Below are 115343 nucleotides of genomic sequence, written 5' to 3'. Positions count from 1 at the left end.
TGAAATAACTTTATTTTTAACAATCACTTACGATCGAATTTATGTTGTGAGTAAGGCTCGATGATCAGTGCGAATAACCAGTGGGATAAGTCATCACTTATGCACAGCCAAAGTTATCCCCAGATCTGTACCCTGATCAGATCACAAGTAAGATCATAGGTTTTCCACAGGATCTTATTTATGTTGGTAAACAGGATCATTTCCTGTGTATAACCTGCATATTATTTATGGCCAGCGAATGTGCTTTAGCCATTCTAACGCAATGGCTTCAGGTTCTAAAGCGGTCATCATGTCTATTTTTAACATCGGGCTAAGGCTTACGGCACCTAGGCTTTGGAGAAGTTTATTCGCAGCGATACCTGCGCTACAATAGGTGTCGTAACTCGAGTCGCCGATCGCCACTAAAGCATAATGCATGTGGGTAAGATCTGGCTGAAGTTGTTCAATATGCTCCATTAGCTCGGCAATGCTTTCTGCATACTCTCCAGCTCCATGGGTTGCAATACAAAATAAAAAGCTGGCCTTTAGATTAAGATCATCCCATTTCGGGTAGTCGTGAAACTCAGTTTTTAAGCCTTGACCTTGTAAATATAGCTCGAGTTCGCTGGCTAAAAACTCGGTGTTACCGGCGGTGGTTCCGACAAGAATTTCGATAGGTTTGCTCATAATTTAAGACGTTTCGTTGGCGTGTTTGTGGTTAAATTTGAAGTTGTTTAGCAAAAATAGCAACAAGTAAAGTGCACTTTATTTATAAGTTGCTTGTAAGGCTGTGTGTACGCCTTTAGTATTCGCTTTTATTTTGAAGCTAACTACCACATATCAGCTAATTTAAGGCAGGTTAACTTGGTCTTTAGCCGGTTTAAATTCAAAAATCGGCACCAAGCCCAGTTTTAAGCTGCTTAACTTTATCTATAACAAAACTTTTTTATTTTAGTTATTGATAAATAACAATAAATTTATATTTCATTATTGGTTATTTGGTAACCATATTGTGATGAGACTAGCAAATAGTCTAGGCATATAACTGTTAACTTTAGTAGGAAGATACATGAAAAGTGATTGGAAAAAAGAATGGTTTGGCAATATTAGGCCCGACATACTCGCAGGTCTTGTGGTTGCGCTAGCACTTATACCAGAATCCATTGCCTTTTCTATTATTGCCGGTGTCGACCCGAAAGTTGGTTTGTATGCGTCTTTTTGTATATGTGTGATCATGGCCTTTATAGGTGGTCGCCCAGGGCAAATATCGGCTGCTACAGGGGCTATGGCCTTACTTATGGTCACGCTCGTGAAAGACTACGGCCTAGAGTACTTGCTTGCAGCAACCATTCTAACCGGTGTTATTCAGTTAGTTTTTGGGCTTTTAAAGCTAGGTAGTCTTATGCGGTTTGTGTCCCGCTCCGTCGTAACAGGCTTTGTAAATGCTTTGGCTATTCTTATTTTTATGGCGCAATTACCTGAACTTATCGACGTTACTTGGCATGTGTATGCCTTAACTGCAGCGGGTTTAGGTATTATTTATGGACTGCCCTACATAACCAAAGCCGTACCTTCCCCCCTTATTTCTATCATTATCATTACTGCCATTGTGATGTTCTTTGGCATTGATGTCCGCACAGTAGGAGATATGGGAGAACTACCAGACACCTTACCCGTGTTCTTCTTACCAAATATCCCGCTGAATTTAGAAACTTTAAGCATTATTCTGCCTTACGCTTTCCCATTGGCTATGGTGGGTTTGCTTGAGTCGATGATGACGCAGACCATAGTAGATGACCTAACAGATACTAAGTCAGACCGAAATAAAGAGTGCCGCGGCCAAGGAATTGCCAATATTGGTGCAGGCTTAATGGGTGGTATGGCCGGGTGTGCCATGATAGGTCAGTCGGTGATTAACGTAAAGTCGGGTGGTCGGGGTCGTTTGTCCATGTTAGTGGCGGGAACGGGCCTTATTATTCTGGTTGTGTTTTTAAGTGACTGGGTGTCCCAAGTACCCATGGCAGCGCTTGTTGCGGTCATGATTATGGTGTCCATAGGTACCTTTAGTTGGCAGTCTGTAGCGGACTTACGTAAACACCCATTAAGTACCAACATTGTGATGGTGGCGACGGTTGTGGTGGTAGTATGGACGCATAACCTGGCCTTGGGTGTGTTTGTTGGTGTGCTATTAGCAGCGCTCTTCTTTGCGGCCAAAGTTAGCAACTATATGCATGTTTCTTCTACGCTGTCAGACGACGGGAAACAACGTCAGTACGATGTTGTGGGCCAGGTGTTCTTTACTTCAGCCGAGAAGTTTGGCGAGTCATTCGACTTCCATGAAGCACTTGATAAAGTGGTTATTAACCTTGATCGGGCACACTTCTGGGATATTACTTCAGTGGGCGCATTGGACAAAGTGGTCTTGAAGTTCCGCCGAGAAGGCGCTGAAGTGGTAGTAGAAGGCATGAATAAAGCGACAGCCACCGTGGTTGACAAGTTTGGTGTTTCCGACAAACCAGACGCTATTGACCATTTATCTAACTCGTAACCTACTGGTATAAAGGGAATCAGAATGACAGTAAATACAGTTGCATGTATCGATGGTTCAGCCTTGAGTGACACGGTTGCAAGTTACGCAGCCTGGTCCGCTAAGCGCATGGGCAGCCCTTTGGTTCTACTGAATGTATTAGATGATAATCGCAGTGGGGACAGTTCCGACTTTAGTGGCCGAATTGATATTGACCAGCGCCAGCGTATTTTAGAAGAAATCGCAGAGCTAGAAGAAAAGCGCGCCAAGCTTGCTCGAGAACAGGGCCAGGTGTTTTTACAAGCGGCGCAAGAGCATATTAGTACTGAGTTTGAAGAACCTTTGCTACGCCAGCGCCATGGCAACTTGGTCGATGCCCTGCTAGATATAGAAGATGAAGTACGCTTATTGGTAATTGGCCGTCAAGGCAAACGGGGCACAGAAAGCCGTCGTAAACGCCGCATTGGGCATCAAGTGGAAGAGTTGGTGCGGACTGTGTCGCGTCCGGTTTGGGTGGTACATGGTGAGTTTAAAGCCCCTGAACGTATTCTTATAGCCTATGACCATAGCAAAACAGCGCAGAAAGCCGTGTCTATGGTTGCCAGTAGCCCTTTATTTAAAGGGCTACCAGTGCATGTAGTGATGGTGGGAGCCGACAGCAAAGATCACCAAGCCCAGTTGCACTGGGCAGAACAGCAACTTCAGGAACAAGGGTTTGCGGTTACTACGGCCATTATTGCGGGTGATGTGGAAGAAGCGTTGAACGCCTATATTGCAGAACACAATATACATGCCATGGTGATGGGTGCGTATGGACACTCTCGCATTCGTGACTTCTTTGTGGGCGGCCACACCAATGCATTGGTGCAAAGTGCTCAGGTGCCCGTGTTATTACTGCGCTAAGCTTTAAGCGGACAGCCCCGACACTTTTACAGCGAAACTGTACATGCTAAACATTGAATATTTACCTGCGTGGGTAGCTTGGATAGAGCCCTATATACCGGTACTTATTAGTACGAGTATTGTTTCGCTGTTGGTGTCGTTTGCACTATTACCCGTGCTGGTGGTGCGTATGCCGTCCCATTACTTTGTAGGCAAACAGCGCAGGCGTCTTTGGACGCTACCGCGTATTTTTTTGTACGTTGTGCGTAATGCCTTTGCTCTGCTTTTATTCTTTGCGGGCGTGGCTATGTTGGTATTACCAGGGCAGGGGCTGCTAAGTATACTCATGGCTATTATGGTGTCGGACATACCGTATAAATATAAGTTAGAACGTTGGTTGGTGCGTAAGCCAGGCGTGCTTCGTTCACTTAATTGGATACGCAAGAAATACCAGCGCCCACCATTAAAAAAGCCCCACACCCATTAGGTGTGAGGCTCTCTTTCTTTTTACCTTAAATTACTTCTTCGCTGCAGTATTCACAAACAGGGCGATAGCGCCGTCACCTGTTACGTTACAAGCGGTTCCAAAGCTGTCTTGTGCCATATAGAGAGCAATCATCAGGGCAATAGCCGTTTCGCCAAAGCCAAGCATGCTACCCAGCAAGCCAACGGCTGACATAACAGCACCACCAGGCACGCCAGGAGCGGCTAACATAACCACGCCTAGGGTTAATATAAATGGCAGCATTGTGGTTAAGCTTGGAATGGCCAGGGAACTATGTAGCACCATAACCGCCATGGTGCAGCTAACAATGGTAATAGTAGAGCCAGCCAAATGAGTAGTGGCACATAAAGGAACGGTAAAGTTAGCAATATCCTCGTTAACACCGTTCTTCTTTACACTTTGTAGCGTGACGGGAATAGTGGCTGCACTCGACATTGTACCTAATGCGGTGAAGTAAGCTGGCAGCATGTTTTTAATCAGCTTCAATGGCGACTTACCAGCTTTTATACCTGCAGCAAAGAACATGCTGGTTAGGTACACCCAGTGCAGCACAATGGCCAGAATAAGAATAACCCCAAACGTTCTTAGGGTTTCAAATACGGTACCAGCTGCTGCCATTTCCGCAAAAACCCCGGCAATATACACAGGCAATAACGGGATAATTAATTTTACCAATAGGTTTTCAATAATATCTCGGCCTTCGTCGCTGGCAGACTTCAGTGTTGTAGAGCCAGTTGCTGAAATACCTAACCCCAGAACAAAGGCTAGCACTAAGGCTGTCATCACACCAAACACAGGAGGAATGTCCATGGTAATGAAGGGCAGTAAACCATTACCATTCAGTTCTTCCGTTACGGCTTGGCTGTTCGCCGTTAAGAGGGGCACCACCATACGCGCTACTAAAAAAGCGCCGATGCCAGCAATAACGGTAGACAGGTAGGCGACCCCCAAGGTGCGGCCAAGCAGCTTGCCACTTTTCTTTGGTAAAGCGGCTATACCACTAGTAATAAAGAACAGAATAAGAAGTGGGATTACAAAGAATAGAAGCTCACCAAATAAAGACTTAAAGGTAAGCAGTAAACGGGTAACAAAGTCTGGCGCAAACAGCCCCACTAAGGAGCCGATCAGAATACCCGCAATGAGTTTAAGTATGAGTTTCATAGGTGTGTCTCATGTTATTTTTGAACTGCCGCATGATAACATGCCCCCGTTTTAAAAGGGGTAGTACCTTAGCAAACTTTATTACGACCGCTTTCTTTCGCTTTGTAAAGCGCCATATCTGCTGACTTTAGTATTTTATCTATAGTGTCTAATTCAGCTGAGTATGCTGCCACACCAATTGAAATAGTGAACTGTACAATGCCACCATTCGATAATGGTGTTTTCAATGCGGCGAGAGTTTCCCGTATCTCATTGGCTTTTATCACTGCATCGTCATAGTCAATATCTGGCATGAGAATAACAAATTCTTCTCCACCAAAGCGGGCCATAATATCGGTCGAGCGTATTACGCCCTCACAAGTATTTGCAAGAGACTTCAAAATATCATCGCCCACGTCATGGCCGTAGGTATCGTTGATTTTCTTGAAGTGGTCTATGTCCATAGCAAGTATGCTAATCGGGCTTTTGTGGCGCTGGGCTTTCACAAATTCATGGGTCGCGAACTCGTCGAAGTAGCGGCGGTTAGCTAGGCCAGTTAATGGGTCATTATGGGCCAAATGTTGCAGACGATTTTCAAGTTTAACTTGTTCGCTTACATCCAACACACTGCAACGACCTACCTCAAGGGTTGGAATACCGTCGGTGCGTGAGGTTAAGTTACAAGACACAACAATGGTGTCGCCATTCTTGCATTTCATGAGCAATCGGTGCTGTTTAGTGCGGGCTTCGCTTAAAGCGTTTAATAAGTCGTGAGCTTGGCTTTCCGAGTCTTTTACCACCAAGTCTTTTAAGTTCACCTTGGCCACTAAGTCTTCTCGCTTGTAACCTAAATAACTCAGTAGCATTTTGTTGACGTTGGTAATCATGCCGTCAGCGGCCAACGTAATGTATCCAATAGGGGCGTTTTCGTATAAGTCACGGAAGTTTGCCAACTGCAGGCGTTCAAGTCTTAAATTTTCTTTGTGCTGATATCTATGGATGGAAAGCGAATAGACCAAAGCAATAACAATGACATATAAAGCCACAAGCAATACCTTGAACCAATAACTTTTATACACAGCACCTGCTTGCCACTGTTCTTTTGAAGACTGCACTAAAATAGTCCACACCCTGTCTACTATGTCGCTATTAAAACTTAGGCTGTCTTTGTACCGGCCATGGGACGTCCCTTCATACATGTTTGCTAGGTGAATATTTTGATAAGAAAACAACTCATCGTTAATAACAGCACTGCCCACTTCGTTGTTTTGCATTTGCTCCCATAAATTTGGGTGCCAGTTTCGTAATGTTAAGTGGGTATTGTTAAGCTCCCAGCCCCATTCATTTTCTTTGAAGTGATTTGAAAGCCAAAAACCGTCACGATTCACCAGCATGGCTCGGTCTAGCTTAGAAAAAGCATTGCGGAATTGGTTGAGAAGCCCAGCGGCTTTATAGTTTAAAACAAGTAACGCTGTTGGCATGCCTTCATTATTTAATATGGGGCTAACAATGCGCACCATAGGTTTATATGGTGTTTGAATAAGGCCATGTTCTTTATTTAAATCTAGCGGAGAAATATAAATTTCGTTTGGATTTAATTGCAATCCTTCTTGAACATAGTAACGGGTTAGCTTGTTTTGCAACTTCTCGGTGGCAACTAGTTCCGGTTCTGCTCCCTGATTGTCGATACGAATGAGCTCTTGGCCATCAAAAGCAATAATACGTAGTTGGTCGTACTGACTAAATACACGAGCTGTTTCTAACAGGATATGTTGAGCTTGCTCTTTCGTTTCACTGGAAGGAGATATAACAAAGTTGCGGATAGCGTTAAATCGAGACAGCTGCTGTATGTCTTGCGTGGTTCGAAGCATGTGCTCATGAAGAAGCGTGCGAGCACTTTGAATGGTTTGTTTGTGCCGCGCAAAGGCTTCTTCTTTTAGGTCACTATCGTAATAGCTTTTAGCAAGCCACAAAATAGCTGTAAGTAATGCGCAAAATAGTAGGCTCCGGTACACAATTTGCTTCAGCATGACACGCCTTTTTGTTTTTATACGCTAACAATTTAGCGCTGGTTGTAAAACCCGTAAAACATACAAGTGGGCTCTAAAATAATAAATATGTATAAGTGGTATAATTAACTTTAATAGTAGAAGCAAAGGAGCTTTATATGCAAGGTTATTCCACAAAGAAGTTAAAAGTAAAAGTAGGTGCTTTTAAAGCACGATTAAAAGCATTAAGTGACCATAACCAGTATTCCGACCCAGAAGGTAAAGCAAAACAAGCTGGAATTTGTTCCGCTAGTTGGAGTTTGTTTGGGCAACTTTGGCAAGCAAGCCGAGTGCTTGCCAAAGCTGTTAAACATGTGGACATTGAAAACCGACGTATTTTGGAATTAGGTTGCGGACTTGCTTTGCCCAGCCTTGTATTGCAACACCGCGGAGCCAATATTACAGCCAGCGACTACCACCCCTTAAGTAAACGCTTTCTTATACACAATGCCACTATTAACAAGTTAGAGCCCATCCCCTACATTAACTTGCCCTGGGCCGACGAAAAGCTTGATATTGGCCGCTTTGACTTGATCGTCGGCAGCGATATTTTATATGAACCAGATCACGCCGACATGCTAGCCGGACTGATCGAGCGTATAGCCAGCGACAAAGCAAAAGTGATCATTAGCTGCCCAGGCCGTGGTTACCGGAACCGCTTTACCCGATCTCTCGCGGATTTAGGTTTTACCCTAAATGAACAACGTGTACCTTTTGATAAAGACGAGAAACCACCCTACAAAGGGCGGTTGTTAACGTATCGTCGTGGGTATACAGAGCTACACGCATAGTATTTAGTCAACTAGCCACTGAGTGAGTGGTTACTTACCGATACAGAATCTAACATGCCATTTAAAAACAATAACTTATAAATATGTTGGAGCACCTGCGGAGTGCAAAAAATTGCGAAAGAAGTGCAAATATTTGTAATTTTCTTCAGAACCGGCTCCTGATCACCCAATTCCAAACTGGGATAAGTGGGAAACTGGGAACTCTGCATATGCTTCAATTGTAATATCCGGACATTGATGCTGCCTCATAGACCCTTCATGTTAGCCTTAGCTATAGTAACATCACACCCTAAACAGATTCATTCTCATTTAAACGGCATTGACGCACAACATTGTTGTGCATATAATGAGCAAAAAGTGATCAGGTAACTATGGCGGTTGAATTCAGGGATGCGTGGCTGGAAGCTTTCTACGAGCAAGACCGGAGCCATAAGAAAATACCCAGCACCATTGAAGGTGCTCTGTTCAGGAAGATTCAGATTCTGGATGCCGCGACGCAGGAGTCAGACTTGAGGGTTCCACCGGGTAACCGGTTTGAGCATTTGCAGGGAAACCTGTCGGGCTGGTGTTCCATCCGGGTAAACAAACAGTATCGCCTGATCTTTCGCTGGGAAGACAGCACCGCCCTGGATACGTACCTAGACCCGCACGCGTACAAGGGTTAGAGGAGGTTATAGTTATGAGAACTACAAAACGTCGTCCCGTGACCGTGGGCCAAATGCTGGTCACCGAGTTCCTGGAGCCGGTGAACATTGAAATCAGTGAGCTTGCCGAAGCCATGGGTGTGCACAGAAACACCCTCAGCCGAATCGTACACGACAAAGGCACCCTGACAGCATCCATGGCAATCAAACTCGCAGCGGCTTTGGGGAATACGCCGGAGTTCTGGCTAAATATTCAGCACGCGGTTGAGTTATGGGATGTTCGTCATCAAGCCTACGAGCAGGAAGCGAAAAATGTGAAACGTGTAAAGCCTCACGTTCTGCCGATGAAGCAGGCCTGAAGAACAGCTCGGCTCGTAGGCTGATTAATCCTCAGCTCTTGCCTTTAAAACCTGAGTTTTTATGTAGAAATTTTTCTACAACAAGCGCTCAATATTTTAATCAGTTCGGTCATGTTATCAGCATTTTAATCCTACCAGGAGCATATCGTTTATGAGCTGATATTCTCAGCTTGTACGTCTTTTCCTAGCTTTCCTTCGTTCCAAATAAGTGCAGTATTACGCTTTAATCCTCCCTTGGACAAAGGAGTTCTTAATTCCATATGCCCCAATAGGTCTGAGCGTATCCTGATATATACTTGTATCAAAAAGTCTAAGTCATAAAAGCCATCGTATTCGTTAACCTTGACAGCTTGGTTTGGCTCCACATTGTTATATATATAGCGCGACTTGCTTTCCAACCATACTGCCACATCATCAACTGTCTGCATCCCTCCATTACTCGCAGACACTTCATCAATCATTTCACTGGACGAATTCACTAGATAAAGCTCTTCCCCATGACGGCAGAGCCATAGCCAAGGTATCGGCCCGTCCTGTCGCAGGTTTGACCCGGGAAACTTACTTGCAAACCAGTTAAAGTTGTTGTCGACTATTCTATTTTCCATCGCCAATACCTGCCTCTTTTAGTGCGCTACATACACTCAATAACTTGTCTTTAGATTGCTCGCCAAACCAAAACACAAATTCACTTTGCACAGCTTTCTCGACTTGGATACCCTCGTGTAGGCTTTGCGCAATGCCTTCCGCCAAGCGGCAGTATTCGTCATCAAGCTCATTATCCACACTTCCTGTATTCATTGGATCGAGGTAGTACAGCTTTTCGTTAATCACTTAGGTCAAGTTCTCAATGCACTTACTTGTCATTGGTATATTTCCCATTATTTTAACTGTTTAAGGTCAAACCCGAGCATAAAGAATGCTTTATCAACTTGTCTAAAGTCACTTTGCCCAAAGTTAGGTCCAAACTGATAGTTAGCTATAACTCGTAATAACCAAGAGGCCAACTTGTTTGCCTCCATCTGCTCTAGCGGAGCCCCTTTTCTCAATGGGTCAATTTTAAGCTGCTCTCGACTCTCTTTAGAAAGTCCCCGCTCACGGATATTATTTCCGTCTACAGTAAATAGGTGAGAGGAGATACTCTGCAATAATGCTCTGTTTTCATCGTCCTGTAATGTCTCCATAAATCGAGCTACAACCCAGTTCAAAAATGCAGCAACTCGTGAATCATATATGGTAGTTAAGTCAAACATGAGTGAGTAAACCTTAGTCCAGCCACTGGACTATTAAGCGACAATTAACCTGACCGGTCCACGACAATTATCTTGACCGGTTGATCTGATAGGGTTCGATACAGCAAAACGGAGGTCATGCTGTGTCGGGAAAGCAAGTTACAGATCAACAGGTTAATCTATATATGAAACTTAGGAAGGACTACAGTCAAAAGGTATCAGCGGCTAAGGCTGGTATCTCCGAGAGCTCTGGCTATCGCATCGAAAAGCAAGCACTGCAACCTAAACGCGGCCAACGAAACTGGCGAACGCGCACTGACCCTCTGGAATCAATTTGGGACAGCGTCGTACTCCCGTTGCTTGAGCAAGATAGTGACATCTCGCCGGTCGGTATTTACGACCACTTATGCGAACACCATCAAGATAAATTTAACCCCTCGTCTAGACGTACACTGGAGCGTAGAATCAAGCAGTGGCGGCATCTTAACGCTGATTCAAGCGATGTCGTCTTTGTTCAACATCATGAGCCAGGCAGATTGGGGATCGCCGACTTCACGAGAGTCCAATATCCGGTCAGCATCCTCGGTGAAGTGCTTCAGCATCAGTTGTTCCACTTTAGGTTGCCAGCGTGTGGCTGGGCGTTTGCTCAGGTAATTTATGGTGGTGAAAGCTTTGCTGCCTTCTCTGATGGCCTGCAGAATGCGTTGATTGCAGCAGGTGGCGTACCGACTGAAATCCGCACCGACAGCTTAAGTGCAGCTTATAAAAACCGTACCGAGCAGGACGACTTCACTGAGCGATTTACCGAACTGATGAAGCATTACGGCTTTAAAGCCACCCGAAACAATCGTGGAGTTGCCCAAGAAAATGGGGCTATCGAGTCACCGAATCGTCACATTAAAGCCCAGCTGGAGCAAGCGTTAAGAATACGTGGTAGCTATGACTTTACCTCAAGAAGTGATTATGAGGCGTTCGTGCAAAGCATTGTTGAACGGCGTAATCGCCGGGTTGCTGATAAGTTAGCCCAAGAACAGCGACAATTACAGCCGCTTCCTGTGCACACCAGCGTCAATTACACGGAACATTACCTACGAGTCAGCCGCACCAGTACCATCGCCTTGAAACGAGTCACTTATACAGTACCATCCCGACTGGTTGGAAGCCGCTTGCTGGTTAGGCTGTATGATAGCCGCCTGGAGCTTTATCTGGGTACCGTCCTTACTGAGACATTGCCACGAGTCTATGCGCAGGGCTCCAAGCGCGTGCGCAGCGTCAATTACCAGCACGTCATCGAGGCCCTGGTGAAAAAACCAAGAGCGTTCCGCCACTCACAGTGGCGTGATGAGTTGTTACCCAGCGACAATTACAAGCACATCTGGTCACACGTCAACGATACGATGATGGCAGATAAGGCCTGCTATTACATCGTTCGCTTGCTTCACTTAGCCAGCAAGACCGGCCATGAGCAACGACTGGGCGAGTTCGTTGTGAACGAAATAGAACACGGTCGCGTACCGAGCATCTATGACTGCGAAGAGCGATTTGCCTACCCGCCAGCAGCCATACCCAAGATGACCGTTCATCAGCATGCACTGAGTCAGTATCAGTCATTACTGCACGGGGGCAATCATGGATAAAGCCACCGCCTCCTTGCCATTAATGCTTAAGCAGCTACGCCTCGGTTCAATACGTGAGCTCTGGCAAACCATGGCCGAAAAAGCCATCCATGAACAATGGTCACCACAACAATACCTCGCTGAGTTATGCAGTGCCGAACTCGCCAGCCGCGAAGACAAGAGGCTGCAACGGCATCTGCGTGAGTCAAAACTGCCGGCAGGCAAGCACCTTAGTGGCTTTAACTTCAACGCCATAGAAGGCGTTAACAAAGCGCAGGTTCATGACTTGATAGACCGGCCCAGCTGGGTGAAACAAGGCGCTAATATCCTTTTGTTCGGTGCCAGTGGCGTAGGTAAAACCCACATCGCCAGCAGCATAGGTTACGGCCTAATCGAAGCTGGCATCCGTGTGAAGTTCAGCTCCGCAACCGCATTGGTGCAGCATCTGCAGCAAGCAAAACAAGAGCTTAAGCTTGAGTATGCACTGCTTAAACTGGATAAGTACGCGGTGCTCATCGTCGATGACATTGGCTACATCCGCAAGACCGAGCAGGAAACCAGTGTCTTGTTCGAACTCATCGCTCACCGGTATGAACGCTGCAGCATGATCATTACGTCAAATCAGTCGTTCGAGGACTGGGACACGCTGTTCGATGACTCCAGCATGACCATCGCAGCCATCGACAGGCTGGTGCATCATGCCACCATCATCCAGTGCTTGGGTGAAAGCTACAGGAGGAAAGCATCACTGAAAACTAAAGAAGAAGGATGACGACAACCCGTCAAGTTAATTGACGCTGATCAGTCAAGATAGTTGACGCTCTATACACTGGACCAAATGGCTAACTGATGGTCAACGTGCAAAAACTGTAGCGCTGAATCGTTTTCAAAGTCAGTTTTTGCTGAAAAAATTAACTCTTCTAGCCGGTCAGTACGGTAGAGATTAATCGCATTAATAATGTTCCCTTTTTGTACACCGCCCCAGTCAAAAACCTCAACACACTGAAGTAACAATTCGATACCCTTAGCTGGCTTTACTTTCGAGTTGATACTTACGGTATACCGTTCGTCCTGCTTATAGTTGTACTGCTCTCCTGCATCGGCCAGGCCACCAAAGTTAACTTCCCCTTTTCGGACGCCATAATTTATAGACTGAGCCATACTCCTTAAGTGGTCCCTATAAAAGCTTTCGAACCCTATGCTGTCGAGCATCGATTTGAGTTGCGAAAAGCCAACAGTCTTATCGAATAGACTCATTAGTTAATACTCCAGCTCTAAGACGAAATGATTTCTACAGCTGAATCGCCCAGCTCAACCCACTCATTACCAACTTCCATGAATACTTCGTTTTCAAACATGCTCATTTCAATTTTTATTAATGGAAATGTCGGCTCCACAAACTCATTCATCTCTGCCTCCATCTGCTCACCACAAAGCTTTAAATATTTTTGAGTAGCTTCAGGAGTGAGTTTTATTTGTAACTGCTTAGCCATCGTTTGCTCCTTGCTTCTGTATAAGATATTTTACTTTTTACGATATTAAGTCGAGTGTACGACAATTTGTGTCGCGTTCATTCGGTTTTTGATAACTAACCTAAGAAGATTAAGGGCATGGATTCGCTCGCAATAAAAGAGTCAAAACTAAGAGAGCTCGCGCATAGGAGACAGCGAACCACGCGGGCAGGCTTTAAAAATATTGGCGACTTCCACAACGGCATTTATGACTGCGATTTTGTTTCCCCTTACACCAAGAGCGCAAACAATATTGAAGCTGATATTATGGTAGTTCTCCAAGACTGGGCTGGGAGTAACGCTCTATCAGGACCTATAATGGAAGACGTTTTAGCACTTGGTCACTCATTAAGCTTGTGTAGTGGCAGACTAAACCCGAACAATAGGCCTCGGCTTTATTAGTACCGACATATCAGTGTTTCCTTCCTACCCAACCTACCTGTCACTCTAAATACCTATCAGCCTGAGCCTTCACTATACTAGCCATCCAATCACGCAAGCCCTTAGGGGCGATTACTTCCACATCAGAACCTAGACTCAATAACCAGCGGCGCAGCTGTCGACCATCCAACATCTCAGCCTTAACTAAGTAAGACTCTTGCTGCTCGTCATCGATTACTAATAGCTGCTGTTCCGATAATGGAGACTCTTCAAGATGGTTTTTAAGCCATTGATTCACACGAAGCTCTAATGAAATAAGCTTAGGGTCTGGCAACGCCCACTGCATTGCACCAGTATTAAGGTAGTCATCAATATTGAATGCTGGAAAAGGACGAATTGGTTCATCGAGTAGTTCGACCTTTTCAAAGCGATGCAACGCTGTAATACGCACGTCTTCAAAGTCATAAAAACGACATAATAAATACAAGGTGCGCCCTTGTTGAACAAGCCCGTATGGGTGGATTACCCTTTCTGACTTACCTTTATAGGTGGCACAAAACTGACGATTTTCTAGCAGAGCCTCATAAATCAACCCTACTGCTTCTGCATCTACTTGTGGTGCTTGCAAGACATGCTGCGGAGAGACCCGTACTTTATCCATCCAGCTTTGATACTTGCTTGAGTTTAGCTTCTGTAGCCGTTCTTCGGCTTCCAGCTGCCAAGGTTCCAGGTGCTGTAATACTTGCGGCGGTAACAGTGACTGTAAATGCTCTAGCGCCATAGATACCGTTAATGCAGTTACTGCATCCATACCCGGGAAAGCCATGTGTTGTCCATGCTGACTAAACGCCCAAGACACGCCCGTATTTCCTTGCCCGCTTGGTTCGCTCTGTATCAATGGAAAGTGACTAGATAATTTCACTAAGTCTCGCTGCACAGTGCGCAAGCTAACGCTGTAGCCTGCATCGGCTAGACGAGCGTGCAGTTGTTGGCTACTAACATAGCGCGGCTCTCTAGGAATCTGCTGTAACATTAGCAATAGGCGCAATGAAGAATCAGCCATAATCACTCTCTCTTTAAAAATTATCATTCATGCAGTGAATTTAACAATCCTATACGACACAGATTGTCGCTGCTATTTTATATCCTAGCTTTAATTAGTACTTTTCATGAAGAGTTTGTAGTGCTTTAGCATTATGATACAAGCTCACTCGCCTTACTTTAGGATAATGTTGGGAAGCACTTACAACGTTTTAGCTTTATATAATTGGAATGATATGAATATACTTGATGCGCTCGCACTTAAAGAACTCAAAGGCGTTGGTGATGAAACGATAAGCTCGCTGTTGATTTTTGCAGCGGCAAATGGTTTCAAAACTCTCGAAGATATTGCAGGAGTACGCACTCAAAATTTGCCATTAAAAAGAACACCTTCTTCATTGGTTGAATTTTTAAAGGTAGGTCATTTTGAGTCTGCAAGAAAGCAAATATCTGAAAAAATTGAAGAGTGGAGACTGCAAGGTATCAAGGTAATAATGCGTGGTGATGCTAAGTATCCTTCTCACTTACTGGAAGTCGTTAAGCCACCGCCATTTCTTTTTTGCAAAGGAAACGTGGAGCTACTGCAAAGTAACAAAGCAATCGCCGTCGTGGGAACTCGTAATAACACCGCATTAGGTAAAGAGCTTACTAAAAGCACTGTTGAAGCGTTTGCGAGTAAAGGCTTTGCAATAATTAGTGGTTTAGCACTAGGGATAGACGCTATTGCACATCGTGCTGCGTTAGACTTTCGCGTACCCACAATCGCTGTGCTGGTTGATTTGGCAACGATCTCCCCTGCCGTTAACCGAAAGCTAGCAAATGAAATACTCGATAATGGTGGGCTTTGGGTTTCAGAAAATCCGCCGGGCACTCGTTCAATTCCGGCTTTATTTGCTAAACGGGATAGAATTCAAGCAGGGTTAGCGTCAGCAGTTTTTGCCATAGAAACAACCATTGATGGCGGCACTATGCATGCCGTTAATGCAAGCTATGCAATGGGCCGTCCGGTTTTTGTTCCTGATAGCCAAGCTGCGGGGTATCCTGACCTAAGTATTCCAGCAATATCAGGTACACAAAATCTTGTTAAGGAGCAGCGTGCAAGTTACTACTCTGAAGATTCCTATGAAGAAATTCATAGTGATTTATTAAGTTAAACAGCCTGCTGGTATGACTTTTAGCTATGCTAATTAAAGGCGGTAACTGGCTCTACTAACTGCTTTATACCTAGCTTAGTTAGCGAGCTTTTTAACTTTTTAACTTTTTAACTTTTTACTGGTGTACTGGGAGCCACGGTCACTATGGAAAACAACACCTTTTGGATGCTTTCTAAGCCAATAGGCTTGCTTAACCGACTGCAACACAAGATCAGTTGTCATACGTTTGTTAATAGACCAGCCAATGATTCGGCGAGAATACAAATCCATAACCCCCTCTTTTTGTTTCAAAGCACGAAGAGCCGCTGCAATTAGGTAATTCAAAATTACTGGCTTACAATTCGAAGAACAAATTACAAGCAACGCCTATTAACGCAGAAAATTTTAGTGAATTATTGATGAGTAAGATCTCGAACTCACTCAGCTAGACAAGGAAACGTCCGTGAATTTTAAATTAGCAGACATCATTACCGATGCTAACAAAGACATAGCTTCGTCACTTTATATAGACCCACTTGGAATGCTAGTTATTTGGTCGAGCTATGGCGAGGCTATATTCGAAAAGCGAGTGAACTCTATTTCGAACGACGTTCGCAACTTCACGGTTAATTTGATGCATCATGGGGTGGTTCAGTCACTAATTTCGGATAGTTCATTTGTTATACCAGAACATCTCAAAAATTTTGTCGGTGATAAAACGAGTTCCCGCTTTGCCCAAACCTGCTTGCTTCATTTAGAAAATATCTATGTATTTTCGATGCTTACCGCAAAGGAAAAGAATGTCGATACATCGGGAATACTCGGTAGTAATAATGGTCGTAAAATCTTAGATGCGGAAGACGAAAACCCCAAACTTGTTTTTACCACCAACAGAGAAGGCCAAATTCTGGTGCGTCAGTTGGGCTTAGGTGTCAGCGGGCGTTACCGCACACCGTTTTTAGAACTTGGCTATTTTGATAAGTATTACCATTATAACCATGACGATGTTTCAAAACAGCGTTGGGATGAATATAGACTACTGCTCGCCCAAAAGCCGATTTTGCAATCATACTTTGATGCTGCCGTATCTTACATTAAGAGTTTAATAAAAAGCGCTGAGAGTTCAAAGTCTCCACTGGAAATTCAGTTCAGCGATATACCGGATAACTTTAAAAATGCGTGCAGAGTCGCGTTTTCGACATCAGGAAAAGTCGGTGAAATCACGCGAGATTATTGGCTTAAAGTAACCGGTTTAGACCAAGGCGCTGCTGGTATTTTATTAAAGGCTTTAAGAAATCAGTCTGGTGGCGGCATCGAACCCGAAGACGTTTTTAACGCGGCCTTCAATGATGAAAATGCCGAAGAAAGAGAAAAACTTGAACATGTCATGCAAGTTGAGCCCTTTCTGACCCGTATTAATTTGTTGTTTACGCTCATTTGCCGCCAAAATTCTCAAACGATGCGAGATATCGAGAGTGAGTGGCTGAAGTATGGCGGGACCAACGCAACATTGGCAGACCTGTATAAGAATATTTCTGATTCAGCCAAACATGTTTTAACCGGTTCTGCACGACAACGATTCGAAAAATTATCAGGTGTCGCTCAATGTGACACCTTGCAGCAGCAAATAGCAGAGCTAATAAGCTACCACAAATCCGTAATGCACACGCGAGGGCAGCAACCTTGGGTAGAATTGCGAAATGGCATAACCAAATTACATGCACGACCACTAAGCCCTCCTGATTCTGCCAAAGAACTCAAATGGGTAAATTCCTATTACTTGCACCAATTTAATAACTTAATACGCGGCTATTTTGGAGGAAACGACCATGCAAATGATTGATTCATTCAAACAAGCGATTAAGCAAGTTGGGAAGGTTGAAAAGGTATGGCTTACAAGCTTTACAATTGATATTGAGTTTATCGAAACCTATTTGCTGCCCATTATTGTCGATGACGCGAATAATAAACCGCGAACGCATATGGATTACGAGCGGTTACAACAGCTTTATGTTGAGTCAACGGTTGATGTTCGTGTTTTCTGCGATAAGCGATTTTTGGAAGGAGAAGCCGGTAGCCGATTGAAGCGCACGTCAATTCCGGTGCATGGCGTATTGCCGAGTCTCGGAGAGCCCAAAAACAAACAGTTTACAGAAGATAGCTTATTTCACCCCAAAGTTATTTATATTCAAGGCAAAGACGGGGCGGTGCTTGGTGCTGGCAGCGCTAATTTAACTATTTCAGGTTGGGGTCGGAATCGGGAAGTTTTTAAGTTTATTGCGGTTAATTCAAAGAAATTATCCACATCGATATCCAAGTTTTTTGAAGGCACTTTTGAAAGCGCAAACGTTAAAGATTTTGACTGGAAACTGTTACCGAATTTAGGCAACTCCGAAACTGAAGAAGTTGAGTTTCATCATAGTTTTTCAGATACGAATTTTATCAATCGCATGATCACGGCCGATTCCCATGAACTTACTGTGTGGTCCCCTTATTTTTCTAAAAGCATTTCAAGCTTTATCGAGAAAATAGAAAACGCAACAAATAACCGTCAGATCACGTATAGAATCGTGCCAGACCTTGTTAACGGTAAAACAATTCGGTCAGTATCGGATGAAGCTCTCAATCAACACCTGCAGTCTCAAAAATTAGCTTTTCACAAACGCCCAGAGGCAATTGAAGCTGACGAATTTGCCATGGTGCATGCGAAAATCTGGGCCACAGAAAAGGATATTGCAATAGGTTCATGGAATTTCACGCAGCCGGGCAGTAATTTGCTATCCGGAAATTCTAGCCATTCTTCCAACGATGGTGGCAATTCAATCAACATAGAAGCGGGGTTAATTTTCTCCGCTGCTGAGGCACCATGTTTGTATGGTGAAGCTATTGATGAACCGCAATTTAGCGACCATTCTGAGCTTGAGCGTGAAAAGCTCGAAGTACCAGCTCTACCGCCTTTTAACGTACAAGTAACGCTCGATTGGCGGCAGTTAACATATCAGCTTAACGTGAGCAGTTTGCTTTGCGTAAAGCAATACACACTAACATTACCCGGCGTAAAATCGCCTGTGGCAATTGAACCTGCCGAAAGTGGACAAACCTTAAAGGTCAATGACGAACAGGCACTTATCAATAATCGCCGCTTTTACATTAAGAAAGGTGATGAAATTGAAAGTTCAGGATTTATTATTGAAACGAATAAAGATTATCGACGCAACCAGAAGTTTGAGGATTTAACTAGCCTTATTGATGCTGCAGCCTTAAGCATGGACCATGAAAACAGTCAGAGACTGGTCTATCGATTCAGCGCTAGCCCAGATGACAATTCAGAATCATGGGAAGATAAGCAAATTGGAGTTAATCGAGAATCACCGACAGCAAGTTATTTTAAACTCTTTTTAGCGTGTCAAAACTTCAGCAAGCGGCTAGAGGAAGTCGCTCAAACTCCCAAGTCGGCTCGTAAGAAAGAGCGGCAACTCAAAAAATTCGATCAAATTTTATTATCCATGCCTGGCTGCCTCCTTGAATGGGTTGAGAAAGCTAACGAGCAACAAGACGACTCCGTTTATTCTTGGTTTATAGCCGAAGAAGTGAAGCAACTTGTGCAGCTAGCCCAGCAATATAGAGCTCAGTTAGCAAACGATAATTTTGATTGGTCTCGCTTCAATATAAATCAACAAAAACCGTCACAACTTTCGCCGGAACTTATTTCATGGATACGCACAGAGGGGAATTACGCCCGTGCAATCGAGAAGGAAACTCGCTAATGGTATGGGAAATGATAGCGCCAGAAATTGTCAGCGAAGCCATTAACTTCAACGCGACAAAAGACGAGAAGTGGCAATACGACAGCGCTAAGCGTGACTCGATGGCGGCGAAACAAACCGAGGGCGTGGCGTATTTATGGAACCTGCTCAGTAAGCATAATATTGCCTTATTGGCCGACGAAGTTGGCACCGGGAAAACCTTTCAAGCGCTTGCTGTAGCTGCATTATTATGGAAACAAAAGCCACATGCTCGTGTATTGGTGGTCGCGCCAAATACAACGTTATGTACCCAGTGGCGCAATGAATACGAAACCTTTGTACGCAAGCTCTATAAACAAATTGATCATAAAGTAAAAAGCTGCGTAAACGACAAACCTGTACAGGGAATGGAAATAGCTAAAAGTTTAGATGAGCTAGCTGCGGTGGTGCAGCGAGCCACAGCGCACATGTATTTTGTGACCATTCACGCGTTTAGTCATTTATCGCAAAAAGACGCGAGTGACAAAGCAGTAAGCGCAGCCTCAGAGGCGAAAAAACTTCATGACAAGATAAAACAAGCACCATTTTGTTGCGAAGGTTTTGATCTCGTCATTATTGATGAAGCCCATTATTTACGGAACAAAAATGGCGGATCACAGCGTACTGCAGCTGCACAGACATTTTTCCAAAATGATGATTCGCAGCTGGCACAAAAAGTCTTGTTGCTAACGGCCACCCCAAACCACACCAACAAAACCGATATCGCCAATATTCTGAGTTACTTTGTGACTTCTGATTATCCACCGTATAAGAACGCGGCAAACGATGCGCAGACATTAATGCAAATTTTTGGCTTGCGGCGGTTACGCGTTCTGTCAGTTGGAGAGGGTGATGAAACCCAAAACTTTGGTAAGTACGAGTACCGAGATGAACAAGCGCTGCCTGCGACATTTGCGGCGCACCCAGAAGCAGAAGCTTTTTTTGCAATTTATCAAAAACGACTGGTTAGCGAGCTTGAGCACAGCAAAGAAAAACGGCATTTAACCTATGGATATCTTGAAGGCTTTGAATCAATTGGCCGTGATATTGAAAAACTTGATGCCGACAACCAACAAGCTAAATCTTCCAGCGTTGATTCTCCAGCAACTGGCGAAATCAATGAAGAGGCAGAAGAGGCTAACGCTGAAGAAAACGGCGAACAAAGCAAAGAAGCTTTCTCACGCGCTCTAGACACGAAGCTATTGCAAAGCTTAACGGCAAGTTATCGAGAGAAGTTTAAGGCGTTTCCAAAACACCCGAAATACCGAGCGTTGGTTGATAAGTGTGTGCCGAGTGCCGAGGCATTAATAAATACGCCAAGTATTGAAGACCTAAAACATCTAATTTTTGTGCGTCGAATTCCGTCGCTGCGAGAACTAACGCAACGTATGAACGAGCGCTATGATGCTGAATTAGCGACGTTGATGTTACATGGTTGGGCCGACGGCTCGGTCGATAACTTAGTGAAGGCGAATTATAAGCGAGATGTATTTTCCGAGATTATCAAACAAGTAGGCAAAGCTGACATTGCTGAAAACCTTGACGTTGACCCCGAAAACGACGACGACCAAGAAGCCACCAAAGGCAACGAATCATTAGCATCCGCCGTCGCACAATTGTTTGTTGTAAAACGTGATTTACATTCGCAATCAGACGCTGCCAATGTGAAACTTCGATTTATCAAAAATGAAAGTATCTATTCGTTGTTTTTTGAACCCGCTGCGGATTACAAACAAGCGGGCTACTCTTACCATTACCGCAGCGATGACACAAACAAGCGCGCGCTTTATAAAAGTGCAGCACAAGACGCGCGCTACAAACAAACCAAAGACTCTGATTTGCTCTCTGAAGTTGAGATGAGCAAGCAGCAAAATCATTCAGAAGACCGTTTTAATACAGAGCTGACAACATGTTGGGGGTTAGTTTACGCAGAGCTGACCGACGCTGAGAGAAAACAATTAGCAACATGGCAAGATAAGACGCCAAAAATAGTAGAGAACTTTAGCAACTACATTCGCGCTGGGTTTTTATATGCAAGCCCCGTATTTCTTGAAGTTTACGCATGGTTCAAGACCTATGAAAAGCAAGAATCAGGCTCACATCTAAGCGCGGAAACCAGCTATCGAGGTTTTTGCGAGTTCGTAAAACTCAAGTTGCCTAACTCGCTGTTGCTTAAATACTTTAAAGCTGCGTTAAATACCTTTGAAATGCTTTGCGAAAAAATTGTCGGGCATAAATTAGACGACTGGAAGCGCGAATGGACCCAGCTAAAAAGCCAAACGAACCCCGTTTGGTTTGCTAGCGGTGATACGGCCGCTAGCACCCGAGAAAGCTTAAAGCTTGGCTTTAATAGCCCATTTTACCCACATGTTTTAATTGCAACGTCGGTATTCAAAGAGGGCGTGAATTTACATTTAAACTGCCATCAGGTACACCATTACGGCTTAGCTGGTTCAGCGGGTGACAACGAGCAGCGCGTAGGGCGAGTTGACCGCATGTATGGCTCGTTAAATCGGCGTTTGGGAACAGGCGAAGGCACGTTAAAAATACTTTACCCATTTTTAGCCGCCTCAATTGACGAAGACCAAGTTGCATCATTTATTCGACGCAAGCGCGACGTTGAAAATCAGCTGGACAAATGTTTGCAGGACAACGCCGATGACGTGATTCATCAAGAAGAAACGGCAAGTTGGCAGCACTTACTGCATAAGCCTGTTAGAAAGGATGCAAATGCGTCGGAACCTCATGATGCTGTTGACCCATATCCGGCGACGTTTGATGGCCTATTGCGCGATAGCGCCGTGAGTGAACAAAAAGCAGAAGACACCTACCCGCGCCCCGATATTACAAGCCAATTAAAGGAGTTATTAACAAAAGCAAGCGCTGCAAATTTACATGCAACCGACGAAAAATCTGAGTGGCTATATAAACTAGAGCGACAATTATCGGCCACCAATGATACGACAGAGCGCTACCAACCCATATTCGTGAAGCTTGATTTTTCGGCAGCATTTTCGGCCGTGGTGCCAGATACAGCCTATATTGTTCGGCTGGCATCACCTATTGCTAGCAAAGACACACTGCAGCAGGTTGCTGAACCAAACTGGCCGAGGTTGGTTACTGAGCTGACCCAGCATTACCCGTTGGTGCGGGCCGTGTTAAACAACGAAGCGCAGAATAGCCATTTTTATTTGAGCGCAGTATGTGAGCTACCGTTGTTTGCGAATGACGGCAAGCTTGGCTTGTTGTCACAGGCGGAAATAACGCTTTGCCTACAGCAGCTTGAAGCCTTTGCCGATGCGCTTGAATATGCGCTATTTAATGGACAGCAGGATTTGCGCATGAAGCATGTTCTGACAGGAACGAGTGTGCGTGGAAGTGGTCAGGCTAGCATTCACAACAGAACTGTTGATTTTAGCCAGGCCGAGTGGCGAAAGTATTCTTTGGCAAGCGGCGACGTTGAAATTATTCAAGCTGTGGTTGATCTTGAGACTTTGAAAGGAATGCTAGGTAAGCATAAACCCGCAATGGCTCACATCGCGATGCATTGCAATTCGCTGTTTCCGTTTATCAATTTTGTGGCTGATGATACGGCCGGCGATACAGGAAAAGTGATGGCGCAGATTGCGTTTCCTAGTGTTGATTTTAATGAGGAAGAGCGTGGGGTTTTGAAAGCTTGGTTTAATATTATTTGTTAGTGTTTAGTTTTCAACGATAGGCCTAAGTATAGGGAAAGATTTGGTCTGTATCCCGTAAGGCGCTTATCTCAATGCGTCCTGGTAAAAATTCGAGTTGGTCATCAACAATCCGTCTGGATGAAGAGTTCTATCAAAGCATTCTTAGTAATGCTGTGCCAGTTTCGGCCCACGCGATCAAAGCTTTGACTAAAAACCCACTCGCCATCGATTTCTACTGTTGGTGGAATTGGCGAGTCCATTCAATGTCGCGTAGAAAGCAAATTGAAATCCCCCTCGATGCCCTGAAGCTTCAGTTCAGCAGTGAAACGAAAGAGCGGAGAGACTTCCGTCGTAAGCTGGAAAATGCCGCTATATTAGCGTCGATTTTCCATTATGAGATATTCAACAGCACGCTTTTTCACAGCGATAAACTGATAATTACCAAGACGAATCCTCATATCGCCCCTAAGTGAACAAAAGCCTCGGGGCGAATCCTTCTTTGTTCGCATCTCCTCATTCAAAGCCCTAGCAAGTCCACTTCGATTACGATAATTATGATAATTACAGCACCTATGGGCGGCATTCTCGTTAAGTCGAATTCGCTCCCATGGTGGATAACCCTGTTCATAACTGATGTTATCCACGTCACTAGTGCCACACCTATAAGTAAATCAATTGAATTTAAAGGATAAATTATCGTGTTGGACAGTCAGTCGGTCGGACTGACGTAGGCACTTTCCAGAAAATTTTCTCAATTCGGCTCAAACCGCCCAAATTGGGTAAAAGCAGACCCGTCGTTTCGCATCTCTCTCCTTCATCATAAACCCATCAAAGCGAATCAAAGACAATGTGGGTGAATGATGTCTGGAGCAGAACAGTTATCGTGCGTGATGAATGAATTGGCAGAAATCAAAAAAATCTTGGCTGATTTCGTTTCGGGAACAGCTTCGAATGACACCAGTAACGTGAACCTCCCTCCTTCTGGATTGGATTGAGGCCAACCGCATCAAATCTCAGAAGGATGTGCAGAACGACGTTGAGCAGTTTATGAAAAACTCTCGCCGTCCTGGACGTAAAGCGCCTAAGCGATAGTCATGGGGACTGTCTGCCCGCAGCGGGAGCATCTATTGTCCTCACTTTCACGCTCTTTGAAGATGTCTGGAAAGCTTCTCATGGCCGTTACGCGGCGACTCTCAAGAATGTCAGCGTATATTTCGGTAGTGCGTAATTCACTGTGTCCAAGAAGCCTAGAGAGTGAGTATATGTCTACTCCCCGGTTGAGCTGCGCAACGGCGAAAGTGTGTCGTCCAGCGTGGAAAGTAACGTGTTTTGTTATCCCAGCTCTCATTGCCCATTGCAGCAGCGCCACGTTGAAGTAGCTATTGTATTTGAGGCCGACGAAAACTCGGTCGTCTGGTTCGCCCTTTTGATCTATATCCAACAGCTTTACAGCCGAGTCTGGAAGGTCCAGATACACAAGGGAGTTTCCACCGTTTTTGAGCTTTTGCTGGTCAAAAATGATTCGATAGTGGCCGGGCTCAAACTCCTCAATTTCACGCCATGTGAGTTTATTGATGTCACTCCAGCGGAGACCGGTAGTGCAACTGAACAAAAAAGTGCGTTTCAGGACATCGTAGCGACACTCTGCTTTTGCCAGCGCACGAACCTCATCCAGAGAGAGGTAGGTTCGCTTAGTGTTTTCTGCCTTGACACTTTTCACCCGTTGAACCGGGTTGTCCCTGATCATGCCCTCTCGATATGCTTCATTCAGAGCAGCCCGAAGTTTATTGAAGTAGCTCGATGCAGTATTTTTGGCGAGCCGGGTTTTCGATTTGGTGAGCTTTTCCTCCAGTAGGTACTTGCGGAACCCTTCCAGGAACGTCTTATCAATCTCCTCAAAGGTGAGCTCAGCTCTGCCGTGGTAGTTTCTGAGGTGCTTACCTGCCGAGATCCAGATTGAATAATTAGAAGCGCTTCCAGACTCTTTGGTCGAGGTTAATTGGTCATAGTAGTCAAAGAAGCTTGAGGCCAGTTTCACTCGATCTTCAAGCTTGAATTTATTGGCATGTGATTCAACAAGGCGTGCAGATCTTGCAGCTTCGGCCTGGCGCATCATTTCCTTGTTGTGTTGCCGTTCAGCCTAAGTCTTGGGGTTGTGATACACGTACAGCTCAAGAGGCTCGTAATCCCGCTTAGGCCGCTTCTTTCCGTCTTCCCCTTCGACTACACCGTAGTAGTACACCAGGCGAAGCTGCTGTAGCCCCTTCGAGTTGGGGTTCCGCTTGTTAACAGATACCTTCATGTTTGCTCCAATTTTGATCCCATTGCTCCCGAATTCTAACCTTGGAGCAAATCGGGATAAATTTATAGTGAAACGGAGCAAACTAGAAGAAAACGCGGGAAAAAGGTTTCTGAGGAAAAAGTAATTTATGTCCTTACAAAACAACAATTTATTTTGATATGTTTTGATAGGTTTCACGGGACTTTACCACTTAAGAATGAGGTTCACTTCCCGATACAAAAACTGCCAAATATTTTACTCAGCAAGTCGTCGCTGGTGAATTCGCCGGTAATTTCATTCAGGTGTGACTGGGCTAAGCGCAGCTCTTCAGCCAGAATTTCGCCAGCGGCAAAGGTTTCAAGTTGCTCTTGGCCTATAAATAAATGCTGCTTGGCCTGCTCTATGGCTTCTAAGTGGCGACGCCGTGCCATAAAGCCACCTTCAAGGTTGGTGTTAAAGCCCATGCATTCTTTTAAATGTTCGCGTAAGTGTTGCAAACCCACTTCTGCAGAAGCCGATAGTGCAAGTACGTGAATACCCTCTACTTCTTGTATTCCAGGCGCATCGCCGGTTAGATCAACTTTATTTCTGATCACACTAAAGGGAATATGCTGGGGGAGGCGTTTATAAAACTCCGGCATAATGTCTTTAGGGTGGGTAGCATGGGTTTCTGTGCTGTCCACCATAAATAACACCCGATCGGCTTGTTCGATTTCTGCCCAAGCCCGCTCGATACCAATTTGCTCTACCTTGTCGGGGCTTTCACGTAAGCCGGCTGTGTCAATAATATGCAAGGGCATACCATCAATCTGAATATGCTCGCGCAGTACGTCGCGGGTTGTGCCTGCTATGTCGGTAACAATGGCAGAATCATGGCCTGCTAATGCGTTCAATAAGCTCGACTTACCGGCATTGGGTTTACCTGCAATCACCACCCGCATGCCTTCACGCAGAAGGCTGCCTTGTTTTGCTTCCGCTTCAACGGCTAATAAATTATCAATAATGCTTTGTAAGTCGGCGGCCACTTTGCCGTCGCTCAGAAAGTCTATTTCTTCATCGGGAAAGTCAATGGCTGCTTCGACGAACATGCGTAAATGAATAACCGCATCGACTAATTGGTCGATGCGGTGCGAGAAGTTGCCTTGTAAACTTTGCAGCGCCATACGTGCGGCCTGTTCTGAGTTTGTTTCAATTAAGTCGGCAATGGCTTCTGCTTGGGTTAAGTCAATTTTATCGTTCATAAAAGCGCGTTCGCTGAACTCGCCGGGGCGGGCTAAACGCACTTTAGGCTGGGTCAAAATGGCTCGGATAAGCATGTCGAGTACCACAGGGCCACCGTGACCTTGCAGTTCAAGTATGTCTTCACCGGTAAATGAGTTAGGCCCTTCAAAATACAAAGCGATGCCTTGGTCAATAACCAAGCCGGAAGCGTCTTTGAAGTCGGTATACAGTGCATAACGGGGCTTTGGACATTGCCCAAGAATTTGCTTGGCAACATTTTTCGCCTGGCTGCCGCTTACACGCACAATACCGACACCGCCTTTGCCCGGTGGTGTCGCTTGCGCAACAATAGTGTCTGTATTGAAAGCTTGTTCGCCCATGAAGTTCCTATGCCGTAAGTAAGAATAATGGGTTTCATTATACTCGGCTTAACTTGGCTTAGGAAATTTACATAGGGAAGGGCCCTTGTTACTGAATGGCGACAAAGGTTTCGTGTTGCATAACCTGCTGCAGAGCTTGGGTTAAGGGCTCCACCAAATTTTCATGCCGCTTGTGGATGTAGTGGTACACAAGCCAGGTTTCTAAGTCTGGTGTTACGCGGTAAATACCGCTTACTTGCATATTATTAAGCACCTCTTGGGCTATCGAACCGGGTGCAATTAAAGCGTCGCTGCGGCCACTGTTTAAACGTAAAAAAGCTTGTTCTAAGGTGGTCACTGTATTGTATGGAAGGTCCCCTAAGCGCCCGATAATAATACTGGTGCCTTTTAGCACGTCAATTCGCTTGCCGTGTAAGTCAGCCCAGTCATTTGGGTAGAAATGTGGGTCGTTGGTAAATACAGCCGCGGCAGACTCGTCGATTGGGACTGGTATGCGGATCATGTCTGGGGCTTGGTGTGCAGCCACCTCGGTGCGTGCAAGTTCGCCATCAAGAATAATTCCGCGGTTACTCTCGTAGAAACTTCGAGCGTAGGGCATGGGCAATAAACGAATGTCGTAACCAATGTGTTGGTAAGCCGCTTGAACATGCTGAAACGATTCGTGGGACGTGTCAACTTCTTGCATGGTGCCTATCACAAGCTCTTTTTCCTTCGCAGTAACGAACACTGGACTACTCACGAAAAGAGCCACAACGAAAAAGACGACCAGGTTTTGAAACTTCATATCAATTGAACGCTCACATAAATACATCAAGTGTTGCGTAATTGTATTCTAGTTGGGGTTGGATGTCACACACAAAAAACCCGACCTAAGGTCGGGTTTTGTAGGCTTTCAAGAAGAAAGTTGAGTATTATTTCAAGCCTTTCTTATCAAACTGACGATAAATCCATAACATTTGCGCTATAGTGATGAGGTTACTAACCAACCAGTATAGAACCAAGCCAGCAGGGAAAAATAGGAAGAAGACGGTAAATACCACCGGCATCATTTGCATAATTTTCTGCTGCATAGGGTCTGTCATAGGGGTCGGCTGTAAACGCTGCATAAAGTACATGCTGGCACCCATTAACAGAGGCAGAATGAAGTACGGGTCACGGCTGGACAAGTCGTTTATCCACAGCGCAAAGTCTGCGTGGCGTATTTCTGGGCTTTCTAGTAATACCCAATACAAAGCTAAGAAAATTGGCAACTGTAAGAACATAGGCAAACACCCACCGAGCGGGTTTACCTTTTCTTCTTTGTACATGCTCATCATGGCTTGCGACATTTTTTGCTTGTCGTCACCAAAGCGTTCTTTTAATTCGGCCATGCGGGGGGCAATTTTACGCATTTTGGCCATGGACGTATGCTGTGCCTTGGTTAACGGGTAGAGCAAACCTTTGATAATAATGGTGATAAGAATAATAGCTACACCATAGTTTTTAACAAAGCCAAACAAGAAGGCAATTAACCAGTGAATAGGCTGGGCAAGCCACCACAGGAAGCCATAGTCAACGGTTAAGTCAAGGTGGTTTGCTAGTTCAGCTAGGCGCTCTTGGTCTTTCGGCCCCATGTAAATTTGGCTTTCAAAGTCGTATTGGCTGCCTGCTGGAATATTAATAACCGGGCCAACAAAACTAATACGCGCAGCATTTGTCGCTGCCGACGTGCTGGTACGTAAGTAGTTCAGTGCGTTTTGGTCGGGCACCCAAGCGGTGACAAAGTAATGCTCTAGCATAGCCACCCAACCGGCTGAGGTGTTCTGTTCTAAGTTGCGCTTTTTAATGTCTTTAAAGCTGTACTTCTTATAGCGGTCATTTTCTGACGAATAGGCCGCACCTCGGTAGGTGGGCATAAACATAGAGCGGTCATTCGACACCATGGTTTGCGTTAAGCGACCAAAAAGCGCCATATTCAAGCTGGTATTGGTGTTGTTATTGACCTTATGGTGTACATCCACAGCGTAGTCGCCGCGTGTAAATACATATTCTTTGGTAACCGTGCTGCCATTTTCAGCAGTATAGGTTAGAGGAACACGCAGGGTGTCGCCGGTTAAGCGGAAGTGGTCCGTTGAAACTGTATACTGAGGACGGGTGCTGGCGTTATCAAACCCATCCGGCCCGGTCAAACCGCTTTCTGCAATGTGCATAGCACCTTGCTCTTGGAATAAAATGCTGTAGCGAGCGTCTTCACCAAGTTCTTTGGCATGCTCTAATAGTTCGGCCCGAACAATGTCACCGCCGCTTAGGCTAATACGAATGTCGAATAAGTCTGTGGTCACACGTACCGTGTCGGCGCTGTCGGTCACTTCGGACGCTTGGACAGAAGGGGTGTCCACTGTATTTACGCTGCTTTGACCTGCCTGAGGAATACCGTTGCTTGTCGCAGTATTCGGTACGGTTTGAGCCTGTGCAGATGAGCTCTGCGAATCAATTCCAGGCGTTTTAGCAACATCTTTTAATGTCCATTGCTGGTACATAAAAAATGACATCACCAAAAAGAGTATGATTAATAATGTGCGTCGCGAATCCATAGTTACTTCGTCTCTCGTTTTTTGCTCTGCGATTGTTCGCCAGACTTATGGGTCATGTGGCTGTGCTGCTCATTTCCCGGTATAGGATCAAATCCACCCGGATGACCCGGGTGGCATTTACTTATTCGCCGTATGGCAAGCCAGCTTCCTTTTATCACGCCAAACCGTTTTACCGCTTGTATTGCATATTCTGAACACGTTGGTACAAATCGGCAACGTGGCCCAAGCAAAGGGCTTATTATCAGTTGGTAGAGTCGGATGAGGCCGATGAGTATTGCTTGCAGCGCTTGCTTAACTTTCGCCATAAATAGTTGCATAACTCTCTAAGCGCCACCTTATCTAACTCGGTTACCCCAGGTTTGGCGATAACAATAATATCAAAGCCAGCCAGTTTATGCTGCTGTAACCGAAAGGATTCCCGAATTATTCGTTTAATTTGATTTCGTTGTACGGCTAAACGTGCGTTCCGTTTGCTAACGGTAACACCTAAACGTGGATTGTCTAATGAATTCGGTTGGGCAAGAAGGGTTAGCTGCTTACTGACAGCTTTAACAGGAGGCTTGTTAAATACGCTTTGAAAATGCGCGGGAGTTAACAGACGTAACTCCCGAGGATATGCATAGTGCTTCACTTAGAGGAAAGTGAACTGTCTGCAATTAAGCAGACAGTACTTTACGCCCTTTAGCACGACGGCGGGCCAATACTTTACGGCCGTTTTTTGTTGCCATGCGTGCACGGAAGCCATGGTCGCGCTTGCGCTTAATTACGCTTGGTTGAAATGTTCTTTTCATCGCTTTATTTCCGTTACTGATCAGTGTGTCAAAATGAGCGCGGATCTTATCGAGAAATTCGATCAGTGTCAAACAAATTCGGCATTATTTGCCTGTGGATAAGTTTGCGCAGTTTCTGCAAAAAGGTGGCGTAAAGCCCCTTAATTTCGTATGATGGGTGTGCAAATAGCAGCTTGCGTGGTTATTCTTTTAAGAAGTTTTAGCGCTGCCATTACACGCTTATTCTAATAAGAAATTTTGTTTTTGAAGGGGAGTTGTTAGTGGGGAATTCTTTGTGGCAGCAATGTGCTACACGCTTGCAAAGCGAACTGTCGTTGCAAAACTTCAATACCTGGATAAAGCCGCTGCAGTCAGAGCTAGAGGAAAATACCCTGTTTTTGTATGCACCCAATCCTTATGTTATGGACTGGGTGAAAGATAAGTACTTAAAGCAAATTATTTCTTTTTTACGGGACCTAGCAGGCGACAAAGCACCTAATGTGGAGCTTCGGGTTGGCTCGCGTAAGCAAAAACCAGCACCTGAAGCACCGACTGCGTCTGCTTCTGATAATCAGCGTGCTGCATCGCCACGGCCACAGCCCACGGTGAATGTGGGTGACCGGCCTATTTCCTTGCAGCATTCAAACCTGGCGCCAACACATCGTTTCGAAAACTTTGTTGAAGGTCAGTCGAACCAACTTGCCCGAGCTGCGGCTATTCAAGTGGCAGAAAACCCAGGCGGCGCTTATAACCCCTTGTTTATTTATGGGGGCACCGGTTTAGGTAAAACTCACTTATTGCACTCGGTTGGCAATGCCATACTTGAGCGCAACCCCGAAGCGAAAGTGTATTACTTAAGGGCCGAACGCTTTGTGCAAGACATGGTGTATGCCATGAAACACAATAAAATTGACATCTTCAAAGAAAGCTACCGTTCGGTCGAAGCTTTACTTATTGATGACGTTCAATTCTTTGCAAAAAAAGAACACTTCCAAGACGAATTCTTCCACACCTTTAATTGGCTGTTAGAAGGCAATCAGCAGGTCATCTTAACCAGTGACGTATACCCAAAAGAAATTGAAGGGGTAGACGACCGCCTGAAAAGCCGCTTTGGCTGGGGGTTAACGGTTGCTATTGAGCCGCCAGACTTACCTACACGTGTGGCTATTCTCGAGCGTAAAGCTGAAGAGCGCGGCATGAAACTTCCCCATGAAGTGGCGTTTTTCATTGCGAAGCGTTTACGTTCCCATGTGCGTGAGCTGGAAGGCGCCTTAAACCGTGTGATAGCGAACGTGAATTTAACCGGTAAAGCTGTCACTATCGACTTTGTAAAAGAAGCCCTTCGGGACTTGTTGATAGCACAAGAAAAGATGGTCACTATCGACAATATTCAGCGTACAGTAGCTGAGTATTATAACATTAAGGTGTCGGACCTTATTTCGAAACGGCGCAGCCGTTCTATTGCCCGTCCGCGCCAGGTGGCCATGGCCCTTGCGAAAGAGCTAACGAACCATAGTTTACCTGAAATAGGTGACGCATTTGGTGGTCGAGACCACACGACGGTTCTTCACGCTTGTTGGAAAATCAAGGAGTTACGTGAAGAGGATCACGAAATACAACAAGATTATCGTAATTTAAACCGCACATTGTCTGTTTAATACGTTGTTGAACAATGGCTGCAAAATAATAAAATGGGAGAGCCAGTGAAATGAAATTCACCATTAACCGTGACGCTTTATTAAAACCTTTACAAGTTGTCAGTGGTGCGGTCGAGCGCCGTTCAACACTACCTATTCTAAGCAATGTTCTTATTCAAGTAGGTACTGACTCGTTACGGATGACAGGGACCGACCTAGAGGTTGAGTTAGTTTCTTCGGTGATGCTTGAAGGAGCCGAGCCAGGCGACATTACCGTACCCGCCAAAAAGCTCTTGGACATTGTGCGCAGCTTAGCCGACGGTGCCGACGTGCGTGTTGAAAGCACAGACGACAAGGTTATTGTGCGTTCCGGTAAAAGTCGTTTCACATTAAGCAGTTTGCCTGCCTCTGAATATCCAAATATTGAAGACTTCGAAAGCGAAATTACCTTGCAAATGCAGCAGGGAAAGTTGAAGCATCTTATTGAACGCACTCATTTTTCTATGGCAAACCAAGATGTTCGCTATTACTTGAACGGTATGTTGTTTGAAGTGAACGACAATGTGCTACGCACTGTTGCCACTGACGGTCACCGCTTAGCCATGGCAACCTGCCAGCTAGAACAAAGTGCGTTACCCCACAAACAAGTCATTGTGCCGCGCAAAGGTATTAGTGAACTTATGCGCTTGTTGGACGCGGACGACACCCCTATACAAGTGTACTTAGGGCAAAATCACATTCGTGTTGAAACAGGCGGTATGACCTTCACCAGCAAGTTGTTAGACGGTCGCTTCCCAGATTATCGCCGCGTTATACCAACAACGGGCGAACGCATTGTCATTGCCGATCGGGACTTACTGAAGCAGTCTTGCGTGCGGGTTGCTATTTTGTCGAACGAAAAGTTCCGTGGTGTTCGCATTGTCTTGGAAGGCTCTGAAATGTGCCTGACTGCGAATAACCAAGAACAAGAAAAGGCCGACGAACGCTTAGAAGTAGAATACAGTGGCGACAATATGGAAGTTGGCTTTAACGTGAACTACTTGCTTGACGTGGTGAATGCCATTGAAGGGAGCCAAGTGAAGTTTACATTGACCGACGAAAACAGCAGTGCTTTAGTTGAAGACGCTGCCGATGACAGTGCAGTCTACGTCATTATGCCAATGCGGCTGTAATGCATGAATATAAGCTCGTTAACTATTTCTCATTTGCGGAATCTTTCGAATGTTGAAATAGAAACAACGCGCCGAGTAAATATAGTTTACGGACAAAATGGCAGCGGTAAAACCAGTGTACTGGAAGCCATTTATTGCTTAGGGTATGGTCGCTCGTTTCGCACCCATCAAGCGCGCCAAGTAATACAGGCAAACGCCGATGCTTTTACCATTTTTGCTCGGCTAAATAATGAAGAAAGCCAAGAAACTCGCGTTGGCTTCCAGCGCACGCGGCAAGGCGAAAGTGACACGCGCATAAATGGACTACGTGGTTTAAAGTTTTCTGAGCTAGCTCGCTATGTTCCTGTACAGCTTATTACCCCGGAAGGGGTGGAGCTTATTACAGATGGTCCGAAAGCTCGTCGTCAATTTATGGACTGGGGGTTGTTCCACGTGGAACAATCTGAATACCAACATTGGTTGGCTTACTCTCGTCTGCTGAAACAACGTAACGCCTTACTTCGTAGTGGGCGTTTTATGCAAGACGGAGGAGCATTTTGGGATAAGCAGCTCGTTGCTGCAGGTGAGGCTTTGACACGTGCACGGGAAGCTTATTTAGCTGCCTTAAACGAGCACATAACAGAGTATTGCCAACGTTTTTTGCCAGATATGTCATTCGCCTTTAAGTTAATGCCAGGCTGGAGTGAGCGCTTTGAAAGTTTTGAAGAAGCTCTGGCCGAACGTTTAGAGTTAGACTTGCGGCAAGGGTTCACAAGTGTTGGGCCGAGTAAAGCTGAGTGGCAAATACGCGTTGACGGTGCAGACGCACGGGAACGCTTAAGCCGTGGCCAGTTGAAATTGCTTATGGCAGCGCTTCGGTTTGTACAAGGCGAGCACTACCGGCAAGTTACAGGCACTTCATGTATTTATTTAATCGATGATTTACCGGCAGAGTTGGATGTCGATAACCAGCAAAAACTTTGCCAAGCAATAGTGGACACGCAAAGTCAGGTGTTTGTTACTGCAATAGATAAAAAAACTATTCTTGGTCACTTTGCTGAGACCGAGACCCGATTGTTCCACGTGGAACAAGGGACAATCTTAGATACAACGACAGGATAAATCTATGTCAAATAACGATACGTATGATGAATCGAATATAAAGGTTCTTAAAGGTTTAGACGCGGTTCGTAAGCGTCCGGGGATGTATATTGGTGACACCGACGACGGTACCGGCCTGCACCATATGGTGTTTGAGGTGGTTGATAACTCTATTGACGAAGCATTAGCGGGCCATTGTTCAGAAATATACGTCACCATGCACAGCGATGGTTCTGTATCGGTACGAGACGACGGTCGTGGTATACCTGTAGAAATTCACCCGGAAGAAGGTGTGTCTGCTGCACAAGTTATAATGACAGTTCTGCATGCGGGCGGTAAGTTTGATGATAACTCGTACAAGGTTTCAGGAGGCCTACACGGAGTAGGTGTTTCCGTTGTAAACGCGCTGTCGAAGCAATTAGACTTAACCATTCAACGTGGTGGTAAAAAGTATAAGCAGACATACCGTCATGGGGAACCACAAGGCGACATTAAACCGATTGCAGACACCACCGAGTCGGGTACAGAAGTGCGCTTTTGGCCAAGTGAAGAGACCTTCACAGATGTAACTTTCCATTACGACATTCTGGCAAAACGCTTACGCGAGTTGTCCTTCTTAAACTCGGGTGTGTCTATTCGTTTAATCGACGAGAACTCCGAGCGTAAAGACCACTTCCATTACGACGGTGGTATTGGTGCCTTTGTTAGTTACTTGAACGACAAAAAAACACCTATACACCCAACCGTTTTTCAATTCCAGCATGAGCGTGAAGACGGCATTACGGTTGAAGTTGGTTTGCAATGGAACGACTCGTACCAAGAGCATATTTACTGTTACACCAACACCATTCCACAGCGCGACGGTGGAACCCATATGGCTGGTTTCCGTTCCGCTTTAACCCGTACCTTGAACAACTATATGGACAAGGAAGGGTACAGTAAGAAAGCAAAAACAAACGCCTCGGGTGACGACGCCCGTGAAGGTTTAACGGCCGTTATTTCTGTTAAAGTGCCAGATCCTAAATTCTCGTCACAGACCAAAGAGAAGCTTGTTTCTTCGGAAGTAAAATCAGCTGTTGAACAGGCCATGAATGAAAAGCTTTGGGATTTCCTTATGGAAAACCCAAAAGACGCACAAGTTATTGTGACAAAAATTATAGATGCAGCACGGGCCCGTGAAGCAGCTCGAAAAGCACGTGAAATGACACGACGTAAAGGTGCTTTGGATTTAGCCGGTCTGCCAGGGAAACTAGCGGACTGCCAAGAGAAAGACCCAGCGCTTTCAGAACTATACATAGTGGAGGGTGACTCTGCGGGTGGTTCTGCCAAGCAGGGACGTAACCGTAAGAACCAAGCTATTTTACCGTTGAAAGGTAAAATTCTAAACGTAGAAAAAGCACGGTTCGACAAAATGCTGGCTTCACAAGAGGTAGCAACCCTTATTACTGCTCTTGGCTGCGGTATTGGCCGTGAAGAGTATGATCCGGACAAAACACGTTACCACCGCATTATTATTATGACGGATGCGGACGTGGACGGTTCACACATTCGTACATTGTTACTTACTTTCTTCTACCGTCAAATGCCAGAACTGCTTGAGCGTGGCTATGTGTATATAGCTCAGCCGCCTTTGTACAAAGCCAAGAAAGGTCGCCAAGAACAGTACATTAAAGATGATGCGGCGCTAATTGAATACCTAACCAGCCAAGCTCTAGACCGTGCTTCGTTGCACGTCAATGCGGATGCGCCAGGTATTACAGGGGTGCAACTAGAGAAGATGGTGCGTGACTACCAGTACGCAATGGACTCCATTGAACGCTTAAGCCGTCGTTTACCAGAGCACATTTTGTCTCGTTTAGTGTATGCGCCTCGTTTAACTGCAGACAACTTAAAAGACAAAGCTGCGGTTGAAGCTTGGTGCGCGGCATACCAACAAGACTTAATGGACACTGAAACACAGTCTTCAACCTATACTGTGTTGGTGGAAGAAGACGCTGTGCGTCAAGTATTCCTACCGGTTGTGCGCTTGTTGCGCCATGGTGTTGAGCGCGACTTCCTACTTAACTATGAGTTTTTAATTTCGAAAGACTACGACCATTTAGTAACGGTTGGTGACGATATTGAAGACTTAATGGAAGAAGGTGGTTATGTACAACGCGGCGAGAAGAAGCAACCTGTAAGTGACTTCGTTGAGGCCATTGAATGGTTAATTTCCGAGTCGAAGCGTGGTCTGTACATTCAGCGCTATAAAGGGCTTGGGGAAATGAACCCAGACCAACTGTGGGAAACCACCATGGACCCAGAAAGTCGCCGTATGCTGCAAGTTACCATTGAAGACGCCATAGGCGCTGACCAGTTATTTACCACCCTCATGGGTGACTTGGTTGAACCACGTCGTGCCTTCATAGAAGACAACGCATTGCGCGTAGCCAACTTAGACGTATAAGTTTCCATACGTTTCGCAGTAAGCATAAAAAAAAGCCGCACTGATTGAAAGTGCGGCTTTTTTATTTGCGTAACGCTTATTGTTCAGCGGAAGCTTAGCTTTGCAGAAGGGAAATGTCGGCAACCGCTAAGAATTGATTACGCAGCTTGGTCAGTAGCGCTAATCGGTTGGTACGTATCGCCGGCTCGTCTGCATTGACCATAACTTCGTTAAAGAAGTTGTCGATAGGGCTACGTAAGTGCGCCAGCTGGCTCAGTACGGCGTTATAGTTACCTGAGGCAACACCAGTCTCAACCGTGCTTTGCAAGCCGTTAAGAGCGTCATACAGAGCTTTTTCAGCCTCTTCTTGCAGCAGTGCAGTGTTGATCTCGGTGAGGTTAGCCGTGTCGGACTTGGCAAGTATGTTGCTAACACGTTTATTGGCAGCAGCAAGTGCTTCGGCTTCAGGTAAGCGCACGAATTCTGTGACCGCCTTCACGCGGCGGTCGAAGTCCAGGGCTTTCTGCGGACGACGAGCCAACACAGACTGAATCACATCCACGGCAATGCCTTGCTCTTGATACCAAGCACGGAAGCGACCTAGTAGGAAGTTAAATATCTCATCCTGAGTTTCTTCAGACACCTGAATAGTGCTAGCGTAGGCACCAGCAGCGTGGGCAATTATGGCTTTAAAGTCCAGATCAAGCTCTAGCTCAACCAGCATGCGCAACAAGCCTATAGCAGCACGACGCAAGCCGAAGGGGTCGCGGTCACCTCGTGGCGTTTGCCCAATGGCAAAAATACCTACGAGCGTGTCTAACTTGTCGGCAATGGCAACAGCGGCACCTTCGGTGGTTGAGGGGAGGGTGTCACCCGCAAATCGTGGGCGGTAATGGGCTTCAATAGCCAAAGCCACACCTTCTGGTTCGCCGTCGTGACGGGCATAGTGCATACCCATAACACCTTGAACTTCAGGGAATTCCATCACCATATGGCTGACTAAGTCGGCTTTTGCCAGCAAGCCTGCACGTGTTGCAATGGCGGCGTCGGCACCTAACTGGTTCGCAATATTGCCAGCCACTTGCGAAATACGGCGAGCCTTGTCGCCAATACTGCCTAGCTCTTTTTGGAATAGCACACTGTCGAGCTTTTCAATGCGCGACGCTAAGCTAACTTTCTTGTCATTGGTATAAAAGAATTCAGCGTCGGCAAGGCGAGGGCGAATAACCTTTTCGTTCCCGGCAACCACTAAGTCAGGGTTTTTGCTTTCAATGTTGGTAATGAAAATAAACTTGGCCAACAAATTACCTTCGCTGTCCACCAGCGGGAAGTAACGCTGATCGTCTTTCATGGTGTAAATAAGGGCTTCTTTTGGCACATCGAGGAAGGCCTCGTCGAAGGCTGCCAGTAAAGCCACAGGCCACTCAACAAGTGACGCTACCTCGTCTAATAGGTCTTCGTCCCAGACGGGTGTTGCATTAATGTCTGCAGCTAGGGCTTGTGCATGCTCTTTCACTAATTGACGACGTTCAGCAAAAGAAGCAATAACATAGGCTTGTTTTAATGCTTCAGGGTAGTCGCTGGCTTTGGTTAACTCCACATCGCCTTGACTATGGAAGCGGTGCCCTAGCAGGCGGTTACTGCTTTGAACCCCAAAAAGCGACATAGGCACCAGGGTGTCGTCCAGCATCACTGTTAGGCGTTTTAACGGGCGAATAAAGGCAAACTCGCCTTCACCCCAACGCATGGTTTTAGGTACGGGAAGCTGCTTCGCTGCTTGCTGCACTACTTGGGGCAATAAGTCTTGCAGGTCTTTGCCTGGAACTATAGCTTTATGCAGTAACCATTCGCCTTTGTCCGTCACGAGGCGCTCGGCGTCTGCCACATCAATACCAACCCCGCGGGCCCAGCCAAGAGCCGCCTTGGTTGGGTTTCCTTCAGCGTCGAACGCAGCAGCAATAGCAGGGCCACGTTTGTCCACTTGCTCGTCGTCTTGCTGGCGTTGCACGTGGGAGACCAACACCGCTATACGGCGGGGCGTAGCAAAAGACTCGACCTTGCCAAAAGCAATGGACAAGCCTGTTAATTGGTCTGTAATACTTTGAGTAAAGCTGTCGCTTAATGCTTTTAACGACTTAGGAGGTAACTCTTCTGTACCAAGTTCAATTAGTAAATTTGCAGTGGTGCTCATGGTTATTTCTTCTCCTCGGTACTCTTGGCTTGTTTCTTTGCTTTTGCTACGCGTGCTTCTGCTTTTTTATGGGCCTGTTGCATAGCTAATGAGTCAGGGTCAGCCAGCGGAAAACCGAGCTTTTCTCGGGCGGAGTAATAGGCTTCAGCACAGCCTTTAGCCAGGTCACGAACACGCAAAATATAGCGTTGGCGCTCGGTAACAGAAATAGCTTGGCGGGCATCGAGTAAGTTAAACGCATGAGAAGCACGCATGACTTGCTCGTACGCTGGCAAAGGTAATTTGTTTGCTAGCAAATGCTGGCATTCGCGCTCAGCTGCGTCGAACCGCTCGAATAAAACAGGAACGTCGGCATGTTCGAAGTTATAAATGGACTGTTCCACTTCGTTTTGATGAAATACATCGCCATACTTGATGACACCCCGTGGGCCGTCGGTCCATACCAGGTCGTAAATGCTGTCAACACCTTGAATATAAAGGGCTAAACGCTCTAAACCATAGGTTATTTCGCCCGCGATAGGAGCACATTCAATACCACCCACTTGCTGGAAGTACGTAAACTGAGTGACTTCCATGCCATTCAGCCAAACTTCCCAACCTAAACCCCAAGCGCCTAGAGTTGGCGACTCCCAGTTGTCTTCAACAAAACGAATGTCGTGAACCAGTGGGTCAAACCCAAGCTCTTTTAAGGACTCTAAAAACAACTCCTGAATATTGTCAGGGGAGGGTTTCATGAGAACTTGGAACTGGTAGTATTGCTGCAAACGGTTCGGGTTTTCACCATAACGGCCGTCTGTGGGGCGTCGGCATGGTTGCACATAAGCAAAGCTGGCAGGCTCTGGGCCAATTGAGCGCAAGAAGGTCATTGGGTGAAAGGTCCCAGCCCCAACTTCCATATCAAGGGGTTGCACAACAGCACAGCCTTGGCGTGCCCAAAAGTCTTGCAGTGCCAGAATTAGGCCCTGGAAAGTTTTCACGTCAAATTTATCCATAAGGTGTCTCAATTCGCCTATGTAGTACAAAATGAAGAAATATGCGTACATTATACCCTGAGAATGGTTAAATTTTATAGGCGCAACAACGGGAATTGCGTTGGGAACGAGGTGTCGATGGTAGAGAGAACAAAAAACCGCTGTCTTTGGTGCGGTAGCGACAAAGAGTATGTGGCATACCACGACACAGTATGGGGCGTGCCTGAGTACTGCCCTAAACAATTGTTTTCTAAGTTAATCCTCGACGGGCAGCAAGCTGGCTTAAGCTGGATTACCATTTTAAAAAAGCAAAATAACTATTTAAGCAGTTTTCATTATTTAGACCCAGAACGGATACATGCCATTCAAGGCGAAGCACGACAAACATATATTGAAGCGCAAATGAATAACCCTGGAATAATACGTAACAGGTTGAAAATAAACTCTATTTTCAAAAATGCAGATGCCTATATGGCATTAGAAAAAGAAGGGGTTTGTTTTAGCGAGTGGTTATGGTCGACCGTGCAGGGTGAGCCCGTGCAAAATAACTGGGAGCAGCAAACAGACGTACCTGCCTACACAGAAGCTTCTGAAGCCCTTTCTAAGCGCCTAAAAAAGCAAGGCTTTACCTTCGTGGGCCCCACCATCGTTTATGCCTTTATGCAGGCGGTGGGCATGGTGAACGACCATGTCACCACCTGTTTTCGACATCAAGCAGTTCAGCAATCAAAATAGAGGACCTTATGGCAGTAAAAGTAGAAGCTGTTGACTATCACAACCCAGTACATGCCCACGCGCTAATTGAGATGCTCGATCACTATGCGCAAGACCCAATGGGCGGTGGCGAAGCCTTACCAGAAAGTACCAAGGCTGTTTTAATTAAAGAAATGGCTGCACGGGACACTGTTTTTAGTTTTCTGGCATGGAATGAAGAAGGTCAGGCGGTTGGCTTAGTGAATTGTGTTATCGGCTTTTCCACTTTTGCCGCAAAACCTGTGTGCAATATTCACGATATAGCCATTCGCAGTGGTTTGCGTGGCCAAGGCCTGGCACAAAAACTCATGCAAGCGGTGGTGACGGAAGCGAAAGCGAGAGGCTGCTGCAAACTGACACTGGAAGTGCTGACGGGCAACGAGCCAGCGAAACTTGCTTATAAAAAGTTTGGCTTCGCAGCCTACCAGTTAGACCCAGCTACCGGCTCTGCGGAGTTTTGGGAATACAAACTTTAAGCGTTTTCGCCTTTTTGGATGAGGTAGCGGTAGGGGGCTTGTTCCGTTTCAGCCGCTACTAAACCATGCTCCATAAAGCGACAATACGCAGGAATGTCGCGCAGTGTGGCAGGGTCGTCGGCTATCACCAATAGGGTGTCGCCTGGCGCCATTTTACGAATACGCCCACGAATAAGCATCACTGGCTCTGGGCAACGTAAACCAAGGGTGTCGAGCTGTAAGGTGGGATTAGAAAAGTCACTCATATGAATACCTAGCTAAAAGTAAAAGGCGGTGAGCATCATAACATGCGCACCGCCTTTTTTATGCTAACAAATTGCTGTGATTACAGCGCTACAGACGCTCGTAGACGGTGGCAATACCTTGACCCAAACCAATACACATAGTGGCTAAGCCGAGGGTTGCGTCCTTCTGCTCCATCAGGTTAATTAAAGTAGTACTAATACGTGCACCTGAACAACCCAAGGGGTGACCCAGAGCGATTGCGCCGCCATGAAGGTTCACTTTGGTGTCGAGTTGGTCTTCAATTTTCAAACCACGTAACACGGAAATGGCTTGAGCGGCAAAGGCTTCGTTTAGCTCGAATAGGTCGATGTCTGAAAGCTCTACGCCAGCACGTTGCAACGCCTTTTGCGTCGCTGGAACAGGCCCATAACCCATAATCGACGGATCGCAGCCCGCAACCGCCATACCACGAATACGTACACGCGGCGTTAAACCAAGCTCTTTGGCTTTGTCTGCAGACATAATAAGCGTCGCAGCAGCCCCGTCAGAAATGGCTGAAGAGGTTCCCGCTGTTACGGTACCATTGGCTGGGTCGAACACAGGCCGTAACCCGGCAAGGGTTGCTGCTGTGGTTTCCGGACGAATCACTTCGTCGTGACGGAACTTCTTCATGACGCCTTTTTCGTCGTGCCCAAAGATAGGCAAAATTTCAGCGTCAAACTCGCCGCGTAGGGTAGCCTGGTGGGCAAGCTGGTGTGAACGAGCTCCAAAAGCGTCTTGCTCTTCACGCGTTATACCGAACTTCTTACCAAGCAGTTCCGCGGTTAACCCCATAGAGCCCGCAGCTTTCGCTACAGACAGGTTTAAGCCAGGGTGGAAGTCGACCCCATGCATCATGGGGACATGGCCCATATGCTCAACACCACCAGCAATGAAAATGTCGCCATTCCCAGTTTGAATAGCGCGGGTGGCGTCGTGAATGGCCTGCATAGACGAGCCACACAGGCGGTTCACCGTGACACCGGCCACATGGTGAGGAATACCTGCAAGAAGGGAAGCGTTTCGAGCAATGTTAAAACCTTGCTCTAAGGTTTGCTGCACACAACCCCAGTACACGTCTTCCAGCTCGTCTGTATTCACTTCAGGGTTACGCTCAAGCAAGCCTTTCATTAACGCAGCCGATAGGTCTTCAGCGCGAACGTTGCGAAATGCTCCGCCTTTAGAGCGCCCCATAGGGGTACGAATTGCATCTACAATAACGACGTCTTTCATAATACTCTCCGTTCGCAGTTAGCTTTTAAAGTAAGATTCGCCAGCTTCGGCTTTCGCCCGCAAGCCGTCGGTTACTTGGTACAGTTCGCCCAAGTGTGCATACTTGTCGGCTAACTCAATGAATTGTTTTAAACCAAGGGTTTCTAAGTAACGGAATGCACCGCCTCGGAAAGGAGGGAACCCAAGGCCATAAATTAATGCAATATCAGCTTCCTCGGCTGAAGCAACAATGCCTTCTTCTAAGCAGCGAACCATTTCGTTCACCATTGGAATCATGCAGCGTGCAATAATTTCTTCTTTGTCAGCGGCTTCTTGTTTTTCACCGATCACTTCGTACACGTCTTCATGCACTGTCTTGGTTGGCTTGCCGCGCTTGTCCACACCGTACTGGTAGAAGCCTTTGCCATTCTTTTGGCCAAAGCGGTCTGCTGCTGCAAGCTTAGCAATGGCACCTTCTGCGTGGTGTGGCATGCGCTCTGGGAAGCCAGCTGCCATGACTTCACTAGCATGGGTGGCTGTGTCTAAGCCCACCACGTCGCATAGGTAGGCGGGCCCCATAGGCCAGCCAAAGTCTTTTTCCATCACCTTGTCGATAGCAGGGAAGTCAACACCGTCGTCTAACAACAAGCTGAAACCTGCAAAGTAAGGGAACAACACTCGGTTCACTAAAAAGCCAGGGCAGTCATTGACCACAATGGGTGTTTTACCCATTTGTAGCGCATAGGCAGTAACAGTTGCAATGGTTTCGTCAGATGTGCGCTTTCCGCGAATAATTTCAACCAAAGGCATTTTGTGCACAGGGTTAAAGAAGTGCATGCCGCAGAAGTATTCCGGGTGCTCCAGGCTTTCTGCTAAGCGGTCAATGGAAATAGTTGAGGTGTTCGACGTAATAATAGTGTCTTCAGGAACAACTTTTTCAATTTGAGAAAGCACGGCTGTTTTCACTTTCGGGCTTTCAACAACGGCTTCTACCACAATATCAACGTTTTCTAGCTCGTTGTTGTGCATGGTTGTGGTAATTTTATTCAACGTACCTGTCACTTTTTTGGCACTAATGCGACCGCGCTTCAGGCTTTTCGTTAAAATGTTTGTGGCTTCAGTTAAGCCAAGGTCTAGCGCCTCTTGCTTGATGTCTTTCATCACAACAGGCACACCTTTAACCGCCGACTGGTAGGCAATACCGCCGCCCATAATACCGGCGCCAATGACACCGGCACGGCTAATTTTTTTCGTGGCTTGCTTAGCAAGTTTCTTGCTCTTACTTTTCACTACCTGGTCCGCCAGGAAAATACCTACTTGTGCACGGCACGCATCAGTTTGGGCTAGCTTCACGAATAATTCATTTTCAACAAGCAGGGCACCGTTGCGCTCTTCCCCGGCACCGCGTTCAACCACCTCAACAGCCGCATGAGGAGCCGGGTAGTGTTTACCAGCTTTTGCCCATACCATGCCTTTGGCCGTGCTAAAGGTCATCAGACGCTCAACATCGTTGGCTTTAAGCGGCTGTAGTTTTGGTGTACGTGCTGCTCGCCAGTCTAACTCGCCATGAATGGCGTCGCGTAACATAGACAAGGCGCCATCTCGCAGATTTTCGCTGCTCACAACGGCGTCGACTAAACCAATAGCAAGGGCGTTGTCAGGCTTATGGTTTTTACCAGTTGTCATGGCTTCTAATGCGTTGTCGGGACCAATCAGACGAGGTAAACGAACCGTGCCGCCAAATCCTGGAATAAGACCAAGCTTCACTTCCGGGAGGCCAATAACGGCGGTTTCGTCTGCAATACGGAAGTCACAGGCTAAAATAGCCTCACAACCACCACCAAGAGCAAAACCATTGACGGCTGCAATGGTAGGAACAGGTAGGTCTTCTAACTTGTCAAACACACGCGACGCTTTGTGCACCCATGTTTTGGTACTTTCAATATCAGCGAACAGGGTTAAAAACTCTGTAATGTCCGCCCCCACAATGAACGTCGATTTAGCACTGGTAACGAGTACCCCTTTTACGTCGCTGTCGGCCGCTATCGCGTCGAGAGCACTGCTAAATTCATTCAGGGTTTTCTGGTCGAATTTGTTGACAGAACCTTGGCCGTCAAACTTGAGTTCGGCTATACCTGGTTCTACGATTTCAACACTTAGGTTGTCACCTTGGTAGATCATCTTCGGTCTCCTGAATTGTTGGCAGGGTATCTGCCTACAAATACCTAATGTACTTGAGTTGTCACCACACTATGATACAAAAGCATGGTATTCACTTAATAGTCATCTTCCCATAATGCGAAAAAAAATTAAACAGGCGTTTAAAAACCAATGCAAAATTCTGCTCGCTCTCGGTGTTGTTGGCGTTCTGCAGTTGCTTGCGTCACTGCCTGTGGCTGCCTCACTTTCCTTGGCTGAACAGCGGGAACTCTTTGTCCAAACGGAGGAGCACATTTCAGCTCGCCGCTTTACTGAGGCTCGGGAAAATATGGCTCAGTTACGCGGGTACGCATTATACCCTTATTTAGAAGCTGAGTTTTTACAGCAGAACTTGAGTTTAGCGAATGAACCACTGATCAGCGAATTTCTTAACGATTATTCTGGGACACCCGTCGCAGACAGCTTGCGCACTGATTGGCTGCGGTTTTTAGCGCAAAAAAATCAGGCCGAGCGCTTCTTACTTTACTACCAAGGCAGCAGGAACGGAAAGCTTCAATGTCAGTATTTGCACTTTTTGTGGCAAAGCACAGAAAATTTAAACGTCGTGTGGCCCCAAGTAAGTAACCAATGGGTAAATGGGAATAGCCAGCCAAAAGAATGCGACCCTGTATTCGCCGCATGGGCAAATGCCGGTATGCGCACGGAACAACACGTGTGGGATAGGATAAAACTCGCGCTGGCAAACAAAGAACTTGGCTTGGTGAATTACTTAACACGGCTGTTACCAGAGCAAAATAGGTACCTCGCTCGGTTAGCCCGCCGGGCTGCGAACAACTCAGCAGCCATTATGCGCTTTCGGGATTATCAAAATAACGATCCCCGAGAGCAGGAACTCATACTGTCCGCTTTGCCGCGGCTTATTTGGCAAGACATAGAAAAGGCCGAACAAGCCTGGGTGCATTACCAACAAGTGTACGACTTTCCTGATGACGTTGTACACAATATGCATGAGCGGTTTGGGGTGACCCTGTCCGTACGAGGCGATCCAGAAGCACTGTATTGGTTGGAACAAGTGCCAATGACACAACTGTCAAAACAAGGGCGGCAATGGATGCTTGCCGCGTTACTGCGCACCAATAGGTACGACCGTGTGTCCATGTTTATTAACGCCTTACCTGCGGAAGAACAAGAAAAAGACCAATGGCGTTATTGGCGGGCGCGGGCTTTATTAGCACTAAACTTTACGGAAGAAGGGCAGGAAGAGTTAGCTGAAGTGGCCCAAAACCGCAGTTATTATGGTTTTTTGGCCAGTGCCCATTTAAATAGAGAAGCGTCGCTTGCTCACCAGCCCGTGCAGTATGACACCCGCGAGCTGGAAGCCTTGAAAAGCCGAGCTTCTATGCAGCGGGCCATTGAATTATTTGCCTTAGAGCGCAACTTACAAGGACGACGCGAGTGGAACCGTATTGCATACCGCGGGCAATACCAGGAACAAGTATTAAGTGCTGTGCTTGCTCATGAGCTAGGTTTATATGAACAAGCTATTTTTACCTTTGCTCATACGGGTATGTTCAATGACGTGGAGCGACGTTTTCCCTTAGCCTTTTACGATGTGCTTAAAACCCATGCAACAAGTCAAAACCTTGATTTGGCTTGGGTATATGCCATAGTGAGACGAGAAAGTTCGTTTCGCGCCGACGCAGTTTCACCTGTGGGAGCTCGCGGGCTTATGCAGGTTATGCCAGGCACCGCCGAGTACCTATTAAGCCGCATGCCAGGCCCTGCGGCCCGCTTTTCTCGGCAGCAGCTATATAACCCCGAGTTTAATGTGCGCTTAGGCACCCGCTATTTAAAAGAACTACTGCAGCGAAGCGGGAACAACTGGATAGTGGCCACCGCCGCCTATAATGCGGGCATTCATCGCGTGCAAGAGTGGCTTCCGGAAACGCCGGTGGAATTAGACGTGTGGGTAGAAACCGTGCCCTATGAAGAAACCCGTAACTATATAAAAGGTGTGCTCGCGTACCAGCAAATTTATAGTATGTTGCTAGGCGAGAGGAACAATGTGTTTAGGCCTTTAATAAGCATGACAGTCGGTGCATCTCACAGCGGATAGGAAGAAACCCTATGGAGCTTCAGACCTTGTTTCCTGCGCATATTGCGGAAATGACGTTACGCAGTAAAACCTTATGCGAGCGTGAAGGCTACGAGCTGCTAGCTATTCATGCGGGGCAGTTAAAACGAGCCTTTCTCGACGACATGGAGTACCCCTTTAAAGCGAACCCACACTTTAAGTCTTGGTGTCCATTAGACAACTTACCCCATAGCTGGGTGGTGTTTAATCCAAATCTTAACAAGCCAACGCTGGTTATTTTGCATTCTGAAGCATTTTGGTATGAACAGCCCAATTTAAGCACTGCGCCTTGGGTGCGCATGTTCCATGTGGAACTTATTGCGCGGCCAGATCAAGTGGACAGAATTTTACCTTACGACAGGAAAAGGGCAGTTTATATAGGGGAGCACATCGAAGTTGCGCAGGCATTAGGTTTCGAGTTGGTGAATCCAGAAGCCGCATTAAGTTTCTTGAGCTACTACCGGGCGATAAAAACAGACTATGAATTGCAGTGTATTCGCCGGGCAAATGAAACCGCTATTCGAGGCCATAGGGCGGTAGCAGAAATATGGGCTCAAGGCGCTTCAGAGTTCGACTGCCTGATGGTGTACATGCAAGCCACGCAACAGCGGGAAAATGAAATGCATTACCCGCCCATTATTGGTGAAAACGAGCATGCGGCTATTTTGCATTACCGTGGCAAAAGCACCTTGCCCCAACGACGCGGTGAGCACCGCTCCTTAATGATTGACGCCGGTGCAAATTATGCAGGCTATGCAGCGGACATTAGCCGCAGTTACTCTGGTAAAGATGCATCCGACGAGTATAAAGCACTAATCGAGGGGGTTGCGCACATAGCCCAAGCACTGGTACTTAAATTAAAGCCAGGTATGGCGTTTGCGGACTTACATCACCAAGCGCATGTGCATATTGCCCAGCTTTTAATTCAATTTGGCATTTGCAGTATAAACGCCGAAGACATCGTTGAAAACCAGATAAGTCATGTATTTATGCCCCATGGCATAGGCCATTTTATAGGCTTGCAAGTGCACGACGTAGGCGGAAATCTTGCCAATGAATATGGTCAGCTTGCACCTTCACCTCAGAACTACCCGCAATTGAAATCGACGCGGACCATAGCGCCCGCCATGGCACTGACCATAGAGCCTGGAATTTATTTTATAGATTCTTTACTTCATCAGCTGCAAGAAAGCGCAGTAGGGCGTACCATTAACTGGCAAAAGGTCGAGGCGTTATCGCCCTATGGCGGCATTCGAATAGAAGACAATATTATTATTCATAGCAACAGAAACGAAAACGTAACACGCGAACTAGGGCTGGGTTAAATGCAATTTAGAACCATACTGAGAATATTAGGGCTATTAATTGCTATTTTTAGCGTGGCGCTTTTACCCCCAGCGGCCCTTGCTTACTTCTATAAAGACGGTGGTGGTTGGTCGTTTTTGCTTGGGTTTTTTATAAGTTTAGTCATGGGGCTGCTGATATGGTGGCCTAACCGAAATGCGCAAGAAGAATTGAAAACCCGAGAAGGCTTTTTAATTGTTGTGTTGTTTTGGTTGGTACTAGGCTCTGTGGGTGCCATTCCCTTTATGTTGCCTGACGAACACTCCCTGAGTATTACCAACTCTATGTTTGAGTCTTTTTCGGCATTAACCACCACAGGTGCCACCGTGCTGACAGGCATAGAGGAGCTGCCCCACTCGTACCGCTTTTACCGCCAACAATTGCAGTGGATGGGCGGCATGGGAATTATTGTGCTTGCTGTTGCCATTTTGCCCTTATTGGGGATAGGGGGCATGCAGCTGTATCAGGCAGAAATTCCAGGCCCAATGAAAGACAAAAAGTTAACGCCACGCATAGCCGATACCGCCAAGCATTTATGGTTTATTTATTTAGGCATGACCATTGCTTGTGCTTTTGCATATTGGCTTGCGGGTATGACCCCCTTTGACGCGATTGGTCATTCGTTTTCGACAGTGGCAATAGGAGGCTTTTCCACCTACGACGCCAGCATGGGGCATTACGACAGCTGGGTGATCCACTTAATATGCGTGGTGTTTTTACTATTGGCTGCCGTTAATTTTTCGCTGCACTTTGCCGCCTACCGAGGCAAAACTGTTAAAGCCTATTGGCGTGATCCAGAATTTAGAGCCTTGCTGACCATTCAAGGCGGCTTGGCTTTGGTGACCATTATTGTCTTGTGGTGGAAGTCAGACGCAGGGTTAGACACAGCGTGGATAGACGGTTTATTCCAAGTGGCTTCCATTGGTTTAACGGCTGGCTTTACCACAGACTCCTTCAGTACCTGGCCTCTGTTTTTGCCTGTATTGCTTATTTTTGCAAGCTTTATTGGCGGCAGCGCAGGGTCGACAGCCGGGGGCATTAAAGTAATTCGGGTGGCCTTGATGTACCGCCAAGGGAAACGTGAAATTAACCGCCTGATCCACCCTCATGGTGTGTTTTCAGTGCGCTGGGGTAAGCGCGCTTTGCCTGACCGAGTGGTACAGGCAGTGTGGGGCTTTTTCTCGGCCTACGCCTTATTGTTTGTGTTGTTAATGCTGGGTTTTATTGCCACAGGGTTGGACGACTATTCTGCCTTTGGAGCAACAGCTGCCACCATGAACAACCTTGGCCCAGGCTTAGGTGAGGTAGCGTCTAACTTTCAGTCGGTGAGCGACGGCGGCAAGTGGATTGCAATACTCGCCATGCTTTTTGGTCGCTTAGAAATATTCACCTTGTTGGTCTTGTTTAGCCCAACGTTCTGGCGCCACTAAAAATACAGGGCGCCAGGGGTAAATAGCTTTTCAATGTCTTCCACGTACTTTTTATTCACTAAGAATAGAATAATGTGGTCGTCGTGCTCAATGACAGCCTTGTTATGGGCCAGCAGTACTTCGTCGCCTCGAACAATGGCACCCACTGTCGTGCCTGGTGGTAAGTCGAGTTCTCGTAGCTCGCGGCCCACAACTTTGGAGGTGGTCTCATCGCCTTTCGCCACCAGCTCAACGGCTTCAGCAACCCCTTTACGTAGTGAGTAGTCGTTAATAAAGAAGTCACGTCGAATATGGCGTAAGAGGGCAGAAACAGTTGCTTGTTGAGGCGCTATAGCGATATCTATTTCCGCACCTTGTACTAAGTCAACATAGGCAGCGCGCTGAATGAGTACCAAAGTGCGCTTAGCCCCCATACGCTTCGCCAACATGGCCGACATAATATTGGCTTCGTCGTCGTTGGTAACAGCAATAAAAACGTCTTGGTCTTCTATATTGGCTTCGCTAAGCAATTGTTGGTCTGCGGCGTCACCGCACAGTACAAGCGTGCGCGAGGAAAGCTCGGAAGAAAGCTCTTGGGTGCGGCTTTCGTTCTGCTCAATAATTTTAACCTTATGAGTTTGTTCGAGGGCTTTGGCAAGGCCAGCACCCACCAAACCACCACCGACTATCATCACTTTGCGCACAGGCCGTTCGAGCGGCTGTAATTCTTCCATAACAGCGCGAATATGGCGTGTCGATGCAACAAAGAACACTTCGTCGCCGGCTTCAATAATTGTGGTACCCAGCGGGCGTATGGGCTTACCTTGGCGGAAAATAGCCGCCACCCGCACATCCACATTGGGTAAATGCTCGCGCAAGGCTGAAATAGCATGCCCTACAAGTTTCCCGCCATAGTAGGCGCGAACACTGACTAGGCTCACCTTGCCGTCCGAGAACTCAAGCACTTGCAAGGCACCCGGGTAGTCCACTAGGCGCTTAATGTAGGAGGTGACAAGTTGCTCTGGGGCTATGACGTGGTCAACGGGCATTTGGTCTTTATGGAACAATACGTCCGCATAGCGAATATACTGTGGTGCGCGAATACGGGCTATTTTTTTGAATACCTTAAACACACTATGGGCTACCTGGCAGGCTAGCATGTTCACCTCGTCGCTGTTGCTCACGGCCACGAGTAGGTCTGCCTCTTCGGCACCCGCATTGCGTAATACCTCAGGGTAGGCCCCATTCCCGTGTACAATGTTTAAGTCGTACTTGCGCTGAAGCTCCGTCAAAATGTCGGGATTTTGGTCCACCACGGTAATTTCATTTCGGCTCGAAACCAAATGCTCGGCGAGTGTGACGCCTACTTTCCCGGCCCCAACAATAATAATCTTCATTGCCTGTATTCGCTCCCTTTGGTTTGCTGTTCACACCTTAGCAAACTATTTAATATCGCGCTTTGTTAATGCAGCATAGTAAAAGCCGTCGCCATGGCTACTTTGTTCAGTTCCAGGCAAAATTTGTAAGCCTGTCTGAGCAAGCGGCTCGGACCGCTGAGCGTCGGGGGTAGTGGCTAAGAACTGCTGAATTTGGGCTTCGTTTTCTTCCGGTAATATAGAACAGGTGGCGTACACCAAAATCCCGCCTGGTTTTAAAAGCTGCCACTGGGCGCGTAATATGTCTTGTTGCAGTGTCACTAAACTGGCAATGTCGGTTTCTCGCCGGTGCCAGCGAATGTCCGGCTGACGGCGCAATATACCTGTGGCAGAGCAGGGGGCGTCGAGAAGAATGCGGTCGTATAACTGACCTGGCCACCAAGGCTCAGGCTGAGCGGCATCGCCTTGCATTACTTTGACTTGTAAGTTTAAGCGGGCAAAGTTTTCATGCATACGGGGTATGCGCCGTTCTTCCAGCTCAAGCGCATGCAGTTCGATGCCCGGCGTTTGTTCAAGCAACAAAGCGCTTTTACCGCCAGGCGCAGCACAGGCGTCGAGTACCAGCATGCCAGGCTCTGCCTGTAGGTAATAACCTGCCCATTGTGCGCTAATATCTTGCACGGACACGGCACCTGTTTCGAAGTGAGGCAGGGTGCGCACATCTAAGGGTTGTTCCAACATTAACGCGTAGGGCCGCTGGGCGTGAGCATGTGCTTCAATGCCCTGTTCGGCGAGCAGCGCTAAATATTCTTCGGTGGTGAAAGCTTGGGCATTGACCCGCAGCCACAAAGGTGGCCGTTGCTGGCTTGCTGTGAAAATGGCCTGGCTTTGTTCCGGCCACGCGGTTTCAATGCGGTCGCGTAACCAGCGGGGAAAACAGTGAGCTAAAGGGACTTGCTGGGCAAGCTGTGTTTCTAAGGCCTCTCGTTGCCTTAAATAATTGCGCAAAACAGCGTTTACTAAGCCTTTCAGGCCTTTTTGCCTTAAGCGGCTGGTGGCATTGACCGTTTCCGATAAAGCGGCATGCTCAGGGGTGTTTAAGGTGCGTAACTGCGAAAGCCCCACCATAAGTAGGTAGTGAATAATGCGCACTTTGCTTTTTAAGGGCTTGTCGACAAGCTGCTTAATTAACCATTCGTAGCGTGGCAGTTCGCGTAATACATCGAAGCAAACCGCTTGCACCCAAGCCCGATCAGCAGGGCTTAGCTGTTGTTGGTATTCAGGTAACACGGCCGATAACGAGCGGCCATGCTGCAACACTGCTTGCAAAATGGAGGCTGCTGCAGCACGGCTAGACATCGGCGTTTGGCTCATGCCTCAGCTCCTAGAGGTAAGTCTGGGGTAAACCAATGGCGACGAGAGTTGAGTAGGTCTTGGCAGCTCATCGGTTTTTTTCCAGGGGGCTGTAGTTTTAGCAGGCGTAATACGTCGCTGCCACATTGAATGTCGATTCCGTTTTTGTTCGCAGCGAGCACAGTGCCAGCAGGAGCTTGACTGGTGCTGGGCACTACTTGGGCCTGCCACACTTTCACTCGGTGTTCACCGCAATAAAACTCGGTACCAGGCCAGGGGTTAAATGCCCGAATGCAGCGTTCAATAAAGGCTGCGTCCTGTTGCCAGTCAATGGCGGCTTCCGCTTTATCCAGTTTCTTTGCATAGGTGGCGTCGGTGTCCTGTTGTATCTCGGCTTCTAGCTCACCCGCGGCTAATTTGTGTAAGGCGCTGACGAGCGTGCTTGGCCCTATGTCCGCCAACTTTTGGTACAAGCTGGCGCTGGTGTCCTCTGGCGTAATAGGTAAGGCGGCTTTTATGAGCATGGGGCCTGTGTCTAAACCCGCGTCCATTTGCATAATGGTGACCCCAGTTTCTGTGTCGCCAGCCCAAATAGCTCGCTGTATAGGTGCGGCGCCGCGCCAGCGGGGTAATAAGGAGCCATGCACATTAATACAGCCCAGCTTCGGAGTGTCTAAAACGGCCTGCGGTAACAGCAAACCATAGGCAACCACCACCATCACATCGGCGTTATAAGCGGCGAGGGTGGCCAACGCGTCTTCGCTTTTAAAGTTGGCCGGTTGTTCAACCGGAATGTTGTGTTCAAGTGCTAACGACTTTACCGCAGAAGGTTGTAGCTTTTTCCCGCGTCCAGCCGGGCGGTCGGGCTGTGTGTAGGCCGCCACCACCTCTAAGGAATTGTCGGCGACTAAAGCAGCTAAATGCTGCGCGGCAAAATCGGGTGTTCCAGCAAATACTATGCGCACATAAGCTCCTTTATTGACCCATTCGCTCAGCAATACGGGCTTCTTTTTCAAGCTTCTTACGAATACGGTCACGCTTCAGTGGCGACAGGTAGTCAACAAAAAGCTTGCCATTAAGGTGGTCTATTTCATGTTGAATACAAATAGACAGCAGGCCCGTGGCGTCCATTTCGAAGGGTTCGCCGTTACGGTCAAGGGCTTTCACCGTAATGCTGCCGGCCCGTTCTATGCTGGCATAAACACCGGGAAAGCTCAGGCAGCCTTCTTCATTGGCGAAAAGGCCGTCTTTCGCAATAATTTCAGGGTTAATAAACACCAAAGGCTCGCGCTCTTCTTCTCCACAGTCGGCAATAAATAAACGCTTGTGTACGTCTACTTGAGTTGCAGCAAGTCCCACCCCTTGCGAGGCATACATGGTTTCAAACATTTCGTCGATAATCGCACGCAGTGCGTCGTCAACATGCTCAACAGGCGTGGCTTTGGTACGTAAACGCTCATCTGGGTAACGTAAAACAGTCATAATCGCCATAATTAGTGTCCTTATTAGTGAAGGTATGCACCTATTTTAACGGTTCAAGGCTTAAAAAACACCTATTGCCTTGTTTGTTTGTCCCTTGCTGCCTAGCCTAGCTTGAAATAGTGCAATACACGGAGGTGGACGATGGGGTGGACCAAGCACGTATTACAGGAATGGCTGCAGCTTGCTTTAGCCCCAGCCAAATTAAAACGCTTAATCATGCGGCAATTTGAAGCTGGGGCACCACAGCACTGGCAGGCCCCTTTGGCGGAATTGCCTGCGTTTTGGCGTAAGCAACTACCTGAAATAGGGGCCCAGTGGCTGGAAAACACCTGGCAGTGGTACCAACAAGAAAGCGACAGCCAGCGAGGGTTTTGGGTGTGGGGGCATTCCCATTACCCCACACAGTTAGCCGAAATAGCAAACCCACCCTGGTTTTTGTGTTGGGAAGGGCATGAGCCGTTAGGGCATAGTAATCAAATAGCGGTTATTGGCAGTCGCAATGCTTCGCCACAAGCCCTGATGAATACAGAAACTTTGACCCAGGCGTTAGCAGCAAGTGGCTTAACCGTTACCAGCGGCATGGCGATGGGGGTGGACAGTGCGGCGCACTGGGCGGCTTTAAATCAAGGAGGGGCAACCTGTGCTGTGTTGGGTTGTGGTATAGACGCCTGTTATCCCACCCGGGCGAAGGCCTTAAAAAAAGAAATTCAGCAGCATGGTCTGGTGGTTAGTGAATATTTACCCGGAACTCCAGCAAAAACCGAGCATTTCCCCGCGCGAAACCGTATAATAAGTGGTTTAAGCCGAGGCGTATTGGTCATGGCTGCGGCCCAGCGCAGTGGCTCGCTTATTACAGCGCGGCTGGCCGCCGAACAAGGCAAAGACATTTTTGCAGTACCCTACGGAATAAACGACCCAACTGGGCGTGGCTGCCATGTGTTAATACAACAAGGCGCTAAATTAGTGACACGTGCTGAGGACATTCTAGAAGAGTGGCCAGAATTCCAAACAGCAACGACAACGCGAGGGTGCGAAAACTCGCAGGAAAAGTTTCAAATGGGGTTGGAAATAAGCCCAATGTTAGATACCGTAGGCTTTGAAACCACGTCGTTCGAACAGGTGCTACAACAAAGTAATAAACCCGTAGCCGATGTTATGAATGAATTGGTAAGTCTTGAAGTAGATGGATGGATTAAGGCAGTGCCAGGTGGCTATGTCAGGGTGAGGAGGTAGTACGAATGTTTGATATCCTCATGTATTTGTTTGAGAACTACATCCATTCCGATATGGAAGTAGTAGTCGATCATGAAGATCTAACCGATGAGCTTACCCGTGCAGGCTTTCCAAGTCAGGAAATTGGTAAAGCATTAAGCTGGTTGGAGCGGCTTGCAGAGCTGCAAGACAGCCAGGAAAAGCCTTATTTAATGAAGGCGGTGCCGCTCAGTTCATTTCGAGTGTACACACAAGAAGAAGAGGCGCGTCTTGACAGAGAGTGCCGCAGCTTTCTGATGTATCTTGAACACGTGGGTGTGCTCGACTTCACCACCCGTGAAATGGTTATTGACCGTGTTATGGAGCTCGACACAGCTCAGTTTATGCTTGAAGACTTAAAATGGGTTGTCCTTATGGTGCTGTTTAATGTGCCAGGCCATGAAGAAGCTTACACTCGCATGGAAGAGCTGTTGTTTGAAGAGCCGGAAGGCTTACTGCACTAGCGGCGGGCCACAACCATGAGCGATAACAAACTATTCTCGAGTGCCTCGCGTACCCCTGCCGAGCATGCTGAACCTTGTCCAAAATGCGGAGCACAGCTGCGTATGCGGCATATGGGTAAGCATTCTTTTTGGGGCTGCGAAGCTTACCCAAATTGCGACTATACCCGTTCGGTGCATGAACAGTCTGACTTTGAACCTCAAGCCTTACCAGGGCAGTACTGCCCAGAATGCCAAAGCGACTTACTACTAAAAAAAGGCCGCTATGGCTTTTTTGTTGGTTGCAGTGGGTTCCCGACCTGTCATTACATGCTCGACCCGAATGCACCTGCTGAAGCCCAGGCTCCCTTATGCCCCGACTGTAAAAAAGGCACCTTGGTGTTGCGCACAAGTCGCTATGGGAAGTCTTTTTATGGTTGCGACGCATACCCTAGGTGCCGCTACTCAGTGAACGAACCACCGGTGGCAGAAACATGCCCAAAATGCCAATGGGGTATTTTAGTGGAGTACCGGCAGAGTGGCCGGCTTACTTTGCGTTGTCCGCAAAAGGAATGCGGGTACCGTTCTGAACCGCTATAATAGCGGCCCTTGTATGAATTAGGATTGAAAACGTATGCAAGAATCGACTGTTAGCACAGACACATACGCTGGCGCCCGTGAAGCTTTAGACAACCATGGTGTTATTGCGTACCCAACAGAAGCTGTGTTTGGGTTAGGTTGTATGCCTTATGACGAAATTGCGGTGCGCAAGTTATTAGCCATAAAACAACGGCCGGCAGAAAAAGGGCTTATTCTGATTGCTGCTGACTACAGCCAATTACTGACCTATGTAGACGACAGCAAAATACCTCAAGACAAACGTTTTCAAGTGTTTTCCCAGTGGCCAGGTCCGGTCACTTTGGTGCTACCAGCGAAGCCCGATGTGCCTCGCTTTCTGCGCGGTGAGCACGACACCATCGCTGTGCGCGTAACAGCTTTTGAACCGGCCCGGGCTCTTTGTAAAGCCCTGGGAACAGCACTTGTTTCAAGCAGTGCAAATGTGCAGGGTGAGCAAGCACTTACTACACATGGAGAGGTTGAGCGCACCTTCGGTGAGCAAGTCGACTGGATTATGACAGAGCCAGTGGGTGGGAACTCACAGCCTAGCAAAATATTAAACCCTCTGACTGGAGATGTTGTACGGCCATGAAAGAGCACCAGTATTTAGAACGTGTCAAAGAATTCTTCTTAAGCTTGCAAGACGAAATATGTGCCGGCGTAGTGGCCGTAGACGGTGTGGGCGCCTTTTTAGAAGACGACTGGGAACGGCCTGGTGGCGGTGGAGGGCGTACGCGTGTTATGCGCCACGGCGGGGTAATAGAACAGGGTGGTGTAAACTATAGCCATGTGTTTGGTGAAGAAATGCCCGGCTCTGCAACTGCTCATCGGCCCGAGCTTGAAGGGCGCAGCTTTCATGCCTGTGGCGTGTCTTTAGTATTACACCCACATAATCCTTTTATTCCCACGTCCCATGCTAACGTGCGCTTTTTTATTGCGGAAAAACCAGGTGAAGCGCCGGTATGGTGGTTTGGTGGCGGGTTTGACTTAACCCCTTTTTACCCGTTTAAAGAAGACGTGGTGCACTGGCATGAAATGTCCCGTGCTGCAGTAGCGCCATTTGGCGACACTTACTACAACGACTACAAAAAGTGGTGCGACAATTATTTCTATCTCAAGCACCGCGATGAAACACGGGGTGTCGGTGGGCTGTTTTTTGATGATCTGAATACCAACCCAGCAGGAGAGCTTGATTTCGAGCATACCTTTGGCTTAATGCGCTCTGTGGGTGAACATTTTATGAAAGCGTGGGCGCCTATAGCCGAACGCCGTAAAGACCACCCATATGGTGAACGCGAACGAGCGTTTCAATTATATCGTCGTGGCCGCTATGTGGAGTTTAACTTGGTATACGACAGAGGCACCTTGTTTGGCTTGCAAACGGGCGGTCGCACCGAGTCCATTTTGATGTCTATGCCCCCGTTAGCGCGTTGGGAATATGCCTTTGAAGCGGAACCGGGTTCTGCCGAAGCTGAGCTAGAATATTATTTAAAACCAAGGGATTGGTTAGCAACAGAAGGATAAAGTTGCCCGTTTCATCATTCCGTATTAAGCTGCTTTAGATTAAAAATCGAACAGGACGGAATTATGAAATTTATTATCGTTGTTGCCCTTATTCTTGTTGTCGTGCTTGTGTACCGAGCGGTGCAAGCGTCGAAAGCACAAGGCCAGTCACAAGCGCCAAACACGCCAGCGGACCTTGCTGCCACGGAAGACAATACCGTGGCGGTTGAACCCAAAGCTGACCTTGATACGCAAGAAGCGCCAGCGGCCCCTGAGCCTGAAACAGCGCCGTCCTTCGACGTACCTGAAGCCCTAGAAGAGAACGCGGCCGCCTTAGCTGATGAAACAGACGCGCTAAGCCGTCATCGCTTGCTTTCAAACCTAACCGAAACCAGTTATAAGAATCGAAAAGACCAAGCCTTTCGTGCCGCATGCCATTATTTTTCGGCGCAACACGTGGCCGAATTCGAGCAAATAGCTGCCCCCCTGAAACAACATAATCGTGGGAAGTTACCCCAGGTCCTGACTTTTCAGAATTACGCCAACTTATTACTAGAAGACAAACGCTTCGACGAGGCTATTGCCGTGTGCCGTCAGGCGATAAGCTTTGGGCTTGACGACAAAACCCAAACGGGTTTTGAAGGGCGTATAGCCCGCATTGAGGCCCGTCGCGACAAAAGTTAGTTGGCTTGGTTTATCATATGGTGCGCCAGTGCGGTAAAGCGCTGGCGTAGCTCATGGTAAATAGGTTGGCTTAACCATTCATCCTGCAGCATTTCGTCAAGCACCTGGTACATGCACAGTAGCCATTGGTCGCGCATTTTAGTGTCGATGCGGAACGGTAAATGGCGCGCCCGCAATCTTGGGTGCCCATACTTCTCCACAAAAAGCGCTGGCCCACCTAACCACCCAGAAAGAAACTCGTAAAATGTGTTTCGTATGCGTGTAAGAGGTTGTGGGTGCATAGCGAATAGCTCGGCTGCGGCAGGGTTGCTTTCCATTATGTCGTAGAACCGGTTGGCCATTAGCAATACAGCTTTTTCACCACCTATTTGTGAATAAATGCTAGTGTTATTGGGTGCATTTTGCTTAAAAAAACGAGAAAACATAATGAAGTTAGCCGTATTTGGTAGTCCAATTCGCCATAGTTTGTCGCCAGACATTCACACTGCATTCGCAGAGCAGTTTGGCTTGGCCGTGCAGTATACGCGTATTGAAGCAACAGCTGAACAGTTCGAGACACGTTTTGCCGCCTTTGAAAAAGCTGGGGGCATAGGCGCAAATATTACCTTGCCGCTAAAAGAGTATGCTTTTACGTATGCGGACAGCCGTTCGTCGATAGCTAGCCAAACCGGGGCTGTTAATACGCTGGTAAAACAAGGACAGGACTGGTTTGGCACCAATACGGACGGCGTTGGATTGGTTGCGGACTTGCAATCACTGGAGACCGATTTAGCGGGTGCAAGGGTGTTATTACTGGGAGCTGGAGGCGCCGCTCGAGGAGTCATTCCAGCCCTAACAAATGCAGGTGTACAGTATTTGCATGTAGCAAACCGCACAGAACAACGGGCGAACCAATTGGTGCAACACGCTCGTAAGCATGCTACAAGTTCTACTATTGAGTTTGCCTTTAGTCGCATTGAGGACATACCTAACATGGGCTTCCAAGTGATTGTCAACGCTACATCCAGTGGTTTACAAGGGCAACGGTTGCCAATACCTAGCGCGGTTTTCGCCAACACACCCTTTTGTTATGACATGGTGTACGGAGCTCAACCCACGTTGTTTTTGCAAGCGGCCTTGGCGTCGCACTGTCAAGTTGCCGATGGGCTAGGTATGTTGGTAGGGCAAGCGGCTGAAAGTTTTCGTTTATGGACAGGCAAAACCCCCGAGACGGGTTCTGTATTAACCAGGCTGCGCAACCAACATAAGCTTTGGAGCCGAACATGAGTGTCGACCAAATACTTATTCTGACCATTTTAGTTATTACCATTGTGTTGTTTATTATTGATAAATGGCGACACGATGTAGTGGCTTTACTGGCGTTAACCGCCTGTGTCGTGGTGGGTGTGGTGCCCGGTGACTTTGCTTTTTCTGGCTTTAGCCACCCCGCAGTTATCACCGTAGCATGCGTGTTGGTTATGAGTTTTAGCCTGCAACGTACCGGTGCCATTGACGTGGTAGCGAACAAGCTGGCTCCGGGGGCAACCTCACCGACAAAAACCATTGCGGCGCTTACTGCGTTAGCGGCTTTAATGTCGGCCTTTATGAACAACGTGGGTGCTATGGCCTTACTTATGCCCGTGGCAATTCAATTGGCAACCGTTTAAAAATTGCGCCAGGGCAGGTGCTTATGCCGGTGGCTTTCGGCGCTATTCTAGGCGGCATGACGACCCTGATAGGAACACCGCCAAACCTGATTGTGGCCGGTTTCCGAGCAGAATATAGTAGCCAGGGTTTTGGTATGTTTTCTTTCACGCCCGTGGGCTTTTCCGTGGCTTTTGTCGGCGTGGTCTTTTTAGCACTTATTGGTTGGCGTTTGGTGCCGGTTCGACAGCGTATGGACGCAGCAAACTTCGACACAGGACGGTATTTAATTGAAGTAAAAGTTGTCGAGGGCGGTAAAGCCGAAGGCATGACCATTTGGCACTTAGAAAAAGCCATTGACGACTCAGAAGGGCAGTTGCTTGGTATGGTGCGAGACGGGGAAAAGGTTATCACTCCCCATTGGAATAAGTCATTAAAAGCTGGCGACTTGCTGATGCTGGAAGCTGAACCAGACAAGTTAAGTCAGTTGTTATCGTCGTTGGGGCTACGACTATTAGAAAACGTTCGACCCGACAGTAAGAAAGAGCCGCCCAGCTTGGGTAAAATACATTCGGTCACTTTAGAAAGTGAACGAGTGCCCCACAGTAGCTTACCGGTTCAGCCCATGTACACCCCAACGAGTGCGCCAGCGGCGTCACTATCAAGCCGTTGGTTCGACCGCCGTATTACGGTGTCGAGCGAGCGCACCTTGCGAGGATTTCAGGTTGGCATGCGCGACCCAAGTACCCAAGCAAGTACAGACATAGAGAAAAACTCAGCAAATCGGGACATTGTACTGGTTGAAATGGTGGTATTGCCAAACGCCAAAATTATCATGCATACGGCCCAGGAGCTGGAACTTCGCACCCGTTACGGACTCAATTTATTGGCTATTTCCCGGCAGGGAAAACATTCCGTACAGCGATTGCGGCGCACTAAAATAAGTGCTGGCGACGTTATATTGATGCAGGGTGAACCTGAACGCCTGGCAAGTTTTGCTTCACAGTTTGGCTGTGTTCCTTTAGCAGAGCGAACCATTCGCGTACCAAGCAATAAAAAAGCAGTGCAAGCTTCAACTATTATGCTGTTTGCTATTTTAGGTGCAGCTTTAGGTTTAATGCCTGCAGCACTTTCTTTTGCGGGTGGAGTCGTTGCGCTCATGGCATTGAAAATCATGCCGCTACGGCATTTATATGAAAGTATTGACTGGTCCATTGTGGTGTTATTGGCTGCGCTTATTCCGGTCGCAGGAGCCATGTCGACCACAGGCACTGCGGACTTGGTGGCAAACGGCATGCTGCAATATGTGGCTCAGGGCCACACCCTTGTGGCGCTTGGTATTATTTTAATCTTGTCTATGAGCTTGTCGGACTTTATGAATAATGCGGCCACGGCTGCGGTTATGTGTCCTGTGGCGTTAAGTGCGGCAGGGCAGCTTGGCGTAAACCCCGATGCCTTTTTAATGGCAGTAGCAGTAGGAGCCTCCTGCGCCTTTTTAACACCTATTGGGCATCAAAATAACACCTTAATATTAGGGCCAGGTGGCTTTCGGTTTGGTGACTATTGGAAGCTCGGTTTGCCCATGGAAATTTTGGTGTTTGTTATTGCCATGTTTATGTTACCTATTATTTGGCCCCTATAAGGAAGGACACTGCCATGGACGACAAAACGCATGGAAAAACAGGACTTGGCAGTAAACAGCGGGCGCGCACCGCGAAAGAAAAAGACGCTCGCCGCAGCAGTTTGTTAGCAGCGGCTTTGCAGTTGTTACTAGAGCAAAATGGTCAGCTGCCCACAGTCCACGCCATAGCGGCAAAAGCCGGGGTCGCTAAAGGGACCGCCTACATTTATTTTAAAAGCAAAGAAGCCATTTATATGGCCTTGTTCGAACAACAGTTGTTCGCCTGGTTTGCAGCAGTGCGTGACCAGCTGCGCTTTCATTCGGGTGATATGAACCACAGTATTGTCGACGCCTTACTTAGCTTCAAGCAGCATCAACCCTATGTATGGTTACTGGCAAGCCTCAGCCACTTCACCTTAGAGCCCGCACTCGATAAAAACGATCTGTTGCACCATAAAACCAAATTGGCTCAAGAGTACCGATCCACAGCCGCTGCCATTTGTACCGTTGCAGATCGTGACACACATGCCCTTGAAGAAATACAAACACGCCTGTTGCAAAGCTATGCGTATTTACTTGGCTGTTGGCAGGTGGTGTATCCGCCCGTGGCCATTACTTCGTTAATTTCCGGGCCAGGCTTAACCACACTACAGCCTGACTTCTATGGCTTTGCTCAACAAGGGCTGCATAAAATTTGGTCCGGTCCCTTGCAACAGCAAGAGCGATCGGAAGAAAAGGCCGGTATGTTTCAGCGCTTGTTTCAACGAAGTTAATGAATTCACAGGCTTACAGTGAACGGCCAAAAGTCAAGATCGATCCATGCTAAAAATTGATCAAAGATCACTAGATCCGATCTATTATTGTGGTATTCTAATCGACCAGCTGATGCTCAACTCTGAGTATGAAGGATCAAAAGCGGCACCGCTTTCCACAGTTGGTTAGGAAATTTAAAAGAACAATAAAAATGTCCGGGAATATCCTGCTTTATCCCGTTAAAACAACCACTTAGGTTATTAATGCTGCTGTCGATTTTTCATTGACTCACGGCAGGCTTCGGCATTTCTACACAGACTTATCCACAGGTTCGTCCACAATGAATAACAGCTATATACGGAAGCGAGTCGCTTTCAACGGCCGGTTTGTGGCATTCTAATACCCAGAACTTTACTCTTTGTTGGAAGGCTTCATGTCAGATATCCCCAAAAATCCATTTGTGCTTGTTGATGGTTCATCGTATTTATTTCGTGCGTATTATGCTCCACCCCATTTAACCAATTCTGCGGGTGAAGCCACCGGTGCCATTTACGGTGTTGTAAACATGCTGAAAAGCTTGTTAAACCAGTACGAGCCTAGCCATATGGCGGTTGTATTTGACGCCAAAGGCAAAACATTCCGGAACGACATGTATGCGGAATATAAGGCGAATCGTCCACCCATGCCCGACGACTTACGCACACAAATAGCGCCATTACATGAAATAATTAAAGCCATGGGCCTGCCCTTGGTGGTGATTGACAACGTAGAAGCCGACGACGTCATTGGTACCTTGGCTCAGTATGCAACCTCACAAGGGCTTCATACCTTAATTAGCACCAGCGACAAAGACATGGCACAGCTGGTAAACGACTCGGTAACCCTGATCAATACGTTAGACAATCGCGTGTCGACACCGGAAACAGTGGAAGAGCGCTTTGGTGTGCGTCCCGCCCAAATTATTGATTACTTGGCATTAATGGGAGACAGCTCCGACAATATTCCAGGCATGCCAGGTGTGGGCGAAAAAACGGCCCAAAGCATTTTGCAAGGCATGGGCAGCATTGACGCTATGCTAGCGAACCCTGAGAAAATTACCGAACTCAGTTTCCGCGGCGCGAAAAGTATGCCGGCTAAAATTGCTGAACATAAAGACATTTTGCTGCTTTCACGGGAGTTAGCCACCATCAAGCTTGATGTGGACTTGCCGATGAATCTGGAAGCCTTCGAGCGTAAGTCGCCAGACGTGGACACGCTTATAGAACTTTATAAAAAGTGTGAATTTAGACGTTGGTTAGGCGAGCTATTAGAAGAGGGTGGTACTTCGGCTGCGGAAGTAAAAACCACAGACCCAGAACAGGAAGAAGCGCCCACGGCAGAGCTAGCCAGCTTCGACCACGACAACTATGAAGTGGTTACCACGGAAGAGGCCTTACAACGCTGGATAACCCAATTAGAGCAAGCAGAGTGTTATGCCTTAGACACAGAAACCACCAGCTTAAACTACATGGAAGCTGAGCTTGTGGGCATGTCCTTTGCCTCTGTTCCTGGGGAAGCCTGCTACATTCCGCTGGCTCACCAAGACTTAAGCGGCCCTAGCCAACTTCCGCGAGACCAGGTACTGCAAGCACTGAAGCCACTGCTAGAAGACACAGCGAAAAAGAAAGTGGGTCAAAACCTCAAGTACGACCTGCATGTACTGGGTAATTACGGCATTCAATTAAAGGGCATACTAAACGACACCATGCTCGCTTCGTATGTGTTGAACAGTGTCAGTTCTCGCCACGACATGGACACCCTGAGTTTGCAGTACTTAGGCCACAAAACCATTAGTTATGAAAGCTTAGCCGGCAAAGGAGCGAAGCAAAAAACTTTTGATCAAATTCCCATTGCAGAAGCCGCACCCTATGCAGCTGAAGACGCAGACATTACCCTGCGGTTGCATCAGGCGATTTGGCCAAAAGTGTGTGACATTGCAGGCTTAAAGTCGGTGTTAACAGAGTTAGAACTGCCATTACTGCCCATTTTAGGCGGTATGGAGCGTCGGGGTGTGCTGATAAATGCCGACCGTTTAAGTAAACAAAGCCAAGAAATTGCCAAAGAGCTGAGCGAAATAGAAAAAGACGCCTTTGAAATTGCTGGGGCGCCTTTTAACTTAAACTCACCAAAACAGCTGCAAACGATTTTATTCGAACAGCTTGGGTTACCCATTAAAAAGAAAACGCCAAAGGGCGCTCCTTCGACAGCAGAAGATGTGTTGCAAGAGTTGGCACTGGACTACCCACTGCCGGAACTGATTTTACGCCACCGCGGTTTAGCCAAGTTGAAGTCTACCTATACGGACAAATTGCCCCGTATGATCAATGCGGAAACGGGTCGAATTCATACCTCGTACCATCAGGCAGTGACAGCAACAGGCCGGTTGTCTTCAACAGAGCCGAACTTGCAAAATATACCCATTCGAAATGAAGCGGGCCGCCGCGTGCGTCAAGCCTTCGTGGCACCACCAGGATATAAAGTAGTCGCCATTGACTATAGCCAAATTGAACTGCGAATTATGGCGCATTTGTCGCGGTCGGAAGGGTTACTACAAGCCTTTGCCCGAGGGCGAGACATTCACCGCGCCACCGCAAGTGAAGTGTTTGGTGTTAGTTTAGATGCCGTCACTTCAGAACAGCGCCGTAGCGCTAAAGCAGTGAACTTCGGTTTAATTTATGGCATGTCAGCGTTCGGCTTAGCCAAACAACTCAATGTGGGGCAAAAAGAAGCGCAGCGTTATATGGACATTTACTTTGAACGTTTCCCAGGCGTGCAAGACTATATGGACAGAACCCGCGAGCAGGCGGCAAGCCAAGGCTATGTTGAAACCATCTACGGACGTCGCCTATACCTACCCGAAATTAATGCGCGGAATGTTCCACGTAGAAAAGCGGCAGAGCGGGCAGCCATTAACGCACCTATGCAGGGCTCGGCAGCCGACATAATTAAGCGGGCCATGTTAAAGGTGGAAGACTGGTTAGCCACAACACCGAACGAAGGCGAAGTGTATATGACCATGCAGGTGCACGACGAATTAGTGTTTGAGATTCGTGAAGACTGCCTGGACACCCATGTGGCCGAGTTAGTACGTGTTATGGAAAGTGCTGCGGAACTCGACGTTCCCTTAATTGCGGAAGCGGGTGTGGGGGACAACTGGGACGAAGCCCACTAAAGGAACGCCTGGTTACACCTTGTTTGGTGTAGGCTTGCGGTTTGCAAGACCTACACCAAGCAGAATAAGGGCCATGCCAAGCAACTGCCACACACCAATATGCTCCCCATCTAAACTGCCAAGTAACATAGCCACCAAAGGAATTAAATAGGTTACGGAGCTGGCGAACACCGTTGTGCCAATTTGCACGAGGTGATTAAACAAAATCAATGCCAGGGCGGTACCCACGACACCCAGGGCTACCACAGCGGAAAAAGACATCCATGCCGTTGGGCCTTCTAACTTGGCAAACACTTCACTCGGGCCGGCTAAATACAATAAAGCCACGGGCAGTACCATAAGCAAACTAACCCCCGTAATGGTGAGGGGTGTTTGGTCGGGTAAATAAGCTTTAATAAGGTTTAGGTTAAAGCCATAGCAACAGGTAGCCGCGACAACAAACAAGGCGTAGGCGTTGAGGCTAAGCGTACCGCTGGCATTGACCAACACCAGGGTTAGGGTGCCAATAAAGCCCACCAGCAAACCAAATAAGGTCCGACGGGTAACCCATTGGCGGAAAATAAAAGCGCCTATAAGCAAGGTAAATAAAGGGGTTAATGCGTTAAGGGCCCCTGTAATGCCACTGTCTACATGGGTTTGAGCAAGAGCGAACAGGAAAGCGGGCAGCATACTACCCACCAAGCCAACACTGAGAATAATGGGCCACTGGTGGCGTTGAATGCGGCGTACACGAACCAAGGCAAAAGGGGCCAGTACAGCGGCGGCAGAAGCGAGGCGAATGGACGCCACCTCTAAGGCTGTAAACGTTAGCAGGCCTTTTTTGATAAGGAAAAAGCTACTGCCCCAAATTAATGCCAAAAGGCAAAGCTTGGCCCAGGCGGAAACAGGGTAGGTATCGGCCATATTAGCTTTCTTGCTGCGTTGAAATGTCCTCAGCGGCGTCTTGAAACCAGCTCTGTACTACGGCTTCCAAAGCTTCAACACCGGTTTTCTTCAGTGAAGAAAAAGCAATAACGTCCACGTCACCACCAAAAGCAGGCACCGCTTCTTGCGCCTTCATGAGCATAGACTTACGAGCGCCACTTTTGAGTTTGTCCGCTTTTGTCAGCACCGCAAGCACGGGAATATTGCTGGCCACAGCCCAGTGAATGAGCTCTTGGTCGGTTTCACGAAATGCATGGCGAATATCCATCAGAACCACCAAACCGCGTAAACACTTTCGTTCTTGCAGGTACTCGGAAAGCGACTTTTGCCACTTTACTTTCATTTCTAATGGCACTTTGGCAAAACCATAGCCGGGCAAGTCCACTAAGCGGCGGTTTTCGTCGAGTTCGAAAATATTTATTTGCTGTGTACGTCCAGGTGTTTTACTGGTACGTGCTAGGCTATTTTGCCGGGTTAGCACATTGAGTGCGCTCGACTTACCCGCATTTGAGCGACCAGCAAAAGCAACTTCAATGCCCTTATCTTCGGGTAAGTGACGAATGCTTGGTGCACTGGTGAAAAACTTAGCTTGCTGAAAAATTACGGGGTTAGACATACCACTATTTCCTGTGCCTGAGGGCGAATCGAAACATATTATGAAGCATTCTGGGGTGGAGTCCAATGATTGAGCTGCAAACAGGCGTTTCATCGTGCGCAGTTTCGTGTAAAATGGCCCATTATTAGTGTACAGTTATGTATGTGGCTTTTGGGTGCCCGTTCAAATGCAGAGAAGTGAGATTATGAAAAAACTCGTAATTCTATTTGGATTATATATGTTCGCAGGTTCTTCTATGGCTGCGGATGAAGCAAAGCAAACTTTGGTTGGCGATGCAGCCGCAGGTGAAGGCAAGGCGGCCATATGTGCTGCGTGCCATGGCCCGGACGGAAACAGTGCACTGGGGACTTTCCCAAGCATTGCCGGTCAGCACCCGCGTTATTTAGTAAAACAATTACGTGAGTATAAGCTTGGCGCAACCACCAACGGTGCAGAAGGACGCTACGACCCAGTGATGTCAGGTCAAGCAGTGAGCTTAAGCGAACAAGACATGTACGACTTAGCCGCTTACTTCTCTCAGCAAGAGCACAAGTTAGGTGAAACCACAGAAGAAATTGCAGCAGAAGGTATGGCCCTATTTATGGGTGGCGACCTAGAGCGTGGTATTACTGCGTGTGCAGCGTGTCACGGCCCAAGTGGTGCTGGCGCAGGTCAGGCGGCATTTCCTCTGTTAAGTGGACAACACCCGGAGTACACAAAAGCACAGCTTGAAAAATTCCGCGCAGGTGAGCGTGCAAACGACCCGAACGCCATGATGCGTGATGTGGCTGCTAAATTAACAGACCGAGACATTGAAGTTCTGTCTCAATATATTCGCGGCTTACATTAAGCACATACATAAGCCCATATAAAAAAAAGCAGCTTCTTCGAAGCTGCTTTTTTGTTTGCTTTAATTAACATTACAGCGCAGCAGCTGCTTCTTCAATGTAGCCTCGTACCTTACGCTCTAGCGTTGCAAGAGGAATACTGCCATTCTTCAGTACCTGGTAGTGGAACTCGCGAATGTCGAAGTGTTCACCTAAGGCCGCTTCTGCGTCTGCGCGTAATTGCTTAATCAGCATTTCACCAAGCTTGTACGACAAAGCTTGTGCAGGCCAGCTAATGTAGCGGTCAATTTCAGTGTTCACATTATGCAGCGACAAGGCTGTATTGCTTGCCATAAACTCTACAGCACGGTCACGGCTCCAGCCCATGGTGTGCATTCCTGTGTCCACAACAAGGCGTGCTGCGCGCCACATTTCATAGCTTAAGCGGCCAAAGTTGCTGTATGGGTCTTGGTAAAATCCAGCTTCCACACCCCAGTGCTCAGCGTATAAGCCCCAGCCTTCACCGAACGCAGAAATATAAGTTGAGCGACGGTAGTCTGGCACGTTTTCCATTTCTTTTGCTAAAGAAATTTGTAAGTGATGCCCAGGCACAGCTTCGTGTAACGTTAAAGCTTCTAAGGCATACAATGGACGGCGATCAAGCGCATAGGTGTTCACCCAGTAGTAACCAGGCTGGTCAGGGGAAGACGACCCAGCATAGCGACCTGTTGTGTATGTGGGAGCAATCTCTGCGGGTACCGGCGCAACACCGTAGGTATTTCTAGGTAATAATTTAAAGTACTGAGGTAATGCTGCGTCGGCCTTTTTCGAAATATAGGCTGCTTCTTTTAATAGCTGCTCTTCACTCGTTGGGTAGAACTGCGGGTCGGTACGCAAGAAATGCGTAAACTCTTCGAAGGTTCCTTCAAAACCAATTTCAGCAATCACCGCGTCCATTTCAGCGCGAATACGAGCGACTTCCGCTAAGCCCCGGTTATGAATTTCTTCTGGGCTTAAGTCGGTGGTGGTGTAGTGACGCACACGGTTTGCGTAAAAAGCATCGCCATTGGGTAAGTTGGTAGCCGCAATGTCTTCACGGCTGTTTGGAATGTACTCGTTCACCATAAAATCGTGGAACGCAAGGTAAGCTGCGTGAACCCGTTCGCTTATAAGGCTGCGTGCTTTGCTGTCTACTTCTTGGAACACCTCTGCTGGTAGCGTATTTTTTGCTTCAGCAATAGGGCGGTAGAAAACACTTTCGGTTGGGTCTTCTGGCACCAGAGCCAAAATGTTATTTGGCATACCCTGTAGTACTACAGCTGGCTGAGTAATGCCTGCCGCAATGCCTTCACGCATATAGGCTATATACTGCTGCATGGAGCCTGGAATTTCGCTCAGCTCGCTCAGGTACACGTTTGCCTGGTGTGCATTACGTAAGCGCTTGCCATTGGCTACATAAGCAAGGCGGTTATGAGGCCCTGTTTCACTTGTGAGCGGTGTTAAGTACATTTGGTACTCGTAATCAGACAGCTGGTTACGAAGCGCATAAAGAATCATTTCGCGGTTAATTTGGTTTGCTTCGCTAAGCTGCTCCGCTGGAATAGCTTCAATTTGTTCGTAATAGCGCTTCCGCGTGTTGTAACGCATTTCTAATGCTTCCGGCGAAATGTCCGTTAGCTTTCCTTCTACGCTTTTGTCACCAAGGTACACGGCTGTAGGCGGGTATTGTCTACGGTTAAAGTCCCACGCAGCTTCCGCTATGCTTTGGAAGGTAGCGTCTGTGTCTGCCGTGGGAGGTGATGTCGTTGCCACACAGCCAGAGAGTAACACTCCCGCTGCTAGGCCAATGAAATAACGCATGAAAAACTCCTCTTTCGTAAGATACTGCGGGACAAGCAAGACACCCCGCAAAATAGTGCAAATAGCATTGTATGCGGAAGGATGCACCGATGCGAGCTTTTGGCTCTATAACCTTTAGACTAGGCTTGTGTAAGGAAATCTTAACGCGATATCGAAGGGCTTGTTAATTTATGTACAGAAAAAGCTTGCCATATTAAAAGAATGAAGTAATCTATCCCACGTGCTTAAACGCTTAGGGCCATATTTTAAGGCTATGTTGTACTTTTGAAAGCAGCAGTAAGGCGTTCAGCAGCGTTAACGCAAAACTTACAAAAACAATAAAGTGCGTTAATGTGGTGCGGTAGTGTTAACAGAATCTGCGTTTATTAACATGTGCACCCGTGAAGGAATAATAATAAAGCCAGGAGGCTCAGAACAATAACTTCTCCGCCGAGAAAAAATGGCGCAAAGCTGAGAAAAAGTGGCGGAAGTACTCGCGAACCACGTTCGCATATAATAAATAACAATAATAAAAATAAAGCGACAACCTTTATTAGTTACTTGCGTACTAATAAGTATATTGGAGGGGTGATGCCAGCATCACCCCTTTTTTTATGCTTAAACTATGCCGTATTGGGTCGATTTCAGGTATCCTAAGAGCTTCTTGTTTCACTTTAAATTGATTGGAAGCATATGACCCGGAAAAGAAAGACACGCAAAATTGGCCCAGTGGGCGTGCGTTCAACACCTAAAGAAGAACGTAAACAAAGTCTTCCGACGAAAGGCAAGAAAATAAGTGAGCGCAAAGGTTTGCCTTCAGGAAGTCGTTTTAGTCCAAAGAACAAGGGCGAGTCGGACCACGCGCAAAATCGTTCAGGCTCCGACGACCCACGACATGGCAGTAAAAAGCCGGTGCCTTTGGTTATGCCAGAGCAAGTGAAAAAAGCACCTGCGGATCGTCAGTTAGACCCAACTGAAGAGCTAGCCATGCTTGAAAACGACGACCGTTTACAAGACTTCTTAACCGCACTCGAAGAGGGTGAAACCCTGCATGTTGAAGATCAAGCCTGGGTGGATGAACAGTTAGCCCGCTATCAGCAGTTAGTGGAAGAGCTGGGTATTGATCTTGACGACGAAGACGACGAGGAACTGTGATGCTTTGGGTATTTGCAGCTATTGGGGCGCTTATTATTCTTGGTTTAAGTATTTATGCGGGCATACTTTTTTCTCGCTTGCATAAACAAAACAAAGAAATTGCAGCAGGCGAGGCGAAGCGGCTTGAATATATTCACGAGAGCATTGCCACCATTGCGTTGGCTATGCAGCAAGGGCAATGCGAGCTTTCCGAGGGCTGCATTCGGTTAGCCGTGCTGTTAGATAACGTGCCGAATGCGGAACAACAAGGTTTTGCCAAACGTTTTCCTGCAATTCACAGCATGTTTGAGAAAATTAAGCACATGCCGACCCACGACGCGCGCAAAACCTACCCGAAGAAAGAAATTCGGAAAATGGACCGTGAACGTGAAAAGCTAGAAGTCGAAATGGAAGCCGACATTCAAACGGATGTGGTTGCCATTATTGCCTGGGTGAAAAGCGTACGCGCCTAATAGAACAGCACAAAAAAGGCCTAGCAAATAAGAGGGCTAGGCCAGAAGGAATGAGCAGGGCTTATTTACTGCTTATAAATAACGCCGTCTTTCATAACAAAACTGACGTTCCCAAGTACGCTAATATCATGCAGCGGGTTGGCGTCGACGCCAACTAAGTCAGCCAATTTACCAACTTCCACGGTGCCCAAGATTTCGCTTGCGCCTAACAGCTCAGCGGCACTAGACGTTGCAGCGCGAATGGCTTCCAGCTCGGTTAACCCAGCCTCTACCAAGTAAACAAACTCTTTACCATTGTCACCATGGTACGAAACGCCCGAGTCGGTGCCAAAAGCTATTTTAACCCCTGCGTCGTAAGCGCGGCTGAGAGTGCCTTGAATAAGCGGGCCTATGGTGCGTGCTTTCGGACGTACCTGCTCGGGGAAGTAGCCGTCAATGTCAGCCCGTTCGGCCACGGTTTTGCCCGCTAGAATGGTGGGTACATACCAGGTGTTGTGCTCACGCATTAAGGCGAAAACCTCGTCGTCCATATAAGTGCCGTGCTCAATCGAGTCGACCCCGGCTTTAATGGCGCGCATCATGCCTTCTTTCCCATGGGCGTGCACAGCCACGCGCATGCCATAGTCGCGGGCGGTGGCCACAATGGCTTCTAGCTCGTCCATCATAAACTGCGGGTTGTCGCCGCTGGCAGCCATGCTAAGTACGCCACCGGTAGCGGTAATTTTTATTAGGTCGGAACCGTCTTTATAACGCTGACGCACAGCTTGGCGTGCTTCTATAGGCCCGTTGACAACGCCTTCCGTAGGGGTGGGTGTGTCTAATAAACCATGGCGGTGGCCATTGCTGGGGTCGGCATGCCCCCCTGTAGTGGCAAGGGACTTACCCGCAGTGTAAATTCGAGGGCCCGTAATGTTCCCTTTGTTGATGGCGTTACGCAGCGCAATACTGGTATTAAAACTGTCGCCTAAGTCCCGTATGGTGGTAAAGCCAGCGAGTAGGGTGGTTTCGGCAAAACCAACCGAGCGGTAAGCCACATCGGCTGCATTTTGGGTGTAACGGTACATATACGAGCCAGGCTCCATTTGGCTGGTGATATGGGTATGCATATCAATAAAGCCGGGCATCAGTGTCCCTGAGGTTAAGTCTACTAGGATTTCGCCCGCTTGAGGTTGCTGGAAGCCGTTCTCTATGGCTGCTATGGTGTTGCCTTCAATGCGCACGGTCACTCGCTCACGCGGGCTAGCTGTGGTCCCATCAATCAGCATGCCTGCATGAATAAGCACAGTGTCGGTATTTGCATGGGTTGTCGAAGCAAACCAAACCAGGCTAGCGGCTAATGCACTTATTATTGTTTTTCGCATGAAAATCTCCTGTGTTTGAACTTAACTTCACCGGAAGGCCGATGAAAAGGTATAATAAGGTTATTCAGGTTGTTTGCATTTTCACCTTATCAGAATAACAAGGTATTCATACTATATGTTTTTGGGTATTCGAGAAGATATCGCAAGTGTCTATAAGCGCGATCCTGCCGCCCGTCACTTTTTTGAAGTATTAACCAACTACCCTGGTTTGCACGCTATTTGGTGGCATCGGGTAAGTCATCGCCTGTGGAAATGGCGCCTTAAATGGTTAGCGCGTTTTATTTCAACCTTGTCCCGTTGGGTGACAGGGGTCGAAATACACCCAGGGGCGCGTATTGGACGTCGCTTTTTTATCGACCACGGTATGGGTGTTGTAATAGGCGAAACAGCGGAAATAGGCGACGACTGTACCCTCTACCACGGGGTGACGCTTGGTGGAACTAGCTGGAATGCAGGAAAGCGACACCCTACATTGAAAAGTGGTGTGGTTATAGGTGCAGGTGCAAAAGTATTAGGCCCTGTTACCGTTGGGGAGAATGGTCGGATTGGTTCTAACTCGGTTGTGGTTAAAGATGTACCCGCCGGAGCCACTATGGTGGGTATCCCTGGGCGCTTGGTTACACCAAGTCGAGAACAGTCGACCCTTAATGAAGAACAAAAACAAAAGCTCGACGCCATGGCGGAAAAATTTGGGTTTGACGCTTACGCCGTGTCGCCAGACAACCCAGACCCAGTGGCAATGGCCATAGGCCGTTTACTCGACCATGTGAACATTATGGACGAGCGAGTTGCAGAGCTATGTAAAGCAGTCAACCGCCTAGGCGGTGATGTCTGTGCCGAATTATCACGAGTAGAACTAGAAGACGTCATGGATGGCATTTCAGAGCAGGACCTTGAGACTGGCCCGGAGTCAGTGTCACAGGCCAATAACGATCGAGAGTAGTACATTCATGAGCATTTTCGAAAATAATGCAGACAGCATTGGCAACACTCCATTAATTCGACTCAACCGAGTTATGGCAGGGGCGCATGTATTGGCCAAAATGGAAAGCCGAAACCCGTCGGCCAGCGTGAAATGTCGTTTAGGCGCTAACTTAGTGTGGGACGCTGAAAAGAAAGGGCTGCTCAAACCTGGTATGCGCCTGCTTGAAGCCACCTCAGGCAATACGGGCATTGCCTTGGCCTATGTGGCCGCTGCCCGTGGTTACCAACTTACGTTGACCATGCCACGGTCCATGAGCTTAGAGCGCCGTCAGCTATTGAAGGCCTTGGGGGCAGAACTGGAACTCACACCAGCGGAACTGGGCATGAAAGGGGCGATTGATCGTGCCGACCAGCTCGCTGAACAGCACCGCGACACCTACTTGCATTTGCGTCAGTTTGATAATCCGGCGAATGCGGAAATACATATAAAAACCACAGGCCCTGAAATTATGCAGGCCCTTGGTGGCGCCCCGGATGTGTTTATTGCAGGCGTCGGTACGGGCGGAACAATAACCGGTGTGGCGCGGTACTTTAAAGAAGCAGGGCACAAGGTGGAAGTCATAGCCGTAGAGCCCGAAGACTCCGCTGTTATTTCACAACAGCTAGCAGGGCAGTCCCTGCAGCCAGGGCCTCACAAAATACAAGGTATAGGCGCCGGCTTTATACCTAAGAACTTAGACATAAACTTGGTGGACCGTGCCCTCACGGTAAGCAATGAAGCAGCTATGGCCATGGCCCATCGGCTCATGCGAGAAGAGGGCATTCTTGCCGGAATTTCCAGTGGTGCTGCGGTCGCTGCTGTAGCCAAGCTACTCGCAGCGGAGCCAGAATACAAAAACAAACAAATAGTGACTATATTACCCAGTTCGGCAGAACGGTATTTAAGCACTCCTTTGTTTAAAAATACCTTTACAGAACACGAGTTAGCGCCTTAAAAGGCTTATATTTTGGCGCAAACAAGCATAAATTGGTATGCTGAAGACTTTCGTGTTCAGTATACGGGTAGAGGAATCTAAGCTTTATGACCCTATTAGCAATTGTATTCTTACCTATATTAGCGGCTTGGGTTCCGTTAGTAAGCGAACGCTTAGGACGCAATACATGTACGGCTCTCACTCTTATTAGCCCGCTTGTGGTGGTGGGGCTTGTGCTGAGTTACCTACCCACTGTTTTGCAGGGTCAGGTCTCCAGTGTGCATTTTAATTGGATCCCCTCCTTAGGCTTAAACCTTGCGTTTCGCGTCGACGCTTTAAGCCTTATGTTTGCCTTACTTATTTCCGGTATTGGCGTGCTCGTGCTCTGGTATGCACGCTTTTACCTGTCGAAAAAAGACAGCCTAAGTAAGCTGTACTCCATGTTGCTTATGTTTATGACCGCCATGCTAGGCATTGTGCTGTCCGACAACATTTTGCTACTCGTGGTGTTTTGGGAGCTCACCAGCTTAACGTCTTTCTTGCTTATTGGTTATTGGAGCGGCGACACAGAAGCGCGCAAAGGGGCGCGCATGGCCTTGGCTGTCACAGGTGGCGGCGGTTTAGCTCTTATGGCGGGAATGGTGCTTATTGGCCAAGTGGTGGGTAGTTTTAACCTGGGCGAAGTGCTGGCTTCGCATCAACTTATTACAGAGCATGCGTTATACCCCATTATTTTGGTGCTGGTGTTACTTGGTGTATTTACCAAGTCAGCCCAGTTCCCTTTCCATTTTTGGTTGCCCCACGCCATGGCAGCGCCTACCCCAGTGTCGGCCTACCTGCATTCTGCAACCATGGTGAAAGCGGGCATTTTCTTGCTGGCGCGGTTATTCCCAGCCCTTGGCGGCACGGACTTGTGGATTATTCTGGTGACCCTAACAGGCCTGACGACCATGACGTTCGGTGCGGCTATGGCCATGTTTAAGCATGACTTGAAAGGCTTGCTGGCTTATTCAACGGTAAGCCACTTAGGGCTTATTACCATGTTGTTTGGTATTAGCACTGAACTGGCCGTGCTTGCTGGCGTATTCCATATTATGAACCATGCGGCCTTTAAAGCCTCGCTGTTTATGGTGGCAGGGGCCGTAGACCACGGTACGGGCACTCGTAACCTACAAGTATTACGCGGCATGCATAAATACATGCCGTTAACCGCACTATTGTCAGTGCTGGCGGCAGCGTCCATGGCAGGGGTGCCTTTCTTTAATGGTTTCTTAAGTAAAGAAATGATGCTGACAGCCAGCATTGGTATTGACGCATTTGGGCCTTTTGCTGTGGTTGTGCCGGTTATCGCTACTTTGGCAGCAGTGTTTTCGGCATTTTACTCGGTGCGTTTTGCTCATAATACCTTCTTTGGGGGAGAGCCAAAGAAAACCCCAGTGTTCCCACCTCATGCGCCTTCCAAGCTTATGCTCATGCCCGTAATGCTCATGGTCGGCATTTGTGTGGCCGTGGGTTTGTTTGCTCAGCCACTGGTAGGCAACTATGTGAATCTTGCGGCCACTGCTGTACTTGGCTATGCACAAGCGCCTTATGCCATCCATATTTGGCATGGCTTTAATGCGCCTTTGTTTATGAGCGTGGTGGCCCTGTTGGTCGGAGTCAGTGTATACCAGTCGCGTGCGCGCCTATTCGCTTGGTACAACAAGCGCACCCCATTTAATGAATTGCACCTATTTGAAGGCATGACCCAGTGGGTAGTGCTGCAAGCGAAGAACATGACTAACGGCTTAGAGAACGGGTCATTACAACGTTACATCGCGTTTATTGTGTTCCTGTTTATCGCCATGATGGCGGTTGCGCTTTCACCACTCACCGACTTGGCGGGTGAAGTGGCCCTGACGGAGCCCGACTTTATTGCCACTGTGGCCAGTGTCCTTTTGGTTTGCGCTGCTATTACTACCGCGTTTGTCCACCATCACCGCTTTACCGCCCTGATTATTGTTAGCGTGGTGGGCCTTATGGTGGTAATGCTTTTCGCTCGGTTCTCGGCCCCTGACTTGGCCTTAACACAGTTGTCCGTTGAAGCCGTAACCGTTGTTCTGCTAATGCTTGCCCTGTACTTTTTACCAAAAGCACGGGTGAACGAGTCCAGTGCGCCTCGGGTGATCCGAGACATCATCATAGCGTCGGTGGCGGCCGTGGCGGTCGGTATACTGGTCTTTGCTATTCTTACGCGGCCCATGGAAACCATCTCGGGCTACTACCTCGATAACGCCAAGCCATTAGGCGGGGGCTACAACGTGGTCAACGTCATTTTGGTGGACTTCCGTGGCTTTGACACCTTCGGTGAAATTATTGTGCTAGCAATCGCAGGTTTGGGTATCGCCAACATGTTGAAAAACCAGTACTTGCCATTGCCACTTACAGACAACGAAGGCCGTGCTTGGGCAAACGACCCACACCCTGTATTGGTGTCTATGATGGCGCGCATTTTGCTCCCGCTGGCGCTTATGCTTTCGGTGTATGTGTTCTTGCGGGGCCATAATGCGCCAGGCGGTGGTTTTGTTGCCGGCTTAATAACCAGTGTTGCGCTGATTTTGCAGTATGTGGCCAGCGGAGTTGGCTTTGTCCATGAGCGGATGAGCTTCAACTATGCGCGTTGGTTAGCCGCCGGTATTTTAGTGGCGGCAGTGACAGGCCTGGGTAGCTGGTTGGTTGGCTTCCCGTTCCTTACCTCTACGTATCAATACATTACGTTGCCTGTTATTGGTACCTTTGAAGTGTCGTCGGCGCTTCCCTTTGACGTGGGGGTGTATTTAACCGTGGTGGCTACAACGCTGTTAATTCTGGCGTATGTGGGCAAGCTGACAACCACTGAACGGGTCGACGGATAAGGAGTAGGCAGAATGGAGTTAATTTTAGCAATCGTTATCGCTGTGCTTACGGGTACGGGCATTTATTTGTTGTTGCGTGCACGTACTTTCCCCGTGGTCATGGGCCTGACGCTTTTCACCTACGCAGTAAACCTATTTTTGTTTGCTATGGGACGCATTCGGTACAACGCGCCACCGGTAACGAATATGGCTGACATACACACAGACCCGTTGCCACAAGCCCTTGTATTAACAGCTATTGTGATTGGCTTCGCTATGACAGCCTTTGTGGTGGTGCTGTCCCTCCGCGCTCGAGCAGACCTAGGCAACGACCATGTGGACGGTATTGACAAACCAAGGCCAGAAAAAGAGTTAACCGAACAAACAGAGGAAGCAAACGCGTGAGCCATTTACTCCTAACGCCTATTTTATTGCCTGCGCTAACAGCTGTTTTACTTGTCTTTATGGCGCGCAGCAGCTTAAAGGTTACGCGCGTTATTAGCTTAGCCTCTGCCTTGGTTGTTCTTGCTGTTTCACTCTACTTTGTGGCTCAGTCCGCCGCCGGCGGCATTGAAGTTTATGCCCTGGGGAACTGGCTGCCGCCGTTCGGCATTATTATTATTGCCGACCGACTCAGCAGCCTCATGCTATTAGTGAATGCGGTGCTAGTGGTCAGCAGTATTGCGTTTACTTTTAGCTGGAAGGCGGAGCGCAACGACAGCTTACAACCCCTTATTCACTTCCTGGCGATGGGGGTGAATGGTGCTTTCCTCACGGGCGACTTATTCAACCTGTTTGTTTTCTTCGAAGTCATGCTCATTGCCTCTTATGCCTTGGCTATTTTTGGCGGAGGAAAAGAGCGGGCTAAAGCAGGCTTGCATTACGTTATTCTAAATTTAGTGGGGTCTAGCTTCTTCATTATTGGGCTGGGCATAGTGTATGGCTTGCTAGGCACCATGAATATGGCAGACTTAGCCGCAAAAGTAGCGGAACTACCCCCAGAGCATGCGCCGCTATTGGCGGCTGCGGCCTTGGTATTGTTGCTGGTGTTTGGCCTAAAGTCGGCCATACTGCCGCTGTACTTTTGGCTACCCCGTGCCTATGCGGCAGCGATAGCCCCGGTTGCTGCCTTGTTTGCCATTATGACCAAGGTGGGTGTGTATTCGATTGTACGGGTGCATGGCATGATCTTTAACCAAGCACCTATTGCCGACTTGTTAGCACCTTGGTTATGGCCCATTGCTATACTAACCATTGCAGCAGGTAGTATTGGCGTGTTGGGTGTGAAGCGAGTACGCAGTCAAATTGCCTATACCGTGGTTATTTCTGTAGGCACCATGATAGCCGGCATCGCCATGAACACGGCAGAAGCATTACAGGCTACGTTCTATTACTTAATTCATTCAACGTGGATAACCGCTGTTTTGTTTTTATTAACGGAAGTAATAGCACAACAGCGGGGCAGCATGGCCGACAGCATTGTGCGTGGTCCGCAAATACGCCAACATTCCTTACTGGCGAGCTACTTTTTTGTGGCCGCCATAGCCGTTGTGGGCATGCCGCCGCTCAGTGGGTTTTTTGGCAAAATTTTACTGCTAAAAGCAACACCTGCAGGGCCTGCTCAAGTTTGGTTATGGAGTGTTATTCTGGTCGGCAGCCTTGCCACAATTGTGGCTTTAGGCCGCACCGGCAGCACTCTGTTTTGGCGCGTGACGGAATACAAAGACAGCAAGCCTAAGGTAGCCCGCAGCAGTTGGTGGAGCATGAATAGCTTAATGGCCCTAACTATTGCTTTGGTGGTGTTCGCGCAGCCAGTATTAACCTACCTGGGCGACATGAGTGCGCAACTTATCAACCCGACACAGTACTTTCATGCTGTGCTTAGTACGGAGGTTGTATCGAAATGAGTGAACAACGCGAGCATGTAACCCTCGAACAAGACGCTATTCTTACCAAGAAAAAGTGGCTCCCGCACCCATTTTTAAGCGTCAATATGCTGCTAATTTGGCTTGCCTTAAACAACGCCAGTATGGGGCACTTTGTGCTGGGAAGCTTCTTGGCTATTGGCATTCCGTATTTGGTGCAGGCCTTTTGGCCCCAGGCCGTGCGTATTTACAGACCCATGCTGTTGGTGCAGTACTTATTTCTTGTGCTAGTTGATATTTGCAAGGCGAACGTGATTGTAGCCATTCAAATTTTAGGGCCTAGCAAAAAGTTGAAAGCGAAGTTCTTTGAAGTGCCTCTCGACGTGAAAGACGACTTCACCATTACCATGCTGGCGGGCACTATTACTTTAACTCCAGGCACTGTGTCAGCAGAACTGAGCCCCGACAAAAAGCGTTTGTTGGTGCATGGGTTGAACGTAGAAAGCGCAGAAGAAGAAATAGAACTGATTAAACAGCGTTATGAGAAGCCACTAAAGGAGATATTCGAATGCTCGACAAGGTCATCATGATTGCGTCTGTGATGCTGGCGATAGCACTGCTTTTAAGCGTGTATCGCTTGTTTCGTGGGCCAAGCTTACCCGACCGTATTTTGGCCCTCGACACCCTGTACATTAACGCTATCGCGCTAATTGTATTACTCGGTGTACTGCAACGCTCACTCATTTTCTTTGAAGCGGCCATGTTAATGGCAGTGATGGGCTTTGTTGGAACGGTAGCGGTAGCTAAATATATTTTACGCGGCGATATAATCGAATAAGGTGAAACCATATGGCAGTATTTATTGAATACCTGGTCGCAGCACTCATTCTGATTGGCGCAACGTTCGCACTGATAGGTTCGTTAGGGTTAGTGAAGCTACCGGACTTCTTTCAGCGCCTGCATGGCCCAACCAAGGCCACCACCTTAGGAGTAGGCGGTATGATCCTCGGCTCTATTTTGTTTTTTACCGCCGTGGAACGTACCTTTCAATTCCAAGAGTTTTTAGTTTCTTTATTCTTGTTCATTACTGCTCCTGCTAGTGCCTATATTATTGCCAAAGCGGCGCTGCATTTAAAAATACAGCACAATGCAGACGACAGCACCAAGAAAGAAAGCAACGACAGCAATACGTCGGAATAATAGCAAAAAAGAAGCCGGCAGGGCGCCGGCTATAAAGTTACAGCTTCAGGGAGGATACCTATTCTGCAGGCGCTGTTAGCTCAATCGTCTGCACAGTATTTTCTGCAATGTCACTTTCATGCCACCAAATTGGAGCCAAGCGTGGCTCTTGCGAGTAGTACTGAGTTTGGTCTAGGTAGTATGGTGACAATGGGTTATAGGACTGAGAATAAGTCAGTAAACCACGCCCCTCAGGCCCTTCTTCTGTAAAGCGCATCACGAACATCCAGCTAGAGCCACTGGTTATATGGTAGCCTTGGTCGCTCAGTTGCGAGCCCGGCAAGCTTGGGTAAATATGACGCGGCAAAATGGTGCCATCTTCTTTCCCTTGCGAGCGGAATACGTTAAAACCACCTTCAATATTATTCGCCCCAGCCCAAGGTAAACGGACACCGCTTGGCGTGCCGTCGGGGTTGCTGCGCTCAACAAATTGCACATCGCCTAATGGAGCGTCTACAGCAAAACCTGCACTTTCAATAGTTTGAATAGCTTGTGCTAGCTGCTGAAGCACCACGTCGTTGGTTTTTAAAGTGTGCGGTGTTGTGGTTGGGTTATTCCGGTCAAAAGGCACGACCCATTGTGGGTTGGTGGCAAAGCGCTGAGCGAATTCACGGAATACGACAGCACCTACACTGTCCTTATTCATAAAGCCGTCGAATGCAGCAAGCGCCGTACACCCAGCACTTATGTCCACAGGACCAGCCTCGGTTTGGACAGGTTCTGATTGAGCGGAGCAGAAAGCCACTAAGTCATTGAGTACGACGTCAGCTAGGTAGGAGCTGTTGTCCAACAGGGTTTCTTCAAGCATATCGAGGGTGACATTGCTTAAACCAGCCAGTTTTTTCTGCCCCATACGCGAACGCAGGGTTTGCTCGTTATTAAAGCGACCGTAAAGCAAGAAGTCTTTGCCTTCAACGGTGCCACCAAAGCTAGAAGTGGACAGCGGCGCAGCGGGGTTCGTTAGCCAATAGCTGTTATTCGAGTTTTGCACAAAGTCGTCTCGAACCAAGCGAGGCGCTTTGCTACCGGGAACACGGCCGTCGGGCATAAAGACGGAGCTATTACCCGGCACCAAGGTAAATGGTGCCTGCGTACGAACAGCCGTTAGCGTTGCGTTGGTGCGAATTTCATGAAGCGCAGCGGCACTCAGATTCGGCACACTGGAGCCATCCGCAAAAAAGGTTTTTCCGCGGTAATCCGAGGCCATAATATTGTTAAAAATAAGCCCCGTATGGCGATCTAGAATTTCACCAATTTCATCCGTGTCTCGGGCCAAGTTGAGTGCCAACCAAGTATCGAGTAACTCGAAGTTAGGTAGGTTCGAGTCATACAAGGCGAAGGCAGAGGTTGTGCCTTGGAAGTCCATACCCCACTGGAACTGGCCAGGAATGCTGAGCAGCGGGCCAAAGTCACTCATATAAAAAGTACGCTCAAGCTGCATGCTAGACCCCGGACCCGTCGCCACCGTAATGGTCACCGTCTTTTCGTCCATAGTGCGGGGCTCGCCGTCTACGAGGTAGGTTTTGCCAGAGGCATCGCTTTCATCGAGCTCAAGCTGGTACACCACAAAGCGCTCAGCGGTAGAGAAGGTATGGGTCCAAGCAATATGCTCGTTAAAGCCAATGTTCACAGGCCCCGGCATACCCGAAAGTGAACCACCCACAACCTTCATTTCACCCGGTATTTCAACGCCAAAGCGCCAGAAGCGCTGGTTACCCGTATGTGGGAAGTGGGGGTTGGCTAGCAGCATCCCTTGGCCATTTTCTGTCAGGTCACTACCAAGGGCCCAACCATTTGAACCAAGCTCTTCCGGGTTGGTTTCTGGGGTGGTTACGTCGGTTAATTGCAGCCCTATAGGGTAGCGAGCTGATTGTTGTGCAACGGGAACAGGGCTGTAGTCTTCACCTGGCGGAACAGCAATAAATAGCGGGTCGAGGAAGTTAGCAGCACCTGGCAACAAGGCCACACCTAAGGCATAGGTCAGCATGTCCGCAGGTTCAATGGGTCGCAAATGAGGCATACCCCGGCAAGGTGGCGCAACATTGTCTGCTCCCACATCAGCTAGGTAGGCGTTGTAGCCCGCAGCGTAACCGGCCAGCAAGGCCCGTGAGTTCTCGCTCAAGCTTTCAATGTTGTTGTCGGCTAGCTCACGCAAGCCTAAAGCTTGGTAAGTGAAGTCGTTAATGACGTTTTTGCTGTCGCCTGAGCCAGGCACAGCGTCAGGACCAAAGTACATGGAGCGCTGGCCGTTAAAGCGCACTATTTGGTCGGCAAGAATACAAATGTTGTCTTCAGCGAAAGCATAGGCAGTACCATAACCCACCCCTTCAAGGCTGTCTGCTTGTATATATGGAACGCCAAAGGTGGTCCGGCGAATAGTGGCAGAAAGCTCACCCGGGGCGAATGTCGTTACCGTCACAGGGTCTCTAGGAGGCTCTGGCTGGGGAGGCTGAGGAGGGTTAATGGCAATGTCCGTGTTAAGCCCTGAGGAGGGCGCAGAGCTGCTAAAGCAGCCCGTTAAAGCAAGTGCGCATGCACCGGCAATCACACTCAGTTGGATGAGCTGTAACTTTCGCATAAATAAAGCCTTTTGGTTGCTTGTTGTTAATTATTTGTAGCTTTCAGTATTAGCAATAAAAAGCCTCTGGTCAAACCTCAAGTGAAATAAAAAAGGAGCAACCGAAGTTGCTCCTTTTAGTGGTTCACAGTGAACTGTTATTTATTCAGCGTCTGGGTCAAGTAAACCGCGGCTGATTAACAGGTGACGTGTGTCTGGCTCTTGACCTCGGAAGTCAATGTACAAGTCAAGGGCTTCCTTGGTGCCACCTTTTGAAAGAATATGCTCACGATAGTCTTTCAGTGCTTGGCTACCAATACCGCCGTCAGCTTTTACGTATGCGAAGGCGTCAGAAGCTAATACGTCAGACCACATGTACGCGTAGTATGAAGACGCATAACCGCCAGAAAATACGTGCGAGAAATAACCTGAACGGTAACGAGGTGGTACATAGCTTAGGTCCATACCGTACTTCGCAAGAGCTTGCTGTTCGAAGGCTTCAACATCGGCAATGTGCTCGCCTTTTTCTAGGGCATGGTACTCAAGGTCTAGTAAGGCTGCTGCCATGTACTCAAGGGTATTAAAGCCTTGGTTAAAGCTCATCGCATCAAGCACTTTTTCAAGTAGTTCTTCAGGAATTGGCTCACCTGTTTCGTAATGCTTGGCAAAGTTCGGCAAAATTTTCGGATCGAGGGCAAAGCCTTCGTGGAACGTAGAAGGTGACTCTACGAAATCACGTGGCACGGCAGTACCTGAAAGTGTGTTGTAGTAAACGTCAGAGAATAAACCGTGTACGCCATGGCCCATTTCATGGAACATAGTGCTTACGTTGTCCCAAGAAATCAGCGTTGGCTGACCTTCAGGTGCTTTTGGAATGTTCATCACGTTGTACACAACTGGCTTGGTGTTCTCAAGGTGCGACTGCTTCACGAAGGAGCTCATCCAAGCGCCACCACGCTTGCCGTCACGGGCAAAGTAGTCGGCGTAGAAAATACCCATGCTTGAACCGTCTTTGTCGAACACTTCGTATACTTCAACGTCTGGGTGGTAACCAGGTAGGTCGTTACGACGCTCAAAACGAATGCCGTACACTTGGCCCATGCCGTAGAATAGACCGTCCTGTAGAACACGGTTGTACTCGAAGTATTGCGCTACTTCTGCCGGGTCTAGGTTGTAGTCTGCTTCACGAACGCGCTCAGCATAAAATTCCCAGTCCCATGGTTTCAGCTCATGGTCCATGCCCATGGTCTTAATTTGTTCGCGTAGGCGGTTGGCTTCACGCTCCACCTGGTCAAGCACCGCAGGCACCATGTCCACAAGCATTTTACGTGCACGCTCAGGAGTTTGAATCATCGCCGCTTCTAGGCGGTAATGGCCAAAGCTGTCGTAGCCAAGAATGGCTGCTTTTTCAGCACGTAATTCAGCTAAGCGAGCAATAATAGGGCGGTTGTCAATGCCACCGTCACGGCCTAAACCACGGTAAGCCGATGCTTCCCACAGTTTTTTACGCGCGTCACGGTTTGTCATTTGCGCAAGTGCCGCTTGACGGGTGGTATTGCTTAGGCTTAATACGTACTTACCTTCCATGCCCATATCAGCAGCGCGTTTCGCGGCGTTTTGAATAGTGGCGTCAGACAAGCCAGCTAACTCTTCAACTGAGTCGAAAACAGGGGCACGTTCGGAAGCGACAGCCAGTACGTTACGCTGGAATTCAGTGGTAAGAGAAGACTCTTCTTTGTTGAGCGCACGAATTTGTTCCATTTGCTCAGCAGTTAAGTTCGCACCGGCACGCACAAAGCGCTCGTGGTACACCTCAACCAAACGCTTGCTTTCTGCGTCTAGGCCAAGGTTGTCGCGGTTTTGGTAAATGCTATCAACGCGCGCAAATAGGTCTTTGTTTAAGTAAATGTCGTCATTGTGAGAAGACATTTTTGGAGCTAGCTCGCCTTGTAGTTGGCGAATGGTTTCATTGCTAGTAGACGACGCCATAGCGTAGAAAACAGCAGACACACGGCCAAGTAACTTGCCGCTTTGCTCCATGGCTAAAATGGTGTTGTCGAAGGTAGGAGCTTCAGGGTTCGTGGCAATCGCACGAATTTCTGCAGCATGCTGCGACATACCTGCCGCGAAAGCTGGCGCATAGTCTGCATCACTAATTTTGGTGAAGTCAGGAGCACCATATTGCAATGTGCTCACAGCATAAAATGGGTTGCTCATATCGAGTTGAACCACAGCTTCAGCGTCTTGAGTTGCTTCCGAAACTTGGTTGTCATAGCTTGTGCAAGCGCCCAGGGTAACAGCTAACCCGACCGCTGCGGCTATCATTGATAAACGCATGGTGCTCTCTCCTCATTTAATAGAACGGCATGCCAGCGATGCCGACTGCCTATGCAACGCAATAACATAGCAGGGTGTAGGCCTTCGCTCAATCTATTCCGCTACGGCTGAACCCGCGAAAGACGACATTTGGTCGTAAAAAGGGTAGGCTATGGCCAATTCAAATCGATGTGATGTTTCGAATGCTTAGTTATCAACATGGTTACCATGCGGGGAACCCCGCAGACATACATAAGCACCTTACGCTTGTAACTGTTAGCGAGTACTTACTAAAAAAGCCGGCGGGTATTCACTTCTACGACACCCACGCAGGGAAAGGTCTGTACAGTTTGCAAGACAGTCAGGCGCAAAAGCGGCAAGAGTACCTGGCCGGGGTACAACAACTGGTGCAGTTGCGAGAAAACCTACCTGCCGACCCATGGTCGTTCTTTTTTACTCAGCTCGACGCATTGCATGGGGGCAAGGTTACCCCAGAAAACTTGCAGTACTACCCGGGTTCGCCCCATTGGGTGTCGGCCTTACGCCGTACGCAAGACCAACATACAGTATTCGAACTCCATCCAGGCGAACACCAGCAATTAGCCGAGCTACACCCTAACCATACGGGCTACGTGGTGCATGGCGACGGCTTAAGTGGCGTAGTGAATATGCTGCCGCCGCGTCTACCACGCTTGCAAGTGCTTATTGACCCAGCCTACGAAGTGGCGAGTGAATACACAGATGTGGCAAGCACCGTTGAAGCTATTTTGAAAAAGTGCCGCCATGCCGTAGTAATGGTGTGGTACCCCCTACTAGCTGCAGAAAAACACCACGAACTATGCGAGCGCCTGACGCATGCGCTTGACGCACCTCTATTGCAGTCTGAATGGATCTATAAAGAGAAGCCTGAAGGCTGGGGCATGTACGGATCCGGAATGTTGGTGGTGAATCCACCTTGGGTATTGCAGCAGCAACTTACAGCGGCTTTGCAGCCCCTTGCAGAACAACTTGGTCAACCGGTCGAGCATCGCATGCTCCGCTATAACGCAGAATAAACGAGGTTAATTGTGAGTATAGTAACAATGAAAGCATGGATGCGTACAACGATTGTGGCTGCATTTGCTATGGCTGTGGTAGTAGGGTGTGGAAGCTTGTATGTCAATCAAACACCGACTCTACAGGTTCGGTTAATGGAAACGAGCGACTTGCATGCTTATATGCTTGGCTATGACTACACTCGCCAGCAAGCGACGCAAAGCTATGGTCTAGCCCATACGGCAGCTGTGATACATCAAGCCCGCGCTGAACAGCCAAATAACGTGTTGTTCGACAATGGCGACCTTATTCAAGGCAGCGCTTTGGGAGACTGGGTTGCCGAGCAAGGTGTAAGCTACTTACAAGAACATGTGCACCCTGTCATAGCCGCGCTGAACTACTTGCAGTACGACGCAGGCAACCTTGGCAACCACGAATTTAACTTCGGGTTAGACTTTCTGGAACAGACCTTGGCAGGTGCTCACTTCCCGTATGTCAGTGCCAATGTGTTTTATGCCGAAAATGCGCAGCAGGCAGGCATGCGCACGGAAGGCTGGGAGCGCCCGCTGGTGAACCCTTATACCATCCTCGAACGCAGCTTCACGGACACGAATGGCCAAGACCACACGCTGAAAATAGGTGTGCTTGGTTTGTTGCCTCCGCAAATTATGACCTGGGACGCCATGCACCTGAACGGTAAGGTGTATGTGCGCGACATGGTGGCGGCTGCACAGTATTATGTGCCTAAAATGCGCGCCGAAGGGGCAGACATTGTGGTCGCAATACCACACTCAGGGCTGAACGACCACGCGCGCTATCAAGAGTTTTCAGAACAGGCGTCTCGCCATATTGCGACAGTCCCGGGTATCGACGCCATTTTCTTTGGCCATCAGCACCGCCGATTCCCTGGCGACCAGAGTTACGACAACTTACCTGGTGTGGATAATACAAACGGTTTTATTTATGGCGTGCCCGCCGTATCTCCCGGCTATTGGGGAAGCCACTTAGGCATTATCGACTTAACTTTAGAGCAGGGTGAGAGTGGTTGGCAGGTGGTTCATGCAGCTCCAGAGCTACGTGGTATTACAGAAGCTTACGACGAGGAATTAGCAAAGCTGCTAACAGCGCAGCACGAAGCGACCGTGAATATGCTCAACGAGCCACTTACCGTTATTGATAAGCCAATAAATAGCTTTTTCGCCCGCGTGTTTCCGGACACCTCCACTTATATGATCAACCAAGCGCAAACTTGGTATGGCTTGAATTTACAAGAGCAGGGGGTGCTACCTGCGAACTTACCTGTATTGTCTGCTGCAGCCCCTTTTCGAAATGGCTTTCAAAGTGCCGACGACTACACAAATATTCCTGCGGGGCAGGTGACCCTTGGCCACTTGTCTGACTTATATGTGTACCCTAACTTACTGCAAGCAGTACAAGTAAGCGGCGCGCAATTGCGTGAGTGGCTTGAAATGTCGGCCCTTTCCTTTCATACTCTTGACCCACAAGAGGTAGCGCCACAACCGCTGTTTAGCGACTTTCCAAGCTTCAATTTCGACGTGATCTCTGGCATTGAATACAGCATTGATGTAACCCAGCCTGCGCGTTATCAAACCACTGGCGACTTAGCCAACCCGAATGCTCGCCGTATACAGGCACTGCGCTTTCAAGGAAAGCCCGTGCAGGACAGCGACCAGTTTATTGTGATGGTGAATAACTATCGAGCCGGTGGCGGTGGACACTTTCCTAGCTTGAACGGTGAAACCATTATCTATGAAGGGAGCAATGAAGTGAGGCAAGTCATTGCTCAATATGCCCGTGAGCAAGCCAAGCAGCATAACCAGCTGCTAGTGGAACCAACGAACAACTGGCGGCTGACGGCCTCAACGCCTGTTACAGCAGTGTTTCGCACGGCTTCAAGTGCAGCTGCAGAGGCTGAAGCTCAGAGATATACCAAATTAGAGGAGCGCGGTGTGAATGAGGCAGGTTACGCCATTTATCACATTGTGATTGAAAAGTAAGCAATAAAACTTGCGAAAGCCAATGACAGTGCTTATGCTGTGCATTGTATCTATGTGATATATGAAGAAAATAAATTGTTTTTAGGAAAACAACTTTAGGCAAAGCAACGAGCTTAAATAATAAGAAAGAAGGAATGCGACAATGAAGTCCATCGTTGAGCAGCTTGCGATGTATTCGTGCTATCACCGTGATAGTCGAAATATCACGACTCATATGCTTGGTATTCCTCTTATTGTTATTGCGTTGGCGAGCTTGCTAGGTCGGCCAGAGTGGGCTGTAAGTAGCCTGGTTGTCACACCGGCTCTTATTATCGCAGTGATAGGTGGCATCTATTACCTTCTGCTCGATATGATGCTTGGTGTGTTAATGGCGGTATTCCTTGGCCTGTGTGTATGGGCTGGCGCTGAAATTGCAGCATTAGAAACAAGCACCTGGTTAATCACTGGGGTTGGCTTATTTGTTGTTGGTTGGGTGTTGCAGTTTATAGGGCACGCTTATGAAGGGCGAAAACCTGCTTTTGTAGACGATATTATGGGGTTAGCAATAGGCCCACTTTTTATTGTCGCGGAAATAGTCTTTCTGCTAGGGTTAAGGAAGTCGCTGTACCGAGAAGTCGAGCACAAGGTACGTCAACAGTAGTCTAGGTGCCCATGTGCTTAGCAAAAGTTGATAATAAGTTGCTTTTGAAAAGAATTTGCAAGTAGTACTGTCGTTTTTTGCAATGTTTGTATAAAATAAGTGGTAAGCGTTTTATTGTTATTAGGCGACGTTTGAAGGCTGTAGTTAACTCACTTAAAGGATGTAAGTGTTAAGTGGTGTTTTAGTCTTTCTACTCCAGCTTGCTTAAACAATTTTTAAATTTAGCTAAGCGGAAAATGAAATATAAAAGGAATATTCATATGATTAAATCTGCCCGTTTTACGCTGCCTGCGCTGCTGGCAGGTGTCATGGCCGTCAGCCCACAGGCGTTGGCGTCTTTCGACAACGAAGAGCTATCTCTAGGTTTGCGCTTAGGTGTATATAACTTAGATAGCGCCCGTACATTCCCAACTGTTCCGTTGAGCAACATTGAAAGCGGCTTCAAAAACATTGCCCCCGGCATTCAATTAAACACCCCATTAACCAAGCATTGGTCTGTTCGCACCAGCTTAGACTACTTAAAAGCTGATGTTGAAAACGGCACTGGAAGTAAGTCTGGTTATAGTCTTGGTGTGGACGCGCTCTACAACCTAGACAACGGTGTTTACCTTGGCCCTGGTTTTGGTAGTGTGAAAGTTGGCTCTCATGTGACCCGTGCGTTCCGCGCAACAGCTGGTTTCCGCAAAGCCATCAACGACCGTTTGTACTGGTCGGGTGAATACAACTTCCTTTCAGGTGGTGGCTTCCAAGACCACGCGCTGATGTTTGGTCTTAACATGAGCTTTGGCGACAAAGGGCCGGCTATTGCACGCGTTAAAGCAGCGCAAGAAGAGCAAAAAGTGGCACGTGCAGGCACAGCGGCTCCAACAACTGCAACGTCAGGTTCAACGACAATGCCTACAGCTGAAGAACAAGGCATGTCAGCTACAGCGGGGAGTGCAGCCGAGCTAGGAGTATTGCCAGACGAAGAGTTAACTCCAAGAATACGTATGGCGTTAGCGCAAGTTGACCGTACCAGTGACGCTGACGGCGACGGCATTCCAGACTACCGTGATGTGTGCCCGAATACACCACGTGGTCATACGGTTGATGCGCGCGGTTGTAGTGTGTACGAAGAGCAGTCACAGGTTCACCACTTACGTGTAACCTTCGGTTTTGACTCTTCACGTGTTCCAGAGCGCTACTACGATGAAATTCGTGACCTAGCGGTACTTGTTGGTGTAAACCAAAGCCTAGACGTACTTATTGAAGGTCACACAGACTTAATTGGTACAGCTGAATACAACCAGGCATTATCAGAGCGCCGTGCTCAAGCCGTTGCTGATATCCTTATCAACCAATACGGAATTGACGCTTCACGCATTACAACCGTAGGTCATGGTATGGAAAAACCAGTTGTAAACCGCATTACCCTCGATGCCAACGCACGTAACCGTCGTATCGAAACGACAGTCAGTGTGACATCACGAGACTAATGCAACAAAGCATGCTAAAAAGGAGCCTTCGGGCTCCTTTTTTTATGTCTAAAAAATAATAACGATGAAGAGGAAGTAGTAAATGTTAAAGCGAATTCTAGCTGCATTTGTTGTGCTACTTGTAACAACAAGTGCAGTGAAATCAGAAACCATCGATAAGTTCACACAGGGCATGGAACAGCTAACTGGCTACTACACCCTGTATGTAGACAGCGCCAAAGACAAGGTTTACGTGCAAGTGCCACGACACACGGAACCTTTTCTATTTCAAAGCAGCTTACCGCGGGGGGTGGGCTCGAACGACTTAGGTCTTGACCGGGGACAACTAGGACGTACCCGCATTGTGCAGTTCAGCGTACATGGTGAACGTGTTTTGCTCACACAACAAAACACGACATACGTAGCCATTACAGAAAATGAAGCCGAGCGGCTAAGTGTACAAGAGGCCTTTGCTGAGTCTGTTCTATATGGTTTTGAGGTGGCCGCTAGTAATGACCAAGGCGTACTGATTGACTACACCCCCTTTTTAAAGTCAGACATTCACAATTTAGCCAACCGCCTGAAAGCTCAGAACGAAGGGAACTTCAAAGTAGACGCAAGCCGTTCGGTACTTTGGCTAGACAGAACCAAGTCGTTCCCTAAAAACACAGAGTTAGAAGCCAAAGTAACCTTTACCGGCGACAAAGCTGGGCGGTATGTACGTTCAGTCACTCCAGACGCAGCGGCCATCACCGTGCATATGCACCACTCGTTTGTTGAATTGCCACCAGCAGGCTATACACCGCGCGCATTTCACCCGAACAGTGGTTACTACTCACGCGGTTTCCAAAACTATGCAGCACCATTAGGTGAAAGCATGGATGAACGCTTTATTGCACGCCATCGCTTAGAGAAGAAAAACCCAGAAGCTGAGCGTAGTGAAGCAGTGGAACCCATTGTGTACTACCTTGACCCAGGTGCGCCTGAGCCAGTTCGCAGTGCCTTACTTGACGGTGCACGGTGGTGGGCGCAGGCATTTGAACAGCTAGGCTACATAGATGCCTTTCGTGTAGAAATATTACCAGAAGACGCAGATCCTATGGATGTGCGCTACAACGTTATTCAGTGGGTACACCGTGCCACCCGAGGCTGGTCTTACGGGGCTTCAGTAGTGGACCCGCGCACCGGCGAAATTATTAAAGGCCATGTAAGCCTTGGCTCTTTACGCGTGCGTCAAGACATGTTGATCGCCCAAGGGGTGTTGCCTCCTTACGAAGCAGGGGTCGACACGGAAGCGCGCCTACAAGCCATTGAGGACATGGCGATAAGCCGTATTCGCCAACTGTCTGCCCATGAAATTGGCCATACTCTAGGCATTGCTCACAACTTCGCTGCAAGCCCACAAAACCGAGCTTCAGTGATGGATTACCCACACCCCTTGATTGAGCTGGATGAAAACGGTGAACTCAGCATAGCGAATGCCTATGACTCGGGCTTAGGCCCCTGGGATATGTTTGCCGTCGCCTATGGCTACCAAGAGTTTGCGTCAGAAGAAGCAGAACGAGAAGGTTTAGCCACCTTGTTACAAGAGGCGGCAGACAAAGGCTATGCTTATATTTCCGACCGCGATGCGCGCCCAGTGGGTGGCGGCCATGCCACGGCACACTTATGGGACAACGGTGAAAGCCCAAGTGCCGAGCTTATGCGCATTGCCGATATTCGCCAGCGTATACTTGCCAACTTTGGTGCGCATAACCTAGCGCCAGGACGCCCCCTAGATGAGCTAGAACAAGTATTAGTGCCCATGTATTTACTGCACAGATACCAGGTAGACGCCACAGCGAAGCATATTGCTGGTATGCACTACCGTTATTATGTGAACGGTGAAGGGCCGGTGGATTACCGCCCGGTTTCGGGGACAGAACAAGCGCAGGCCTTAGCAGCGTTACTGCACACGCTGACCCCTGAGTTCCTGCAACTACCAGCGCATATTCAAGCCTTATTGGTGCCGAAAGCTATGGGCTCTTGGTCGTCGCGCGAAGACTTTAAAACCCGTATGGGCTTATTTAACGACCCAGTGACCATGGCAGAAGGCAGTGCGAACTTTACCTTAACCATGTTGTTAAACGCAGAGCGTTTAAATCGGCTGCATTGGCAAAGTCAGCAGCACAGCGACATTGCAGGGGTACAAAGCCTATTGCAGCAGTTGACGAATACAACCCTAGCCCCACTGAAAGACACCACAGACGCCATTGGCCAACGTGTCGCGTATGTCACTCTATACCGCATGGCTGAGACGATGAACAGTGAAGAAACAGCGCCAGAAGTACGAGCCCTTGTGCGAGCAGAGCTGACCAAGCTGCATCAGCAGCTTGACCGGGACAGTCGTAAACGCCGTTTTGCCAGCAAACAGGCTGCAGCCCACCTTGCTCACTGCTTAGCGGAATTACTAAGCACAGGCGAGTGGCCAGAAAGCTTCACTGCGGTTGAATTGCCACCAGGATCACCTATTTAAAGGCAAAGCTCCGACCAGTAAAAACTTAGCTGAATACCGCATTTGGCTTATAGCAAGTTGCTCATAAATATGGCTATAGTAGACACACTATAGCCATGTATGGCCTGAATGATTTCTATAAACCAGAGGTTCCTATGAGCAAGCTTCGCCCTTCTTTTAATTGGCAAGACCCTTTCCAATTCGACTCCATGTTAACTGACGAAGAACGCATGATCCGCGACAGCGCGCATGCCTATTGTCAGGAAAAGCTGATGCCGCGTGTATTAACCGCAAACCGTGAAGAGCGTTTCGACCGAGACATCATGACAGAAATGGGTGAGCTAGGCCTGTTAGGAGCTACCTTGCCAGAAGAATATGGTGGGGCAGGCGTCAGTGACGTGTGCTACGGCCTTATAGCCCGTGAAGTGGAACGTGTAGACAGTGGCTACCGTAGCGCTATGAGCGTACAAAGCTCGCTGGTTATGTACCCAATTTATACTTTTGGCAGTGAAGAACAGCGCAAAAAATACCTCCCGAAACTAGCTACCGGCGAGTATGTGGGCTGCTTTGGACTAACCGAGCCTGACTCAGGTTCAGACCCTGCCAGCATGACCACGCGCGCGACAAAAGTGGAAGGCGGTTACCGCCTGACAGGTAATAAAATGTGGATAACCAACAGTCCTATTGCCGATGTGTTTGTGGTGTGGGCCAAATTAGACGGTGTTATTCGTGGGTTTGTTTTGGAAAAAGGCATGGAAGGTCTGTCTGCACCCAAAATTGAAGGCAAGTTTAGTTTGCGCGCTTCTATTACCGGTGAAATTGTCATGGACAACGTGTTTGTGCCGGAAGAAAACATGTTCCCTGACATTACAGGCTTAAAAGGTCCTTTTAGCTGCTTGAATAAAGCGCGTTACGGTATTGCTTGGGGGGCTTTAGGTGCCGCTGAGTTCTGCTGGCATGCCGCACGTCAGTATACCTTAGACAGAAAGCAGTTCGGGCGGCCCTTGGCGGCGAATCAGCTGATTCAGAAAAAGCTGGCGGACATGCAAACAGAAATTCATATTAGCTTGCTCGCTGCTCTACAAGCGGGTCGCATGGCCGAGGCAGGCATACTGGCACCAGAAACCATTAGTTTAATTAAGCGAAACAGTTGCGGAAAGGCCCTCGATATAGCGCGTGTGGCTCGGGACATGCACGGTGGCAATGGTATTGCCGACGAATTCCACGTTATTCGCCATGTCATGAACCTGGAAGCCGTTAACACCTACGAAGGCACTCACGACGTGCATGCGCTGATTTTAGGGCGAGCACAAACGGACATCGCAGCGTTTGGCAATTAATGTATGACTTTATATGAGCGCTTAATGGCGGGGCTGTTTGACCAGCCCTTGGTGGACCTGAAGGCTGCGTTTGCGCCACTGCCTTCATTGCAAAGTTTAGGCTTAAGCAAGCAAGAGGTGTTCGACATAGTCGACAGCCAGTTAACCAGCCGCTTGCTCGATGTGCATAGCCGCGAGCTACAGGCGGCAGGCGAAAGCTTTTACACCATAGGCTCTGCCGGCCATGAGAATAATGCGGCCATAGCCGCAGCATTCCGCCCCAATGACATGGCGTTTCTGCATTACCGCAGCGGCGCCTTTTTTATCCAACGGCAACGACAAAAACCAGGGAGTACCCCGGTTCACGACATGTTGCTTAGCTTTGCCGCAAGTGCCGACGACCCCATTTCGTCGGGCCGACACAAAGTATTAGGCAGTTTTGACCACTATGTACCGCCACAAACCAGCACCATAGGCTCGCACTTGCCGAAAGCTATGGGCATGGCCTATAGCATTGGTTTGGCAAAACGTATAAATCATAGGGGGCAGGTGCCAAACGACAGTGTTGTGTTGTGCAGCTTTGGCGATGCCTCCGCCAACCACAGCACCACCCAAGGGGCTATTAATGCTGCCTGTTGGGCCGCTTATCAAAGCGTGCCAGTGCCCGCTGTTCTTGTGTGTGAGGACAACGGCATTGGGATCAGTACCGCCACCCCCCACCGGTGGATCGAGTCGAGCTTTGGTCATCGGCCTGGCATGGACTATATCAGCTGTGACGGTCGTAATTTACTGGACGTGTACCGAGCTTCGAAAGAAGCTGAACGGGTGGCACGCAGGCTGCGTAAGCCTGTATTTCTTCACATGCGTTGTGTTCGTTTATATGGTCATGCAGGCTCCGACGCGGAAATGACCTACTTGTCAAAAGAACAGATTGCCCACAACGAAGCCCAAGACCCTTTACGGTTCAGTTTAGCGCTGCTTGCGCACCTAGGCATTGCTGACCAAGCAAGCATGCGACAACATACGGAGCAGTTATACCAGCGCATTCTTGCCGTAGGGCGCAAAGCAATAGCACAGCCCAAACTAGCCGACGCCGCAGAGGTTATGGCCCATATTGCACCCGAGCGACCAGAGCAACCGATACCACCGGCGGCGACGGGTGAAACACGCGCCCGTTTGTTTGGGCATGAGAAGCACAATCTCGGCAAGCCACAAACACTGAATAAGCTGTTGAACTGGGCGTTGCTCGACCTGATGCATCAATATCCTCACTTGGTGATGGCGGGCGAGGACATTGGTAAGAAGGGTGGGGTATACGGCGTGACCAACCGGCTGGTGAACAGCTTTGGCCCAAACCGGGTTATTAACACCTTGCTCGATGAACAGAGCATTTTAGGCCTGGGTATTGGCATGGCCCATAATGGCTTTTTACCTATGCCCGAAATTCAGTTTTTGGCCTACGTGCATAACGCCGAAGACCAAATTCGCGGGGAAGCGGCAACACTCCAGTTCTTTAGCTCGGGCCAATACAGCAACCCTATGGTAATTCGTATCGCCGGTTTGGCTTATCAAAAAGGCTTTGGTGGCCACTTCCATAACGACAATAGCTTTACCGTATTCCGAGATTTGCCGGGTGTGGTGCTGGTATGCCCGTCCAATGGTGCCAGTGGCGCTAAACTGTTACGAGAAGCGGTGCGTCTTGCCGAAGAGCAAAAGCGCGTCGTAGTGTTTTTAGAGCCCATCGCACTGTATAACACCAAGGACCTGCATACACCGGGAGACAATGGCTGGATGCGGGACTACCCCGAACCAACCGAGCGAATTGCCTTTGGCGAAGTCAGCACAGAAGGGCAAGGCACCGACTTGGCTATTGTCAGTTATGGCAACGGCTTTTATTTAAGCTGCCAGGCGCAAAAACAGCTCGCCGAACAGGGAATTCAGTCTCGCGTGGTGGACCTAAACTGGTTACATCCGTTGCCTATGGAGTCTCTGTTACAGGCCATAGCGCCCTGTGAAAAGGTGCTGATTGTAGACGAATGCCGAAAAACAGGCTCTCTTTCGGAAGAACTCATCACCCGCTTGCAAGAGGCCGGAGACTCGACGCAAAAAGTGCAAAGGTTAACCGCCGACGACAGCTTTATTCCCTTAGCCAAAGCGGCGTACCACGTGCTACCCAGCGTGGAGAGCATTGTAGAAAAGGCGAAACAGTTATGAGTAAAGCAAAAAAACGCGCTGTTGTTGTTTGTCCAGGTCGTGGTACTTACAACCGGGGCGAGTTAGGTTACTTTCATAAACACCACAGCGACAAGCAGAGTATGTTGGCCCGCTTCGACGCGCAGCGTCAGCAGCAGGGGTTGGCTACCTTGCAAAGCTTGGACAGTGCGAAGACTTTTAAAAGCCGAGAACACTTGCAAGCAGAAAACGCCGCGCCGCTTATTTACAGCTGTGCTTATGGCGACTACCTGAGCGTTAACCAAGAAGAATACGAGGTGGTTGCAGTCACCGGCAATAGCATGGGCTGGTACATCGCCCTCGCGTGTGCGGGGGCGCTTAATGCGGATAAAGGCTTTGAATTAGTGTCTGGCATGTCAGCCCTTACGCAAGGGGCCGACTTGGGTGGCCAGCTTATTTATCCTTTGGTCGATGAGAGCTGGCAACCTAGTGCGGCCAACCGCAGTGCCATAGAAAGCGTGATTGAGACCTCTCAAGGGAGTAGCGAAGACACCCTGTATTGGTCCATTGAGTTTGGCGGGTATGCGGTACTGGCCGGAAGCCATGGGGCCATTCGTCAGGCCATGCAAAGTTTACCTCCGCTTGAGGGGGTTTACCCCTTGGAGTTACCAGGGCACAGTGCGTTCCATACCAAGTTAATGGAGCGAGCCAGCCAGCACGCTTTTGACACCTTCGCCACGGACTTTTTCCAAGCGCCAGACATTCCTTTAATTGATGGCCATGGCAAAGTGTGGCACCCAGCAGGCACCCAAGCTGATGCGCTACGCCAGTACACCTTGGACACACAAGTTACCCAAACCTACAACTTTACCCAAGCCATAAACGTGGCCTTAAAAGAGTTTGCACCCGACGTGCTCATACTCACAGGCCCAGGCAGCACCATGGGTGGTGCGGTTGCGCAAGTCATGATTGCACAAGGCTGGCAAGGTCTAGAAAACAAAGCTGACTTTATTGCCCGGCAAGGTGCAGAACCTGTGCTGCTTGCCATGGGCATGGACGGGCAGCGGCAACAAGCAGTCAAAGAATAGCGTATAATAACGCTCTCATAAGCTGCTCATTGAGTAAGGTGTACTGTTGTGGAAGCATTTTGGATGTCGTTAGCTACGGTTGGTCTGGCAGAAGTAGGGGACCGATCCATGTTTTTAGCGCTATTGCTGGGTTTACGCAAACAGCGCTTAGTGCCTATTTTCCTCGGTATGTCCTTGGGAGTGACTGCGAATTTAGCCGTGGCCGGTATGATTGGCATGGTGCTGTTTAGCTGGTTTGAAGGCAGCTGGCATCAGTGGCTTATGGGCTTGGTCTTTATTGGTATGGGTATTTGGATGCTAATGCCAGAAAAGGAAGACGAGGTACAAGGCATTTCGGCCCAGGGTGCCTTTTGGGCCGCAGCCGTACTTTTCTTTATTTCCGAAATGGCAGACAAAACCCAACTTGCGGTCGTGGCACTTGCGGGTAACTTTCAAGCCTTCTTTCCTGTGGTGCTTGGCGGGGCCTTAGGTTTGTTGTTGGTTACAGGCCCGGCGCTGTGGTTTGGTAACCGCTTTGCCGAACGCTTGCCTATTAAACTTATTCAACGCATGGGTGCTGTGCTATTCTTCGGTTTTGGCTTATTTGTTCTTGCTCAAGCAGCAAGTTAGAAGAAAACATATGCGTCCACAGGTCATTTCCTTAAAACATATTATTTTCGTTTTTGTCGGCTTGCTTTGCTTCACGCCCTTATTAAGCGCGCCCTTGGCGTTGCTAATAGGCTTAGCTATGGCTTTAGCCGGTTTTGTTCCTACCCATATCAATCTGCAAGCTCTACTAAAGAAATCCTTGGCCTGGTCCATTGTCGGTATGGGGTTTGGAGTGAGCCTGACGGCGGCTTTAAATAGCAGCTTAACCTATTTACCGTTGCTGGCCATTTCCATTATTGCAACGCTGGTACTGGCCCGTGTCGGTACCGCTGTGCTGGGCATAGAAAAGCCCACAGGGCAGCTTATTGGAGCCGGTACCGCCATTTGTGGAGGCAGCGCTATTGCCGCTGTAGCTGCTGCTATACAAGCACAGGGCAAGCACATTGCCGTGGCGCTAGGCTGTGTTTCTTTGCTCAACGCCGTGGCGTTGTGGGTGTTCCCGTGGACAGGTCAGTTACTAGGGCTCAGTCAGCATCAATTTGGGGTGTGGGCGGCCTTGGCCATTCACGACACGTCTTCGGTTGTGGGCGCAGCTAGTGCCTATGGCCGTGAAGCCTTAGAGCTAGCCACCACTTTAAAATTAACTCGGGCGCTTGCTATTGTGCCGCTGGCGCTATTTTTTAGTTGGGTGTTTGCTCGTCAGTCAAACCAAGCAGGCGCGGTGAAAACCAAGGCCTCGGTTCCTCTGTTTATTGTGTTCTATGTGGTGGCCATGCTTGTGGCTCACTTTTTCCCCCAAGGCGAAGCCGTGTATGGGGTTGTTTTTGACCTAGCCAAACGCCTCTTGGTGGCTAGTTTGTATCTCGTAGGTGCCACACTGTCGATTGCTACTATTAAAGCCGCCGGAGCACGGCCTATGCTCTTGGCTATTTTCCTGTGGGTGTTTATTTCTTCAGGCACCTTGGCCTGGGTGTACTACCTGGTTTAACGTTTGGAGTAGCGAATGGACACCTTACAGCCCTTTCATGCCTTATGTTGTCCACTCGACCAACAGCCGCTGCTGGCCAATGAGCAGGGTTGGTCTTGTCCTCAAGGGCATCAGTTTGACAGGGCCAAACAAGGCTATGTGCATTTGCTGCCAGTTCAGCGAAAACGCTCCCGCGACCCAGGCGACAGCAAAGACATGGTACAGGCGCGCAAACGCTTTTTAGAAGCCGGTTATTACCAGCCAGTCGCCAGCACCTTGGCCCAATTAGTCCATCAGCATTTAAAGCAAGCGGAGCAAGACCAACCAGCCTACCTAGACGCAGGTTGTGGTGAAGGCTATTACTTGCAGCAGTTTATAGAGCATACGCAAAACCAAGGCACAAGGGAGGCGGGCGAGGCTAGCTGCACCCTGTTGGGGCTCGACATTTCAAAGTGGGCCATGCAAGTGGCTGCACGCCGTAGCCGTCAGGTGCAGTGGGTGGTCGCTTCGAACGCCGCTTTGCCAGCTCCTGCGAACAGCTTCGACGTGATTAGCTCGGTGTTTGGTTTTCCCATGTATGAAGAATTTGCGCGGGTGTTAAAGCCGCATGGGCTGTTGCTGGTGATTGAGCCTGGGCCTGAGCACTTGCACGAACTGCGCCAAATTATTTATCCGGAACTTACTGAGCAGGAAGCACAGAAAGAGCCAAATCGCGGGCCCTTTACGGTAGCCAGCACTACCCCGATACGGTTTCAGTGCCTCGTCCAAAGCACTGAGCATATTCTCGACTTATTAGCGATGACACCCCATGTGCACCGGATAACGCCAGAAGCGCACGCCCGTTTGTCGGGGCTGAGTGAATTACAAATAACCGTCGACATGCGCTGCCAGTTGCTCACTCTGACTGAATAACCCGACCAAGCCTTGTGGCAGATCAACGAATTGCTAAATGCAGAGCGTATAGTACAGGCTCGAACATAAAGTAAGCCGTTGCAAGAGAGGGTGACATGCGGGGACTAACCTGGGACGCAGAGCTAATTCAGAGATACAACATCAATGGACCTCGGTATACCTCATACCCGACGGCCTTGTCGTTGGTGGAACCCTTTGCCCTTGACCAGGTGAAAGCAGCCCTTGCTAGCAGTAACCAACGGTTAAGCCTTTATATTCATTTGCCTTTTTGCCATAAGCTTTGCTATTACTGCGGCTGTAATAAAGTGATTACGCGACATCAGCATAAGGCAGATGACTATTTAACCCTGCTAGAGCAGGAAATGCTCCTTTATAAACCGCTTATTGCTCACCGAGGCGTCGGAGCCTTGCACCTTGGGGGCGGTACGCCTACTTTTTTAACAGAGCAACAGCTAAGTCGGCTTATGGCCATGCTGGAAGCGCATCTAGACCTAGACGTGCATGCAGGGCATGAAATTAGCATTGAAATAGACCCACGTAGCTGTTCTTTGGAAAAGCTGGCACATTTGCGAACGCTGGGTTTTAACCGAGTAAGTTACGGGGTGCAAGACCTCGACGACAAAGTGCAAATAGCTATTAACCGCGTACAAGAAGAGCCCATGCTCAATGCCATTATTCGGCGTTCACAAGAGCTTGGGTTTAACTCCATTAACTTAGACCTTATTTACGGCTTACCGCTGCAAACACCCGCGTCTTTCGAGCGCACCTTAGCAAAAACCATTGAATGGGGCCCCGACCGCATTTCATTGTTTAGCTATGCCCATTTACCAAGCCGCTTTGCTTCCCAGCGTAAAATTAAAGAAGACACCATGCCCACCGCCGACACTAAGCTGGCCCTGTTGCAGCTCGGCATTGAGCGTTTTACCGAAGCGGGTTATCAGTGCATCGGGATGGACCATTTTGCCAAACCAACCGACGAACTGGCCCAAAAGCAACGAGCAGGGGAGCTACAACGTAACTTCCAAGGCTATACCACCCATGGCTCCAATGCTTTGCTGGGCCTGGGCGCTTCGTCTATTAGCCAAGTAGGCGGCGTTATTTGGCAGAACGAAAAAGAACTCAAACAATATTATGCGCCGATTGAGCAAGGGCAGCTGCCGGTGATTAAAGGGGTGAGTTTAAGCCACGACGACACTATACGTGCCGACTTAATTGCCGAACTTATTTGCCACTTTCATTTAGACACAGAAGCCTTTGCTAAAAAGTGGCAGCTTAACTTTGCCGACTATTTTGCAGAAAGCCTACAGCGTTTAACGCCCTTTATAACCGACGGCTTGGTGCGCCTTACCCCCGAGCGCATAGAAGTCACCGAAGCCGGACGCCTATTGGTACGCAGCATTTGTGCCGTGTTCGATGTATACTTACAGCAATCACAGGCGTCTTATTCGAAGGTTATTTAAGGACAATGCTCGACACACAAGCGATGAACCAAGCACAAGGCCAGCTAGTTGATGGGCAGCCCGTGTGGCTGTTTGGCTATGGCTCACTTATTTATAAAGTAGACTTCGACTACATAGAGCGCCGGCCTGCCCGAATCGACCATTGGGTGCGGCGTTTTTGGCAGGGCTCCCACGACCACCGCGGTACGCCAACTGCTCCCGGCCGGGTGGCCACGCTCATAGAACAGCCCGGCGCAAGCTGTGTGGGTATGGCGTATAAGGTTTCGCCGGACGTGTTTGGGCACCTAGACCACAGAGAAAAAAATGGCTACTTGCGCATTCAAACCCCGTTTCACTTTAGCGACGGCACGGAAGTTGAAGGCTTGGTGTATATTGCCGCCGAAGACAACAGCGCGTATTTAGGGCCGGCCCCGGAAGCCGAAATAGCGGCTCATATTGCCCGCTCGAAGGGCCCGAGTGGACCCAACGACGAGTATTTGCTAAAGCTTGCGGAAGCCCTGCGACAGCTCGAGGCGCAAGACGAACATGTGTTTGCTATTGAGCAGCACCTGCTGGCGATGCAAAACAACTAAAGAACGGAACGAACCAGAACAAACACACCCATAATCACCAAGAACACCGCAAAGCCTTTCTGTAGTTTTTGTTTTGGCAGGCGATGACCTATCCACACCCCCAGAAAGCTGCCCAGCACGCCACCGGCAATAATTAAACCTATAATGTTCCAGTCGAACACATAGTCGGTGGCGCTCAGTACTTCGTAATACTTAACAAACCCAACCACCGACTTAATGGCGATAATGAATAAGCTGGTGCCAATTGCAATAGGTAAGGTTAAGCCACCTAGTAGCACAAGGGCTGGCACAATCAGGAAGCCGCCGCCGACCCCCACAAAACCGGTAATAGCACCCACCACCAGGCCGTCGGCTATGACACGCAGCACTTTTATGTTTTGCTCTTCTGGGGCAATGCTCGAGGTCGTGTTGCGCCACATAAACACAGAAGCCACCAGCATGAGCACGACAAAAACCAATAGCTGCCAACGCGGGTCAGTGACACCACCAAGCCAAGCACCGCCGTAGGTTCCAAGCATGCCTGGAATACCAAAAAGCAGAACATGGGGCCAAGAAATCATGCCTTTACGTATTTGCAGCAAGCTACCTGAAAAGCTAATGGCCGCAACAATAAGGAGCGACGAGGCAATAGCAACATCCGCCGGCATGTGTACTAGGTATAGTAATACTGGCACGGTTAAAATAGAGCCGCCCGAGCCAAAAATTCCCAAGCTTAAGCCAATGAGAATGGCCCCTAGAATTGCGTTGATCATGACATACCCTTATACAGGTGAATTACAGCTGGTTAATCGGTAATTTAAAGTAGGTTTTACCATTTTCTTCCGCAGGCGGCATGTGGCCCGCACGAATGTTCACCTGAATCGAGGGTAAAATTAATCGCGGCATTCCTAAAGTGGCATCGCGTGCTTCACGCTTTTCTACAAAAGCGTCTTCACTGGCGCCGTGGCCTACATGAATATTGTGTTCACGTTGTGTTGCAACCGTGGTTTTGTATTGGTGCTCACGCCCTGCGGGTGGGTAGTCATGGCAAATATACATGGCCATGTGGTCAGGAAGCGTTAATAACTTTTGAATAGACTGATACAAGGTGCGGGCATTGCCCCCCGGGAAGTCGCAGCGAGCGGTGCCCACGTCAGGCATAAACAAGGTGTCACCAACAAACACAGCTTCCTCGTTAATAATGTAGGCCAAGTCTGCTGGGGTATGCCCGGGGGTGTGCATCACGCGTATAGTCATATTGCCCACAGTCAGTTCGTCGCCGTCGTCAAACAAGCGGTCGAACACATCGCCATTGGGCAAAAATTCTTTTTCGAGGTTAAATACCTCTTTAAATATTTTTTGTACCTGGGTTATTTCGGTGCCAATACCAACCAGCGCGCCTAGTTTTTCACGGAAAAAAGGGGCAGCTGTTAAATGGTCCGCATGGGCGTGGGTTTCTAGCACCCACTCAATGTCTAATTGCTGCTCGTGAATATAGTCCAGCATGGCTTGCGCGCTTTTAGTGGAAGTGCGGCCCGAGGCGTAATCAAAGTCGAGTACAGGATCGATAACCACCCCTTTTTGGCTCGCTCGGTCAGCCACAACATAGCTAAAGGTTTCACTATCCTGATCTAAAAACGCTTTTACCAAAAGAGAGTTACTCATTGTACTGTCCTCATCACCACATAAAAAAAGAGTTGCCTGTAAATTAGGCAACTCTAATATTACATAAATCAGCACGAGTTAAAACCACAAGAAGGCGATGGGCCTGTTCGACTTCTTCGATGCAGCGTTAATCAGGTGACTGTACGTCACCTTCGGGCACATAAATAAGGCTACCGTCGTCGAGCCGGTAGGTAACACCCGCCTTAATGCCTTGCCCGCTGCCTGCTTCACTGGTGGACTTGTAATGCTCCAGCTTCTCGCCCTCCTTAATTAGAATTTCCATATTCTCCTGTCCAGGGTTTTTAATCACGGTGACATTGTCTGCAGAAAATGGGTTTAACGGATTCTCCATAATAATAATGAAAAGAATCACAATAATGACCAAGAAAATATCGACAATGTTGACCATGCTTAAAATAGGGTCGTCGTCTTCCACTTCTAAAAAGCGACTCATGCAGCCTCCTGTGCCAGTGTAGCACCGGCGGTGGTTGGGCTTTGTCGAGCTTTGTCTTCAATACGTTTTAAGCTTGTTAGGCGCCAGCGACGCTTAACGGTCAGCAAAATAAAGCACACAGAAGCGGCCATAAGGGCAACAATTACCGCAGCAAAGGCAATGCCCACTTGTTCTCCCACCAAGCCCATTTCGCCAGCGGACACGCCGGCTAGGGCAGGCCCCATGGGGATCATAGTGGCAACTAAGCCCAATAAGGGGGCGGTACGAGCGGTTATACGTAAACCTTCCAGTTCTTTCAAAATGGCCAGTTCTAAATGGTCCGAGTCGAGCTGCGGTTGTGCTTGTTTTAATTTCCACACAGGGCAGCTCGGCTCGGTGCGCACTAGCCTTAACCCTGCCTCCACTAAAAAGCGGCCCAGCTCATAGAGGGCATACACAAATGCCAGAATAATAGTCACAAGGACCGGTATTAAAAACCACGATGAAAGTTGATATAAAACTGCTTCAATAGCCATTAGAAACCTCGTTTAGACTGTGTGTATTGGCGCAAGGCACCAAGCAATAGTGGAATGAAAATAAAGGCCAGCCACCACCACTGTGTGGTCACTTCCACACCTTGTTGCTGGGTTTGCTCTAGGCGTTGGCCCGTTACTTCTTGGCTGGCCTCGTTGGTTGCCGCTTCGCTGGCAGGGTTAGCTTGGCTTGGCGCAGGTTGAGCTGCATTCAGTGCGTTCATAGCTAAAGGAGCAAGGCCAAAGCCAGCGGCCATTTGGTCGGCAAACTCTGCGAGTGGCTCGTGGGCGGGTACTAGCTGATTTTCCGCTAAACTGTCCATATAGGCTTGGGTTAGCTCTTGCTTGGTTTGCTCGGAAGCGTCCCAATAGCCTTTGCGTATGGCGTCTAACATACGCTCCATCATACGTAGTTGCGCCTCGGCAGAATGCTCCTGAAACCATTCGTTCATATCTAGGTCGAGGCTGTCCATTACGTACACCTCATGCATTTTTTGCCATTGGTGGTCTTGCACAACATTGGGCGACACGACCTGCCAGCCCCATAAGTTGTTGGTCATATCTTGCAGGCTCAAGGCGCCAGCAAACCCTTCTTCTTTAAGGGCTTCCACCCAACCTGGGTGAAAGGCACGGGTGGCCATTTCCATTGCAAGAAACTCATCGGCCCCTTGAAAACGCACTTCGCCCGCTTTGCGTTGGTTGGAAATATACAGCTCAGGGCTTTTCCCAGTCAGGTGACGTACAGCCAAGTCGATACCCCCTAAGTATTGGAAAGGATCGTCTGTCGTCAGCATGCCGTAGAGGTTAGACGTACGGGCTAGTAGGGCAGCGTCCACGGTTTTTAAATTTTCCGCATACAGCTCGCTAAAGTCCGCCTGAGCTCCCCACTGGCTTGGGTCTGGGCCAAAGGCATGGCTCATACGCTGCAAGTAGAGTTTGGCCAGCTTTTCTTCCTCTTCCCAGCTGTCCGTTGCCAGTGAAGCGTCTTCTAAGCCCGTGGTGTACACACCCGTAGGGCTACCAAACACACGGGTTTGCGCCATGGTTGCGGCCTCTTCGCTGGGTATGCCTTTCCCTATTAAATCGGCGAGCATCTGCTGTGTGTGGTCGTACACAGGGTTGTTGGGTTCGTCGAGTTGCGCCACTTCAGCGGCCGCTTGCGACAAGTGAGCCATAACATTTGGGAACTGGTCTCGGTATAACCCGGTCACAGACAACACCACGTCCACGCGCGGGCGGTTTAATTCCGCTTGCGGTACCACTTCATAGCCGGTGACACGGCCGCCTCGACCCCATACAGGTTTCACCCCCATAGCATAGAAGGCTTGGCTTTCTAAAATGCCACCGTGGCGCATGGCTTCCACCGCCCATAACGAGAAAGCAAGCCGCTCAGGCCATTCGCCATGGGTTTCTTTGTGTTGGGCAATCATTTCGTCGATGGCTTTTTTACCGGCCAACCATGCCTCTCGGGTGGGAATGCGAGAAGGGTCAAACCCAACCAGGTTCTTACCGCTTGGCAAGCTGTCGGGTACCCGCACGGGGTCGGCGCCAATGCCTGGTGCCACATGGCCGCCTTGTAACGCTGTATTGAGGCTGGTCCATTCTGCGTGTGTGTTCAGCCTGTCATAGTAGGCACGGGCTTTGGCTTGCCATTCAGGTAAAGCCGGCGACACCTTGCTGTCTGCAGCAAACAGCACCTGCTCAAGCCAGCGGTACGGTTTCGTGGTTTTTAATTGCTGGTAGTCGTCAACAAATACTTCGTCGGTTTGTTCTAGGTTCAATGCTTGTAAAAAGTCATCACCCAGCATTTGCATGACAGTGGTCAGCTTCTGTTCCTGCGCACCGTCATCTGCATAGGTGTGTAAGCCAATTGGTTGCGACTGGGCCGCAAGTTCATGCAGGTAGTCATGCAAGTGCAGAATAAAGGCGTCAGGGTCGGCTGCTGCGGCTTCACTGTCCCAGTGTAAGTCGACAAACAAGGCGTCTTCTGCAGCTAAGGCAAGCAAGCGTTCCACCGTGTTGTTTTTCACTTCGCCGGGCTCTAAGGTTTCCCATTGGTGAATAAGTTGGTGCATATCCACTAACTGTCCATGCAAGCCAGAAGGCTGGAAAGGAGGCGTTTGGTGGCTTACGGTCACCGCACGGCCGCGGCGCTTTGCCTGCACGGCTTCACCCACATCGTCAATAATGTAAGGGTAAACAATGGGCATGTCGCCTAATACTAAGTAGGAGTCATCGTAAATACTTAGTCCCCGCTCTTTGCCTGCTATCCATTCTTGGGTGCCATGGGTGCCGAAATGCACTAAGGCGTCGGCTTCGAAGGTATTGCGCACCCAAAAATAAGTGGCCAAATAGTAATGGTTCACCGGAATGCGCATGTCGTGGTACATGGCTTTCTCGTCGTCTTGCCCCGGCTCGCCTCGTGGGGGTTGGCTTAAGTAAACAATGTTACCCGCGCGCAAAGTAGGTACAGGAAACACTTTCACACCCTCTAGGTCAGCCACCATAGAGGACTGTTCAGGCGCTCCCCAATACTGATTAATACGGGTTTGGACCGACTGGGGTAGCGTAGCAAACCAAGCTTCATAGTCCCTGAGGGTGACATAGTCGGTAGGCGCACTCAGTTCAGCCTGCGGTTGGTGGGTTTGCTGAATGGCTTCGCCCAGCTTGGTGATAAAGGTTTGCTCGGTTATCGCCTGGGTTTGATACCCCTCCTGCTGCCAGCGCTCCGAAAGCAATGCCAAACTACGAGGCACATTCATAAACGACGCGGACAGGTTTTTTTCACCCGGTGGGTAGTTGTACACCATAACAGCAACTTTATGCTCTGAAACAGGTGCTAGCTGTAGTTTGGCTAAACGCACGGCTTTGTTAATGGCGGCTTTTGCTTGGTAGTCAATAAGTTGTAGTTCACCTTCTTGCTCCGACCACATGACCAAAGGGTCTATCAGGCCATTTTGTTCTGGTAGCGCCAAATATAAGGGGGTGGTGGCTAAGGACAGTCCCGACGGGTGCTGCTCCCAGTTTTCAATGGAGTTGTTCCACCAACCAATACCTTGAAGCACAGGAATGCCTAAGCTGTTCAGCTGTTGCTCTAAACCATTGTGATAAACAGGTTGCAAGTGAATTAACGCATTGGCCTTCCCTTGAAGAAGCTCGACTAAGCGGACATCGTTCCCTAAGGAGTAAAACACCGGCAAGGCAACAGCACCTTGAGCTTCTACCCAACGCACAAGTTGGTCGATATGGTCCATGGCGTTCGACTCGAGGTACCGCACATGAAAGCCAAGTGCCACCACGGGTTGATGAGGCTGGCGGTTCAAGGCCAATAAAATATCGTCGGGGTTGTCCGTAAAGGTGCCCGGGTAGTCCGGGTGGTAGGCTCCTTGGCTAGGTAGCTCACGAGCCGGGGGCAAGTCCGCTATTGCTTGGTTTGCCAGCAAACGGGCCGCGGCCGTAAAAAACAGCTGAATGTTGTCGGCTCCGCCATGGCGGAAGTAAGCATGTAACTGTTCCGCCTGGGCCGTACTGAGCTGTTGAAAATGCATGCTGTTTCGCGCCACCGCCAGCATGGGCAGACGCGAGTCTAAGGGCAGATCTTGCAGGCGTTGTTGGGCTGCTTGCATGTCGTTCGGACGCGGCAAGTCGAGCACTAAAAAGCGGCTGTGTTGCAGGGTGTCTTTTAATTCATTGTCGGGCATATCCGTGTCGACTATGTCGACGCTTAGCCCGGCTTGGTCTGCCGCTGTCATAATAAGCTGCCGTTTGCCTTCCAGCATCATGTGGTTGGTTAATACTGTCACATCGGCCGCGCTAGCAATAAAAGCCGTAAACAAGCTGAGCGAAAGAAGTAGGGCGTTTACAAGAATTCGCATAAGGGCTCCTTAAAACTGCCAATGCCAAGCAAGATCAATGCTTCGGCCTTGCTCTTGGTAACCAAAGGCTTCGCTTTTCTCTAGCAAGTCGGTGTTTAGTAGGTTGCTGGCGCTTAGGGTCACGCGATGGTTGCCGCGGGTGTAGCTAACATTGGCATTCAGCAAACTGTAACTGGGTAAAGCAACCAAGCCTGTGTATGTGGCTGTGTGCTGTTTGCCAATGTATTGCCAGTCAATGGCGGAACTTAAGGTGTTAGCCAGCCAGTCAATGTGCAGGCCTAAGCTGCCTTGGTGACGTGGACGTGCCGGTAGGCCTTCGTTTGTTTGCTTGTTCTTGGCGTCGGTGTAGGTGTAACTATTGGTGAGTTGTACCCGCTCATGCAGGGGCATGGCACTTTCAAACTCAAAGCCAGTGACTTGTGCTTGGTCTAAGTTGACGTATTGGTTCACATGCCCGAAACGGCCACCACAGCGTTCAATACATACGGAAGAAATGAGGTCTTGAATGTCGTTATGAAACACCGTGGCACTGAAATTAAAATTAATGCCTTCGTACCTTAAGCCCACTTCCCAGCTGTCGCTGGTTTCCGGTTGTAGGTTTTCATTCCCTAAAAATGTATGGGGGCCATCGAAGCGGTAGTCCGGAGAAATTTGCTTTAAAGTTGGTGCTTTAAAACCATGGCCGTAGCCAACTTTTAAGGAAAGGTCCGGTTGAATAAGCCACACAGCATAAGCTCGTGGGCTAAATTCACTGCCAAAAAATTCATGGTGGTCAAGACGACCGCCCAAGGTTAAATAAACATCCTCCACAAGGTCCATTTCATATTGGGCCAAAGCGGCTTTATGCACAGCACTATCCCCGCCACCACTAAAAGCATTGTGTTCAAGCTTTTCGTAGCGCCATTCTGCACCTAAGGTAAGCCGAGCCGTATTAATGTCTCGGTAAAACTTACTTTCTACTACATGGTCCAGTAAAAACTGAGGAGAATAGGGGGCTACCGTGGCGTTGTCGGTCGCATGGCGGACATCAATGGCAGAGCGGTAATAACCCACATGACCGCTCCACTGTTCAAAATTTGCATTCCAAAAGGCAGAAAGTTGATCTCGCTCTAGGTTGTACCACGACTTATAAAAGGGGGCCGTGCCACGGAAGTTGGTATGCTGCCAGCGCTTTTCATCTGAAAGCAGGTACTCAATGTCTACCCCATGCTGCGGGTTTACCTGCCAGTCCAAGCCGACTTGCAAGGAACTGACGCGCTGCCCCTCAAGAGCTGAAATGCGCGGGTCTTGGGTATCAAGCATATCGTCTTGATATTTATGGCCTAGGTGCGCTTTTAGCGTGACCTGGTCTGACACGGGCTGCACCCACTGACCGTTTATTCCATATTTTCCACCGCCTTGGTTGGCATGGTGCAAAGTGCCGTTTATGGCAAGGCTTGAATAAGCGTCGCCTTGGCTCTGGCGGGTAATAATATTAATAACTCCACCAAGGGCTTCCGAACCGTATAAGGACGACATAGGGCCACGAATTACTTCAATGCGTTCAATACTGTCTAAGGGTAGCCATTCATACTGAAAGTCCGAGTGGCCCACCACGTCGTCCGTGGCAGACACCCGCTTGCCGTCAATCAGAATCAGTGAGTGCTTCGACTCTAAGCCTCGCAGTTGAATGACTTTACGGCCGCCGACACTGCGACCAGAAAGAGACACTCCCGCCGTTTTACGAAGGGCCGTGACCAGCTGCTGGTCGCTGACATTCATCAGCTGTTCACGGCTAATAACAGTTAAAGAAGCAGGAGCTAGCAAGGTACTGCTGGCGCTGCCAGTGGCGGTCACCACTATGGTTTCCATGGGCTCGTCTGCGGGTTCAGCGGCAAGGGCTGAGGCCAAAGGGTTGGCCAGCAATAACGACAGTAGTGCAATAGTGTGTTGCGAACGCATTCATTCACCTCCTTAGAAAATAAGGAGGCTAAAATAACGCGATTTAAACGCTAATGCAAATCATTCTCATTAAGGTTTAAAAGCCGAAGCACATATACTTAAGCTCCGTGTACTCAGCCAGCCCATGATGACTGCCCTCGCGACCAATGCCAGACTGCTTCACACCGCCAAAGGGCGCAGCCGCATTCGAGATCATGCCCGTATTAATACCTACCATGCCGGTTTCAAGTGCTCCAGCCACACGGTGTACGCGGTTTATATCTGTTGCGTAGAAGTAGGCGGCTAAGCCAAATTCAGTATGATTCGCAAGGGCAATGGCTTCCTCTTCCGTGTCAAACACGAACAGGGGGGCTACCGGCCCGAAGGTTTCTTCACGCGCACACAGTGCCTGCTGCGACACCTTGCCTAGAATGGTGGGCTGGAACCAATGGCCGCCTAATGCGTGGGGCTTACCCCCGAGAATAAGGTCGGCTCCTAGGGACAGGGCGTCTTCAACATGCTGCTGCACTTTTTCTACGGCGGCTTGGTTAATTAAGGGGCCAATGGAAACGCCCTCGTCGAAGCCATTGCCAACCGTGAGTGCGGCAACTGCTTCTTTCAAGGCTGCGACAAATTCGTCATACACAGGGCGCTGAACATAGACACGGTTAGCGCAGACACAGGTTTGCCCTGCATTACGAAACTTACTGGCAATTAAGCCTTGCACAGCCGCCGGAATGTCCGCGTCGTCGAACACAATAAAGGGAGCATTACCACCGAGCTCTAATGACACCCGCTTAATGGTGGGTGCACTTTGCGCCATAAGCTTCGCCCCAATCGGGGTAGAGCCTGTAAAACTTAACTTCCGGACAATCGGGCTTTCAGTTAATACGGCACCAATGGTCTTGGCTTGGCCGGTCAGCACGTTAAACACCCCAGCAGGAAAGCCTGCCTGGTTAGCAAGGACCGCAAGGGCTAATGCGGTTAACGGGGTTTCAGACGCCGGCTTGACTAACATAGTGCAGCCGGCGGCAAGAGCAGGAGCCACCTTGCGTGTAATCATGGCTGCAGGGAAGTTCCACGGGGTTATCGCTGCACATACGCCCACGGGCTCGCGCGTGACCACAATGCGGGTTTCAGGGTTTGGCCCGGGTATGGTTTCCCCATACTGGCGTTTGGCTTCTTCCGCATACCAATCAATGTAACTGGCGGCGTAGGCTATTTCGCCCATGGACTCGGCAAAAGGTTTACCTTGTTCCGAAGTCATAATAGCCGCTAAGCTTTTTTGGTGGTCCATAATCAGTTGGTACCAAGTGCGGAGTAAGCTGCTGCGCTCTTGGCTGCTTGTGGCTTGCCAGCTTTGTTGTGCGGCATTTGCCGCTTCAATAGCTCGCGCAACATCGTTCGTGCCCAAGTTCGGCACATCAATAATAGGAATTTGCGTGGCGGGGTCGCGCACGGTTAAGGTTTCGCCCGAGTCGGCAGCAACCCAGTGGCCGTTCACAAAACACTGGTTTCTAAGAAGCTGTTTGGCAGCGTGTGGGATAGGCATAGAAACTCCTTGCTAAAAATGAGCGTGCTTTGAGTATAAACCAAACAGAGCAAACAAAAAGGCCGCTACATCCCAAAGAATGTAGCGGCCCTGTATAGGCAATGTTGGAGTTAGTCGTCGCCGTCAATGCGATACGCTTTCAACCTGCGGCCTGCTGAAGCTTCGTTGACGTTGAGAATGTGGTCGCCAATCCGCTCTAAACGGTTCAACATGTCCACAAATAGAACGCCTGAACGTGACGCATACTCACCGCCTTCTAAGCGTGTGTAGTGCGTGTCACGGTACATTTCACGAATGTCGTCAATCTTGTCTTCCAGCATTAAGGCATGCTCAAGATTCACGTCTTCCGGGTCTAGCTGCACGTTTGCACTCATAGCGTCAATGGCATTGGTTACCGCGTCCATCATTTCGGCCATTTCAGAAAGAGCTTTTGGCGGCCAACTTGCACGGCTTTCTACCATTTTCTCGCTTTGTTTCGAAAGCTGGTAGTAAATATCTGCTATACGCTCTAAGTCATTAATCATGATTTGCATAAAGCGAATGCGTTCTGTCAGTGTATTCTCTAAGTTGGCGTTTTCACTGATGTGCACCAAGTAGTCGGAAATTTCAACTTCCAAGCGGTCGGTTAGCTCTTCGTACTTAGCTATTTTGTCCATCAATTTCGACTTCGACGCTTTTTCATCAAAAATAAGCTCGTGCAAGGTGCAGTGCATTTTGCTGATCACGCCTACAAAGTGCTGCACTTCCTTGTTGGCCTGTTCTACCGAGAAGCCCGGTGACACCATAGGACCTGCACTGATGTAACGTAAGCTAAACTCTTCGTCTTCGCCTGAAGTAGGCGAAAGGTACTCTACGAAGCGCACTAAGTAAGGCACAAACATAAAGAGAATGAGCACGTTCAACACGTTGAAGGAGGTATGGAATAGAGATAAGCCCAACGTAGCATTCGCCCGCGATTCAGCCGCACCTTCCATAATGGAAAGAGGATTCTGCGTGAAGTATTGAATCATGCTGTCCATTAAGCCAAGGAATGGAAGTATCACAATCATCATCCATACCACGCCGATAACGTTGAAGAAAAAGTGGAATCGGGCGGTACGTTTCGCATGCACGTTTCCGGCAAGGGCGGCTATGTTTGCGGTTACTGTGGTACCAATGTTTTCACCTAATACCATGGCTGCAGCAATGGGGAAGGGAATCCAACCTTCAAATAACATGACCAAGGTAATGGCAGTTGCCGCCGAAGAAGACTGGGTTAACAAGGTTAAAACAGTACCAACGGCCACAAATAAAATAAGTGACAGGTAACCAAAGTCTGTGTAATTACGTAAGAAGTCGAGGATTTCCGGGTTCTGATTAATGTCTGGTACGGCGTCTTTAATAAAGCTTAAACCGATAAACAAAATACCAAAGCCCACCATGGTTTCGGCAATATTACGTAGGCGGGTGCTGTTAGAGAATAAAAAAGCGAAGAAAATACCAATAAGAGCAAGGGCTATAGGGGTAATTTGAAACTTAAAGCCAAACAGCGACACCATCCAAGCGGTCACTGTGGTTCCTATATTCGCTCCCATGACCACACCGGTAGACTGCACAAAAGTGAGTAAGCCAGCGTTTACGAAACTAACAGCCATAACCGTGGTAGTGGTAGAAGACTGGGTAATAACTGTGGTGGTCAAGCCCGTAGCCACACCCATAGCGCGATTGCGCGTCATGCCAGCAAGAATGCCTTTAAGCCTATTCCCTGCTATTTTTTGCAGGCCCTCACTGAAAATTTTCATTCCGAAAATGAAAATACCCAATGAACCAATCAACTGGAGGAAGTCAAACCATGAGTATGACATAAGGTCGCCTTTTAATTCGCTTGGCCCTACACATAATTGTGCTTACGATATGGGCACTGAGTTTTTTACCTGTTGTGGTGGCGCATTATAGCTATGTTTTGGCCGCTTTAAAAAATAATCTTCATGGTTTTGTTGTTTTAGAGCAAAAAAAAGCCTCGCAATGGCGAGGCTCTTTCGGTATGTGCATACGGCTTGAATTGCTTAGAAGTGGTATGCAACACCTACGTTGTACGCTTTGAAATTACTGTCTACGTGGTCGTAGCCAAACTCCATGCTCAGGTTGTCCATTACAAAGTAACGGGCAGACGCTGTGTAAGACGTTTCACTCACATCCATCCAGTGGCGGTTTACACGTAAACCTAGTTCTAGGTTGTCGCTTAAAATAGTTGAACGTACACCAATGCTTGCGTACTGACCGCTGTCGGTGAGTGAGCTAACACCTTTTGGTGACAAGCGGTTATGGGACAAACCAGCTGTCGCTACTAACGCGGTAGAAGGCATCATGTTGTATGCGTAACCTAAACCTAAGTCGCCAGAAGACAAGCTTGCGCCTGACTTGGTTACACGGCGTAGATCTGTTTCAACAAAGAAACCATTCATTAGGCTAACGTTGGCGTCAATTTTAAAACCGTCAACACTACCACCAGTCGCATCGTTGGTTAGGTAGCTTAATGAAGCAAAGTCGAATGATGGTCCTGTTTCTGCAGCTGCTGTGAAAGAAATTAAACTTGCTGCTGCAATTGTCGCTACTACTAATTTTTTCATGTGTGTGTTTCCTTATAGGTTGAAAAAATCAAGTGACTTATTAATACGGTTATATTGTGGGTGCTAGCTGGATTAATATCAAACATATAAGGGTTAGTAGGCGAGCGGTCGGTGCTTATTTGAGCGCTTGATCTCTAACTGTTATGACTGCTAGTTCAGTAACTTAGCAGTAAAGTAAGAGGGGATCACAAAGGTAAAACAAGCAATGCAATTTACATTAAATTTAATTCGTTGTAAATATGTTCTTAATATAAAATAAGCCTATGAACAGCGGGTTATATTTGTTATCAATATTTTGATTCGTCTTATTATAATGTTTTTAATTGAGAAGAATAAAATGTATATAAATGGTAACTTAAAATCTATTTTAAACCTGAATTCAGATAATAACCGCAACACTCATGTAATGGGATAGGTCGAAGGGAGGTCAGCTACCGACATGTGGTAGTCTTACTTTTCGACCAAAAAAAGTGAGTTCCAACATGAGTTATCGGCAGCTGACCGAGGGACAACGATACCAGATTTCGTTGCTTCTCTCAGA

At 48.4% G+C, this 115343-nt stretch carries 98 protein-coding genes and 1 pseudogene; 56 read left to right on the top strand and 43 right to left on the bottom strand.

Annotation, left to right across the window (positions count from 1 at the left end; all coding sequences use genetic code 11):
• Positions 1 to 225: 225 nt before the first annotated feature.
• On the bottom strand, positions 226 to 666 hold the full coding sequence (locus CWE15_RS00495) for a flavodoxin domain-containing protein (RefSeq protein ID WP_126756110.1): 441 nt from the start codon (positions 664 to 666) through the stop codon (positions 226 to 228).
• A gap of 382 nt (positions 667 to 1048) precedes the next feature.
• Between CWE15_RS00495 and CWE15_RS00490 the strand changes: the two genes are divergently transcribed.
• The 3 genes from CWE15_RS00490 to CWE15_RS00480 are packed head-to-tail and all read left to right on the top strand — an operon-like array spanning position 1049 to position 3875.
• A complete protein-coding gene (locus CWE15_RS00490) occupies positions 1049 to 2527 on the top strand; it encodes a SulP family inorganic anion transporter (protein ID WP_126756109.1) in 1479 nt (492 codons plus the stop codon).
• Positions 2528 to 2551: 24 nt separating this feature from the next.
• On the top strand, positions 2552 to 3409 hold the full coding sequence (locus CWE15_RS00485) for a universal stress protein (RefSeq protein WP_126756108.1): 858 nt from the start codon (positions 2552 to 2554) through the stop codon (positions 3407 to 3409).
• Between the two features lie 43 nt (positions 3410 to 3452).
• Positions 3453 to 3875: a hypothetical protein gene (locus tag CWE15_RS00480; protein ID WP_126756107.1), complete on the top strand. Its 423-nt coding sequence runs from the start codon at positions 3453 to 3455 to the stop codon at positions 3873 to 3875.
• Positions 3876 to 3905: 30 nt separating this feature from the next.
• Here CWE15_RS00480 and CWE15_RS00475 read toward each other — a convergent pair whose 3' ends face one another.
• Positions 3906 to 5054 carry a dicarboxylate/amino acid:cation symporter gene (locus tag CWE15_RS00475; RefSeq protein WP_126756106.1) on the bottom strand — a complete coding sequence of 383 codons (1149 nt, stop codon included), beginning with the start codon at positions 5052 to 5054 and terminating at the stop codon, positions 3906 to 3908.
• Between the two features lie 68 nt (positions 5055 to 5122).
• Positions 5123 to 7063: a sensor domain-containing diguanylate cyclase gene (locus tag CWE15_RS00470; RefSeq protein ID WP_126756105.1), complete on the bottom strand. Its 1941-nt coding sequence runs from the start codon at positions 7061 to 7063 to the stop codon at positions 5123 to 5125.
• Positions 7064 to 7200: 137 nt separating this feature from the next.
• Between CWE15_RS00470 and CWE15_RS00465 the strand changes: the two genes are divergently transcribed.
• The 3 genes from CWE15_RS00465 (at position 7201) to CWE15_RS00455 (ending at position 8875) form a co-directional block, all read left to right on the top strand.
• Complete coding sequence (locus tag CWE15_RS00465; protein WP_126756104.1) at positions 7201 to 7872, top strand: class I SAM-dependent methyltransferase; 672 nt, start codon at positions 7201 to 7203, stop codon at positions 7870 to 7872.
• A gap of 371 nt (positions 7873 to 8243) precedes the next feature.
• Positions 8244 to 8537: a type II toxin-antitoxin system RelE/ParE family toxin gene (locus tag CWE15_RS00460; protein WP_126756103.1), complete on the top strand. Its 294-nt coding sequence runs from the start codon at positions 8244 to 8246 to the stop codon at positions 8535 to 8537.
• Between the two features lie 14 nt (positions 8538 to 8551).
• Positions 8552 to 8875: a HigA family addiction module antitoxin gene (locus tag CWE15_RS00455; RefSeq protein WP_126756102.1), complete on the top strand. Its 324-nt coding sequence runs from the start codon at positions 8552 to 8554 to the stop codon at positions 8873 to 8875.
• Positions 8876 to 9024: 149 nt separating this feature from the next.
• Here CWE15_RS00455 and CWE15_RS00450 read toward each other — a convergent pair whose 3' ends face one another.
• From CWE15_RS00450 to CWE15_RS00440, 3 genes are read right to left on the bottom strand one after another with little or no spacing between them, the layout of a single operon-like run.
• Positions 9025 to 9480, bottom strand: coding sequence for a hypothetical protein (locus CWE15_RS00450; RefSeq protein ID WP_126756101.1), 456 nt, complete (start codon positions 9478 to 9480; stop codon positions 9025 to 9027).
• Complete coding sequence (locus CWE15_RS00445) at positions 9470 to 9706, bottom strand: hypothetical protein (RefSeq protein ID WP_126756100.1); 237 nt, start codon at positions 9704 to 9706, stop codon at positions 9470 to 9472. The genes CWE15_RS00450 and CWE15_RS00445 overlap by 11 nt, the downstream gene beginning before the upstream one ends.
• Before the next feature lie 47 nt (positions 9707 to 9753).
• Complete coding sequence (locus tag CWE15_RS00440) at positions 9754 to 10125, bottom strand: hypothetical protein (RefSeq protein ID WP_126756099.1); 372 nt, start codon at positions 10123 to 10125, stop codon at positions 9754 to 9756.
• 122 nt (positions 10126 to 10247) lie between these two features.
• Between CWE15_RS00440 and istA the strand changes: the two genes are divergently transcribed.
• Complete coding sequence (gene istA, locus CWE15_RS00435; protein ID WP_126756098.1) at positions 10248 to 11741, top strand: IS21 family transposase; 1494 nt, start codon at positions 10248 to 10250, stop codon at positions 11739 to 11741.
• Positions 11734 to 12492: an IS21-like element helper ATPase IstB gene (istB, locus tag CWE15_RS00430; protein ID WP_126756097.1), complete on the top strand. Its 759-nt coding sequence runs from the start codon at positions 11734 to 11736 to the stop codon at positions 12490 to 12492. Before istA ends, istB begins: the two co-directional genes overlap by 8 nt.
• 50 nt (positions 12493 to 12542) lie before the next feature.
• On the opposite strand, the gene CWE15_RS00425 is transcribed toward istB, so the two are convergent.
• The 3 genes from CWE15_RS00425 to CWE15_RS00415 form a co-directional block, all read right to left on the bottom strand.
• Positions 12543 to 12881, bottom strand: a complete 339-nt coding sequence (locus CWE15_RS00425) for a hypothetical protein (RefSeq protein WP_126756096.1) — start codon at positions 12879 to 12881, stop codon at positions 12543 to 12545.
• A 113-nt stretch (positions 12882 to 12994) separates the two neighbouring features.
• Entirely contained in the window at positions 12995 to 13213 is a 219-nt protein-coding gene (locus tag CWE15_RS00420; RefSeq protein ID WP_126756095.1) for a hypothetical protein, read from the bottom strand.
• Positions 13214 to 13673: 460 nt separating this feature from the next.
• Positions 13674 to 14675: a helix-turn-helix transcriptional regulator gene (locus CWE15_RS00415; RefSeq protein ID WP_157980683.1), complete on the bottom strand. Its 1002-nt coding sequence runs from the start codon at positions 14673 to 14675 to the stop codon at positions 13674 to 13676.
• A gap of 214 nt (positions 14676 to 14889) precedes the next feature.
• On the opposite strand from CWE15_RS00415, the gene CWE15_RS00410 reads away from it, so the two are divergent.
• Positions 14890 to 15807 (top strand): DNA-processing protein DprA, encoded by a 918-nt coding sequence (locus tag CWE15_RS00410; RefSeq protein WP_157980682.1) that lies wholly within the window; start codon positions 14890 to 14892, stop codon positions 15805 to 15807.
• 99 nt (positions 15808 to 15906) lie between these two features.
• On the opposite strand, the gene CWE15_RS00405 is transcribed toward CWE15_RS00410, so the two are convergent.
• Positions 15907 to 16077 (bottom strand): DDE-type integrase/transposase/recombinase, encoded by a 171-nt coding sequence (locus tag CWE15_RS00405; protein WP_126756092.1) that lies wholly within the window; start codon positions 16075 to 16077, stop codon positions 15907 to 15909.
• Positions 16078 to 16249: 172 nt separating this feature from the next.
• On the opposite strand from CWE15_RS00405, the gene CWE15_RS00400 reads away from it, so the two are divergent.
• From CWE15_RS00400 to CWE15_RS00385, 4 genes are all read left to right on the top strand, one after another.
• A complete protein-coding gene (locus CWE15_RS00400; RefSeq protein ID WP_126756091.1) occupies positions 16250 to 17629 on the top strand; it encodes a hypothetical protein in 1380 nt (459 codons plus the stop codon).
• The gene (locus tag CWE15_RS00395) at positions 17616 to 19553 is read left to right on the top strand and encodes a phospholipase D-like domain-containing protein (protein ID WP_126756090.1); all 1938 of its coding nucleotides are present in this window, start codon (positions 17616 to 17618) and stop codon (positions 19551 to 19553) included. Before CWE15_RS00400 ends, CWE15_RS00395 begins: the two co-directional genes overlap by 14 nt.
• The gene (locus CWE15_RS00390) at positions 19499 to 23269 is read left to right on the top strand and encodes a DEAD/DEAH box helicase (RefSeq protein WP_126756089.1); all 3771 of its coding nucleotides are present in this window, start codon (positions 19499 to 19501) and stop codon (positions 23267 to 23269) included. The genes CWE15_RS00395 and CWE15_RS00390 overlap by 55 nt, the downstream gene beginning before the upstream one ends.
• 71 nt (positions 23270 to 23340) lie before the next feature.
• Entirely contained in the window at positions 23341 to 23721 is a 381-nt protein-coding gene (locus CWE15_RS00385; RefSeq protein WP_126756088.1) for a replication protein RepA, read from the top strand.
• 608 nt (positions 23722 to 24329) lie between these two features.
• On the opposite strand, the gene CWE15_RS00380 is transcribed toward CWE15_RS00385, so the two are convergent.
• From CWE15_RS00380 to rpmH, 8 genes are all read right to left on the bottom strand, one after another.
• Complete coding sequence (locus tag CWE15_RS00380) at positions 24330 to 25364, bottom strand: site-specific integrase (RefSeq protein WP_476692292.1); 1035 nt, start codon at positions 25362 to 25364, stop codon at positions 24330 to 24332.
• Between the two features lie 24 nt (positions 25365 to 25388).
• Positions 25389 to 25550, bottom strand: a complete 162-nt coding sequence (locus CWE15_RS12225; protein WP_476692291.1) for a hypothetical protein — start codon at positions 25548 to 25550, stop codon at positions 25389 to 25391.
• 203 nt (positions 25551 to 25753) lie between these two features.
• Complete coding sequence (gene mnmE, locus CWE15_RS00375; RefSeq protein ID WP_126756087.1) at positions 25754 to 27130, bottom strand: tRNA uridine-5-carboxymethylaminomethyl(34) synthesis GTPase MnmE; 1377 nt, start codon at positions 27128 to 27130, stop codon at positions 25754 to 25756.
• 88 nt (positions 27131 to 27218) lie between these two features.
• The gene (locus CWE15_RS00370) at positions 27219 to 27869 is read right to left on the bottom strand and encodes a substrate-binding periplasmic protein (RefSeq protein ID WP_157980681.1); all 651 of its coding nucleotides are present in this window, start codon (positions 27867 to 27869) and stop codon (positions 27219 to 27221) included.
• Positions 27870 to 28041: 172 nt separating this feature from the next.
• Positions 28042 to 29703, bottom strand: a complete 1662-nt coding sequence (gene yidC, locus CWE15_RS00365) for a membrane protein insertase YidC (protein ID WP_126756085.1) — start codon at positions 29701 to 29703, stop codon at positions 28042 to 28044.
• A 2-nt stretch (positions 29704 to 29705) separates the two neighbouring features.
• Positions 29706 to 30008 (bottom strand): membrane protein insertion efficiency factor YidD, encoded by a 303-nt coding sequence (gene yidD, locus CWE15_RS00360; protein WP_126756084.1) that lies wholly within the window; start codon positions 30006 to 30008, stop codon positions 29706 to 29708.
• Positions 29945 to 30334 (bottom strand): ribonuclease P protein component, encoded by a 390-nt coding sequence (gene rnpA / locus CWE15_RS00355; protein WP_126756083.1) that lies wholly within the window; start codon positions 30332 to 30334, stop codon positions 29945 to 29947. The genes yidD and rnpA overlap by 64 nt, the downstream gene beginning before the upstream one ends.
• Before the next feature lie 25 nt (positions 30335 to 30359).
• Complete coding sequence (rpmH, locus tag CWE15_RS00350; protein WP_126756082.1) at positions 30360 to 30494, bottom strand: 50S ribosomal protein L34; 135 nt, start codon at positions 30492 to 30494, stop codon at positions 30360 to 30362.
• Positions 30495 to 30754: 260 nt separating this feature from the next.
• Between rpmH and dnaA the strand changes: the two genes are divergently transcribed.
• Genes dnaA through gyrB form a run of 4 tightly spaced genes read left to right on the top strand, consistent with a single transcriptional unit; the run spans position 30755 to position 36808 of the window.
• Positions 30755 to 32131, top strand: coding sequence for a chromosomal replication initiator protein DnaA (dnaA, locus tag CWE15_RS00345; RefSeq protein WP_126756081.1), 1377 nt, complete (start codon positions 30755 to 30757; stop codon positions 32129 to 32131).
• Positions 32132 to 32181: 50 nt separating this feature from the next.
• Positions 32182 to 33282 carry a DNA polymerase III subunit beta gene (gene dnaN / locus CWE15_RS00340; protein WP_126756080.1) on the top strand — a complete coding sequence of 367 codons (1101 nt, stop codon included), beginning with the start codon at positions 32182 to 32184 and terminating at the stop codon, positions 33280 to 33282.
• Positions 33283 to 33285: 3 nt separating this feature from the next.
• Positions 33286 to 34383, top strand: coding sequence for a DNA replication/repair protein RecF (recF, locus tag CWE15_RS00335; RefSeq protein WP_126756079.1), 1098 nt, complete (start codon positions 33286 to 33288; stop codon positions 34381 to 34383).
• A gap of 4 nt (positions 34384 to 34387) precedes the next feature.
• Positions 34388 to 36808, top strand: a complete 2421-nt coding sequence (gene gyrB / locus CWE15_RS00330) for a DNA topoisomerase (ATP-hydrolyzing) subunit B (protein ID WP_126756078.1) — start codon at positions 34388 to 34390, stop codon at positions 36806 to 36808.
• A 94-nt stretch (positions 36809 to 36902) separates the two neighbouring features.
• Here gyrB and glyS read toward each other — a convergent pair whose 3' ends face one another.
• The gene (glyS, locus tag CWE15_RS00325) at positions 36903 to 38978 is read right to left on the bottom strand and encodes a glycine--tRNA ligase subunit beta (protein ID WP_126756077.1); all 2076 of its coding nucleotides are present in this window, start codon (positions 38976 to 38978) and stop codon (positions 36903 to 36905) included.
• A gap of 2 nt (positions 38979 to 38980) precedes the next feature.
• Positions 38981 to 39970 carry a glycine--tRNA ligase subunit alpha gene (glyQ, locus tag CWE15_RS00320; RefSeq protein WP_126756076.1) on the bottom strand — a complete coding sequence of 330 codons (990 nt, stop codon included), beginning with the start codon at positions 39968 to 39970 and terminating at the stop codon, positions 38981 to 38983.
• Between the two features lie 117 nt (positions 39971 to 40087).
• Between glyQ and CWE15_RS00315 the strand changes: the two genes are divergently transcribed.
• Positions 40088 to 40684, top strand: coding sequence for a DNA-3-methyladenine glycosylase I (locus CWE15_RS00315; protein ID WP_126756075.1), 597 nt, complete (start codon positions 40088 to 40090; stop codon positions 40682 to 40684).
• 8 nt (positions 40685 to 40692) lie between these two features.
• On the top strand, positions 40693 to 41178 hold the full coding sequence (locus CWE15_RS00310; RefSeq protein ID WP_126756074.1) for a GNAT family N-acetyltransferase: 486 nt from the start codon (positions 40693 to 40695) through the stop codon (positions 41176 to 41178).
• On the opposite strand, the gene tusA is transcribed toward CWE15_RS00310, so the two are convergent.
• The 3 genes from tusA to fadB form a co-directional block, all read right to left on the bottom strand.
• Positions 41175 to 41423, bottom strand: a complete 249-nt coding sequence (gene tusA, locus CWE15_RS00305; RefSeq protein WP_126756073.1) for a sulfurtransferase TusA — start codon at positions 41421 to 41423, stop codon at positions 41175 to 41177. The genes CWE15_RS00310 and tusA overlap by 4 nt on opposite strands.
• Positions 41424 to 41511: 88 nt before the next feature.
• Positions 41512 to 42675 carry an acetyl-CoA C-acyltransferase FadA gene (gene fadA, locus CWE15_RS00300; RefSeq protein ID WP_126756072.1) on the bottom strand — a complete coding sequence of 388 codons (1164 nt, stop codon included), beginning with the start codon at positions 42673 to 42675 and terminating at the stop codon, positions 41512 to 41514.
• 18 nt (positions 42676 to 42693) lie between these two features.
• Positions 42694 to 44835: a fatty acid oxidation complex subunit alpha FadB gene (fadB, locus tag CWE15_RS00295; RefSeq protein ID WP_126756071.1), complete on the bottom strand. Its 2142-nt coding sequence runs from the start codon at positions 44833 to 44835 to the stop codon at positions 42694 to 42696.
• A gap of 115 nt (positions 44836 to 44950) precedes the next feature.
• Here fadB and CWE15_RS00290 point away from each other — a divergent pair, with 115 nt between their 5' ends.
• Genes CWE15_RS00290 through CWE15_RS00280 form a run of 3 tightly spaced genes read left to right on the top strand, consistent with a single transcriptional unit; the run spans position 44951 to position 49722 of the window.
• A complete protein-coding gene (locus CWE15_RS00290; RefSeq protein ID WP_126756070.1) occupies positions 44951 to 46930 on the top strand; it encodes a transglycosylase SLT domain-containing protein in 1980 nt (659 codons plus the stop codon).
• An 11-nt stretch (positions 46931 to 46941) separates the two neighbouring features.
• Positions 46942 to 48273, top strand: a complete 1332-nt coding sequence (pepQ, locus tag CWE15_RS00285) for a Xaa-Pro dipeptidase (RefSeq protein ID WP_126756069.1) — start codon at positions 46942 to 46944, stop codon at positions 48271 to 48273.
• On the top strand, positions 48274 to 49722 hold the full coding sequence (locus tag CWE15_RS00280) for a TrkH family potassium uptake protein (protein WP_126756068.1): 1449 nt from the start codon (positions 48274 to 48276) through the stop codon (positions 49720 to 49722). It begins immediately after the preceding gene.
• Here CWE15_RS00280 and trkA read toward each other — a convergent pair.
• Genes trkA through def form a run of 4 tightly spaced genes read right to left on the bottom strand, consistent with a single transcriptional unit; the run spans position 49719 to position 53921 of the window.
• Complete coding sequence (gene trkA / locus CWE15_RS00275; protein WP_126756067.1) at positions 49719 to 51098, bottom strand: Trk system potassium transporter TrkA; 1380 nt, start codon at positions 51096 to 51098, stop codon at positions 49719 to 49721. The two genes, CWE15_RS00280 and trkA, sit on opposite strands and share 4 nt — an antisense overlap.
• Before the next feature lie 45 nt (positions 51099 to 51143).
• A complete protein-coding gene (gene rsmB, locus CWE15_RS00270; protein WP_241971820.1) occupies positions 51144 to 52451 on the bottom strand; it encodes a 16S rRNA (cytosine(967)-C(5))-methyltransferase RsmB in 1308 nt (435 codons plus the stop codon).
• On the bottom strand, positions 52448 to 53395 hold the full coding sequence (gene fmt, locus CWE15_RS00265) for a methionyl-tRNA formyltransferase (protein WP_126756066.1): 948 nt from the start codon (positions 53393 to 53395) through the stop codon (positions 52448 to 52450). Before fmt ends, rsmB begins: the two co-directional genes overlap by 4 nt.
• A gap of 10 nt (positions 53396 to 53405) precedes the next feature.
• Positions 53406 to 53921 (bottom strand): peptide deformylase, encoded by a 516-nt coding sequence (gene def, locus CWE15_RS00260; RefSeq protein ID WP_126756065.1) that lies wholly within the window; start codon positions 53919 to 53921, stop codon positions 53406 to 53408.
• Positions 53922 to 54053: 132 nt separating this feature from the next.
• Here def and dprA point away from each other — a divergent pair, with 132 nt between their 5' ends.
• From dprA to CWE15_RS00230, 6 genes are all read left to right on the top strand, one after another.
• The gene (gene dprA, locus CWE15_RS00255; protein ID WP_126756064.1) at positions 54054 to 55145 is read left to right on the top strand and encodes a DNA-processing protein DprA; all 1092 of its coding nucleotides are present in this window, start codon (positions 54054 to 54056) and stop codon (positions 55143 to 55145) included.
• A gap of 5 nt (positions 55146 to 55150) precedes the next feature.
• Positions 55151 to 55627 carry a DUF494 family protein gene (locus tag CWE15_RS00250; RefSeq protein WP_126756063.1) on the top strand — a complete coding sequence of 159 codons (477 nt, stop codon included), beginning with the start codon at positions 55151 to 55153 and terminating at the stop codon, positions 55625 to 55627.
• Positions 55628 to 55642: 15 nt separating this feature from the next.
• Positions 55643 to 56203 carry a DNA topoisomerase family protein gene (locus tag CWE15_RS00245; RefSeq protein WP_126756062.1) on the top strand — a complete coding sequence of 187 codons (561 nt, stop codon included), beginning with the start codon at positions 55643 to 55645 and terminating at the stop codon, positions 56201 to 56203.
• Between the two features lie 34 nt (positions 56204 to 56237).
• Entirely contained in the window at positions 56238 to 56813 is a 576-nt protein-coding gene (gene tsaC, locus CWE15_RS00240) for an L-threonylcarbamoyladenylate synthase type 1 TsaC (RefSeq protein WP_126756061.1), read from the top strand.
• A complete protein-coding gene (gene hemF / locus CWE15_RS00235) occupies positions 56810 to 57745 on the top strand; it encodes an oxygen-dependent coproporphyrinogen oxidase (RefSeq protein WP_126756060.1) in 936 nt (311 codons plus the stop codon). The genes tsaC and hemF overlap by 4 nt, the downstream gene beginning before the upstream one ends.
• A 63-nt stretch (positions 57746 to 57808) precedes the next feature.
• Positions 57809 to 58408 carry a hypothetical protein gene (locus CWE15_RS00230; protein WP_126756059.1) on the top strand — a complete coding sequence of 200 codons (600 nt, stop codon included), beginning with the start codon at positions 57809 to 57811 and terminating at the stop codon, positions 58406 to 58408.
• On the opposite strand, the gene CWE15_RS00225 is transcribed toward CWE15_RS00230, so the two are convergent.
• Positions 58405 to 58833 carry a group II truncated hemoglobin gene (locus tag CWE15_RS00225; protein WP_126756058.1) on the bottom strand — a complete coding sequence of 143 codons (429 nt, stop codon included), beginning with the start codon at positions 58831 to 58833 and terminating at the stop codon, positions 58405 to 58407. The genes CWE15_RS00230 and CWE15_RS00225 overlap by 4 nt on opposite strands.
• 1 nt (position 58834) lies before the next feature.
• Between CWE15_RS00225 and aroE the strand changes: the two genes are divergently transcribed.
• The 4 genes and pseudogenes from aroE to polA all read left to right on the top strand — a co-directional run bounded on the left by aroE (position 58835) and on the right by polA (position 65616).
• Entirely contained in the window at positions 58835 to 59674 is an 840-nt protein-coding gene (aroE, locus tag CWE15_RS00220; RefSeq protein ID WP_126756057.1) for a shikimate dehydrogenase, read from the top strand.
• A pseudogene (locus CWE15_RS00210) lies at positions 59671 to 61673 on the top strand (SLC13 family permease). Before aroE ends, CWE15_RS00210 begins: the two are co-directional and overlap by 4 nt.
• 14 nt (positions 61674 to 61687) lie before the next feature.
• Positions 61688 to 62425, top strand: coding sequence for a TetR/AcrR family transcriptional regulator (locus CWE15_RS00205; protein WP_126756054.1), 738 nt, complete (start codon positions 61688 to 61690; stop codon positions 62423 to 62425).
• A 413-nt stretch (positions 62426 to 62838) separates the two neighbouring features.
• The gene (polA, locus tag CWE15_RS00200; protein WP_126756053.1) at positions 62839 to 65616 is read left to right on the top strand and encodes a DNA polymerase I; all 2778 of its coding nucleotides are present in this window, start codon (positions 62839 to 62841) and stop codon (positions 65614 to 65616) included.
• 12 nt (positions 65617 to 65628) lie between these two features.
• Here the strand turns inward: polA and CWE15_RS00195 are convergent, their stop codons facing one another.
• Complete coding sequence (locus tag CWE15_RS00195) at positions 65629 to 66519, bottom strand: DMT family transporter (RefSeq protein ID WP_126756052.1); 891 nt, start codon at positions 66517 to 66519, stop codon at positions 65629 to 65631.
• Between the two features lies 1 nt (position 66520).
• The gene (gene yihA / locus CWE15_RS00190; RefSeq protein WP_126756051.1) at positions 66521 to 67156 is read right to left on the bottom strand and encodes a ribosome biogenesis GTP-binding protein YihA/YsxC; all 636 of its coding nucleotides are present in this window, start codon (positions 67154 to 67156) and stop codon (positions 66521 to 66523) included.
• Positions 67157 to 67340: 184 nt separating this feature from the next.
• Between yihA and CWE15_RS00185 the strand changes: the two genes are divergently transcribed.
• Positions 67341 to 67985, top strand: a complete 645-nt coding sequence (locus CWE15_RS00185; RefSeq protein ID WP_126756050.1) for a c-type cytochrome — start codon at positions 67341 to 67343, stop codon at positions 67983 to 67985.
• 70 nt (positions 67986 to 68055) lie between these two features.
• Here the strand turns inward: CWE15_RS00185 and CWE15_RS00180 are convergent, their stop codons facing one another.
• The gene (locus CWE15_RS00180) at positions 68056 to 69822 is read right to left on the bottom strand and encodes a DUF885 domain-containing protein (RefSeq protein ID WP_126756049.1); all 1767 of its coding nucleotides are present in this window, start codon (positions 69820 to 69822) and stop codon (positions 68056 to 68058) included.
• A 672-nt stretch (positions 69823 to 70494) separates the two neighbouring features.
• On the opposite strand from CWE15_RS00180, the gene yihI reads away from it, so the two are divergent.
• The gene (yihI, locus tag CWE15_RS00175; RefSeq protein WP_126756048.1) at positions 70495 to 70956 is read left to right on the top strand and encodes a Der GTPase-activating protein YihI; all 462 of its coding nucleotides are present in this window, start codon (positions 70495 to 70497) and stop codon (positions 70954 to 70956) included.
• A complete protein-coding gene (locus tag CWE15_RS00170; protein WP_241971819.1) occupies positions 70956 to 71408 on the top strand; it encodes a DUF2489 domain-containing protein in 453 nt (150 codons plus the stop codon). Before yihI ends, CWE15_RS00170 begins: the two co-directional genes overlap by 1 nt.
• 65 nt (positions 71409 to 71473) lie before the next feature.
• Here CWE15_RS00170 and CWE15_RS00165 read toward each other — a convergent pair whose 3' ends face one another.
• A complete protein-coding gene (locus CWE15_RS00165) occupies positions 71474 to 72769 on the bottom strand; it encodes a metal-dependent hydrolase family protein (RefSeq protein WP_126756046.1) in 1296 nt (431 codons plus the stop codon).
• A 115-nt stretch (positions 72770 to 72884) separates the two neighbouring features.
• On the opposite strand from CWE15_RS00165, the gene cysE reads away from it, so the two are divergent.
• The 8 genes from cysE to CWE15_RS00125 all read left to right on the top strand — a co-directional run bounded on the left by cysE (position 72885) and on the right by CWE15_RS00125 (position 80605).
• Complete coding sequence (gene cysE / locus CWE15_RS00160; protein ID WP_126756045.1) at positions 72885 to 73712, top strand: serine O-acetyltransferase; 828 nt, start codon at positions 72885 to 72887, stop codon at positions 73710 to 73712.
• Positions 73713 to 73719: 7 nt separating this feature from the next.
• Complete coding sequence (gene cysK / locus CWE15_RS00155; RefSeq protein WP_126756044.1) at positions 73720 to 74688, top strand: cysteine synthase A; 969 nt, start codon at positions 73720 to 73722, stop codon at positions 74686 to 74688.
• 86 nt (positions 74689 to 74774) lie between these two features.
• Positions 74775 to 77561 (top strand): monovalent cation/H+ antiporter subunit A, encoded by a 2787-nt coding sequence (locus CWE15_RS00150; RefSeq protein ID WP_126756043.1) that lies wholly within the window; start codon positions 74775 to 74777, stop codon positions 77559 to 77561.
• Between the two features lie 12 nt (positions 77562 to 77573).
• Positions 77574 to 77945 (top strand): Na+/H+ antiporter subunit C, encoded by a 372-nt coding sequence (locus CWE15_RS00145; protein ID WP_126756042.1) that lies wholly within the window; start codon positions 77574 to 77576, stop codon positions 77943 to 77945.
• Complete coding sequence (locus CWE15_RS00140) at positions 77942 to 79447, top strand: monovalent cation/H+ antiporter subunit D (protein WP_126756041.1); 1506 nt, start codon at positions 77942 to 77944, stop codon at positions 79445 to 79447. Before CWE15_RS00145 ends, CWE15_RS00140 begins: the two co-directional genes overlap by 4 nt.
• Complete coding sequence (locus CWE15_RS00135; RefSeq protein WP_126756040.1) at positions 79444 to 79995, top strand: Na+/H+ antiporter subunit E; 552 nt, start codon at positions 79444 to 79446, stop codon at positions 79993 to 79995. Before CWE15_RS00140 ends, CWE15_RS00135 begins: the two co-directional genes overlap by 4 nt.
• Positions 79974 to 80243, top strand: coding sequence for a K+/H+ antiporter subunit F (locus CWE15_RS00130; RefSeq protein ID WP_126756039.1), 270 nt, complete (start codon positions 79974 to 79976; stop codon positions 80241 to 80243). The genes CWE15_RS00135 and CWE15_RS00130 overlap by 22 nt, the downstream gene beginning before the upstream one ends.
• Before the next feature lie 11 nt (positions 80244 to 80254).
• Positions 80255 to 80605, top strand: coding sequence for a Na+/H+ antiporter subunit G (locus CWE15_RS00125; protein ID WP_126756038.1), 351 nt, complete (start codon positions 80255 to 80257; stop codon positions 80603 to 80605).
• A 58-nt stretch (positions 80606 to 80663) separates the two neighbouring features.
• Here the strand turns inward: CWE15_RS00125 and CWE15_RS00120 are convergent, their stop codons facing one another.
• Together CWE15_RS00120 and CWE15_RS00115 are read right to left on the bottom strand one after the other, a co-directional pair.
• Entirely contained in the window at positions 80664 to 83222 is a 2559-nt protein-coding gene (locus CWE15_RS00120; protein ID WP_126756037.1) for a penicillin acylase family protein, read from the bottom strand.
• 141 nt (positions 83223 to 83363) lie between these two features.
• The gene (locus tag CWE15_RS00115; protein ID WP_126756036.1) at positions 83364 to 85538 is read right to left on the bottom strand and encodes a M3 family metallopeptidase; all 2175 of its coding nucleotides are present in this window, start codon (positions 85536 to 85538) and stop codon (positions 83364 to 83366) included.
• A gap of 182 nt (positions 85539 to 85720) precedes the next feature.
• Between CWE15_RS00115 and rlmJ the strand changes: the two genes are divergently transcribed.
• The 13 genes from rlmJ (at position 85721) to CWE15_RS00050 (ending at position 102236) form a co-directional block, all read left to right on the top strand.
• A complete protein-coding gene (rlmJ, locus tag CWE15_RS00110; RefSeq protein WP_157980680.1) occupies positions 85721 to 86572 on the top strand; it encodes a 23S rRNA (adenine(2030)-N(6))-methyltransferase RlmJ in 852 nt (283 codons plus the stop codon).
• Between the two features lie 12 nt (positions 86573 to 86584).
• On the top strand, positions 86585 to 88570 hold the full coding sequence (locus tag CWE15_RS00105) for a bifunctional 2',3'-cyclic-nucleotide 2'-phosphodiesterase/3'-nucleotidase (RefSeq protein ID WP_126756034.1): 1986 nt from the start codon (positions 86585 to 86587) through the stop codon (positions 88568 to 88570).
• Between the two features lie 142 nt (positions 88571 to 88712).
• Complete coding sequence (locus tag CWE15_RS00100) at positions 88713 to 89210, top strand: Mpo1 family 2-hydroxy fatty acid dioxygenase (RefSeq protein ID WP_126756033.1); 498 nt, start codon at positions 88713 to 88715, stop codon at positions 89208 to 89210.
• A 260-nt stretch (positions 89211 to 89470) separates the two neighbouring features.
• Positions 89471 to 90685, top strand: a complete 1215-nt coding sequence (locus CWE15_RS00095) for an OmpA family protein (protein WP_198674948.1) — start codon at positions 89471 to 89473, stop codon at positions 90683 to 90685.
• A gap of 82 nt (positions 90686 to 90767) precedes the next feature.
• Complete coding sequence (locus CWE15_RS00090) at positions 90768 to 93179, top strand: zinc-dependent metalloprotease (protein ID WP_126756031.1); 2412 nt, start codon at positions 90768 to 90770, stop codon at positions 93177 to 93179.
• A 134-nt stretch (positions 93180 to 93313) separates the two neighbouring features.
• Positions 93314 to 94498 (top strand): acyl-CoA dehydrogenase, encoded by a 1185-nt coding sequence (locus CWE15_RS00085; RefSeq protein ID WP_126756030.1) that lies wholly within the window; start codon positions 93314 to 93316, stop codon positions 94496 to 94498.
• A gap of 3 nt (positions 94499 to 94501) precedes the next feature.
• Positions 94502 to 96691: a thiamine pyrophosphate-dependent enzyme gene (locus tag CWE15_RS00080; RefSeq protein WP_241971818.1), complete on the top strand. Its 2190-nt coding sequence runs from the start codon at positions 94502 to 94504 to the stop codon at positions 96689 to 96691.
• Complete coding sequence (locus tag CWE15_RS00075) at positions 96688 to 97737, top strand: ACP S-malonyltransferase (protein ID WP_126756029.1); 1050 nt, start codon at positions 96688 to 96690, stop codon at positions 97735 to 97737. Before CWE15_RS00080 ends, CWE15_RS00075 begins: the two co-directional genes overlap by 4 nt.
• A 48-nt stretch (positions 97738 to 97785) precedes the next feature.
• Positions 97786 to 98346: a TMEM165/GDT1 family protein gene (locus CWE15_RS00070; RefSeq protein WP_126756028.1), complete on the top strand. Its 561-nt coding sequence runs from the start codon at positions 97786 to 97788 to the stop codon at positions 98344 to 98346.
• A gap of 10 nt (positions 98347 to 98356) precedes the next feature.
• The gene (locus CWE15_RS00065) at positions 98357 to 99313 is read left to right on the top strand and encodes a YeiH family protein (RefSeq protein WP_126756027.1); all 957 of its coding nucleotides are present in this window, start codon (positions 98357 to 98359) and stop codon (positions 99311 to 99313) included.
• Between the two features lie 15 nt (positions 99314 to 99328).
• Positions 99329 to 100204, top strand: coding sequence for a putative RNA methyltransferase (locus CWE15_RS00060; RefSeq protein WP_126756026.1), 876 nt, complete (start codon positions 99329 to 99331; stop codon positions 100202 to 100204).
• Positions 100205 to 100299: 95 nt separating this feature from the next.
• The gene (gene hemN, locus CWE15_RS00055; protein WP_126756025.1) at positions 100300 to 101664 is read left to right on the top strand and encodes an oxygen-independent coproporphyrinogen III oxidase; all 1365 of its coding nucleotides are present in this window, start codon (positions 100300 to 100302) and stop codon (positions 101662 to 101664) included.
• 5 nt (positions 101665 to 101669) lie between these two features.
• Positions 101670 to 102236, top strand: coding sequence for a gamma-glutamylcyclotransferase (locus tag CWE15_RS00050; RefSeq protein WP_126756024.1), 567 nt, complete (start codon positions 101670 to 101672; stop codon positions 102234 to 102236).
• Here CWE15_RS00050 and CWE15_RS00045 read toward each other — a convergent pair.
• The 9 genes from CWE15_RS00045 to CWE15_RS00005 all read right to left on the bottom strand — a co-directional run bounded on the left by CWE15_RS00045 (position 102233) and on the right by CWE15_RS00005 (position 114802).
• Positions 102233 to 102988: a sulfite exporter TauE/SafE family protein gene (locus CWE15_RS00045; RefSeq protein WP_338022880.1), complete on the bottom strand. Its 756-nt coding sequence runs from the start codon at positions 102986 to 102988 to the stop codon at positions 102233 to 102235. The two genes, CWE15_RS00050 and CWE15_RS00045, sit on opposite strands and share 4 nt — an antisense overlap.
• 22 nt (positions 102989 to 103010) lie before the next feature.
• Entirely contained in the window at positions 103011 to 103880 is an 870-nt protein-coding gene (locus tag CWE15_RS00040; RefSeq protein ID WP_126756023.1) for an MBL fold metallo-hydrolase, read from the bottom strand.
• Between the two features lie 127 nt (positions 103881 to 104007).
• The gene (locus CWE15_RS00035; protein ID WP_126756022.1) at positions 104008 to 104334 is read right to left on the bottom strand and encodes a DUF2149 domain-containing protein; all 327 of its coding nucleotides are present in this window, start codon (positions 104332 to 104334) and stop codon (positions 104008 to 104010) included.
• On the bottom strand, positions 104331 to 104849 hold the full coding sequence (locus CWE15_RS00030) for a MotA/TolQ/ExbB proton channel family protein (RefSeq protein ID WP_126756021.1): 519 nt from the start codon (positions 104847 to 104849) through the stop codon (positions 104331 to 104333). The genes CWE15_RS00035 and CWE15_RS00030 overlap by 4 nt, the downstream gene beginning before the upstream one ends.
• Complete coding sequence (gene cobN, locus CWE15_RS00025; protein WP_126756020.1) at positions 104849 to 108721, bottom strand: cobaltochelatase subunit CobN; 3873 nt, start codon at positions 108719 to 108721, stop codon at positions 104849 to 104851. Before cobN ends, CWE15_RS00030 begins: the two co-directional genes overlap by 1 nt.
• A 9-nt stretch (positions 108722 to 108730) precedes the next feature.
• A complete protein-coding gene (locus tag CWE15_RS00020) occupies positions 108731 to 110662 on the bottom strand; it encodes a TonB-dependent receptor plug domain-containing protein (protein ID WP_126756019.1) in 1932 nt (643 codons plus the stop codon).
• Positions 110663 to 110738: 76 nt separating this feature from the next.
• A complete protein-coding gene (locus tag CWE15_RS00015) occupies positions 110739 to 112193 on the bottom strand; it encodes an NAD-dependent succinate-semialdehyde dehydrogenase (protein WP_126756018.1) in 1455 nt (484 codons plus the stop codon).
• A 110-nt stretch (positions 112194 to 112303) separates the two neighbouring features.
• Complete coding sequence (locus tag CWE15_RS00010) at positions 112304 to 114037, bottom strand: Na/Pi cotransporter family protein (RefSeq protein WP_126756017.1); 1734 nt, start codon at positions 114035 to 114037, stop codon at positions 112304 to 112306.
• Between the two features lie 201 nt (positions 114038 to 114238).
• A complete protein-coding gene (locus CWE15_RS00005) occupies positions 114239 to 114802 on the bottom strand; it encodes a hypothetical protein (protein ID WP_126756016.1) in 564 nt (187 codons plus the stop codon).
• Between the last annotated feature and the right edge of the window lie 541 nt (positions 114803 to 115343).

Origin of the sequence: Aliidiomarina taiwanensis (genome assembly GCF_003987015.1) — a bacterium.
Taxonomy (GTDB): Bacteria; Pseudomonadota; Gammaproteobacteria; order Enterobacterales; family Alteromonadaceae; genus Aliidiomarina; species Aliidiomarina taiwanensis.
Note: the sequence above shows the minus strand (reverse complement) of the source record. Positions and strands in the feature narration are given on the sequence as shown.

Excerpts from the sequence above, each read along its gene's own strand:
- CWE15_RS00495 (WP_126756110.1), bottom strand. The coding sequence starts at position 666 with ATGAGCAAACCTATCGAAATTCTTGTCGGAACCACCGCCGGTAACACC.
- CWE15_RS00490 (WP_126756109.1), top strand. The coding sequence starts at position 1,049 with ATGAAAAGTGATTGGAAAAAAGAATGGTTTGGCAATATTAGGCCCGAC.
- CWE15_RS00485 (WP_126756108.1), top strand. The coding sequence starts at position 2,552 with ATGACAGTAAATACAGTTGCATGTATCGATGGTTCAGCCTTGAGTGAC.
- CWE15_RS00480 (WP_126756107.1), top strand. The coding sequence starts at position 3,453 with ATGCTAAACATTGAATATTTACCTGCGTGGGTAGCTTGGATAGAGCCC.
- CWE15_RS00475 (WP_126756106.1), bottom strand. The coding sequence starts at position 5,054 with ATGAAACTCATACTTAAACTCATTGCGGGTATTCTGATCGGCTCCTTA.
- CWE15_RS00470 (WP_126756105.1), bottom strand. The coding sequence starts at position 7,063 with ATGCTGAAGCAAATTGTGTACCGGAGCCTACTATTTTGCGCATTACTT.
- CWE15_RS00465 (WP_126756104.1), top strand. The coding sequence starts at position 7,201 with ATGCAAGGTTATTCCACAAAGAAGTTAAAAGTAAAAGTAGGTGCTTTT.
- CWE15_RS00460 (WP_126756103.1), top strand. The coding sequence starts at position 8,244 with ATGGCGGTTGAATTCAGGGATGCGTGGCTGGAAGCTTTCTACGAGCAA.
- CWE15_RS00455 (WP_126756102.1), top strand. The coding sequence starts at position 8,552 with ATGAGAACTACAAAACGTCGTCCCGTGACCGTGGGCCAAATGCTGGTC.
- CWE15_RS00450 (WP_126756101.1), bottom strand. The coding sequence starts at position 9,480 with ATGGAAAATAGAATAGTCGACAACAACTTTAACTGGTTTGCAAGTAAG.
- CWE15_RS00440 (WP_126756099.1), bottom strand. The coding sequence starts at position 10,125 with ATGTTTGACTTAACTACCATATATGATTCACGAGTTGCTGCATTTTTG.
- istB (WP_126756097.1), top strand. The coding sequence starts at position 11,734 with ATGGATAAAGCCACCGCCTCCTTGCCATTAATGCTTAAGCAGCTACGC.
- CWE15_RS00425 (WP_126756096.1), bottom strand. The coding sequence starts at position 12,881 with ATGGCTCAGTCTATAAATTATGGCGTCCGAAAAGGGGAAGTTAACTTT.
- CWE15_RS00420 (WP_126756095.1), bottom strand. The coding sequence starts at position 13,213 with ATGGCTAAGCAGTTACAAATAAAACTCACTCCTGAAGCTACTCAAAAA.
- CWE15_RS00415 (WP_157980683.1), bottom strand. The coding sequence starts at position 14,675 with ATGGCTGATTCTTCATTGCGCCTATTGCTAATGTTACAGCAGATTCCT.
- CWE15_RS00410 (WP_157980682.1), top strand. The coding sequence starts at position 14,890 with ATGAATATACTTGATGCGCTCGCACTTAAAGAACTCAAAGGCGTTGGT.
- CWE15_RS00405 (WP_126756092.1), bottom strand. The coding sequence starts at position 16,077 with ATGGATTTGTATTCTCGCCGAATCATTGGCTGGTCTATTAACAAACGT.
- CWE15_RS00395 (WP_126756090.1), top strand. The coding sequence starts at position 17,616 with ATGCAAATGATTGATTCATTCAAACAAGCGATTAAGCAAGTTGGGAAG.
- CWE15_RS00390 (WP_126756089.1), top strand. The coding sequence starts at position 19,499 with ATGGATACGCACAGAGGGGAATTACGCCCGTGCAATCGAGAAGGAAAC.
- CWE15_RS00385 (WP_126756088.1), top strand. The coding sequence starts at position 23,341 with ATGCGTCCTGGTAAAAATTCGAGTTGGTCATCAACAATCCGTCTGGAT.
- CWE15_RS00380 (WP_476692292.1), bottom strand. The coding sequence starts at position 25,364 with ATGATGCGCCAGGCCGAAGCTGCAAGATCTGCACGCCTTGTTGAATCA.
- CWE15_RS12225 (WP_476692291.1), bottom strand. The coding sequence starts at position 25,550 with ATGAAGGTATCTGTTAACAAGCGGAACCCCAACTCGAAGGGGCTACAG.
- mnmE (WP_126756087.1), bottom strand. The coding sequence starts at position 27,130 with ATGGGCGAACAAGCTTTCAATACAGACACTATTGTTGCGCAAGCGACA.
- yidC (WP_126756085.1), bottom strand. The coding sequence starts at position 29,703 with ATGGATTCGCGACGCACATTATTAATCATACTCTTTTTGGTGATGTCA.
- yidD (WP_126756084.1), bottom strand. The coding sequence starts at position 30,008 with ATGGCGAAAGTTAAGCAAGCGCTGCAAGCAATACTCATCGGCCTCATC.
- rpmH (WP_126756082.1), bottom strand. The coding sequence starts at position 30,494 with ATGAAAAGAACATTTCAACCAAGCGTAATTAAGCGCAAGCGCGACCAT.
- dnaN (WP_126756080.1), top strand. The coding sequence starts at position 32,182 with ATGAAATTCACCATTAACCGTGACGCTTTATTAAAACCTTTACAAGTT.
- recF (WP_126756079.1), top strand. The coding sequence starts at position 33,286 with ATGAATATAAGCTCGTTAACTATTTCTCATTTGCGGAATCTTTCGAAT.
- gyrB (WP_126756078.1), top strand. The coding sequence starts at position 34,388 with ATGTCAAATAACGATACGTATGATGAATCGAATATAAAGGTTCTTAAA.
- glyS (WP_126756077.1), bottom strand. The coding sequence starts at position 38,978 with ATGAGCACCACTGCAAATTTACTAATTGAACTTGGTACAGAAGAGTTA.
- glyQ (WP_126756076.1), bottom strand. The coding sequence starts at position 39,970 with ATGGATAAATTTGACGTGAAAACTTTCCAGGGCCTAATTCTGGCACTG.
- CWE15_RS00315 (WP_126756075.1), top strand. The coding sequence starts at position 40,088 with ATGGTAGAGAGAACAAAAAACCGCTGTCTTTGGTGCGGTAGCGACAAA.
- CWE15_RS00310 (WP_126756074.1), top strand. The coding sequence starts at position 40,693 with ATGGCAGTAAAAGTAGAAGCTGTTGACTATCACAACCCAGTACATGCC.
- tusA (WP_126756073.1), bottom strand. The coding sequence starts at position 41,423 with ATGAGTGACTTTTCTAATCCCACCTTACAGCTCGACACCCTTGGTTTA.
- fadA (WP_126756072.1), bottom strand. The coding sequence starts at position 42,675 with ATGAAAGACGTCGTTATTGTAGATGCAATTCGTACCCCTATGGGGCGC.
- fadB (WP_126756071.1), bottom strand. The coding sequence starts at position 44,835 with ATGATCTACCAAGGTGACAACCTAAGTGTTGAAATCGTAGAACCAGGT.
- CWE15_RS00290 (WP_126756070.1), top strand. The coding sequence starts at position 44,951 with ATGCGAAAAAAAATTAAACAGGCGTTTAAAAACCAATGCAAAATTCTG.
- pepQ (WP_126756069.1), top strand. The coding sequence starts at position 46,942 with ATGGAGCTTCAGACCTTGTTTCCTGCGCATATTGCGGAAATGACGTTA.
- CWE15_RS00280 (WP_126756068.1), top strand. The coding sequence starts at position 48,274 with ATGCAATTTAGAACCATACTGAGAATATTAGGGCTATTAATTGCTATT.
- trkA (WP_126756067.1), bottom strand. The coding sequence starts at position 51,098 with ATGAAGATTATTATTGTTGGGGCCGGGAAAGTAGGCGTCACACTCGCC.
- rsmB (WP_241971820.1), bottom strand. The coding sequence starts at position 52,451 with ATGAGCCAAACGCCGATGTCTAGCCGTGCTGCAGCAGCCTCCATTTTG.
- def (WP_126756065.1), bottom strand. The coding sequence starts at position 53,921 with ATGGCGATTATGACTGTTTTACGTTACCCAGATGAGCGTTTACGTACC.
- dprA (WP_126756064.1), top strand. The coding sequence starts at position 54,054 with ATGGGGTGGACCAAGCACGTATTACAGGAATGGCTGCAGCTTGCTTTA.
- CWE15_RS00250 (WP_126756063.1), top strand. The coding sequence starts at position 55,151 with ATGTTTGATATCCTCATGTATTTGTTTGAGAACTACATCCATTCCGAT.
- CWE15_RS00245 (WP_126756062.1), top strand. The coding sequence starts at position 55,643 with ATGAGCGATAACAAACTATTCTCGAGTGCCTCGCGTACCCCTGCCGAG.
- tsaC (WP_126756061.1), top strand. The coding sequence starts at position 56,238 with ATGCAAGAATCGACTGTTAGCACAGACACATACGCTGGCGCCCGTGAA.
- hemF (WP_126756060.1), top strand. The coding sequence starts at position 56,810 with ATGAAAGAGCACCAGTATTTAGAACGTGTCAAAGAATTCTTCTTAAGC.
- CWE15_RS00230 (WP_126756059.1), top strand. The coding sequence starts at position 57,809 with ATGAAATTTATTATCGTTGTTGCCCTTATTCTTGTTGTCGTGCTTGTG.
- CWE15_RS00225 (WP_126756058.1), bottom strand. The coding sequence starts at position 58,833 with ATGTTTTCTCGTTTTTTTAAGCAAAATGCACCCAATAACACTAGCATT.
- aroE (WP_126756057.1), top strand. The coding sequence starts at position 58,835 with ATGAAGTTAGCCGTATTTGGTAGTCCAATTCGCCATAGTTTGTCGCCA.
- CWE15_RS00205 (WP_126756054.1), top strand. The coding sequence starts at position 61,688 with ATGGACGACAAAACGCATGGAAAAACAGGACTTGGCAGTAAACAGCGG.
- polA (WP_126756053.1), top strand. The coding sequence starts at position 62,839 with ATGTCAGATATCCCCAAAAATCCATTTGTGCTTGTTGATGGTTCATCG.
- CWE15_RS00195 (WP_126756052.1), bottom strand. The coding sequence starts at position 66,519 with ATGGCCGATACCTACCCTGTTTCCGCCTGGGCCAAGCTTTGCCTTTTG.
- yihA (WP_126756051.1), bottom strand. The coding sequence starts at position 67,156 with ATGTCTAACCCCGTAATTTTTCAGCAAGCTAAGTTTTTCACCAGTGCA.
- CWE15_RS00185 (WP_126756050.1), top strand. The coding sequence starts at position 67,341 with ATGAAAAAACTCGTAATTCTATTTGGATTATATATGTTCGCAGGTTCT.
- CWE15_RS00180 (WP_126756049.1), bottom strand. The coding sequence starts at position 69,822 with ATGCGTTATTTCATTGGCCTAGCAGCGGGAGTGTTACTCTCTGGCTGT.
- yihI (WP_126756048.1), top strand. The coding sequence starts at position 70,495 with ATGACCCGGAAAAGAAAGACACGCAAAATTGGCCCAGTGGGCGTGCGT.
- CWE15_RS00170 (WP_241971819.1), top strand. The coding sequence starts at position 70,956 with ATGCTTTGGGTATTTGCAGCTATTGGGGCGCTTATTATTCTTGGTTTA.
- CWE15_RS00165 (WP_126756046.1), bottom strand. The coding sequence starts at position 72,769 with ATGCGAAAAACAATAATAAGTGCATTAGCCGCTAGCCTGGTTTGGTTT.
- cysE (WP_126756045.1), top strand. The coding sequence starts at position 72,885 with ATGTTTTTGGGTATTCGAGAAGATATCGCAAGTGTCTATAAGCGCGAT.
- cysK (WP_126756044.1), top strand. The coding sequence starts at position 73,720 with ATGAGCATTTTCGAAAATAATGCAGACAGCATTGGCAACACTCCATTA.
- CWE15_RS00150 (WP_126756043.1), top strand. The coding sequence starts at position 74,775 with ATGACCCTATTAGCAATTGTATTCTTACCTATATTAGCGGCTTGGGTT.
- CWE15_RS00145 (WP_126756042.1), top strand. The coding sequence starts at position 77,574 with ATGGAGTTAATTTTAGCAATCGTTATCGCTGTGCTTACGGGTACGGGC.
- CWE15_RS00135 (WP_126756040.1), top strand. The coding sequence starts at position 79,444 with ATGAGTGAACAACGCGAGCATGTAACCCTCGAACAAGACGCTATTCTT.
- CWE15_RS00130 (WP_126756039.1), top strand. The coding sequence starts at position 79,974 with ATGCTCGACAAGGTCATCATGATTGCGTCTGTGATGCTGGCGATAGCA.
- CWE15_RS00125 (WP_126756038.1), top strand. The coding sequence starts at position 80,255 with ATGGCAGTATTTATTGAATACCTGGTCGCAGCACTCATTCTGATTGGC.
- CWE15_RS00120 (WP_126756037.1), bottom strand. The coding sequence starts at position 83,222 with ATGCGAAAGTTACAGCTCATCCAACTGAGTGTGATTGCCGGTGCATGC.
- CWE15_RS00115 (WP_126756036.1), bottom strand. The coding sequence starts at position 85,538 with ATGCGTTTATCAATGATAGCCGCAGCGGTCGGGTTAGCTGTTACCCTG.
- rlmJ (WP_157980680.1), top strand. The coding sequence starts at position 85,721 with ATGCTTAGTTATCAACATGGTTACCATGCGGGGAACCCCGCAGACATA.
- CWE15_RS00100 (WP_126756033.1), top strand. The coding sequence starts at position 88,713 with ATGAAGTCCATCGTTGAGCAGCTTGCGATGTATTCGTGCTATCACCGT.
- CWE15_RS00095 (WP_198674948.1), top strand. The coding sequence starts at position 89,471 with ATGATTAAATCTGCCCGTTTTACGCTGCCTGCGCTGCTGGCAGGTGTC.
- CWE15_RS00090 (WP_126756031.1), top strand. The coding sequence starts at position 90,768 with ATGTTAAAGCGAATTCTAGCTGCATTTGTTGTGCTACTTGTAACAACA.
- CWE15_RS00085 (WP_126756030.1), top strand. The coding sequence starts at position 93,314 with ATGAGCAAGCTTCGCCCTTCTTTTAATTGGCAAGACCCTTTCCAATTC.
- CWE15_RS00080 (WP_241971818.1), top strand. The coding sequence starts at position 94,502 with ATGACTTTATATGAGCGCTTAATGGCGGGGCTGTTTGACCAGCCCTTG.
- CWE15_RS00075 (WP_126756029.1), top strand. The coding sequence starts at position 96,688 with ATGAGTAAAGCAAAAAAACGCGCTGTTGTTGTTTGTCCAGGTCGTGGT.
- CWE15_RS00065 (WP_126756027.1), top strand. The coding sequence starts at position 98,357 with ATGCGTCCACAGGTCATTTCCTTAAAACATATTATTTTCGTTTTTGTC.
- CWE15_RS00060 (WP_126756026.1), top strand. The coding sequence starts at position 99,329 with ATGGACACCTTACAGCCCTTTCATGCCTTATGTTGTCCACTCGACCAA.
- hemN (WP_126756025.1), top strand. The coding sequence starts at position 100,300 with ATGCGGGGACTAACCTGGGACGCAGAGCTAATTCAGAGATACAACATC.
- CWE15_RS00050 (WP_126756024.1), top strand. The coding sequence starts at position 101,670 with ATGCTCGACACACAAGCGATGAACCAAGCACAAGGCCAGCTAGTTGAT.
- CWE15_RS00045 (WP_338022880.1), bottom strand. The coding sequence starts at position 102,988 with ATGATCAACGCAATTCTAGGGGCCATTCTCATTGGCTTAAGCTTGGGA.
- CWE15_RS00040 (WP_126756023.1), bottom strand. The coding sequence starts at position 103,880 with ATGAGTAACTCTCTTTTGGTAAAAGCGTTTTTAGATCAGGATAGTGAA.
- CWE15_RS00035 (WP_126756022.1), bottom strand. The coding sequence starts at position 104,334 with ATGAGTCGCTTTTTAGAAGTGGAAGACGACGACCCTATTTTAAGCATG.
- CWE15_RS00030 (WP_126756021.1), bottom strand. The coding sequence starts at position 104,849 with ATGGCTATTGAAGCAGTTTTATATCAACTTTCATCGTGGTTTTTAATA.
- cobN (WP_126756020.1), bottom strand. The coding sequence starts at position 108,721 with ATGCGAATTCTTGTAAACGCCCTACTTCTTTCGCTCAGCTTGTTTACG.
- CWE15_RS00020 (WP_126756019.1), bottom strand. The coding sequence starts at position 110,662 with ATGCGTTCGCAACACACTATTGCACTACTGTCGTTATTGCTGGCCAAC.
- CWE15_RS00015 (WP_126756018.1), bottom strand. The coding sequence starts at position 112,193 with ATGCCTATCCCACACGCTGCCAAACAGCTTCTTAGAAACCAGTGTTTT.
- CWE15_RS00010 (WP_126756017.1), bottom strand. The coding sequence starts at position 114,037 with ATGTCATACTCATGGTTTGACTTCCTCCAGTTGATTGGTTCATTGGGT.
- CWE15_RS00005 (WP_126756016.1), bottom strand. The coding sequence starts at position 114,802 with ATGAAAAAATTAGTAGTAGCGACAATTGCAGCAGCAAGTTTAATTTCT.